General features: G+C 58.0%; 108 protein-coding genes, 1 tRNA gene and 1 riboswitch (1 of these 110 only partly in view). Of the genes, 56 read left to right on the forward strand and 53 right to left on the reverse strand.

Features of this window, described 5'->3' with window-relative positions; all coding sequences use genetic code 11:
• Positions 1–415: 415 nt before the first annotated feature.
• The 5 genes from yghX to Q5Y75_RS20760 form a co-directional block, all read right to left on the reverse strand.
• Positions 416–1,303, reverse strand: a complete 888-nt coding sequence (yghX, locus tag Q5Y75_RS20740) for a YghX family hydrolase (RefSeq protein ID WP_306201164.1) — start codon at positions 1,301–1,303, stop codon at positions 416–418.
• Between the two features lie 89 nt (positions 1,304–1,392).
• Positions 1,393–2,916 carry a malonate--CoA ligase gene (locus Q5Y75_RS20745; protein ID WP_306201165.1) on the reverse strand — a complete coding sequence of 508 codons (1,524 nt, stop codon included), beginning with the start codon at positions 2,914–2,916 and terminating at the stop codon, positions 1,393–1,395.
• Complete coding sequence (locus Q5Y75_RS20750; protein WP_306201167.1) at positions 2,913–4,211, reverse strand: malonyl-CoA decarboxylase; 1,299 nt, start codon at positions 4,209–4,211, stop codon at positions 2,913–2,915. The genes Q5Y75_RS20745 and Q5Y75_RS20750 overlap by 4 nt, the downstream gene beginning before the upstream one ends.
• Position 4,212: 1 nt before the next feature.
• A complete protein-coding gene (locus Q5Y75_RS20755) occupies positions 4,213–4,878 on the reverse strand; it encodes a GntR family transcriptional regulator (protein ID WP_306201169.1) in 666 nt (221 codons plus the stop codon).
• Between the two features lie 42 nt (positions 4,879–4,920).
• The gene (locus Q5Y75_RS20760) at positions 4,921–5,307 is read right to left on the reverse strand and encodes a YciI family protein (protein WP_306201171.1); all 387 of its coding nucleotides are present in this window, start codon (positions 5,305–5,307) and stop codon (positions 4,921–4,923) included.
• Between the two features lie 193 nt (positions 5,308–5,500).
• On the opposite strand from Q5Y75_RS20760, the gene Q5Y75_RS20765 reads away from it, so the two are divergent.
• Genes Q5Y75_RS20765 through Q5Y75_RS20810 form a run of 10 tightly spaced genes read left to right on the forward strand, consistent with a single transcriptional unit; the run spans position 5,501 to position 13,611 of the window.
• Positions 5,501–6,277 (forward strand): fumarylacetoacetate hydrolase family protein, encoded by a 777-nt coding sequence (locus tag Q5Y75_RS20765; protein WP_306201173.1) that lies wholly within the window; start codon positions 5,501–5,503, stop codon positions 6,275–6,277.
• Entirely contained in the window at positions 6,274–6,939 is a 666-nt protein-coding gene (locus Q5Y75_RS20770) for a malonic semialdehyde reductase (protein WP_306201175.1), read from the forward strand. The genes Q5Y75_RS20765 and Q5Y75_RS20770 overlap by 4 nt, the downstream gene beginning before the upstream one ends.
• Positions 6,940–6,957: 18 nt before the next feature.
• Complete coding sequence (locus Q5Y75_RS20775; RefSeq protein ID WP_306201177.1) at positions 6,958–7,410, forward strand: OsmC family protein; 453 nt, start codon at positions 6,958–6,960, stop codon at positions 7,408–7,410.
• 38 nt (positions 7,411–7,448) lie between these two features.
• Entirely contained in the window at positions 7,449–8,522 is a 1,074-nt protein-coding gene (locus Q5Y75_RS20780; RefSeq protein ID WP_306201179.1) for a C4-dicarboxylate TRAP transporter substrate-binding protein, read from the forward strand.
• Between the two features lie 30 nt (positions 8,523–8,552).
• Positions 8,553–9,104, forward strand: coding sequence for a TRAP transporter small permease subunit (locus tag Q5Y75_RS20785; protein WP_306201181.1), 552 nt, complete (start codon positions 8,553–8,555; stop codon positions 9,102–9,104).
• Positions 9,101–10,405, forward strand: a complete 1,305-nt coding sequence (locus Q5Y75_RS20790) for a TRAP transporter large permease (protein WP_306201183.1) — start codon at positions 9,101–9,103, stop codon at positions 10,403–10,405. Before Q5Y75_RS20785 ends, Q5Y75_RS20790 begins: the two co-directional genes overlap by 4 nt.
• 10 nt (positions 10,406–10,415) lie before the next feature.
• Complete coding sequence (locus Q5Y75_RS20795; protein WP_306201185.1) at positions 10,416–11,282, forward strand: dioxygenase family protein; 867 nt, start codon at positions 10,416–10,418, stop codon at positions 11,280–11,282.
• Positions 11,283–11,303: 21 nt separating this feature from the next.
• On the forward strand, positions 11,304–12,110 hold the full coding sequence (locus tag Q5Y75_RS20800; protein ID WP_306201186.1) for an amidohydrolase family protein: 807 nt from the start codon (positions 11,304–11,306) through the stop codon (positions 12,108–12,110).
• Positions 12,107–12,484, forward strand: coding sequence for a hypothetical protein (locus tag Q5Y75_RS20805; protein WP_306201189.1), 378 nt, complete (start codon positions 12,107–12,109; stop codon positions 12,482–12,484). The genes Q5Y75_RS20800 and Q5Y75_RS20805 overlap by 4 nt, the downstream gene beginning before the upstream one ends.
• Entirely contained in the window at positions 12,481–13,611 is a 1,131-nt protein-coding gene (locus Q5Y75_RS20810; protein WP_306201192.1) for a cytochrome-c peroxidase, read from the forward strand. Before Q5Y75_RS20805 ends, Q5Y75_RS20810 begins: the two co-directional genes overlap by 4 nt.
• On the opposite strand, the gene Q5Y75_RS20815 is transcribed toward Q5Y75_RS20810, so the two are convergent.
• A complete protein-coding gene (locus tag Q5Y75_RS20815; protein WP_306201193.1) occupies positions 13,598–14,761 on the reverse strand; it encodes a pyridoxal-phosphate-dependent aminotransferase family protein in 1,164 nt (387 codons plus the stop codon). The genes Q5Y75_RS20810 and Q5Y75_RS20815 overlap by 14 nt on opposite strands.
• Before the next feature lie 191 nt (positions 14,762–14,952).
• On the opposite strand from Q5Y75_RS20815, the gene Q5Y75_RS20820 reads away from it, so the two are divergent.
• Together Q5Y75_RS20820 and Q5Y75_RS20825 are read left to right on the forward strand one after the other, a co-directional pair.
• On the forward strand, positions 14,953–17,772 hold the full coding sequence (locus Q5Y75_RS20820) for an FAD-binding and (Fe-S)-binding domain-containing protein (RefSeq protein ID WP_306201195.1): 2,820 nt from the start codon (positions 14,953–14,955) through the stop codon (positions 17,770–17,772).
• Positions 17,773–17,781: 9 nt separating this feature from the next.
• Positions 17,782–18,459 carry a GntR family transcriptional regulator gene (locus tag Q5Y75_RS20825; RefSeq protein WP_306201196.1) on the forward strand — a complete coding sequence of 226 codons (678 nt, stop codon included), beginning with the start codon at positions 17,782–17,784 and terminating at the stop codon, positions 18,457–18,459.
• A gap of 41 nt (positions 18,460–18,500) precedes the next feature.
• Here Q5Y75_RS20825 and Q5Y75_RS20830 read toward each other — a convergent pair whose 3' ends face one another.
• From Q5Y75_RS20830 to Q5Y75_RS20850, 5 genes are read right to left on the reverse strand one after another with little or no spacing between them, the layout of a single operon-like run.
• The gene (locus Q5Y75_RS20830) at positions 18,501–19,577 is read right to left on the reverse strand and encodes an Ldh family oxidoreductase (protein WP_306201198.1); all 1,077 of its coding nucleotides are present in this window, start codon (positions 19,575–19,577) and stop codon (positions 18,501–18,503) included.
• On the reverse strand, positions 19,567–20,439 hold the full coding sequence (locus Q5Y75_RS20835) for an ABC transporter permease (protein ID WP_306201200.1): 873 nt from the start codon (positions 20,437–20,439) through the stop codon (positions 19,567–19,569). Before Q5Y75_RS20835 ends, Q5Y75_RS20830 begins: the two co-directional genes overlap by 11 nt.
• On the reverse strand, positions 20,436–21,245 hold the full coding sequence (locus Q5Y75_RS20840) for an ABC transporter ATP-binding protein (protein WP_306201202.1): 810 nt from the start codon (positions 21,243–21,245) through the stop codon (positions 20,436–20,438). The genes Q5Y75_RS20835 and Q5Y75_RS20840 overlap by 4 nt, the downstream gene beginning before the upstream one ends.
• Positions 21,242–22,270, reverse strand: coding sequence for an ABC transporter substrate-binding protein (locus Q5Y75_RS20845; protein WP_306201203.1), 1,029 nt, complete (start codon positions 22,268–22,270; stop codon positions 21,242–21,244). Before Q5Y75_RS20845 ends, Q5Y75_RS20840 begins: the two co-directional genes overlap by 4 nt.
• A 58-nt stretch (positions 22,271–22,328) precedes the next feature.
• Entirely contained in the window at positions 22,329–23,243 is a 915-nt protein-coding gene (locus tag Q5Y75_RS20850; RefSeq protein WP_306201205.1) for a fumarylacetoacetate hydrolase family protein, read from the reverse strand.
• 141 nt (positions 23,244–23,384) lie between these two features.
• On the opposite strand from Q5Y75_RS20850, the gene Q5Y75_RS20855 reads away from it, so the two are divergent.
• The 6 genes from Q5Y75_RS20855 (at position 23,385) to Q5Y75_RS20880 (ending at position 28,954) form a co-directional block, all read left to right on the forward strand.
• Positions 23,385–24,065, forward strand: coding sequence for a FadR/GntR family transcriptional regulator (locus Q5Y75_RS20855; protein WP_306201207.1), 681 nt, complete (start codon positions 23,385–23,387; stop codon positions 24,063–24,065).
• A gap of 194 nt (positions 24,066–24,259) precedes the next feature.
• A complete protein-coding gene (locus tag Q5Y75_RS20860; protein WP_306201209.1) occupies positions 24,260–24,943 on the forward strand; it encodes a fumarylacetoacetate hydrolase family protein in 684 nt (227 codons plus the stop codon).
• A 60-nt stretch (positions 24,944–25,003) separates the two neighbouring features.
• Positions 25,004–26,539, forward strand: a complete 1,536-nt coding sequence (locus Q5Y75_RS20865; protein WP_306201211.1) for an acyl--CoA ligase — start codon at positions 25,004–25,006, stop codon at positions 26,537–26,539.
• A gap of 4 nt (positions 26,540–26,543) precedes the next feature.
• The gene (locus tag Q5Y75_RS20870) at positions 26,544–27,521 is read left to right on the forward strand and encodes a 2-dehydropantoate 2-reductase (protein WP_306201213.1); all 978 of its coding nucleotides are present in this window, start codon (positions 26,544–26,546) and stop codon (positions 27,519–27,521) included.
• A gap of 196 nt (positions 27,522–27,717) precedes the next feature.
• A complete protein-coding gene (locus tag Q5Y75_RS20875; protein WP_306201215.1) occupies positions 27,718–28,203 on the forward strand; it encodes a hypothetical protein in 486 nt (161 codons plus the stop codon).
• 421 nt (positions 28,204–28,624) lie between these two features.
• A complete protein-coding gene (locus Q5Y75_RS20880) occupies positions 28,625–28,954 on the forward strand; it encodes an NHLP leader peptide family RiPP precursor (protein WP_306201217.1) in 330 nt (109 codons plus the stop codon).
• Between the two features lie 516 nt (positions 28,955–29,470).
• Here Q5Y75_RS20880 and Q5Y75_RS20885 read toward each other — a convergent pair.
• Positions 29,471–30,166: a competence protein CoiA gene (locus tag Q5Y75_RS20885; RefSeq protein ID WP_306201218.1), complete on the reverse strand. Its 696-nt coding sequence runs from the start codon at positions 30,164–30,166 to the stop codon at positions 29,471–29,473.
• Between the two features lie 435 nt (positions 30,167–30,601).
• Here Q5Y75_RS20885 and Q5Y75_RS20890 point away from each other — a divergent pair, with 435 nt between their 5' ends.
• Positions 30,602–31,696: a hypothetical protein gene (locus tag Q5Y75_RS20890; RefSeq protein WP_306201220.1), complete on the forward strand. Its 1,095-nt coding sequence runs from the start codon at positions 30,602–30,604 to the stop codon at positions 31,694–31,696.
• Positions 31,697–31,747: 51 nt separating this feature from the next.
• On the opposite strand, the gene Q5Y75_RS20895 is transcribed toward Q5Y75_RS20890, so the two are convergent.
• The 3 genes from Q5Y75_RS20895 to Q5Y75_RS20905 are packed head-to-tail and all read right to left on the reverse strand — an operon-like array spanning position 31,748 to position 37,622.
• Positions 31,748–32,989, reverse strand: a complete 1,242-nt coding sequence (locus Q5Y75_RS20895) for a restriction endonuclease subunit S (RefSeq protein WP_306201222.1) — start codon at positions 32,987–32,989, stop codon at positions 31,748–31,750.
• Positions 32,982–34,622 (reverse strand): HsdM family class I SAM-dependent methyltransferase, encoded by a 1,641-nt coding sequence (locus tag Q5Y75_RS20900; RefSeq protein ID WP_306201224.1) that lies wholly within the window; start codon positions 34,620–34,622, stop codon positions 32,982–32,984. The genes Q5Y75_RS20895 and Q5Y75_RS20900 overlap by 8 nt, the downstream gene beginning before the upstream one ends.
• 3 nt (positions 34,623–34,625) lie before the next feature.
• Positions 34,626–37,622 carry a type I restriction endonuclease subunit R gene (locus Q5Y75_RS20905; RefSeq protein ID WP_306201226.1) on the reverse strand — a complete coding sequence of 999 codons (2,997 nt, stop codon included), beginning with the start codon at positions 37,620–37,622 and terminating at the stop codon, positions 34,626–34,628.
• 366 nt (positions 37,623–37,988) lie between these two features.
• Between Q5Y75_RS20905 and Q5Y75_RS20910 the strand changes: the two genes are divergently transcribed.
• Positions 37,989–38,498, forward strand: coding sequence for a hypothetical protein (locus tag Q5Y75_RS20910; RefSeq protein WP_306201228.1), 510 nt, complete (start codon positions 37,989–37,991; stop codon positions 38,496–38,498).
• 108 nt (positions 38,499–38,606) lie between these two features.
• Here Q5Y75_RS20910 and Q5Y75_RS20915 read toward each other — a convergent pair.
• A tRNA-Lys gene (locus Q5Y75_RS20915) sits at positions 38,607–38,682 on the reverse strand.
• Between the two features lie 210 nt (positions 38,683–38,892).
• Between Q5Y75_RS20915 and dapF the strand changes: the two genes are divergently transcribed.
• Positions 38,893–39,735, forward strand: coding sequence for a diaminopimelate epimerase (gene dapF / locus Q5Y75_RS20920; protein ID WP_306201230.1), 843 nt, complete (start codon positions 38,893–38,895; stop codon positions 39,733–39,735).
• Positions 39,732–40,985, forward strand: a complete 1,254-nt coding sequence (mtaB, locus tag Q5Y75_RS20925) for a tRNA (N(6)-L-threonylcarbamoyladenosine(37)-C(2))-methylthiotransferase MtaB (protein ID WP_306201232.1) — start codon at positions 39,732–39,734, stop codon at positions 40,983–40,985. The genes dapF and mtaB overlap by 4 nt, the downstream gene beginning before the upstream one ends.
• A 149-nt stretch (positions 40,986–41,134) precedes the next feature.
• Here mtaB and Q5Y75_RS20930 read toward each other — a convergent pair whose 3' ends face one another.
• The 5 genes from Q5Y75_RS20930 to Q5Y75_RS20950 form a co-directional block, all read right to left on the reverse strand.
• Positions 41,135–41,950 (reverse strand): cytochrome c1, encoded by an 816-nt coding sequence (locus Q5Y75_RS20930; protein WP_306201234.1) that lies wholly within the window; start codon positions 41,948–41,950, stop codon positions 41,135–41,137.
• A gap of 18 nt (positions 41,951–41,968) precedes the next feature.
• Entirely contained in the window at positions 41,969–43,315 is a 1,347-nt protein-coding gene (petB, locus tag Q5Y75_RS20935; protein ID WP_306201235.1) for a cytochrome b, read from the reverse strand.
• Positions 43,316–43,326: 11 nt separating this feature from the next.
• Entirely contained in the window at positions 43,327–43,887 is a 561-nt protein-coding gene (gene petA / locus Q5Y75_RS20940) for a ubiquinol-cytochrome c reductase iron-sulfur subunit (protein ID WP_306201237.1), read from the reverse strand.
• Between the two features lie 202 nt (positions 43,888–44,089).
• Positions 44,090–44,698, reverse strand: a complete 609-nt coding sequence (locus Q5Y75_RS20945) for a glutathione S-transferase (RefSeq protein WP_306201238.1) — start codon at positions 44,696–44,698, stop codon at positions 44,090–44,092.
• 78 nt (positions 44,699–44,776) lie between these two features.
• Positions 44,777–45,415: an FMN-binding negative transcriptional regulator gene (locus Q5Y75_RS20950; RefSeq protein WP_306201240.1), complete on the reverse strand. Its 639-nt coding sequence runs from the start codon at positions 45,413–45,415 to the stop codon at positions 44,777–44,779.
• A 55-nt stretch (positions 45,416–45,470) separates the two neighbouring features.
• Positions 45,471–45,619: riboswitch (FMN riboswitch) on the forward strand.
• Between the two features lie 72 nt (positions 45,620–45,691).
• Here Q5Y75_RS20950 and Q5Y75_RS20955 point away from each other — a divergent pair.
• The gene (locus Q5Y75_RS20955) at positions 45,692–46,132 is read left to right on the forward strand and encodes a 6,7-dimethyl-8-ribityllumazine synthase (RefSeq protein ID WP_306201242.1); all 441 of its coding nucleotides are present in this window, start codon (positions 45,692–45,694) and stop codon (positions 46,130–46,132) included.
• Positions 46,133–46,210: 78 nt separating this feature from the next.
• A complete protein-coding gene (aroC, locus tag Q5Y75_RS20960) occupies positions 46,211–47,311 on the forward strand; it encodes a chorismate synthase (RefSeq protein ID WP_306201244.1) in 1,101 nt (366 codons plus the stop codon).
• Positions 47,312–47,516: 205 nt separating this feature from the next.
• On the opposite strand, the gene Q5Y75_RS20965 is transcribed toward aroC, so the two are convergent.
• Positions 47,517–48,266, reverse strand: coding sequence for an SDR family oxidoreductase (locus Q5Y75_RS20965; RefSeq protein ID WP_306201245.1), 750 nt, complete (start codon positions 48,264–48,266; stop codon positions 47,517–47,519).
• 118 nt (positions 48,267–48,384) lie between these two features.
• Between Q5Y75_RS20965 and Q5Y75_RS20970 the strand changes: the two genes are divergently transcribed.
• The 6 genes from Q5Y75_RS20970 to rplP all read left to right on the forward strand — a co-directional run bounded on the left by Q5Y75_RS20970 (position 48,385) and on the right by rplP (position 52,304).
• Positions 48,385–49,263, forward strand: coding sequence for a LysR substrate-binding domain-containing protein (locus Q5Y75_RS20970; RefSeq protein ID WP_306201247.1), 879 nt, complete (start codon positions 48,385–48,387; stop codon positions 49,261–49,263).
• A 396-nt stretch (positions 49,264–49,659) separates the two neighbouring features.
• Positions 49,660–50,502, forward strand: a complete 843-nt coding sequence (rplB, locus tag Q5Y75_RS20975) for a 50S ribosomal protein L2 (RefSeq protein WP_306201248.1) — start codon at positions 49,660–49,662, stop codon at positions 50,500–50,502.
• A 3-nt stretch (positions 50,503–50,505) separates the two neighbouring features.
• Entirely contained in the window at positions 50,506–50,784 is a 279-nt protein-coding gene (gene rpsS, locus Q5Y75_RS20980; protein ID WP_008207545.1) for a 30S ribosomal protein S19, read from the forward strand.
• Positions 50,785–50,787: 3 nt separating this feature from the next.
• Entirely contained in the window at positions 50,788–51,168 is a 381-nt protein-coding gene (gene rplV / locus Q5Y75_RS20985; protein ID WP_306201252.1) for a 50S ribosomal protein L22, read from the forward strand.
• Positions 51,168–51,878, forward strand: coding sequence for a 30S ribosomal protein S3 (gene rpsC / locus Q5Y75_RS20990; RefSeq protein WP_306201253.1), 711 nt, complete (start codon positions 51,168–51,170; stop codon positions 51,876–51,878). The genes rplV and rpsC overlap by 1 nt, the downstream gene beginning before the upstream one ends.
• Positions 51,879–51,890: 12 nt before the next feature.
• Complete coding sequence (gene rplP, locus Q5Y75_RS20995) at positions 51,891–52,304, forward strand: 50S ribosomal protein L16 (protein WP_249710524.1); 414 nt, start codon at positions 51,891–51,893, stop codon at positions 52,302–52,304.
• 526 nt (positions 52,305–52,830) lie between these two features.
• On the opposite strand, the gene Q5Y75_RS21000 is transcribed toward rplP, so the two are convergent.
• Positions 52,831–54,522, reverse strand: a complete 1,692-nt coding sequence (locus Q5Y75_RS21000) for an acyl-CoA dehydrogenase family protein (RefSeq protein WP_306201258.1) — start codon at positions 54,520–54,522, stop codon at positions 52,831–52,833.
• A 142-nt stretch (positions 54,523–54,664) separates the two neighbouring features.
• Between Q5Y75_RS21000 and Q5Y75_RS21005 the strand changes: the two genes are divergently transcribed.
• Positions 54,665–55,432 carry a sulfite exporter TauE/SafE family protein gene (locus Q5Y75_RS21005; RefSeq protein WP_306201260.1) on the forward strand — a complete coding sequence of 256 codons (768 nt, stop codon included), beginning with the start codon at positions 54,665–54,667 and terminating at the stop codon, positions 55,430–55,432.
• 4 nt (positions 55,433–55,436) lie between these two features.
• On the opposite strand, the gene Q5Y75_RS21010 is transcribed toward Q5Y75_RS21005, so the two are convergent.
• From Q5Y75_RS21010 to Q5Y75_RS21025, 4 genes are all read right to left on the reverse strand, one after another.
• Positions 55,437–55,991 (reverse strand): hypothetical protein, encoded by a 555-nt coding sequence (locus tag Q5Y75_RS21010; RefSeq protein ID WP_306201262.1) that lies wholly within the window; start codon positions 55,989–55,991, stop codon positions 55,437–55,439.
• Between the two features lie 23 nt (positions 55,992–56,014).
• Positions 56,015–56,395 carry a hypothetical protein gene (locus Q5Y75_RS21015; protein WP_306201264.1) on the reverse strand — a complete coding sequence of 127 codons (381 nt, stop codon included), beginning with the start codon at positions 56,393–56,395 and terminating at the stop codon, positions 56,015–56,017.
• Positions 56,396–56,645: 250 nt separating this feature from the next.
• Positions 56,646–57,044 (reverse strand): nuclear transport factor 2 family protein, encoded by a 399-nt coding sequence (locus Q5Y75_RS21020; RefSeq protein WP_306201265.1) that lies wholly within the window; start codon positions 57,042–57,044, stop codon positions 56,646–56,648.
• Positions 57,045–57,063: 19 nt separating this feature from the next.
• Positions 57,064–58,662, reverse strand: a complete 1,599-nt coding sequence (locus tag Q5Y75_RS21025) for a phosphoenolpyruvate carboxykinase (protein WP_306201267.1) — start codon at positions 58,660–58,662, stop codon at positions 57,064–57,066.
• Positions 58,663–58,999: 337 nt separating this feature from the next.
• Between Q5Y75_RS21025 and Q5Y75_RS21030 the strand changes: the two genes are divergently transcribed.
• Genes Q5Y75_RS21030 through Q5Y75_RS21060 form a run of 7 tightly spaced genes read left to right on the forward strand, consistent with a single transcriptional unit; the run spans position 59,000 to position 64,419 of the window.
• Positions 59,000–59,704: a response regulator transcription factor gene (locus tag Q5Y75_RS21030; protein ID WP_306201269.1), complete on the forward strand. Its 705-nt coding sequence runs from the start codon at positions 59,000–59,002 to the stop codon at positions 59,702–59,704.
• Complete coding sequence (locus Q5Y75_RS21035) at positions 59,701–61,443, forward strand: sensor histidine kinase (RefSeq protein WP_306201271.1); 1,743 nt, start codon at positions 59,701–59,703, stop codon at positions 61,441–61,443. The genes Q5Y75_RS21030 and Q5Y75_RS21035 overlap by 4 nt, the downstream gene beginning before the upstream one ends.
• A gap of 4 nt (positions 61,444–61,447) precedes the next feature.
• The gene (locus Q5Y75_RS21040) at positions 61,448–61,930 is read left to right on the forward strand and encodes an HPr kinase/phosphorylase (protein ID WP_306201272.1); all 483 of its coding nucleotides are present in this window, start codon (positions 61,448–61,450) and stop codon (positions 61,928–61,930) included.
• A complete protein-coding gene (gene rapZ / locus Q5Y75_RS21045; RefSeq protein ID WP_306201274.1) occupies positions 61,915–62,811 on the forward strand; it encodes an RNase adapter RapZ in 897 nt (298 codons plus the stop codon). The genes Q5Y75_RS21040 and rapZ overlap by 16 nt, the downstream gene beginning before the upstream one ends.
• Positions 62,808–63,200 (forward strand): PTS sugar transporter subunit IIA, encoded by a 393-nt coding sequence (locus tag Q5Y75_RS21050; RefSeq protein WP_306201276.1) that lies wholly within the window; start codon positions 62,808–62,810, stop codon positions 63,198–63,200. Before rapZ ends, Q5Y75_RS21050 begins: the two co-directional genes overlap by 4 nt.
• A gap of 16 nt (positions 63,201–63,216) precedes the next feature.
• Positions 63,217–63,486, forward strand: coding sequence for an HPr family phosphocarrier protein (locus Q5Y75_RS21055; protein WP_306201278.1), 270 nt, complete (start codon positions 63,217–63,219; stop codon positions 63,484–63,486).
• A gap of 39 nt (positions 63,487–63,525) precedes the next feature.
• Entirely contained in the window at positions 63,526–64,419 is an 894-nt protein-coding gene (locus Q5Y75_RS21060; protein ID WP_306201280.1) for a lysophospholipid acyltransferase family protein, read from the forward strand.
• Between the two features lie 71 nt (positions 64,420–64,490).
• On the opposite strand, the gene Q5Y75_RS21065 is transcribed toward Q5Y75_RS21060, so the two are convergent.
• Positions 64,491–65,366 carry a 3-hydroxybutyryl-CoA dehydrogenase gene (locus tag Q5Y75_RS21065; RefSeq protein ID WP_306201282.1) on the reverse strand — a complete coding sequence of 292 codons (876 nt, stop codon included), beginning with the start codon at positions 65,364–65,366 and terminating at the stop codon, positions 64,491–64,493.
• 168 nt (positions 65,367–65,534) lie between these two features.
• Here Q5Y75_RS21065 and Q5Y75_RS21070 point away from each other — a divergent pair, with 168 nt between their 5' ends.
• Positions 65,535–66,341 carry a DUF6473 family protein gene (locus Q5Y75_RS21070; RefSeq protein WP_306201284.1) on the forward strand — a complete coding sequence of 269 codons (807 nt, stop codon included), beginning with the start codon at positions 65,535–65,537 and terminating at the stop codon, positions 66,339–66,341.
• Positions 66,342–66,354: 13 nt separating this feature from the next.
• On the opposite strand, the gene Q5Y75_RS21075 is transcribed toward Q5Y75_RS21070, so the two are convergent.
• The 3 genes from Q5Y75_RS21075 to Q5Y75_RS21085 are packed head-to-tail and all read right to left on the reverse strand — an operon-like array spanning position 66,355 to position 68,988.
• Positions 66,355–66,759, reverse strand: a complete 405-nt coding sequence (locus Q5Y75_RS21075; protein ID WP_306201286.1) for a hypothetical protein — start codon at positions 66,757–66,759, stop codon at positions 66,355–66,357.
• A 10-nt stretch (positions 66,760–66,769) separates the two neighbouring features.
• Entirely contained in the window at positions 66,770–67,480 is a 711-nt protein-coding gene (locus Q5Y75_RS21080) for a hypothetical protein (RefSeq protein ID WP_306201288.1), read from the reverse strand.
• Entirely contained in the window at positions 67,450–68,988 is a 1,539-nt protein-coding gene (locus tag Q5Y75_RS21085; protein ID WP_306201290.1) for a caspase family protein, read from the reverse strand. The genes Q5Y75_RS21080 and Q5Y75_RS21085 overlap by 31 nt, the downstream gene beginning before the upstream one ends.
• Positions 68,989–69,309: 321 nt before the next feature.
• On the opposite strand from Q5Y75_RS21085, the gene rpmI reads away from it, so the two are divergent.
• Both rpmI and rplT read left to right on the forward strand, forming a co-directional pair.
• Complete coding sequence (rpmI, locus tag Q5Y75_RS21090; RefSeq protein ID WP_120634484.1) at positions 69,310–69,510, forward strand: 50S ribosomal protein L35; 201 nt, start codon at positions 69,310–69,312, stop codon at positions 69,508–69,510.
• A 14-nt stretch (positions 69,511–69,524) separates the two neighbouring features.
• Complete coding sequence (rplT, locus tag Q5Y75_RS21095) at positions 69,525–69,890, forward strand: 50S ribosomal protein L20 (RefSeq protein ID WP_306201293.1); 366 nt, start codon at positions 69,525–69,527, stop codon at positions 69,888–69,890.
• A gap of 72 nt (positions 69,891–69,962) precedes the next feature.
• Here rplT and Q5Y75_RS21100 read toward each other — a convergent pair whose 3' ends face one another.
• Positions 69,963–70,496, reverse strand: a complete 534-nt coding sequence (locus Q5Y75_RS21100; RefSeq protein WP_306201295.1) for a winged helix-turn-helix transcriptional regulator — start codon at positions 70,494–70,496, stop codon at positions 69,963–69,965.
• Positions 70,497–70,547: 51 nt separating this feature from the next.
• Between Q5Y75_RS21100 and Q5Y75_RS21105 the strand changes: the two genes are divergently transcribed.
• Positions 70,548–70,925 (forward strand): VOC family protein, encoded by a 378-nt coding sequence (locus tag Q5Y75_RS21105; RefSeq protein WP_306201296.1) that lies wholly within the window; start codon positions 70,548–70,550, stop codon positions 70,923–70,925.
• 7 nt (positions 70,926–70,932) lie between these two features.
• Here Q5Y75_RS21105 and Q5Y75_RS21110 read toward each other — a convergent pair whose 3' ends face one another.
• Complete coding sequence (locus tag Q5Y75_RS21110) at positions 70,933–72,114, reverse strand: YbfB/YjiJ family MFS transporter (protein WP_306201298.1); 1,182 nt, start codon at positions 72,112–72,114, stop codon at positions 70,933–70,935.
• A 120-nt stretch (positions 72,115–72,234) separates the two neighbouring features.
• Here Q5Y75_RS21110 and pheS point away from each other — a divergent pair, with 120 nt between their 5' ends.
• The 6 genes from pheS (at position 72,235) to Q5Y75_RS21140 (ending at position 78,518) form a co-directional block, all read left to right on the forward strand.
• Entirely contained in the window at positions 72,235–73,308 is a 1,074-nt protein-coding gene (pheS, locus tag Q5Y75_RS21115) for a phenylalanine--tRNA ligase subunit alpha (RefSeq protein ID WP_306201300.1), read from the forward strand.
• Positions 73,305–73,907: a hypothetical protein gene (locus Q5Y75_RS21120; RefSeq protein WP_306201302.1), complete on the forward strand. Its 603-nt coding sequence runs from the start codon at positions 73,305–73,307 to the stop codon at positions 73,905–73,907. Before pheS ends, Q5Y75_RS21120 begins: the two co-directional genes overlap by 4 nt.
• Positions 73,908–74,230: 323 nt before the next feature.
• On the forward strand, positions 74,231–75,022 hold the full coding sequence (locus tag Q5Y75_RS21125; protein WP_306201304.1) for a CE1 family esterase: 792 nt from the start codon (positions 74,231–74,233) through the stop codon (positions 75,020–75,022).
• A gap of 58 nt (positions 75,023–75,080) precedes the next feature.
• Entirely contained in the window at positions 75,081–75,491 is a 411-nt protein-coding gene (locus Q5Y75_RS21130) for a cupin domain-containing protein (protein WP_306201305.1), read from the forward strand.
• An 81-nt stretch (positions 75,492–75,572) separates the two neighbouring features.
• On the forward strand, positions 75,573–77,969 hold the full coding sequence (gene pheT / locus Q5Y75_RS21135; protein ID WP_306201307.1) for a phenylalanine--tRNA ligase subunit beta: 2,397 nt from the start codon (positions 75,573–75,575) through the stop codon (positions 77,967–77,969).
• Positions 77,970–78,191: 222 nt separating this feature from the next.
• Positions 78,192–78,518 (forward strand): DUF1330 domain-containing protein, encoded by a 327-nt coding sequence (locus Q5Y75_RS21140; protein ID WP_306201309.1) that lies wholly within the window; start codon positions 78,192–78,194, stop codon positions 78,516–78,518.
• 55 nt (positions 78,519–78,573) lie between these two features.
• Here Q5Y75_RS21140 and maiA read toward each other — a convergent pair whose 3' ends face one another.
• From maiA to hmgA, 6 genes are all read right to left on the reverse strand, one after another.
• Positions 78,574–79,212 (reverse strand): maleylacetoacetate isomerase, encoded by a 639-nt coding sequence (maiA, locus tag Q5Y75_RS21145; RefSeq protein WP_306201311.1) that lies wholly within the window; start codon positions 79,210–79,212, stop codon positions 78,574–78,576.
• Positions 79,209–79,406, reverse strand: coding sequence for a DUF2783 domain-containing protein (locus tag Q5Y75_RS21150; RefSeq protein WP_306201313.1), 198 nt, complete (start codon positions 79,404–79,406; stop codon positions 79,209–79,211). The genes maiA and Q5Y75_RS21150 overlap by 4 nt, the downstream gene beginning before the upstream one ends.
• Positions 79,407–79,410: 4 nt before the next feature.
• Positions 79,411–81,021 (reverse strand): FAD-dependent oxidoreductase, encoded by a 1,611-nt coding sequence (locus Q5Y75_RS21155; RefSeq protein ID WP_306201314.1) that lies wholly within the window; start codon positions 81,019–81,021, stop codon positions 79,411–79,413.
• 110 nt (positions 81,022–81,131) lie between these two features.
• Entirely contained in the window at positions 81,132–82,082 is a 951-nt protein-coding gene (locus Q5Y75_RS21160) for an MBL fold metallo-hydrolase (RefSeq protein WP_306201316.1), read from the reverse strand.
• A 4-nt stretch (positions 82,083–82,086) separates the two neighbouring features.
• Positions 82,087–83,349, reverse strand: a complete 1,263-nt coding sequence (gene fahA, locus Q5Y75_RS21165) for a fumarylacetoacetase (protein WP_306201317.1) — start codon at positions 83,347–83,349, stop codon at positions 82,087–82,089.
• A gap of 79 nt (positions 83,350–83,428) precedes the next feature.
• Entirely contained in the window at positions 83,429–84,790 is a 1,362-nt protein-coding gene (gene hmgA / locus Q5Y75_RS21170) for a homogentisate 1,2-dioxygenase (protein ID WP_306201319.1), read from the reverse strand.
• Positions 84,791–84,861: 71 nt separating this feature from the next.
• Here hmgA and Q5Y75_RS21175 point away from each other — a divergent pair, with 71 nt between their 5' ends.
• Positions 84,862–85,302: a MarR family winged helix-turn-helix transcriptional regulator gene (locus Q5Y75_RS21175; RefSeq protein WP_306201322.1), complete on the forward strand. Its 441-nt coding sequence runs from the start codon at positions 84,862–84,864 to the stop codon at positions 85,300–85,302.
• 66 nt (positions 85,303–85,368) lie between these two features.
• Positions 85,369–86,616: an adenylate/guanylate cyclase domain-containing protein gene (locus Q5Y75_RS21180; RefSeq protein ID WP_306201325.1), complete on the forward strand. Its 1,248-nt coding sequence runs from the start codon at positions 85,369–85,371 to the stop codon at positions 86,614–86,616.
• A gap of 69 nt (positions 86,617–86,685) precedes the next feature.
• Here the strand turns inward: Q5Y75_RS21180 and Q5Y75_RS21185 are convergent, their stop codons facing one another.
• The 13 genes from Q5Y75_RS21185 to Q5Y75_RS21245 form a co-directional block, all read right to left on the reverse strand.
• A complete protein-coding gene (locus tag Q5Y75_RS21185) occupies positions 86,686–89,370 on the reverse strand; it encodes a nitrate reductase (RefSeq protein WP_306201403.1) in 2,685 nt (894 codons plus the stop codon).
• Entirely contained in the window at positions 89,370–89,702 is a 333-nt protein-coding gene (gene nirD / locus Q5Y75_RS21190) for a nitrite reductase small subunit NirD (protein WP_306201327.1), read from the reverse strand. The genes Q5Y75_RS21185 and nirD overlap by 1 nt, the downstream gene beginning before the upstream one ends.
• Positions 89,699–92,134 (reverse strand): nitrite reductase large subunit NirB, encoded by a 2,436-nt coding sequence (gene nirB / locus Q5Y75_RS21195; protein ID WP_306201329.1) that lies wholly within the window; start codon positions 92,132–92,134, stop codon positions 89,699–89,701. Before nirB ends, nirD begins: the two co-directional genes overlap by 4 nt.
• Positions 92,135–92,138: 4 nt before the next feature.
• Entirely contained in the window at positions 92,139–93,818 is a 1,680-nt protein-coding gene (locus Q5Y75_RS21200) for an ABC transporter ATP-binding protein (RefSeq protein ID WP_306201330.1), read from the reverse strand.
• Between the two features lie 5 nt (positions 93,819–93,823).
• Positions 93,824–94,906 (reverse strand): ABC transporter permease, encoded by a 1,083-nt coding sequence (locus Q5Y75_RS21205; protein ID WP_306201332.1) that lies wholly within the window; start codon positions 94,904–94,906, stop codon positions 93,824–93,826.
• 73 nt (positions 94,907–94,979) lie between these two features.
• The gene (locus Q5Y75_RS21210; protein ID WP_306201334.1) at positions 94,980–96,347 is read right to left on the reverse strand and encodes a CmpA/NrtA family ABC transporter substrate-binding protein; all 1,368 of its coding nucleotides are present in this window, start codon (positions 96,345–96,347) and stop codon (positions 94,980–94,982) included.
• 272 nt (positions 96,348–96,619) lie between these two features.
• Positions 96,620–97,789 (reverse strand): ABC transporter substrate-binding protein, encoded by a 1,170-nt coding sequence (locus Q5Y75_RS21215; RefSeq protein WP_306201336.1) that lies wholly within the window; start codon positions 97,787–97,789, stop codon positions 96,620–96,622.
• Positions 97,786–98,370, reverse strand: a complete 585-nt coding sequence (locus Q5Y75_RS21220) for an ANTAR domain-containing response regulator (RefSeq protein ID WP_306201338.1) — start codon at positions 98,368–98,370, stop codon at positions 97,786–97,788. The genes Q5Y75_RS21215 and Q5Y75_RS21220 overlap by 4 nt, the downstream gene beginning before the upstream one ends.
• A 132-nt stretch (positions 98,371–98,502) precedes the next feature.
• The gene (locus Q5Y75_RS21225; RefSeq protein ID WP_306201340.1) at positions 98,503–99,576 is read right to left on the reverse strand and encodes an ABC transporter ATP-binding protein; all 1,074 of its coding nucleotides are present in this window, start codon (positions 99,574–99,576) and stop codon (positions 98,503–98,505) included.
• 12 nt (positions 99,577–99,588) lie between these two features.
• Entirely contained in the window at positions 99,589–101,802 is a 2,214-nt protein-coding gene (locus Q5Y75_RS21230) for an ABC transporter permease (protein ID WP_306201342.1), read from the reverse strand.
• Between the two features lie 2 nt (positions 101,803–101,804).
• The gene (locus Q5Y75_RS21235) at positions 101,805–102,824 is read right to left on the reverse strand and encodes an ABC transporter substrate-binding protein (protein ID WP_371933296.1); all 1,020 of its coding nucleotides are present in this window, start codon (positions 102,822–102,824) and stop codon (positions 101,805–101,807) included.
• Between the two features lie 225 nt (positions 102,825–103,049).
• Entirely contained in the window at positions 103,050–103,943 is an 894-nt protein-coding gene (locus tag Q5Y75_RS21240; protein WP_306201346.1) for a DUF5666 domain-containing protein, read from the reverse strand.
• A complete protein-coding gene (locus Q5Y75_RS21245; RefSeq protein WP_306201348.1) occupies positions 103,940–104,776 on the reverse strand; it encodes a DUF6502 family protein in 837 nt (278 codons plus the stop codon). Before Q5Y75_RS21245 ends, Q5Y75_RS21240 begins: the two co-directional genes overlap by 4 nt.
• 153 nt (positions 104,777–104,929) lie before the next feature.
• On the opposite strand from Q5Y75_RS21245, the gene Q5Y75_RS21250 reads away from it, so the two are divergent.
• The 3 genes from Q5Y75_RS21250 to Q5Y75_RS21260 are packed head-to-tail and all read left to right on the forward strand — an operon-like array spanning position 104,930 to position 108,644.
• Complete coding sequence (locus tag Q5Y75_RS21250; RefSeq protein ID WP_306201350.1) at positions 104,930–106,558, forward strand: amino acid adenylation domain-containing protein; 1,629 nt, start codon at positions 104,930–104,932, stop codon at positions 106,556–106,558.
• On the forward strand, positions 106,558–107,871 hold the full coding sequence (locus Q5Y75_RS21255) for an FNR domain-containing protein (RefSeq protein ID WP_306201352.1): 1,314 nt from the start codon (positions 106,558–106,560) through the stop codon (positions 107,869–107,871). Before Q5Y75_RS21250 ends, Q5Y75_RS21255 begins: the two co-directional genes overlap by 1 nt.
• Before the next feature lie 2 nt (positions 107,872–107,873).
• Positions 107,874–108,644: an enoyl-CoA hydratase-related protein gene (locus Q5Y75_RS21260; RefSeq protein ID WP_306201354.1), complete on the forward strand. Its 771-nt coding sequence runs from the start codon at positions 107,874–107,876 to the stop codon at positions 108,642–108,644.
• Positions 108,645–108,742: 98 nt separating this feature from the next.
• On the opposite strand, the gene Q5Y75_RS21265 is transcribed toward Q5Y75_RS21260, so the two are convergent.
• Complete coding sequence (locus Q5Y75_RS21265; RefSeq protein WP_306201356.1) at positions 108,743–109,786, reverse strand: LacI family DNA-binding transcriptional regulator; 1,044 nt, start codon at positions 109,784–109,786, stop codon at positions 108,743–108,745.
• A 113-nt stretch (positions 109,787–109,899) separates the two neighbouring features.
• On the opposite strand from Q5Y75_RS21265, the gene Q5Y75_RS21270 reads away from it, so the two are divergent.
• The 3 genes in view from Q5Y75_RS21270 to Q5Y75_RS21280 are tightly spaced (at most 43 nt apart) and all read left to right on the forward strand, a layout consistent with a single transcriptional unit that may run on beyond the window.
• Positions 109,900–111,411, forward strand: coding sequence for a tripartite tricarboxylate transporter permease (locus Q5Y75_RS21270; protein ID WP_306201358.1), 1,512 nt, complete (start codon positions 109,900–109,902; stop codon positions 111,409–111,411).
• The gene (locus tag Q5Y75_RS21275; RefSeq protein ID WP_306201360.1) at positions 111,408–111,863 is read left to right on the forward strand and encodes a tripartite tricarboxylate transporter TctB family protein; all 456 of its coding nucleotides are present in this window, start codon (positions 111,408–111,410) and stop codon (positions 111,861–111,863) included. Before Q5Y75_RS21270 ends, Q5Y75_RS21275 begins: the two co-directional genes overlap by 4 nt.
• Before the next feature lie 43 nt (positions 111,864–111,906).
• Positions 111,907–112,617: the 5' portion of a Bug family tripartite tricarboxylate transporter substrate binding protein gene (locus Q5Y75_RS21280; RefSeq protein ID WP_306201362.1), read on the forward strand. It continues 249 nt past the right edge of the window; the window shows 711 of its 960 coding nt (coding positions 1–711); its start codon is at positions 111,907–111,909; its stop codon lies beyond the right edge, outside the window.

A 112,617-nucleotide genomic window follows, 5' to 3' on the forward strand; every position in this document is an offset into this window, starting at 1 on the left:
AGCGGGAAGGAGACATCCGCTGCGTCGCAATAACTGCGGAGGTCTGGGCTCGAAACAGACGTTCTCCGCGCGCAGGATAAATGACTGCTATCCTGCGGATTGAAGTATTTGTTCGTTTGGTGCTCAGGGGTGTTGACCACTCAACCAGAGATCGCTTCACATAACACCCGTACTGCGATGTATGCGGTTTGTTATGACGCCGACAAACACTCAATGGCTTTGAACCTGCCAATGAACGCATCTATGGGTATTGGATACCTTTATTGGCGCTACGCCTTCTAAGGGCCAAGGGCTCATAGCGGTCTATCTTACTACGTAAGTTAGAATGCTTGGGCTTCCTGGGATTTATTCTCGGAGCATTGCGGGTGTCGGCAAAGCGATATCAACGCAAGAATGGCTTCGCAGCACACCTCAATTACTCCAGATGGGTTTTGAACCATTCAATTGTGCGGTCCCAGGCCAGGTTTGCCATCTCCTCGTCATAGCGTGGCGTGCTGTCATTATGAAAACCGTGGTTGGCGTTTTCGTAGATATAGGCCTCGTATACCTTGTCGTTGGCCTGCAGGGCGGCCTCAAAATCTGGCCAGCCTGCATTGATGCGTTCGTCAAGCTCGCCCATCTGGACAAGCAGCGGCGCCTGAATTTTGGCCACGTCCTCGGCCGCTGGCTGGCGCCCGTAGAACGGAACACCAGCGGCCAGTTCGGGATAGGCCACAGCAATTGCGCTGACCACACCGCCGCCGTAGCAGAAACCAACAGCGCCGACCTTTCCAGTACAATCATCTCGGTTCAATAGGTATTCAAAGCCATTGAAGAAATCGTTCATCAATTCGACCCGGTCCACTGTCTTTTGCAGATCGCGCCCATCCGCGTCGTTGCCTGGGTATCCTCCCACTGACGTCAGACCGTCGGGGGCCAGTGCCATAAATCCGGCCTTCGCCAATCGGCGCGCCACATCTTCAATGTAGGGGTTAAGGCCGCGGTTTTCGTGGATTACCAATACCGCGGGAAGGGGCTCTTCAACGCCGGCCGGTCGGACAAGGTAGCCGCGAACATTACCGGTTCCATTCGGTGAAGGGTAGGTGATGTAGTCCGCGTGGATATCGGGATCGTTGAACGACACTTGCTGAGCCATCGCGTAGTTCGGGCTGAGCATGTTCAGCAGCGCGACCGCTGTCACGCCGCCGACCGCGAACTTGCCGGCGCGATCCAGGAATTGGCGCTTGGTGATCTTGCCGTGCGCGTAAAAGTCATACAGGTCCAGAAGTTCCTGGTCGAAGTCTTTTGCCGTCATGCGAGTCATTGTGGATCTCCTGATGAGTTTGGCAGTCTGAAGGGTGGGTAGTATCCGATCTGAAGGTCTTGATTTGATTGAGCGTCTGGACGGGCTGCCTAAGATACCGCCGGTGACAGTTCTTTGTTCGCGTACCGTTCGCGCAGCACGTTCTTTTGAACTTTTCCCATAGTGTTTCGTGGCAATTCCGGGACAAGTTCGTAGCGGCGCGGATGCTTAAAGCGCGACAGCTTGTCCCTGATGGTCCCCGCAATCCGATCCGTGTCAGGTTTTTCGCCTGGCTCTGCGACCAGAGCGGCGATGATTGCTTCACCGAAGTCGTTGTCGGGGACGCCGAAAACTGCCGCTTCAAGAACACCATCTACGTCGTTCAGGATGTCTTCAATTTCTTTGGGATAGACGTTGTAACCACCGGTGATGATTAGGTCCTTCGATCGGCCGACAATCGACAGATAGCCATCCTCGCTGTATTGGCCTAAGTCGCCGGTGATGAAGAACCCGTTCTCGCGCAGTTCTTCGGCCGTTTTCTCGGGCATCTGCCAATAACCGTTGAACACATTCGGGCCGCGCACTTCGATCATTCCAACTTCGCCTTGGTCCAATAGCGCTCCGGTCTCAGGGTTAGTTACGATCACCTCGGTGCCGGGTAGAGCCATGCCAACAGTTCCCGCGCGACGCTCACCACTGTAAGGATTAGAGGTGTTCATGTTCGTTTCGGTCATGCCGTAGCGCTCAAGGATAAGGTGACCGGTCCGCGTTTCGAACGCCACGTGTGTTTCGGCCAGCAACGGGGCTGAACCGGAAATAAACAGGCGCATGTTCCCCGTGACCTTATTGGTGAAACCTTCATCCGCTAGCAATCTGGTGTAGAAAGTGGGTACACCCATCAGAAGGGTCGAGCGCGGCAATTCCTCCAAGATCAAGCCAACGTCGAATTTTTCCATCAGCCGAACTTCGGAACCGGCAAGGAGTGATGTGTTCATCGCCACGAATAGCCCGTGCGTGTGAAAGATCGGCAGCGCGTGAATCAAGCGATCGTCGTTTGTAATCCCCCACAGATCAACGAGAGCATGGGCGTTGGATAGCAGGTTTTGATGGCTCAACATTGCGCCCTTTGAGCGGCCTGTGGTGCCTGACGTATACAGCAACGCCGCAAGGTCATCGGGTGCGCGATCCACGGTTTCGAATACGCAGCGCTGCGCGTCTGCCTCAAGGCTCAGGCTCGGAGTATCGCCGCCGAGGGTCAGCAGCTTGGCGCCAGATTGGGTCGCCAGTTTTCCGATTTCAGCCTCGTCTTTGCTGTCGCAGACGATCATCGCAGGTTGGGCATCAGAGACGAAATACTCCAGCTCTGCCAATGTGTAAGCAGTGTTAAGCGGCAGGTAGACTGCACCTGCCTGAACCGAAGCGGCGTAGAGCGCAATCGTTTCGGCCAACTTGGGGGCTTGCACAAAGATGCGATCGCCGGGGGAAACTCCGTTGATATGCAAAACATGCGCGATCTGCGCCGCACGCTTCAAAAACGCGTGGTAGGACACCACTTGGCCATCATCGAGTTGCAGGAACGGAGCCTCGTTTCCCTCATGGTGAGCAAACAAACTATCGTAGAGGGTATTGGTCACTCTGTATGTTCCCTTGGCTTGGCAGCAAGTGCGGCGGTTGATGCCGCGCGAACTGAACGCGAGGCTTCGATTGTCGCGTGTGTTGCAAATTCTTCGTGATGACGCTCTGTTTTGTTCAAATCATAAAGGTAGTTGACCATTGCACCGCCGGATTGTGATCGTCCGTTTGGCGATAAATCGGCTTCGGCGTGCAACTCGTGCAACTCGGCACCATTGCCGAGGTGGAAGCGGGCCACGGGATCCAACGGCATCCCATCCTCGCGCTTTGCGAACAACAGGTATCGGGCGGCCATTGCGCGCAAATCTTGCGCCGAGGTCGTTGCCTCAAGCACGGCCTCGGCGGCGTGGCCGTGCTCAGGGTGTTCTGTCTCGCCCGCCAACCAACGGTTAAGCCCTGGTATTGGCGACAAGGTCACAAAGGTATCAATCCCCTGAAGCTCTCGCGACAGCTCGGTCACAACCTGTTTGATCAACAGGTTTCCAAAGCTGATACCCAGTAAACCCTTCTGGCAATTTGAAATGGAATAGAACGCCGCGACTTTTGCTTGTTCGGCTTGTATCGGTTCCCGACCTTCGGACAAAAGCGCATCAATTGCGTCTGGAACTTCATCCGTCAGAGCAACTTCGACAAAAATCAGCGGTTCATCCGGCATCGAAGGATGGAAGAACGCGAAGCAACGACGATCCGGCGGATAGAGCCTGCGTCGCAGATCGTCCAGATCGCTGATCTGATGGACTGCCTCATAGGCAACGATCTTGTCCAGAACGCGGGCTGGAGTATCCCAACTGATTTGTTTGAGGACAAGAAAGCCCCGATTGAACCAGCTCCGCAACAAATGGATGAAGTCAATATCTGTTCGTTTGAGCTCGGGGTTGGATTTGAGAAAGCGCAACAGGTCAACGCGCATTGCTACGAGTTCTTGTGTCGCGCCGGAGGGTTGGTTCAATCGACGCAACAACTCTTGCCGTCTGGGTTCCGCGACTTCACTAACCTTTTGATATAAATCGACACTTCTGTCGTTGGCATAGAGGCTTGCCACTTCGGCAAGCTGATCCGCGTCCAGCTCAAGTTGGTTATTCAAATAGGCAAAAAACTCCAATTTCTCGGTGTCTTCCAAGGTCTGGTAGCGATCAAGAATTGTGGAGGCGAGGGTGAAACCCGATACTTCGCCTTCGGCGGACAACAAGGCCTCACAAAGCTCCACAATGGATCGATTGTCATCGTTTCCGCGCCTTTTGCCGGGACGGTCGAACAGCTGATTCAGCAGATCGCCCAGAAACCAGTTCCGCTGCATTTCAGGACTCCATCTGACTGCTCAGGTACTCACCCGTTCGGCGGTAGTGATTGATCAAGTGCCGGGTTGCGCTGTCCGCGTCGTGGTCGAGTGCGGCATCCAGGATTTGCTGGTGTTCGGCAGCAATATCGCGTTTTTTGTAACTTGGCCCTCCCGCCGCCAGATAACGATAGCGAATGTTGAGGTCGTAAAGCTGCGAGCAATACCGTAGCAACAACGGCAGTTTTGCATTTTCCAACAAAGCCATATGAAACGCTTTGTGGGCGTCTTCGAAGTCCGGTGCACCTTTTTGACTGGCCTTTTTCATATGGTGATGACGCAAGACAAGCCTGTCCTCCCAAGCTCCTTCTGCATTGGCGATGGAAGCGCGCAGCGCTGTTTCCTCGAGGTTGCATCGCAGCAATAGTATTTCCTCGAAGTTGGATTTGCTGACTGGCGCTGCTCGAAATCCGCGCTGATCGATCCTCTCGACCAGCATATCAGAGGTCAGAAGGCTAAGCGCTTCGCGAACCGGGCTTGCGCCTGTATCCAGAAGACCACGGAGTTGTTCGATCTTGAGCTTCTGGCCGGGAGGCAACTCACCTGTGAGAATCATACCGCGCAGCCGTCGATACGCACCATGAGTGGCTGATTTCTCTTTGCCCTCAGTATCAAGCATGACGTCCATATCCGACTGTTCCTCTTTGAATGCGCAATCTTTGAAGTGCCTTTAACTGAGGGCACTTGTTCCGGTCGATAGGCCGACTGAGAGGTTCAGAGAGCCTTCGTTGATCATCCAGCGCCGAAGAACAAAACTGCGCGCCCCGCTTTTATGCATCGGATCGTCCTCGGCCAGCTTTCGAGCGGCCTCAAGGCTGTCGGCGCGATAGATGATCAGGCCCATTCCCTGCATATGCTCACCGGTTTCATCCGACATTGGCCCGGCAAAAGCCAGCTGACCCGAACGTTCAAGCTGCGCCTGATATGCCAGGTGATCGGGCAGTGAAGCCTTCACATCTTCGGGCGCTTTGGCTGGTGTGCTCAGAGCAACATAAAGCTCCAAAGCCATTGCGCCGCGGTTCTTTGCTTCTGATTTGTAGTCCGCCCAAGCAACCATTAGCGCTCTCCAAAAATATCGATATTATTTGACATATTGCAAAATAGTCGGCAAAAATCAAGCGAACTGAAATGGATGGTAAAAAATGAAATACCTGGTGGGAGAGACTTCGGAAGGCACTGCGGTTTTTGCCGTAAGTGGCGAAAATGCAGTAAATTTAACGTCTTTAGACGCTGGTGTTGGCGCAGATCTGATGGGACTGATTGCCAATCCGGGTTTGAGCGACTCACTCGCCGATAAAATCTCGGCAGCAGTGTCTGTGCCGGTCTCGACTATCACCCCGGCTTTGCCAGTGGCCGCCCCCGGCACTACTATTTGCATGGGATTGAACTATACCGACCACATCAAAGAAGGTGGATACGACATCCCCGAGTACCCCACGCTGTTCATGCGTGGAAAGAACTCAATCATGGCGGCTGGCAAACCCATGGTGCGACCGGTGGCTTCCGAGCATTTTGACTACGAAGCGGAATTGATGCTGATTGTTGGCAAGCGCGGTCGTCATATCTCGGAGGAGGACGCGCTGGACCATGTGTTTGGGTATACCGTTTTCAACGATGGATCGGTGCGAGACTATCAGCGCAAAACGGTACAATGGACACCGGGCAAGAATTTTGACGACACCGGAGCAATTGGTCCTTTCACGGTTACCCCGGATGAGTTGCCCGAGGGCGCTGCCGGTCTGAAGATCGAAAGCCGCGTTGGTGATGAGATTCTGCAAAGTTCAAACACCGCCAACATGATCTGGGGTGTTCGTCAGGTGATCGCGACAATTTCAGAATTTATGACGCTTGAGCCGGGTGATCTGATTGCATTGGGAACACCGCCAGGTGTGGGTCACGCAAAGAAACCCGACCCACGATGGCTGAAACCGGGCGAGATCGTTGAGGTCGAAATCGAAGGTATCGGCATCTGCGCCAGCCCGATCGTTGACGAAAAAGATACCAGATCGAAGGTGGCCGCAGAATGAGTGCACCAACCGGGGCAGAGCTGGAGACACTTCGCGCCAAGGCGCAGCAAGATCATCGTGATCTGCGCGAACGCATTCCCCGTCTGTCGGATGACGCGATCGCCCTAATCCTGCGCGATTCCCGGTCTCACTACACGTGGACAGAAAAACCGGTCCCCGACGAGTTGCTTGAAGAGATCTACGACATCACCATCAACGGCGCGACCAGCATGAACACGCTGCCTGCGCGGTTCATTTTTGTCAAAAGCGCCGAGGGCAAAGAGCGTCTGGCCAAGTCTTTGAAACCAAAGAACGTGCCAAAGATGATGAACGCGCCAGTCACGGCCATCATTGCCTACGACTTAGAGTTCTGGAAGGAGCTGTCCTTTCTTTTCCCGCACGAAGATCGTCGGCCATTGTTCGAAAACAATCCCGACTACGTGGCCGACACTGCGTTTCGCAACGGCACGCTTCAGGGCGCTTACTTCATGATCGCGGCCCGGGCCGTCGGGTTGGACGTTGGCGCCATGTCAGGCTTTTCGAACAAGATCGTCGACGAGGAATTCTTCGCGGGCACGACGCTCAAGTCGAACTTCCTTTGCAATCTGGGCTACGCGGACGAAACCGGATTGTTTCACAAGCTGCCGCGTTTTCCGTTTGAAAAGGTTTGCTCATATGCATGAGGAGGGGACGCAGTGGCGATGAAAGTGAAACCTGTCGTGACGTATCGCACGACGGCTCAATGCCCGACACACTCGCGCACCGAGATCCCAATTCGCGATTTGGACGTGATTATCGACGAGCCCGTCGAACGGGGCGGAACAAATCTTGGCCCGTCTCCGACTGAGACCGCAATGGCTGCTCTGATCGCCTGCACAAATGTCATCGGGCACAAGAATGCGCACCGTTTGGGAATCGATCTTGGCACCGTGACAATCGGCGCGAAATGCAGGCTGGATCGGCGTGGTGTCCTAATGGAAGAGGAGATCGAGGTCCCGTTTCCCGAAATTGAACTCACCGTGAATTGTGAAACGCCCGCCAGTCAGGAGGATTTGACACGCGTGGGCGTGGAGACAGCCAAGTATTGCGCCATCGCAAAACTGTTCGAAGCGGCAGGCACCGACCTGACCGTCAACTGGGTCAAAGCAAACTAGTGGAAATTGAATGACCCATCTTTCTGGGAGGAGAGACAATGAAAAACTGGACCAAGCGCAGTCTGTTGGGTATTGCCGTGGCAAGCACTATGGCACTGTCAGTCGAAGCAGAAGAGACCATTTCAGCTGTCGTAATTGATGGTTACCCGGACCGGGCCTTGTGGGTGAAAGAATTCACAAACTTCTTTATTCCCGAAGTGGATAAGCGGCTGGCCGAGTCCGGCAACTACAAGATGAACTGGCAGGAGAACTATGGCGGCTCAATCGTAAAACCCAAAGGTGTTCTGGAAGGCGTACAGCTGGGTTTGGGGGACGTTGGCATCGTCACAACCATCTTCCATTCATCCAAGCTGCCCAGTCAGGGGATCTCGGGCTCGACACCATTCGTCGCGTCGGATGCCCGCGCGGTGGCCAAAGCCGTGGATGAGATCGCGCGAGAATACCCGGCAATGCAGAATGAGTTCGCTGCGCAAAATCAGGTCTATCTGGCGACGGGCGTTGTGCTCGACACATATCAGATGTTCTGCTCAGAGCCAGTCGAGAAGGTTGCAGACCTTGAAGGACGCAAAATCGCGGGTGCCGGCCTGAACCTGCGCTACCTCGAGGGTATCAAGGATGCGGCGGGCGTTCGCGGTGGCCTCACTGATTTCTACAACATGGTTCAAACCGGCCTTGTCGATTGTGTGATGATTTGGCCGGAAGCTTCCAAGACGTTCAAAATCGTCGAAGTGGCCCCTTACATGTTGAAGGCGGACCTTGGCGCGGTGAATACTAAGACAGTCACCGTCAACGCCGATTACTGGGCGAATCTGCCCGATGAGGTCAAAGACGTACTACAGGCCGTGGCTATCGACTACCGTGACCACGTGGCAGGCATTGCGATGGATCGAGCCGCTGCGTCACGAGATGCCTTTGTAGAAGCTGGCGGATCGATCATTGAAATCTCGGATGAAGACCGCGCTGCTTGGGCAAATGCGATGCCCAATGTTGCGCAGGAATGGGCTGCAACGCTGAATGAGAACGGCGAGCAGGGCACGGATATGCTGGCCGCTTATCTCGGCAAGCTTCAGGATGCCGGTTTCACTGGTGTGCGCGACTGGACGGCCGAATAATCGTTCAGCGACCCGAGAAAGGGGCCATACATGCTGAAGACCGCAGTCGACGTTCTGTCGCGTGTCGCCAATTCGCTTGCAATAACTGCCAACGCTTTGGGCACGCTCGTCGTCCTTGCGTTGGTGGTCATTCTGAATTTCGACGTCGTTGCGCGCGGACTGTTTTCGGCTCCGCTTCGAGGCACTTATGAAATGGTGCAGTTTTCGGTCGTGATGATCGTTTTCCTGCAACTGGCCGACGTGGTCAGAGTGGATCGGCTGACGCGCTCGGACGGGTTTCTGAACCTGCTGCATCATCGCCGCCCTGGTCTGACGGGCAATCTGAGGCGCATCATCAATGCCATCTCGGCAATCTTCATGGGCCTAATTGCCTATGTAACCTTTCCGGAATTCCTGCACATGTGGGAGACGCAGGACTACTTCGGAGTTCCGGGTCTTTTCACACTGCCATGGTGGCCGGTCAAACTGGTCATCGCGTGCGGTACTGCGCTTGCCTGCGTGATCTTCCTGCTCAAGGTTGTCACGGCGCAGGACCGCCCGCATCTAATTCGCACCCCTGAACATGACGAGGCCGCAGAATGACGCCGATTGAGATTGGCCTTATCTCGGTCATCGCCATCGTCTTTCTGATCTACGCAGGCGTTTACATTCCGATTGCACTGGGCGTGGTATCGTTCGTGTCGATCTGGCTGATGCGGGACAATTTCACGCTGGCGCTCAACCTGCTGAAAGTGGCGGTTGGCGACAGCGCGATGGAATATAGTTTCGCGACCATCCCGTTGTTTACCTTTATGGGGCTCATCGTTTCAAAGGCGGGGTTGGGCAGGGACATCTACGAAGTCATGACCATGCGATTTCGCAAGGTTAAAGGCGGTATCGGCATGGCAACCGTCGGAGCCAACGCTGTCTTTGCTGCGGTCACAGGGTCATCTATCGCGTCCGCATCCGTGTTCACCAAAGTTTCGGTCCCGCAGATGATGGCGCAGGCTTATAACCCGCGCTTTGCTGTTGGCGTTGTGGCCGGTTCCTCGGTGCTGGGCATGATCATCCCACCGTCGGCGATGCTGATCATCTATTCCTTCGTCGCCGAACAATCCGTGGGGGACATGTTCTTGGCCGGCGTCATACCCGGTATCATGCTGGCCATCGCCTATGTCGGCGCGATTTGGGTTATGGGCCGTTTCACCCCGGCTTTTGTTGGTGGCCGCGTTGTCGAAGACACCGAATGGATGTCGGGACGTGAGATCGCATCTAAGACCCTGCCGACGCTGTTCATCATCACGGTGGTGCTTGGCGGCATTTACACAGGGTGGCTAACCGCAGTCGAGGCGGGTGCCGCCGGGGCCTTTGTTGCGCTGATCATCTCAGTATTACGCAAATCGATGTCCCCGAGGGCGTTCTGGGATGCGCTCCTGGAAACCGGCCATATCACAGCGGCGATCCTGTTTCTGATAACAGCAGCTTCGATCTACAGCCGCATGCTCGGCCTCGCCGGTCTGCCCAACCAGTTGCAGGATTTGCTTGCAGGGAACTCCGCGTCCTTTTGGTCGATCATGCTGCTCTATGTCCTGCTGATGCTGTTCTTGGGAACATTGCTCGATACGGCATCGATCATCCTGATCGTCGTCCCTTTGTTCCTGCCGATGGCCGAAGCGCTTGATATGTCGCTGATCTGGTTCGGGATCATCACCGTGGTGGGAGCTGAGATCGGGCTTTTGACCCCGCCTCTGGGCATATCGTGTTTTGTTATCAAATCCACGATCAACGACGACCGGATATCACTCAAGGACGTGTTCATGGGCGCACTTCCCTTTGCGTTCGTGATGCTGATCGTTCTGTTCATTCTGATCGAATTTCCGATCCTCAGCCTTGCCCTGATATAAGGAGGCCAAGATGCGCTCTGTCACCAAAGACAATATCACCGACGTATTCATGGGGTACTTGTCAAAGGACACGGATCCAAGGATGCGCGAAATCATGGGGTCCCTGGTCAAGCACCTTCATGACTTCGCGCGCGAAACCAACCTGACGCATGACGAATGGCGCGCTGGGATTGCGTTTCTCGAGGGTTGTGCCGCTGTGGAAACCGAGGATCGCCACGAGTTTGTGCTGGCGTCGGACGTCCTGGGCCTGTCTTCTTTGGTGGACATGCTGCATTCAAGTCCAGACGCAACAAGTTCGTCGGTGTTGGGCCCGTTTCACGTATCCGGCGCCCCCCCGCTGCCCATGGGTGGAGATATGAAACGACATTACGGCGGGCCGGTTCTGCTTACTGAAGGCGTCATTCGGGACACAGAGGGCAATCCCATTGCCGGCGCAGAACTCGACATATGGCAAACGGCCCCCAATGGCCTTTACGCCAGTCAAGATGAAGAACAGGACACCTATTCTTTCCACGGGCTGATGACAGTTGGCGACGACGGCAGATATGCGTTCACCACAGTTAAGCCTGTTGAATACACTGTGCCGTCTGATGGGCCAGTCGGCGATATTCTGCGCGCTTGCGGTCGCCATCCGTGGAGGCCCTCACACCTACACTTTATCGTCAAAGCCCCCGGCTATCGCTCACTCGTGACCGAGATTTTTCCGGACGACGATCCCTATCTGGATCAGGATACGGTCTTCGGCGTTCGGGACGATCTGGTGATGACGTATGTCGAACGATCATCTTCAGAATTTCCCAATGACATGGCTCTTTCAGGTAAGATCACTGAACCTTACCTGCACGTGAATTTCGACGTCACGCTTGCTCGGGACTGAACGCTATGGAGGATGTTTGAAATGCTAAAGTATACCTTCATTGTATGTGCAGCGCTGTTCAGTGGAGTGGCCATCGCGGAAGAGCGACCGATCTTCGATGCGCATATTCACTACAGCCATGATGCCGTCAAACTGGTTCCGCCTGAACAAGTGGCCAAAATCCTGCGGGATGCAGGCGTGCGGAAAGCCCTGGTTTCCAGCTCAGACGATAACGGAACGCAACTGCTTTTGGCTGCAGCGCCGGACATCGTTGTTCCGGCACTTCGCCCCTATCGCCGTCGCGGTGAGATCAACACCTGGATGCACGACGAAACAGTAATCGACTATCTGGAAGCAAATCTGTCGAAGAACGACTACGAAGCCATCGGCGAGTTTCACGCTTATGGGGACGATATCAAAACGCCGGTTATCCAGCGTGTGATCGCACTGGCGAAGGGGCGGAACCTAATCCTGCACCATCACGGTGATCGCGAGGCGGTTGACCTGATCTTCGAAACCTGGCCGGAGGCTCGAGTATTGTGGGCCCATTCTGGCTTTGACGATCCGGGAAAGGTGGTCGACGCCCTGGACACGTATCCCCAGCTTTGGGCCGATCTGGCGTTCCGTTCTGATATGGTCTCGCGGGGTCGTGTCGATCCGGATTGGCAAGCTGCGTTCGAAGCGCATCCTGATCGGTTTATGGTCGGTACCGATACGTTTGCACCGGAGCGCTGGTATTACGTCGGCCCGCATGCAGATTTTTCACGCGAGTGGCTGGAATTGCTTCCAGATCAGATCGCAGACAACATTGCCTATGCCAACGCAGAACGTTTGTTGGCATCAAAATGATCCGCTGGCTCGTCTGGTTTCTGGCATCTTCCGGCGCGGCCATCGCTTGTGAGGCGACGGGGCAGCGGATGAGTACAGAAACTCAGAACGCACCTGCGGTGCATGTGGCTGTCGACGAAATTCCGTTGGCCCAGCCGTTTTCGATACTCCTCACGGTGTGCGGTGAAACTGCCGTAAGTGAAATGCGTGTCGATGCAGTCATGCCCGCTCACCAACACGGGATGAACTACCTTCCAGTCGTCACTGCGATAGGCGACGACGTGTTCCGTATCGATGATATGCTGTTTCACATGCCGGGAAAGTGGGAGCTGCAAGTGGACGTAGAGTACAACGGGCAAACGGTATCCTACACTTATGACTTAGCGTTGAAATGAAGCTGTGGGTGTCAGTCGCGTTCGTGGCATTAACGAGTGTAGTGCGTGCCGAGGTCTTGCTATCAGAAGACGAGATCCAACAAACGTTGTCCTTCGGGCCGTGGCCGCCACCAATCCAGCCGGATCCAAGCAATAGGGGTTCAAACGATCCCCGAGCGATTGCTCTGGGCGCTGCACTTTTCGATGATCCGGTGTTGTCGATTGACGGTGCATTAGCCTGTGCAAGTTGTCACAACCCCGAGCAGGCATTTACCACGCTCGATCCGCGTGCGTTCGGTCGCGTGCTTTTGGATCGGAATACGCCATCATTGCGGAACCTTGCCGGGCTACGCTGGTACGGGTGGGGTGGAAAGAGTGATAATCTTTGGGCAGCCAGCTTGCATCCGATCGTCGAAGAACAAGAGATGGCGCACAGTGAGGAAAGCCTGAAGAGGGCCATTTCTGAAAGTCCTTATGTCAGTGATTTTGAGGATATTTTTGGCGATATTGAAAGCCAAAACCCCGAGCTGGTGTTGGTAAAGATTGCCAAAGCCCTATCAGCTTATCTGGAAACGCTGGTAACCGAGCGGACACAATTTGACGATTTTCGCGACGCGTTGGAGCGCAGCGATCTGGCAGAGGCTGCGAACTACCCCGAAGCTGCCCAGCGTGGTCTTCAGCTCTTCTTGGGGCGCGGGAATTGCGCGTTCTGCCATAATGGCCCGAGATTTTCCAACAACGAATTCCACGACGCTGGCGTACCGTATTTTCTGAGTGAAACCGAAGTCGACGAAGGCCGGTTCGGAGGATTGAATTTTTTACTCTCCAGCCCTTACACATTGGACGGAGACTGGAATGACGATCCGGACAAGCAAGGTGCATGGGCGGTTCGAAATGTACGCAGGAGCCATTCTGATTTTGGAAACTTTCGTACGCCCAGCCTGCGAGGCGTGGCGGAAACCGACCCCTACATGCATGACGGCAGCCTGAATGATCTGGATGCCGTGGTCCGACACTACAGCGAAATCGATACGGAAAGGCTTCACACCAATGGTGACGCGGTACTTTCTGAACTGAAATTGACAGAACAGGAGATCGCGGACCTTGTGGCGTTTTTGGAGACATTGTCCAGCGCTACGCGGCCTTGAGATACTCCAATGCAGCCTGGGTGCCGCCTGTATTGTGCGGCACGCCGCTTTTGGCGAGTCCCATTTCTACGCCTGAGAGTGTGCCCATCAACATCAGGTCGTTGAAATCCCCCAAGTGACCTATGCGGAAAACCTTGTCGGCCATTTTAGACAGGCCATTTCCAAGTGAGATGTCATAGTGTTCCAGCGCTGTCGCACGGAAGGCATCAGCAGAATGCCCTTCAGGGACTTTGACAGCGGTCAGGACGCCCGATTCCTGACCTTGGCGAGCACACAGTACCTCGAGGCCCCATGCTTGCACGGCATCTCGCGTCGCGGCTCCGTGGCGGGCATGCCGAGCGAATACGTTGTCGAGTCCTTCTTCATGCAACATATCGATGGCTTCAATTAATCCGTAAAGAAGATTGGTGCCGGGGGTATAAGGGAAAAACCCTGTCTGATTTGGCCCGACCATATCCTGCCAATCCCAATAGCTGCGTGGCGTTGTCACGGATTTTGAATGCTCCAACGCTCGATCGCTTACAGCATTGAAGCTCAGACCGGGTGGTAGCATCAGTCCCTTTTGCGAACCTGAGACGCAGACATCTACGCCCCAGTCATCAAACCTGAAATCGATCGATGCAAGGCCGGAGATTGAGTCGACCATTAGAAGTGCAGGGTGTTCCGCTGCGTCTATAGCTCTGCGAACGTCCTCGATAGGCGAGACAGATCCTGTAGAAGTTTCATTGTGGATGACGCAAACCGCCTTGATCTCATGCTGACTGTCTGCGCGCAAGCGGTCTTCGATCTGATTGGGGTCCGCACCGCCACGCCAATCCCCTTCAATCAACTCTGGCTGCAACCCAATTTTTCCAGCCAAGTTACACCACATGAACGCGAAGTGCCCCGTTTCATACATGAGAACTTTTTCGCCTGGCGAAACGGTGTTCACAAGCGCAGCTTCCCACGCGCCTGTACCGGATGAAGGGTAGATGAACACGTTTTGTTCTGTCTTGAAAATAGTTTTCATCCCAGTGAGGGCCTTGTTTCCGACTTCTGCAAAATCTGGCCCTCGGTGGTCGATGGTCTGCATGCTTATGGCCTTCAGGATGCGTTCCGGCACGGCACTTGGCCCTGGGATTTGCAAAAAATGTCTGCCCGCGTTGCGCATCTGAACTGATCCTTCCGCTGGCGCCGAATAGGTGGCGCGATTACCTATTGGCAAAAGTTAATTATGAATTCATTATTCAGTCAACGGTGAAGTGAGGCTTCCAATTGGTTGGTTGGGAAGGGAAGGCGAACCCGATGCTAGAACATGGATCGTTGCACCGCCGACTGTTGTCTGATGTCCAAGGCGAGGTGATGGCTGACCCGGCATCGCGCGCAAGGTATTCGACCGATGCTTCGATCTATCAGATGATACCGAACGCCGTGGTCATTCCCCGAAACTCAGAGGACGTGCAGGCCGTGTTGTCTGTTGCGCGTGACGAAGGATGCTCCATTCTTCCGCGCGGCGGCGGCACATCGCAATGTGGGCAAACGGTCAATCAAAGCGTTGTTCTAGACAACACCAAGCACTTGAATCGTATTCTGGACGTGGACGTTGAAAACCGTGTCGCGCGTGTTCAGCCCGGTGTTGTTCTGGATCAGTTGAACCAGTCACTAAAGCAATTTGGCTTATGGTTTCCCGTTGACCCCTCGACCGCGTCGCGCTGCACGCTTGGAGGGATGGCAGCCAACAACTCTTCAGGTGGAAAATCCCTGCGCTATGGGATCATGCGTGACAACGTCCGTGCAATAAGTGCAATCCTCAGCGATGGTATGGAAGCACGGTTCAGCGCCGATACGGCGGCACCTGGCGACTATGCCGAACTTGTTGGGGACATGCGCGCTCTGGGGCATCGCGAGGCTGCGGAAATTGATGCCCGGTTTCCCAAAGTTCAGCGTCGTGTGGGCGGGTATAATATCGATGCGCTTGTCGGCAACGACGTCAACATGTCTCATTTGCTGGTGGGGTCAGAAGGAACACTTGCCTATTTCACTGAATTGGAACTTAACCTTGCTTACTTGCCGGGCGAGAAAGTTGTCGGCGTGTGTCATTTCCCGACATTTCGTGCTGCGATGGAGGCTACACAGCACCTGGTGACGCTCAGACCGCAGGCGGTAGAGTTGATCGACGACACCATGATCGCATTGGGGCGTGAAATCCCGCTGTTCCGCAGTACGATTGAGGCGTTTGTCGAAGGCCACCCCGAAGCCCTGCTGTTGGTGGAATTCGCCGAGGGTAGCGCCGAGGCCAATGCTGCAAAACTGGTCGAGCTTTCCCAACTGATGGGAGATCTCGGGTTTGATTTCAGCGGGACTGAAAACCGTTGGGGCGGGGTTGTATCAGTTACTGATACCAAACTGCAAAAATCTATCGCGGAATACAGAAAATCTGGGTTGAACGTGATGATGTCGATGAAAGAGGTGGGTAAACCGATCTCGTTCGTTGAAGACTGCGCTGTCCCGTTGCCTGATCTCGCCGATTACACCGCTGGCCTGACTGAAATTTTCGCCCGACACGGCACAAAGGGGACATGGTACGCGCATGCTTCTGTCGGGTGTTTGCATGTTCGTCCTGTCCTGAACATGCGGCAGGATAAGGACGTCCGTAATATGAGAGCGATTGCCGAAGAGACCTTTGATCTGGTCAAGAGATACAAGGGGTCTCATTCAGGCGAACACGGTGATGGGATCGTGCGATCAGAGTTTCATGGCAAGATGTTCGGCACGCGTATCGTTTCCGCGTTTGAAGAGGTTAAAGACCGGTTCGATCCCGATGGGCTAATGAACCCCGGCAAAATCGTGCACGCGCCCGCCATGAATGATCGCCGCCTATTCCGCTACGGCCCGGATTATTCAGTTCCTGAATTCGAGACGGCGTTGGACTGGTCGGCTTGGCCGGGTGCCGGAGGGGGATTCCAGGGCGCCGTCGAGATGTGTAACAACAACGGTGCGTGTCGCAAGCTCAAGGGCGGGGTTATGTGTCCTTCTTTCCGTGCGACCCGAAACGAGCGTGATGCCACACGTGGGCGGACAAACACGTTGCGTTTTGCGATCAGCGGACAGTTGCCGGGCGGTTTAACTTCAGACGCAATGCAGGACACGATGAAATACTGCGTGTCTTGCAAGGCTTGCGCGCGTGAATGCCCGACTGGCGTCGATATAGCCCGCATGAAGATCGAAGTGCTTTCGGCGAAACGCAAAAAGGACGGGCTGACATTGGCAGATAAATTAATAGCTTATCTGCCCCGATATGCACCTAAAGCAGCGAAAGCCGCGTGGCTTTTGAATGCCCGGAACAAACTTGCTCCTTTACGCTACCTACTGGAAAAACCGACTGGAATTTCGGCGCGACGTGACCTGCCAGTGTGGTCTTCTGACCCGTTCCGGGATGCCGAGGCACAGGACGCTGATCCGCAGGTTCTTCTGTTTGTCGATGTGTTCAACCGGTATTTTGAGCCTGACAATCTACGCGCCGCGGTCCGGGTCCTGCGTGCGCTAGGACTGCGGGTCGCCATAGCACGAGATGACCATAATGGAAGGCCGCTGGATTGTGGGCGCACTCTTTTGTCTGTGGGTTGCGTGGAAGAGGCGCGTCACGAGGCACAGCGCGTGATTGACGCGACACGAAAGGCAGTCGCTCAAGGGGTTCCGGTGGTCGGGCTTGAACCGTCCTCAATCCTCACTTTTCGGGATGAATTTTTGGCTCTTTGCCCGGGACGGGAAGCAGAGCTGTTGTCGCAAGCCACGTTTACCTTCGAGGAGTTTTTGGCAGGCCAACCGAACTTGCCCCTGAAGCCCTTGAAGCACCCAATCTACGTACATGGACATTGCCACCAGAATGCGCACGATGCCGTCACACCGATGCTCAATCTTCTGAAGCGTATTCCCGAGGCGCAGGTTCACATGATTGAAAGCAGTTGTTGTGGTATGGCCGGGGCATTTGGATACGCGCCCGAAACTATCGATGTCTCGATCAAGATGGCAAAGCTCGACCTGTTTCCAGCTTTAGAAAAAGCGCCTGCGGATGCAATTGTTGTGGCGGATGGAACATCGTGCCGGCACCAAATCACTGAGGGTACCCTGCGGCAGCCCATGCATGTCGCGCGCCTGCTGGAAATGGCACTTGACGAGTAGGAAGTGGCAATGAATCTGACGGATAGCATCAAGCGCACGACGTTACATGAAGAGCTGGTCGAACGCTTGCGCAATCTTGTTGTAGAGGATGTGTTGAAGCCGGGTGAAAAAGTGCCCGAGAAACAGCTTTGTGATTCCTTGGGTGTTTCACGGACACCACTGAGAGAAGCCTTAAAGGTTCTTGCATCAGAAGGTTTCGTAGTGCTTCAGGCCAATCGTGGTGCTCGCGTTGCGAGTGTAACGAGAGCGGAATTGGAGAACACGTTTCCAGTGCTTGCATCGCTTGAGCAACTGGTGGGGGAACTGGCCTGTCAGCAGATGGACGCCGTAGAATTTCAACGGATTGAGAGCAGCCACAAGGATATGCTGAGCGCGTACGAGGCGCGTGATAGGCAGGCGTATTTCAAAGCCAATCAGGACATCCATCAGGCACTTATTCAGGGCGCGAGAAACGACATTCTGGAAAACCACCACAAGCTTTTAGCCGCGCGGGTCCGCCGTGCGCGTTTTATGGCCAACTTGTCGGACGAACGCTGGGCGCAGGCAATTGATGAACATGAAGCCATGATGGAGTTGCTTAAAGCCCGCGATGCAGATGGGCTTGGAAAAACTATGAAGCTCCACATGATGAACAAACTTTCTGCTCTTGTGAAAGCGCTGGAGGCACAGGACGAGACACCTCGCTAAACTCTCGTCAAAAGCGCCTACAGCTTCCCACGGATGCGCTGCTAGTCGGCGCTGAGACTAGGAAACAGAGGGGATAGCCCGCAGTCCTCGGCAAGTTTGTTGAGGTCTCGACAAAGAGCGGGGTTCAGCTTCAAACCGTCTTTGCGGCGGGCCTCTGCGGCAGTCGTTTTGCCGTCTCCGGGCAAGCGTACCGGCTCATGACCGGGCAGGGGGGCGGATGCGCGCATTTCAGAGAAGACGCGGGCTGCGTTAGAAGCAAAGTCATTGCCCATCCCAAAGGCTGCCGGATTGAGCGCCATAACGAACTGGCCGGTGTTTGTGGATGAAGTTGTGTCCGAGGTGAAATTGACCACGTCAGAGCCGAATGCCGCGCCATTCAGCACCCCGGCCATCAACCCGATAGCCACGGAAAGGCCGAAACCCTTCGGACCTCCGATCGGCAAAAGAAACCCTTCTGATTTGCGGGCAGGGTCCGTTAACGGATTGCCATCACGCCCAACCATCCAACCTTCGGGCATAGGTTCGCCTTGCTGCAACAGGGTTTTGATCTTACCCATCGCGGCAACGGTCGTCGCCATATCGAACACAAACGGGTCCGGGCCATCGGCAGGGGCAGAGAATGCGATGGGATTGGTGCCAAGAAGCAAGTCGCTTCCGCCATAGGGCGGTACGTGGTTTGCACTGCCCACCGCCGCGGCCATGCCAAGCAACCCAGCCTCGGCCTGCGGGCGCACATAAAGTGCCAGTGGTCCTGCATGATTGCCGCGCCGAACACCAACCCATCCGATGCCGACCTCTTTTGCCTTTTCTATCGCAAGATCTCGCGCAGTCGACATAGCCAAATGGCCAAGGCCGTCATCGCCGTCAATCAACGCGGTCGAGACGGTCTGATGAAGGACGGTGACGTTTGGCTTGGCGTTGCTTCCACCCCCCGCCAGCCGGGCAAGATACTGACGCAGGCGAAAGACGCCGTGCGTGCCATAGCCATATATGTCGGCCTCGACCATCGTTGAGGCCACCTTACTTGCATCCGCTTTTGGCACACCTCGTGTTTCGAGCGCGCTCGCCACGAAATCACGCAAATCTTGGCAGTCTATTTTCACAGGCTCAGAAGTCATCTCTGCCAACCTGCTCTTTGTGCCAGAACACTAGCTTACGCTGTGTCCAAACCACTGACGCAAACACAGCGAGACCAACGAGGCTTAGATACAGGATCAACGAGAACACGCGCGGAGTGTTGAGCTGCGAGGCTGCAACGCGGATCAGCTCACCAAATCCCTTTCCGCCACCCAGGAATTCTCCTGTGATCGCGCCTGCCATAACACCGACTGCTCCGATTTTGAGGCCGGTGAAAATCTGCGGCAAACCGGTCGGCAGCTTCATTTTGATCAATGTCTGCATCCGGCTCGCACCCATTGTCTTGAACAACATGCGCGCATTTTCGTCGGCGGCGTGAAGCCCAGCGGCTGTTCCAACTACAATTGGGAATGTCGCAATAAAGGCGGCAAGTGCCACCTTGGATTCAATACCGAACCCCAACCACGCCACAAACAGCGGGGCGAACGCTACTTTTGGCATGGTGTCGATGGCCACGAGGTAAGGCATCACCGCCTTTTCGCCAAATGCGGTTTCCCCGACCAGCACGCCAAGCGAAAAACCGATCGCGATTGCCAAGGCAAAGCCATAGACGACCTCTTTGAAAGTGATCCACAGCGCACCCAGCATGTAGCCTCCGGTCAAAAGGTTTTGTCCGACGAAAATCATGTCCCTAAGGGTCTCCATCGGGGTGGGCAGGATGATCGGCGATACAAGCCCCAGGCTCGTCACAATCTGCCAGGTGCCCACGAAAACGACGAAAACAAACGTCATCGCGATCCAACGGGGAACCGAGTCGATAAAGTGAACTTTCTGCTCCCAAACAGTGTCTTCTGCAGTGCCAGCGTCCTTTGCGGAAGGCGAGTAATCCTGAACTTGGCTCACATTTCTTCTCCCTTATCCAGGAGGCTGCGAATGTAGTCTACAATAGCGCCGAACTTAGGAGTCGTCATCATATCGAGCGTGCGCGGGCGAGGCAGGTCGACTTCAACAATTTCAGCAATCCTGCCTGGACGTGGCTTCAACACGACGATTTCATTGGACAAAATCACCGCCTCTTGAATGGAGTGTGTCACAAGAAACGCGGTCGCTTCCTGTTCCCGGCAAATCCGCTGCAATTCCATGTTCATCATGTCGCGCGACAATTCATCGAGCGCGCTAAACGGTTCGTCCAACAAAAGCACGGCTGGTTCCGTGATCAGCATACGGCAGATTGAGGCGCGCTGTGCCATTCCGCCCGACAATTCGTTCGGATATACGTTTTCGAACCCATTCAAGCCCACGATATCCAAAAGTTGATGCGCCTTGGCCATAGCTTGCTTGGCCGCCGCCTTTCCATCGCGGATCTCAATCGGCAAGACGATGTTTTCTACGGCCGTTTTCCAGGGGAAAAGCGTCGCTTGCTGAAACATCATACCGATGTCCCGGCGGGTCCCAGTGACTGGTTTCCCCTGCAGAATCACACGCCCCTTTGTGGGCGGGATCAAACCCGCCATTATCTTGAGCAGAGTTGACTTGCCGCACCCGCTGGACCCGATGACAGATGTGAAGCTTCCTTTCCGAAGCGTCAGATTTATATCCTCGAGCGCGACAACCAGATTGCGCGCATAGGTCTTGCTTACGTGGGTCAACTCGTAGACCGGCGTGCCCAAGGGCGCGCCGGAAAACTCATGAGTGACTTCAGCGTTCATTTGCTGACGGCCTCGTTGCCAATGGCAGCAAACTCATTGGTCCACGCAGCGCTCAGGTCATCAAGTGGCCCTGGGATTTCGCCCCCTGCGACCAGCGCATCTTGCCATTCTTGCCAAACCTCGGCGGGATACCATCCCAGGCCATTGCTTGGATCTGCTGCTATGGTTTTTGAACGCACGGCATCGAATAGCGCTGACTGGAACTCTTTGTCTTCGCCTTCCTGCGGATTTCCGTCCGCTAGGTGCTTCAACACGGCTTCGCGGTTGGCATCATCGAGCGCAAAAGCGTGTCCACGTGCGAACGCGCGGCTCCAAGCCTCAACCAATTCGCGGTCATTGGCGATTGTGTCAGCCATAGTTGCAATACCGTTTCCGAAGAAGCGCCCGAATTCCGCAGGGGTGATGTCACGCACCTTCATTCCGCGTTGGTTCAGGATTGCCGTGTCAGCCGTCGAAGCAGAATAAGCGTCGATTTCGCCGTTCAGGAAAGCCGCAGTCGCTGGGCCGCCATCGCCGACGGTCAGGAAGGTAAAGTCTTCACCCTCTTTCATGCCAGCCCCGGTCATTACGTTTCGTGCAAAGCCCACTTCAGCGCCATCCGCGGTACCTGTTCCGATGACTTTGCCCCGCAGTTCTTCGACGTTTTGAATGTCAGAGTCTTCCGGCACGGCGATGCCAAAGTTGCTGCGGGCGGCAACGTTGTAGATGTGTACGGCATCCACGTCGCGCGACCGTGCGGCAATCAAGGGGCCAGGTCCTGGGCGACCGAAATGCGCTTGCCCGGCGGATAACGCCTGAAGCACGGCGCCCGAGCCGTTGATGGCCTCGACGGTCACGTCCAAACCTTCATCCGCGAAGTATCCTTCTCCAATGGCAACAAACACCGGAAATGAATTGATTGCCGAAGGGCTTGGCTGCACGAAAGTTATTTTACGCAAATCCTGCGCAAAACCTTTCGTTCCCAATGCTCCCGCTACCGGAACCGCCGAAAGCAAAGACGCTGTGAAAGTCCTTCTGTTCATCATTATAGTCTTCCTCCCTTGCATGGTTGGCATCCCGCATATTCAGCAATGCAGGAGCCACTTACACGGCGCGCACGGTATTCCTGAGCGTGCCGATTTCTGAAATTTCACAAACCACGATGTCCCCGTCTTTCAGGAACTGTGGAGGGTCCATCGCGTACCCGACACCCGACGGCGTGCCAGTCGCGATAACGTCGCCAGGTTCCAGGGTCATGCCCTCCGACAGGGAAGCGATCAGCGTTGGAATGTCGAAAATCATGTCCGCCGTCGTTCCGTTTTGGCGCTGTTCACCGTTGATCGTTATTCCAATTGATAATGCGTGTGGATCGCTTACTGCGTCGGCGGTCACTATTAAGGGACCCAATGGGCAAGACCCATCCAAACCCTTGCCTTTAAAGTACTGCCCACCATGTCGGCGTTGGATGTCACGAGCGGTAATGTCATTGAGGATCGTGTAGCCGTATACATGGTCGTATGCGTCAGCCTTGGCTATGTTTCGCCCCGGTTTCCCAATCACAACTGCCAGTTCAACTTCATAGTCAATGGCTTGTGAGACCGAGGGGAATATCAGAATGTCCGCCTCTGGTGCCACAATAGAGGTCGGCGGTTTTGTGAAGAAAACCGGATGCTCTGTTACACCAATTTTTTGGTTTTGTGCCCGTTCGCCCTCGGCGATGTGTTCAGCGTAGTTGCGCCCGACACAGAACAGGTTTTTGCGTGGATCAGGAATGGGAGCCAACAACGGCGCATCAGCGGGAACCAACGCGCCCTTGAGTTCGCCTTCTTCGGCCGACGAAACGAGGGTTTTCAACGCTCCAAGCGCAGCTTCGCCGCCCGCGATCAACTGCTGCATTGAACTGGCGTCCAACGCCTTGCCATGCATTTGTGCAGCGCGCAAAACGTCCAATCTACTGCCATCGGCAAGTATTGCCACGCAAACGGCGCGGCCCTTTACGGAAACATTTGCTAACCGCACTCGGCACTCCTCCCTCGTGCTGATGTCAAGCTCTGGACGCGGATCCCGTCCGGCGACTCGTTTTTAGCTTTCCTCTTACCCTTGAGTTTTTTCCGACTTGGCGCTTCAATCAATCAACCAATCACCAAATTGGGTGGGGATATGAGCGCACCAACCGAACTCGCGCAACGCGTACGAGACCTGATCAACAATGCTGGATACCGGCACAACGACAGGCTCCCGCCTGAGCGCGATCTCTGTTCAACGCTTGGGACAACCCGCAATCAGTTGCGAAGAGCGTTGGCAGAGCTTGAGGCGCAAGGGCTTATCTGGCGCCATGTGGGGCGGGGAACTTTCGTCGGTTCCAGGCCGGTTCTTAATCTTACCGACGTAACTTATTTGGGTAACCAAATAAAACCTGAACAAGTTGTATCCGTGCGATTTACGATCGAGCCACAGCTTAGCCGCCTGGCAGCGCTCCATTCCACACGTTCGGATCGTGAGCAAATGAGGCTTTGCGCGGACAAATGTCGCACGGCAGAGGATTGGCGCACTTATGAAGCGTGGGACAACAATTTGCACTACGCCATAGCCCGCTCTACTCGAAACCAGCTCTTTCTTTACTTCTTCGAGACTTTAAATTCGGTTCGAAGATCAATCGTTTGGGGGCAGCCACGGGAGACTTTGAAGCCCGTAGAAGACTATTCGAGTTTTAGTGAACATGATGTGATCGTGTCAGCCATAGCGAAGGGTGATGGCGAGCTTGCGGCCAGTGCCATGGTCGATCACTTGAAATCGGTTTATTCACGTGTGCTGCCAAAGAGCATCCAGTCCGACGACTGAGGCAGCGCCAAGGCCCAACCAATTTGGGAAATGGTCGGGCCGGATTAAAGCCGTGGCTCTTGCAAAATAGCGTAGATTTTGGCGATGACTTGGTAAGCGGCCACGTCCATTTGAATATGACGTGGCATTGATCGGAAGGTGTCTGTCCGTTTGAAAATCCGATCGTTGGCTGTCAAACGCTCAGGAGGAAAGCGATGTCCGACCATGTCATTCCCGCGCCGGAGGTGCATGTAATACCCGTAGCGGGGGGCGGCACGTTCCCGGTTCGTCGTGTTTATTGCATAGGGCGAAACTACGCGGCACATGCGATTGAAATGGGTCACGACCCAAACCGGGAACCCCCGTTTTTCTTTCAAAAGAACCCAAACAACTTAGACCCTTCTGGCGAGTTTCCTTACCCCCCGCACAGTTCTGATGTGCATCACGAAGCCGAAATGTATGTCGCGCTCAAGTCCGGCGGTACAAATATCTCGGTGGATGATGCATTGGATCGTGTCTTTGGGTACGGGCTTTCGCTTGATATGACCCGCCGCGACCTGCAAGGACAGATGAAAAAAATGGGCCGCCCTTGGGAAATTGGTAAGGCGTTCGAGTGCTCAGCGCCGTGCGGACCAATTCACCAAGTGTCAGAAGTCGGACATCTTGATAAAGGTCCAATTACGTTGACGGTGAATGGAGAAATTCGTCAGGAAGGAGACTTGAACCAGATGATCTGGAAAGTCCCCGAGATGATCTCCTACCTGAGTGACCACTTCGAGCTTGCAGCGGGTGACGTCATCCTTTCAGGAACGCCTTCTGGTGTTGGTCCCGTCAACCGAGGGGATGTTATGGTCTTGGCCCTCGACAAGTTGGGCAGCCTGAATGTACGCGTAACTTAGGACCTGCTGCGACAACCTTACTTTGCGAAAGAAACCGACGCTTTTGTAAACGGATAACAGATGCCCCATTTAGTCGCTGAATTGATCGCACGCCACGCAGACACTGAAAATGCCATTGGTGCCCCTGGCCGGTCTTGGTTGAGCTATCTTGGTTTGCGCCAGCATTGCGCGAAGGTCAAAGAGGATCTGAATCAGATCGGAGTAGGGCGCGGCGACAGGGTGGCAATTGTGTTGCCCAACGGACCAGAGATGGCGACGGCATTCATATCCGTCGCCCAAGTGGCGACGACGGCGCCCTTAAACCCTGCATACACTTTCGAAGAATACATCTTCTATCTCAAAGACCTGAAAGCAAAGGCCCTTCTTGTAAGCGAAAACGAAAATGGCCCAGCCGTGCAAGCGGCGACGGAGCTGGGTGTGGTCGTCTTGCGGATTTCTAGCGATAGTTCTCGTCCAGCTGGGCAGTTTTCCGTTTTGGCCTGTGACCCAATTGGAGTGGCTGATACATCAGAGCCGGGCGAAGATGACGTCGCCCTGATACTCCACACATCAGGAACAACGTCGCGCCCCAAGATCGTTCCTTTGACGCAGGCCAACATTTATTCGTCGGCGCGGAACGTTGCTTCGTCTTTGATGCTAACGACAGACGATCGTTGTCTGAGCATTATGCCTCTGTTTCATATCCATGGGTTGATCGCGGCCGTCGCCGCTTCATTATGCGCTGGATCGCAAATTAGCTGCACCCCTGGGTTCAACGCTCTCAGCTTTTTTACGCAGGTCGCTGAGGTTGATCCGACATGGTACACAGCAGTTCCGACAATGCACCAAGCTATTCTCGCCCGAGCCGCCCGAAACCAATCGACTATTGAGGAATCTCGATTGCGTTTCTTGCGGTCTTCTTCCGCGTCGTTGCCCGCGCCGGTAATGGAAGAGTTGATTGCGACTTTTAATGCGCCTGTGATCGAAGCCTATGGTATGACTGAGGCTACGCATCAAATGTGTTGCAACCCGCTTCCTCCACAAAAGCAAAAGCCGGGATACGTCGGACTAGCAGCGGGCCCCGAAGTCAGAATTGCAGACGAAACGGAAAATGTATTGATCGCTTCGCGTGACGTCGGAGAAATCGTTATCAGCGGACCGAACGTGACCCCCGGGTATGAGAGCAACCCCCAGGCAAATGCAGACAATTTCTTTGAAGCGGATGGAAAACTCTGGTTTCGCACCGGTGATCAAGGGTCGTTCAACAAAGAGAATTATCTGCGACTGACCGGACGCCTAAAGGAGCTTATTAATCGCGGCGGAGAAAAAATCAGCCCGCTTGAAGTTGACGCCGTGCTTCTGAGCCATCCGGACGTTGCTCAGGCAGTTTGTTTTGCCGTTCCCCACGAAAAACTTGGCGAAGACATAGCGGCGGCGGTGGTGCTCTCAGAAGGAGCGGCGATTGCAGGTCAGGAAGTCCGGGATTTTGTTGGCGCGCGGCTCGCAAAGTTCAAGGTGCCGACTTCAGTGGTTATTCTCGAAGAGATACCAAAAGGCGCGACTGGTAAGATACAAAGGATCGGGCTGGCCGCTAAATTGGGACTAGCAAAGGCTTAGACACATGAAAGTTTGTATCTTTGGTGCCGGAGCTATCGGAGGTTACGTTGCCGCGAAGCTCGCGCAGACTGACGTCGACGTTAGTGTCATTGCGCGAGGCCCACATCTGGCTGCAATGCAAGAAAAAGGGCTGACTCTCCATGAGGATGGGCGGGACCCGATCAACGTGCCAATATGCGCCTCGGACAATGCCGCCGATCTCGGCCCACAAGACTATGTCTTTATCACACTGAAAGCGCATTCCGTTCCAGCAGTTGTGGGCTCGATGCAGCCGCTGATTGGGGCAGAAACAACAATAGTGAGCGGAGTGAACGGGGTACCCTGGTGGTATTTCCACAAGCTGGGCGGCACCTTCGAGGGGACTAGATTGTCATCTGTAGACCCGGGAGACGCGCAATGGAACGGTTTCGGGCCGGACCGGGTGCTTGGATGTGTTGTTTATCCAGCCGCAGAAGTCATTGCTCCGGGATCGATCAAGCATGTCGAAGGCAATCGGTTTTCGTTAGGCGAACCCGATGGCTCTAAATCAGACCGTGCCGCCAACCTTTCGGCTGCACTGTCCACCGCCGGTCTGCGTGCGCCTGTAAGACCAAGAATTCGGGACGAGATTTGGCTGAAACTATGGGGCAACTTGTCGTTCAATCCTATTTCCGCTCTAACCCACTCAACACTTGATGTCTTGTGTACCGACCAAGGCTCACGCTCCGTGGCTCGCGGGATGATGCTTGAGGCTCAGGAAATCGGTGAGAAACTTGGTGTAAAATTCCCGATAGACGTTGAAAAACGGATCGACGGTGGAGCGGCCGTCGGTGGGCACAAGACCTCCATGTGGCAGGATTTGGAGTTGTGCCGACCGATGGAAATTGATGCCTTAGTAACTTCAGTGCAAGAACTGGGACAACTTACAGGGGTCTCAACGCCCACCATCGACATCGTTGCGTCACTGGTCAAACTCCGGGCAAAGGTCGCCGGTCTCTATTAAAGTTTCTTTGGGCCTTGCAACAAAAGCGTGGCTTGAGGCGGATAACTGAGACTGGTTCGAAAGTGCTATCACGCAACTTTGAGAGTTTATCCGCGGATTCGTTGGCTGAAAATGGGGAGAACGTCCAAGCGGCTTAGTGAACTTCAACCAGGGCGTGGTAGTCACTGCGCCCCTTTTGTTTGTAACGAGTGTTTCCATGACCTTTTACCAAGTGAACCGGAGCTGGTCGGATCAGTTCCTGCCGAAGATTAGGCGCATTGTCGGGGGCCACTTGCTCAAGGCCGCGCCTGATCCTCTGGATCACTTTCAAGCCACGGACTTGGTTACACTGGATGCCAGAGACATGCGCATCGCAGCCCGTGTTCGCCGTCCCGGCTACTCGATGCTCTATCCCAACCAGTTCACCATCCGCGCACAGGTGCCGTCAGGCGCAGAAACCGAGCTATCCAAGATAGTGAACGGCTACGGCGACTGGATGTTCTACGGTCACGCAGGAGTTGACGGGCTGTCGCTACCAAACTGGTGGCTCATCGACCTGCGGGCGTTCAGGGCCGCTCTGATCCGTCATGGAGCCAATGGCAGCTTCGTTCGCATGGGCGACAAGCGGAACCCAGACGGGACGTGCTTCAAGTGGTTCGACATCCGGTCTTTCCCGGGTGATCCGCCACTGGGAGTGGTGTAGGGTGAGAACGGCACACTTTTTTATTCAAACGTGACTCACTTCACAGAAGGTCAGCGGCGATTGGTTCATGCTGGACTTGTTAAGTGGTTACGTCAGTAAGGCGTTGGTTCAGTGAACTCCCCAAAAAGGTACGGGCACGCAACAGGTCGTGCCCGTTCTTTGTTTTGAAGGGCGCGTACTAGGCAAACAGTCACTCGCACTGGCGGCATGATTGCATTGCCGATACCGGCTGTTCGCCTCTGGTGCTATGGCGGCGCAAGTATACGAATGACCGCTCATTGCACCATTCCATCTGAAAGACTCTATTGTATCGATGCCACGAACCGAGCGCTAAGCAGATTGGTAAAGTCGAATTAACGCGACTTAAAGCTCAACGTTAGACCGCTTACCCATCTCCCTTATATGGATGAAGGAGGCTAAAATGATGATGCAGAAATCGGAAGTGAACCCCACTCAGGCAGCAAAGTTAGAATTTCTGAATAAGGCTTGGACCGACAAAGATTTCGCGCTGCAACTGGAAGAAGACCCCAAAGCCGCCCTCGCAGAGTTTGGAATCAACTTTCCCAATGGTGTTGATGTCCGTATTGTGCGCGACACGGCGACAGAAAAGTACTTTCACATCCCGGTGGCTCCGGGAGAGAGCGAAATCTCTGACGCCGATTTGTTGGACGCGCAGGGTGGAACAACAATAATATGCCTGAGCGGCACGGTTTCCATCATCGTAGGGACGTCGGCCACTGTTACACTGTAGCTTCTGGTCTTCTGTCTTGGCGCTGCTGAGAACTCCGTAACCATCTCCGGGTTCTCTCCCGGGATGGCGCGCTTGATCTCTGCTGGAAACCATCTCAAATGCTACGACCACAGGCAATTAAAGCGGCCACTTGTGCGAACGCGGCGAATGCCTGCAAAAGCTCGATCAACCGAACTTGGCGCAATATCACCGGCTCCTCACAAGTGGTAGCCGGTGTCTTTTTTTGGTCCTGGGGCCAGTGAGCAGATTTACTCTTGGCCGATTCAGCGGGCTATTCGGTGGGCTTTGTCCCCCATATATGGCCCTTCTCAGTCACTATGAGGTAAAAAGCATGTTGGGTAACGCAACCTGCCGGACGCAGGCGAGACGTGCGTTGGAAGCGGTGAAGCCAAACGTCATCAATCAGAGGCTCAATGAGTGCTTGGATTATCTAATCGCAAACATCGAAGGAAATTCGAGTTGTATAGCGGACGTCACATTTAAACAATTGTCCGCAGGTCACATCAACTGGCAAGGCTAGAACCGACGCAATCCTCTATGACGTCGCCTTTGTGGGGTCCGCTGAATTTGGACAGGTGGCGGGCGATTACCCTGTTTGAACTGCTCCACCAATGCAGTTTTTTTGAGGGTGTACATTAAAGCCGAGTTCTCAAGGCTTCGACCAATCACCCAGACGTCATCCATACCAAAATCAATCACGACTGGCGCATTTAGGCCGCTCCATTTCTTAAGAAAGCGTGAGTCATAGTAATACACTTCGTAGACATGAGCGCCGCTTGAATTGAGCGGGCGCGCATGTTTCAGAGCATCCATGAACTGATTGATGGTGCTTTCCAAACGCATACCATCGACGATCCAACAAATATCTTTGTGGAAAGCCGTCCGCTTGTCGACCTCTTCGCGAGCAATTGCGGAATGCTGGAACTCGAGCGCCAATCCCTGAGGGGTGAGAACGTCCGCAATGTGCAACTCGCCGTCCTGGTCTCGCCGCCCCTGTTCCTGCCACTCGTTTGGAAACAGGTTCTTCCATGTTCGATGCCATTCCTTTTCGGGCTCCCACCAGTGATCGCAATGCTTGGTCGACTTATGAGCCCAATGCCACACGCGGATCTTGCCGCACCGCGCGATTACCTCGCTTTCGCAAAATGGGCATTTAGCTTTCAGTCTAGGGGCCGGTTCGATCCGTTCACCATTAAGGGCTGCAAATTTCATTCTCGAAGATTTCACCTTCACTATGTTGATCGAATACCTAGTTACTTGTGCACGACTACTAGGCGATCCAAGGTCGTCGCGCGCCAACACTGGCCCAAAGTGTTTTTGCTGGGCACAAATTTTACTTGAGGGGCGCTCTCGAGGTTTCTGGACGATACCTCGCAATGCATCCGCTTTGGCAGTTCAGAGACAGGGCAAATGATCAAAAATCAGTTTGATCCAACAAACAACTATCTGGAAACCCAAAAGAAAATTAGCCACCCCGTCGCAGAGACACTAGAATTCTGCAACGTCTGGGACGGAAAAGACCGAAACCACATGGCGAGACAGAAAATCCAACGCCGCCATTAGAGCTGTTGTACAAGCCGCCCGCCCAAGCTTGGGCGTCATCACCCCAAATGCTATCATCCAAGAAAACAGAAACTGATAGGCTTCATGCTTCGAACCAAAGCTCTGCGCTCCATTATTGAAACCGCACCCATCTACAAAATGTCTCTTGGCAAGTCGGCCGCGTATGAAGAAGAGGCGCTTGAACGAGGTGCCCTTCTGTTTCAGACGGAAGCCCGCCTCTACGATGCAGTTGTAGCTGGCGACCAATCCCAAATCGCTGCTGCTGGTGCGCTCGTTAAGTCTGAGAACTACCCAGATGGAGGAGCCCCATCGAGTGCATGGGGAATATGGGCAGCCAACATCCGTACTTTTTTGGACCTAGAACCAGACTCATTGGTCCTACATTGGGAAGCCAAACGAGATCAGCTATACTGGGGCGTGATCGATCAACATCCGATCGAATACTTGCGCGACGAAGAATCGATTCAAGGCCAGGCCGGCTACTTCTTTGAGCGCAAGCTGAGGGACGGGTGGCAGTCGACATCGATCCATGACGTCCCGTTGAGCAACATCCATCCTAAGGCGAGAAACCTAGCCATCAACATGGCAACGATAAATCTGGTTCAGACCGATGCAGATTTCTTCCGAGCACTTCTTGCGGATGAGCCGATAGACGAGTGGACAGAACGTCAGGATTGGAAGGAGGCAGCCCGGAAGTCCGGGTGGCACCCGAAACCAATTGCCCAACTTAAAAGGCTCTACAGAGAGAAAATTGTTACCCCTACTGTTCGCGAGGTGGCCGATGACTTCGAAGAAGAGGTCAAACGTATGGCAGGCACCGCGATGAAAACGGTCCAGTATGCCAACGGCCAAACAGTACTGACCACCGTAAAGGAGAAGAACACAGATTTAACTCGGGATGAACTTGAAGAAGAAATCGGACGGCTGTTCGTCAGCCAAGAATATCAATGTGCATTGACACGATACGACTTCCGCAGAAAGTCCAAAAACAAGCATCTCTTTCCTAGCCTAGATCGGATCGACTCATCGCTTGGGTACATCAGCGGGAACCTTCAGATCGTGACCCGCGCTGCGAATTTCTACAAGTCGGCCAGCGACGCTGAAGATTGGGAGCAAAAGGCATTGGCATTGGAAAAGATGGCCATCGCCATACAGAAACATCGCAGAACGATGAAATGACCAGATACCCTAATCTCGAACTTATGTGTAAAGGCAACTAAATCTCTCTATTTAGTCGCGTACACTGATCTGACCATTCATCAGCATGGGTAGGAGCCAGTCACGTAGCCTTATTAGTTCTTGGTTTTCTGTCCTTAGCTGAACTTGTTGACTCAGCATTGGAGCGACCAATTTTTCGAAGTCTTTGACTAGCTTCGAAGGCGGATCGATTACTCGGCTCTGCTTTAGGTGGTCTTGAGTGATATGCCCCATAGTGGTTTTGCGCCGCTCGGCCATCATTTTGAAGTGGCTTAAGTAGTTTCTTAACTGGAAATAGACCCAAGGCTTAGAGTGCTCCAGTGGAGTGACTTTGAAAATATGCTGGTTAAGGGCACCGCGACCTCCCGACCAAATCATGACTTCAAGGGTCGCAGACCAAGAGAAGAGAATATCGCCGTTCTCGACAATGGCATCTGACGGCAAATCTGGCTTCGCTCTTTCCGTGCCCTTGTTAAACCCTTCACCCATTTCTCGGATTTTTATCACGGGAAGAAACTCCTCTCCCAAGGGGCGATGCTTCTGCATTGCCAAGCCGTTGAAATATCTTGCAATATTCCAGAGGGACGTAGGTTGCCACCCAAGAGGAACTAGACGCTTAAGTTGTTCGCACCAGACCATTTTGCCGCCTGACGACTTGTATGGTTTACCGTTTCCATCGGGGAAGTCGAACTGAATGAACCAGTAGTCATAAATCAGCTTCGCCATCGCATCGAGCTCAGCATTGATTTCGTTATTAAGGGTAATCTTGGCATCCAAGTTCTTCAGAATCATGGATAGCTTGCGTTGGTCCTGAACATCAAGCAACGGAGCCAAAACGTCGTAGATGCGATCCGGTGACGTGTGTTTTACCTTTGAGCCAGTGGACGAAAGCCGAATTTGTTTGCGTACAGAACTGGTTTGGAAAAGGTAGTATAGGAATTCCGGATCGACCTCTTCAGGGTCACAGGATATCAAACCCAATCTCTGGTTGTGTAGGTATAAATCACTTTCAGGAACGAAGGCACAGCTTCCCAGCAGTCCGTCTGTTTGTTCGGTCATGGCCACGATAAGGTCGCCAGTATCTAGTATATATTCCTCGGGGAAAGCGCTCGTGTAGAACTTGTCTTTGGCTTCGTCGCGCTTGAAGCCTCCACCTTCATGAAAGTTGCCCGGAGTGAGCACAACATACGTACCATGGCTGGCAAAATGCTCACCCTTGAATGCAAAGCCGTGCTTGATCTTGATCTTGCCGCGTAGCGGCTTCAATTCACGCATCTTCAAAATTCAAGCCGTTAAGAGATTTTCGCACCAGCTCTGACTGTGCTTCCGACTTCTCGAACAGGTCAGCCAATTTTTTTTTGCTCTCGTCTATTCGACTTGAAAATTCGCCTGCAGAGATATCGACGTATTCAATCTTCACATCGAAATATTGGCCCGCGCTGAAAGAATAGCTTTTTTGTCTAAGTTCGTCATCGGTCACCATAACCGATAGATCTTCAACAGCTTCTCTCTCATTGAATGTCTCAATGATCAGGAGTTCCTCTTTGGCGCTAAGCAGTGTCTTTTGGTTCTTACCTTCCTTGACGGTTGTCCCGAGCTTTGATGCATCGATCAAGATCGACTTTTCACCTGCATTCTTGTCAATGAAGATGATCGATACATTTGTGCCGGTGGTCGCGAAGATATTGCTTGGCATCGAAACCACGCCTGCCAGCATATGCTTATCAACGAGCTTCTGGCGGATTTTTTTGTCGATCCCTGTCTGCGCGGTCAGGAAACCGGTTGGAACGACCATTGCCGCTTTGCCGTTTTCATCGAGCGAGTGAATAATGTGCTGCAGGAAGAGCTGGTAGATTGCCATGCTTTCCTTCTTCTTGGCAGGAATTTTGGGAATGCCTGCGAAGAAGCGTTCATTGTTTGCCTTTGACTCCAGATCATCGCGAAAATCGCTGAAGTCCATTTTGAAGGGCGGGTTTGACACGATGTAGTCGAATGACTTCAGTTCTGTCTCGTCCTTATGCGACGGATGCAAGATCGTATTGCCTTGGACGACGTTTTGAATGGAGTGAACGAGATTGTTCAAGATCAGGTTGAGCCGCAACAGGCTTGAGGACTTTTGCGATATATCCTGCGAGAAGATGCTGCATCGACTTTCGCCGATGGCATGTGCGAGGTTCATCAACAATGTGCCTGACCCTGCCGAAGGATCGTAGCAGGTCACATCGCGCACTTGGCCCTGTTGGTCCTTCGGAACGAGGATTTCGGCCATAATTTTTGCGACAGCGTGTGGAGTGTAGTACTCGGCATATTTACCGCCGCTGTCTTTGTTGTAGTCAGAAATCAGGTACTCAAAGATCGTCGCATAGAAGTCGAACTTCTGAGTGAATATATGCTCAAAGCTGAACTCCACGACCTTGTTGATAAGAGCGCGGCAGAAGTCGTCACGTTTTGATGTATCTGAGATGTACTCGCTGACGCGGTCGAACATTGGGGCCTTTGAGCCGGTGTCAGACTTCACCGCGAAGATATCATTGTTTTGTATAGCAATGTCCCGCAACGTGTCGTCGAACAACTTGGCAAAGTCGGCTTGGTTTTGGTTCTCGAACAAATGCGCAATGAAGTGATCGGTTTGCAGCCGAGCCGTTCCCGCAGGTAGCTGTAGCTGCAACATCTCGAAGTCGTCAGCGTCCATCGCGCCGATAGCTGCCTCCCAGTTCTCCGCCGCGGCGACCTTCTCGTCGAGCTTCTTGATCTCATAGGCGAACTTGTCGTTCAGAAATTTGTATAGAAAAACTTGGGTGATGATCTTGAACTCGTTGCCGTCATTGCCCAGGCCATATGATGCACATACGGCCTTAAGCCCGTCGATCATCTCTTTTGTTTTTCGTTCGAAGTCTTGGGTGACCATCGGTTAGGCGCCTGTCTTGTATTCTTCCAGATACTCTCGTGTCACCAAGCTGTTGATGAATCGAGATACCTCTGGGTTGAGCTTGATTTTCTGCTTGTTTTTAAACTCTTCGATGACTGGGCGCATCATCGTTTGTTCAAAATAATTTTCATTTCGGACGACTTGCGAGTTCTCAAGCACGACAAGGTCCGCTGCTGCCTTCACACCCGTCAAAGCCTCGTAGATGCGCCTTTCTGACTCGGTCAAACTGCCTTGCTCGACCAAGCGCTTGTGAACGCGAACAAACTTTCGGTCGTTCCCATACTTGGCCCGCAACTGATCGTTCTGTCGGTTCAGTTCTTTTATCCGATCATGGATTTTGTTCAGGCTTCCAATGTTTGCGATCATGGTTTCCTGATCGACTTCGCTAAGTTTCTTCTTTTTGAACAGACGTTCGAGCTCTTCGCGAAGCGACACAAACTCTGGGTCTTTCTGGTCGTAGTTGTTGGCCAACGCCTCACGAGTTTGCCTAAGGGTGTTCTTTAGCTCGTCCGCCAAGACAAGCTCTTCTTCGCCGATTTTCGAGAACATGAAGACCACGTCTTCCAAGGCAGAGTTTAGGAGATTCGACGCTGCATCGCTGTTCTCAAGGTTTTCCTTCAAGTTCAGACGGTCAAGATGGTTCGACACTTCACGATAGAGCCAAGTGATTTTCTTGAAGTCCAATTGCTCCAAGACATCAAAATGCCCCATCAGGCGGATCAAATTGTAGAGGCTCTTTGCGTTGTCCAGCGTCTGCTTAATCTGCTGGACTTGTTTACGATCTTGTATCTGACTGATTTGTTGGGAGAATACCTCCGCGTTTATGAGGTCAAAGCGGAAAAGTTGATCCTTGATATCTTCAATTTCCTGCTCAATCTCTTCACGAGATTTAAAGAGATTTGAATACCTCTCCATTTCATCGCCGAGTTCGGCCTGCAGCTCGTCGAAATACGCTTTGTTGGTTGCGTCAAACTCTTTTCTGATGTCGGCAAAATCGACCACGAAACCGTAGCGCATGTCTTTATAGGTACGGTTCACGCGTGTAAGGGCCTGCAAAAGATTGTGCCGCTTGATCACTCGTCCCAGATACAGCTTCTTCAGGCGCTTGGCATCGAAGCCCGTCAAAAGCATATTGTAAACAAACAGGATATCAATTTTCCCTGCTTTGAAGTCTTCAACTAGGTCTTTTCGGGTCTCCTTGTCTCCAACATCGTGTAGAATGAGCGCCGAAGTCAGTCCAGACGGCGCAAATGTCTTCTGGAACTGCTCCTCCATCTGTTTCGCCTGCTCTGAACTATCGCAGATAACCATCGCGCCGATGGTCGGCTCGCCTAGTGCGATACGGCTGTCTCGGAGGTCATTAATTATATAGTCAAGCATCGGCTCAACAAATCGAGTGTCAGCGAAGATGGCTTTTTTATCTAAGGCACCGACAGCTACTTCAACCTCATCCAGGGCTTGCTGCAGCACAAGTTTGTAATTCGACGCAATCTCCTCGCGGATTAGCCGAAGCGTGTAACCGTCGGCGATGGAGGCGTTGTAGTAGTACTTGTGAATGTAATCCCCAAAAATCGACTTTGAATCATACTCATTGCCGAGCAAAGGCGTTCCAGTCAGACCCAGTTTGATTGCGTTTGGGTCGGCAGTGGTCAGGTTCGCAAGAAAGCTTCCTTTTGGGTTGTAGCTACGGTGTACCTCGTCGAGGAAGAACACTCGCTGCACGCTGAGATCGTAATCTGAAGCCTTCCCAATTTCCGGATCGTCCTGAAATTTTTGAATGTTCACCACTGTGATCTCAGGTAGGCCCTGATCGTTGTGGATCGCTTTGTTTGATTTGATGTCCTTTGCAAAATCGGTACGAGAATTGATCGTCCTTACACTTAGGCCACGTGCTTGAAACTCGCGCTGCGCCTGGATGAGCAGATCAAGGCGATCCACTATGAAATAGAATTTTGGGACTATCGAATTCTTTGCAAAGTAGTCTGTCAGGTGTCCGACGTTGAAGTAAGCAAGCGCAGTCTTGCCACTACCCTGAGTGTGCCAGATTATCCCCTTTTTCGTGCCCGCCCGCAGCGCCCTCTCGATTGCTTTCGTGGCGAAGACCTGAGGGTAGCGCATTACATGCTTCTGCAATCCATCGTCTTCGGCGACATACGCAAGCGCATAACGGAGGAAAAAGCTGAAGCGATCATGTTCCAATATCGAAGTGCAAATTCGGTTTGTCGGAGACGTTGGCTCCTTGTTCGTTAGAAATTCAGGATTGTGTTTTATGACAGCTAGATTGTTGTCTTTGAGCACTTCGTCCTCGGCACCGCTGCTGACGGGCAGCAGCTTGACTGTACGGCTCAAGTCTTCTTCATCTCGGAAGTAGTTGAATACAGGGTCGCTATATGAAGTCGTTGCGTAGAACGCCCCTTCGATTGGATCAGGCGACCCATCATCGTATTCCATATTGTTTGAGAATATCATCAACTGCGTGATGTTCACAAACTTCCGGAACTTAGAGTTCTGGAAACGCGTTTTCATACGCTTGCGCTCAGCCAGAACGCCTTCCTTATTGTTAGGCTTTTTGACTTCAATGAACGCCAAAGGCATCCCATTTACCAAAATCGTGATGTCCGGACGAAACTCCTCATCTTTGTTTTTGCAAGGTAGCTCAGTAACAACATTGAACGTGTTACGAGAGAAGTCCTCAAAATCAATGATCTTTGTTCCGGATTTCTCGGTAAGCCGTTCATAGAATGCTTTCCCGAGATCCTCATTCTCCAGCATCAGAGACAATTCATCCTTGAGCCTCAGAAGTTCCTCTTCGTCCGCCGTTGGGTTGATCAATTGAAGCGCGGAAACGAACACATCGGGAAAGATATTCGTGTCGGGGTCCCATCTAGCCTCCTTCAATGACAGGTATTTGTAGCCAAGCCGCACCAAGTGCAGAATAGCGGGGATCTTTACACGGGAATCTTCGTTGAACTTGCTCAAAATTCACCTTTCTTCGACCGCACATTCCTTGGGCCAAAATTCTATTGTGGGGCGGCTTCTTGAACTTGCTCGTAGGCTGGCATCCACCGGATTAAACTCCAGTTGATTCCGAGTGCCCGCCCCATGGCCATGAGCTTACTATGCTCCGACAAATAAGCACACCCGCTCAGCGGCTTAGAGCGTTATTTGCCTCACAAAAATTGACTTCAAGAACGTCGTTCGGTATTCAGAGTGAGCTGCACGGTACCTTTTCCGAGATCGCGCCCCAATCCGCACATTGCTGATTGCCTACAGGAAGCAACACTAACGTGGTGTCGGTTTCCTATCGTCTCCGATGCCCACAACTCGGAGAGGACAGAGATGTGTTTGACTAAACTGTGGCCGGTAGACCCGGCCGAAACCACGGAGCTGCTTCAGCTTGAGCAAGAGGTTGAAATCGCTCAGCGCGATAGAATGCAGCGTTGGCACGCAGAACTTGCGGCGATGGGTCGTCATGCAAGATACAGAGCTAGACATCAAGCAAAGCGTCGCCACGACCAAGCGCTACGACGAGCGATTGCGCACAACGCTTTGCCGAAGTGGATAACCGAAGATCAGTTGACCTCCATTTGCAAAAGGTATGTGAAAGCTGTCCAGCGCGAGTTCTGGACAGGCGAGCTTTATGAAGTTCACCACGAAATTGCACTGCACGGTTTGTGCGAGCAATCAGGCGAACACATTGTCTGCGGGCTACATGTTCCTGAGAATTTAGTCGTCATAACGCGCGACGAAAATCGCAGGCTTGGCGCTACAGTAACTGAGGACTGCATTTCTAGTTTCGACTATGACCCCTTCGCTCCGTCGGAAGGTGATGGCGACGCAAAATGCCCATTTTGATCGTCTTGAGCAATGTAATGTCGCAGAAACGTTGCAGAACCCTGCACCAGAACAAAAAGGCCGTCCCGTCGGGCGGCCTTCATCATCTTGATCTCTATTGAGAAACAGTGGTGAGCCGTGCAGGATTCGAACCTGCGACCCACTGATTAAAAGTCAGTTGCTCTACCAACTGAGCTAACGGCCCACTCTCTGTTTTCGAGGCCCTTGAACCCCGCGCGATGTCTAGTCATTTCACCGTCGAGGTGCAAGACCAGTTTCGCCCTTCGTGCGGCCAGCGTCCCGGAAGAACTGCCGACCCGATAGGCGGCCTAATTATGAGCAGCACCCGGGGTGGTCAAGCCCTTTTTTGGGGAATCTTCGTCGAAGGCTGGATTCACGCAGATACCGGCGTTATATGCCCGCCATGGCAGACAAATATGACACCGGATTGCCGTTCATGAAGATGCACGGGCTGGGCAACGACTTTGTTGTTGTCGATGCGCGCGCGCAGGCGGTGCCGGTCTCGGCGCGGCTCGCACAAGCCGTGGCGCACCGCCATTTTGGTGTGGGATTTGACCAGCTTGCGGTCATCGAAAACGGTGCAGAGGATGCGCATCTGGTGTTCTACAACGCCGATGGGTCAACCTCGGCTGCCTGCGGCAATGCCACGCGCTGCATTGCGCGGCATTTGATGAGCGAGAGTGGCAAGACCGAGCTGCACCTGACCACTGATCGTGGCGCATTGGTGGCTCGTGACGCGGGCGGCGGCATGACGTCTGTGAATATGGGCCAGCCACAATTGCGCTGGGACGAGGTCCCCCTGGCCGAAGAGGTGGATACGCTGGATCTGCCGATCGAGGGGGCTCCGGTCGCTACCGGCATGGGCAACCCACATTGCACGTTTTTTGTCGAAGATGCCGAGGCGGTGCCGCTTGAGATATTTGGCGCACGGTACGAGCATCATCCGCTCTACCCGCAGCGCACCAATGTGCAGGTGGCGCAGATCGTCGGTACCGATCATATTCGAATGCGCGTGTGGGAGCGTGGCGTGGGCGTGACTCTGGCATCCGGCTCCTCCTCTTGCGCCACAGCCGTGGCAGCGGCGCGGCGCGGGCTGACGGGGCGCGAAGTTCGTATCGACCTGGATGGGGGCACTCTGGACGTTGCATGGCGCGACGACGGTGTCTGGATGACGGGCCCAAGCATGCATGTCTTCTCGGGCGTTCTGACGCCGGGATTCCTGGAAACACTGACATGAGCGCCCCCCAATTCACCACTTTGGGCTGCCGTCTGAACGCCTATGAAACCGAGGCGATGAGGGAGCTGTCGGCGCAGGCCGGAATGCGGGATGCGGTGATCGTGAACACCTGCGCCGTGACCTCCGAGGCGGTGCGCAAGGCCCGGCAGGAGATCCGCCGACTGCGGCGCGAAAACCCCGATGCCCGCGTCATCGTCACCGGCTGCGCGGCCCAGACCGAGCCCGAGACCTTTGCCCGGATGGACGAGGTTGACGCCGTGATCGGGAATACCGAGAAGATGCAGCCAGAGACCTGGATGGGGCTGGCGGCCGACTTTATTGGCGAGACCGAAGCAGTTCAGGTCGATGACATCATGTCGGTCACCGAAACCGCAGGCCACCTGATTGATGGGTTCGGAACCCGCTCGCGCGCCTATGTGCAGGTTCAGAATGGCTGCGATCACCGCTGCACCTTCTGCATTATCCCCTATGGCCGCGGCAACTCTCGCAGCGTTCCTGCGGGCGTGGTGGTGGATCAGATCAAGCGGCTGGTCGACAGGGACTATAACGAGGTTGTGTTGACCGGGGTCGACCTGACCTCCTGGGGGGCTGATCTGCCGGCAGAGCCGAAACTGGGCGACCTGGTGATGCGGATTCTGAAACTGGTGCCCGATCTGCCGCGCCTGCGGATCAGTTCGATCGATTCCATCGAGGTGGACGAGAACCTGATGCAGGCGATCGCAACCGAGCCGCGCCTGATGCCGCATCTGCACCTGTCGCTGCAACATGGTGACGATCTGATCCTGAAACGGATGAAGCGCCGCCATCTGCGCGATGACGCGATCCGTTTCGCCGAAGAGGCCCGCCGCCTGCGCCCTGAAATGACCTTTGGCGCGGACATCATCGCAGGCTTTCCGACCGAGACCGATGCGCATTTCGAAAACTCTCTGAAGCTGGTCGAAGACTGCGGCCTGACTTGGCTGCACGTCTTTCCCTATTCGCCTCGCCCCGGCACCCCTGCCGCACGGATGCCGCAGGTGGATGGCAAGGTGATCAAACACCGCGCCGCCCGCCTGCGTGCCAGCGGCGCGTCACAGGTCGGCAGGCATCTTCAAGCGCAGCTGGGCAAGACCCATCAGATCCTGATGGAAAACCCGCATATGGGCCGCACGGAGCAGTTCACAGAGGTCGATTTCTCGACCCCCCAACGCGAGGGTGCAATCGTCACCGCCGCGATCCTTGGCCAGAACGGCACCCGTCTGACCGCCTGAAGCGAACAGGCCTGCGATCCTGCGCCGTCATCAGGCAAAAGATATCTCGGGGAAGGCGCGTTTAGCGCGGCGGGGCAGGGGTCCCAAAAAGAAAACCCCCCGCAGTCAAAGACGCGAGGGGTTTGGTCGATCTCTTGCAAAGAAAGCGCTTAGTGCTTCTTGCCCTTGTGTGGTGCCCAGAGGCGCTTGTTGGTGAGGTAAAGCAGCGAGGCCAGGATCGTCAGGAACAGAACGCCGACAAAACCTGCCTGCTTGCGGGCCATCATCTTGGGCTCTGCCGCCCACATCAGGAATGCCGCAATGTCTTCGGCCTCGTGATGCAGATCGTTGGAGTGCCCGTCGGCATATTCAACATCCTCGCCGTAAAGCGGGGGCGCCATGGAAATCCAGCCACCTGGAAACGCGGTGTTCTCATAGAGAATAGTACCCGCCTCTTCTTTTTCTTCACCTGTATATCCAATCATCAGGGACGCGATGTATTCAGCGCCCCCGATGCCTTTGAACAACTGGTTGATCCCCAGACCGTAAGGCCCGTGGAAGCCGGCGCGGGATTTGGCTATCAGGCTCAGATCCGGTGCGCCAGCAGCGTGGTTTGCCGGAAAATGGTCGCTGTCGATCAAGGGACGAAACTCGTCCTTTTCCGCATCGTAAAGGTATCTGTTGGCCTCTTCATCGAGCACGGCAAAACCGGCCGCATAGGCGCGGACCTGATCTTCGGGCAGGCCAGGTCCACCCTCGTCTGCCAAGGTGCGCAGGGGCACGTATTGCAGCCCGTGGCAGGCTGCACAGACCTCGGTATAGACCTGAAGGCCGCGCTGCAGCTGGTTCTGGTCGTATGTGCCGAACGGTCCCTCGAACGAGAATGCGAAATCCTCGATATGCTGGTCTCCGCCGCCTGCCGCGAAGGACGCGGCAGGAGCCAGTGCGAGGGCAAAAGCAGCACCGATTGCTAGGTTCTTGAACATCTCAGTCGGTCCCTCTTCTTACTCGGCGGGCGTGGTTTCGGGGGCACCGGAACCATCAGCTTGCTTGCCGTAATGGGCGTTGAAGTCTTCTTCGATTGTTTCAGGCTGCGGCAGCGGCTTCTCGATCACGCCCAGAATGGGCAGGATCACGAAGAAATATGCGAACCAGTAGGCCGAAGCGATCAGCGAGAAGGTTGCATAGGGTTCTTCCGCAGGCATGGCGCCCAGCCACATCAAAACCATGAAATCGACGATCAGCAGATAGAACCACCATTTGAACATCGGGCGGTAGCGGCCCGAGCGCACGGTCGAGGTGTCCAGCCAGGGCGCCAGCGCCATGGCCAGGATCGCACCGAACATCGCCACAACACCGAAGAATTTCGCATCGATGATGCCGCCGGTGATGAAGCTGGCAAACTGCACCACCCAGACCTCGCCGGTGAAGGCACGCAGGATGGCGTAGAAGGGCAGGAAGTACCATTCGGGCACGATATGGGCGGGCGTCACCAGCGGGTTCGCCTCGATATAGTTATCGGGGTGGCCCAGATAGTTCGGCATGAAGCCCACGATGGCCCAGAAAATCACCAGCACGATCGCCAGGCCCACGAAATCCTTGATCACGAAATAGGGCCAGAAGGGCAGCGTGTCTTTCTTCACGTCCTCTTTCGAGGTACGCCGCACCTCGACACCGGTGGGGTTGTTGTTGCCCGTGGTGTGGAAGGCCCAGATGTGTACCACGACCAGCGCGGCGATCACGAAAGGCAGCAGATAGTGCAGCGAGAAGAAGCGGTTCAGCGTGGCATTGTCCACCGCCGGTCCGCCCAGCAGCCAGGTCTGGATCGCTTCTCCCACAAACGGGATGGCGCCAAACAGGCCGGTGATCACGGTTGCACCCCAGAACGACATCTGACCCCAGGGCAGAACATAGCCCATGAATGCTGTGCCCATCATGCAGAGATAGATGAGCATGCCGATGATCCAGGTGATCTCGCGCGGGGATTTATAAGAGCCGTAAAAGAGACCCCGGAAGATATGAATATAGACAGCAACAAAGAACAGAGAGGCCCCATTCTGGTGCAGATAGCGCAGCATATAGCCGCCATTCACGTTGCGCATGATGTGTTCGACACTGGCAAAGGCCAGATCGACATTAGGGGTATAATGCATCACCAGAACGATGCCGGTGACGATCTGCAGCACCAGGCAGAAGGCCAGGACGATCCCCCAGATCCACCACCAGTTCAGGTTCTTTGGGGTGGGGATCATGATCGTGTTGTAGATCAGACCGACAATCGGCAGGCGGCTATCCAGCCACTTTTCGCCGTTTGACTTCGGTTCGTAATGATCGTGCGGAATTCCGGACATGTCGCGCCTCCTTATCCCAGCTTGATGGTGGTTGGGTCGACGAATTCCGCAGTCGGAATCCAGAGATTTTCAGGCGCAGGGCCTTTGCGGATGCGGCCCGACGTGTCGTAATGCGACCCGTGGCAGGGGCAGAACCAACCATGGAAATCGCCCGCACCGTCACCCAGAGGCACACAGCCCAGATGCGTGCACACGCCCATCATCACCAGCCATTCGCCCGCTTCGTCCATTGAGCGGTTCTCGTCGGCGGCGTCCAGACCGGGCTTGTTGGCGTTGCGGTCATTGTTGTCCGGCAGGTCGGCCAGATCGACCGCGCGCGCCTCGTCAATCTCTTCGGGTGTGCGGCGACGGATGAAAACCGGCTTGCCCAACCACTTGACCGTGATCTGCGTCCCTTCGGCGACGCCCGACACGTCCACGCGAATCGAGGACAGCGCCTGAACATCTGCGGACGGGTTCATCTGGTTCACCAGAGGCCAGACAGCGGCCCCCGTAACTACGACACCTGCGCCACCCGTGACGTAGTAGAGGAAATCTCTGCGGGTGCCTTCGTGGTCTTCTGCGTGGGACACGAGCCTTCTCCGATCTCAGCGCCCGCGAACGGGCAAACGTGCATATCCACCGCACGGGGATGCGGTGACTTAACGCGGGTATCTATCGGGGAGAATTCGGTTCGTCCAGCGGTCATAGGCGCGCAGGCCATTTCTTAGGTCGACATTTAGGAACAAAATTTCAAGTGTGGACAGAAAAACACGCGCATGCCTGCCGATAAGGTCAAGCGTCGGGCCGTGTGGCAATCATGCTCGGGCGCGATTCGAAACCGGAATACCACGCGGCAAGAGCCTCGTTCCCGGTACGCCAGCTGCGCGCATCATGGCGCAGATCAAGATAACCCAGCGCGCAGGCCACCGCTATCTGTCCCATATCCAGCGCTCCTGACAAATGCGCCATCCAGCGCTGGTTGAGCGCAGCGCACGCCCGTTCGATCTTGATCCATTGCGCGTCGGTCCAACTATCCCACTGCATGCCCTCGGGACGCAGTCGCCCCTCATATGTCATCAGCAGCGCAGCGTCGAGGATGCCATCGGCCAGCGCCTCAAGTGTCATAACCTCCCAGCGCCGCGCGCCTTCCGGATAGAGCCCTGCCTGCACCCGCGCATCAAGAAACGCGCAGATCACCCGGCTGTCGAACAGCGTCGGACCATCTGCACGCTCCAGAGCTGGGACCTTGGTCAACGGGTTTTTGCCCAACAGGGACTCGGCGGGGGATATGGGCGTGCTGTGGGTGGGTACGATCTCGACATCAGCCAGTTGGCCGGTTTCATGCAACAAAACCATAACCTTGCGCACATAGGGTGATGTCGGGCTGTGAAAGAGTTTCATTTGGGACCTCCTGCGTTGCGGCGAGCTTACAGGACCAGCAAGGAAACAAAAGCAGTCAGATCGCGGGGGCGGCTTAGATCACTCCAACGCATCGCGCATCAGCGCCGACAGAGCCTGCGTGTCGACCCCGAACCCGTCCGATCCGATGCGGTCGGACGCGCGCAGCCGCACCTCATCGGGTTTGTTCTGCTTCAGCTTCCATGTCCTGTCAATCGCCTGTACCCGCATTCGGCAAGGCACGATCATCCGCATCATCCGCATCATCCGCATCATCCGCGCCAGCGCATCATCGCTCATCTTTTCCGCCGTCCAGGGCGGTTTTGGCAGCAGGCGGGCCTCGTAGAAAGTCGATTGCCGGTCCAGCAACGCGCGCAGTTCGGATTGCGGGCGGGTCTCCAACGTACCGTTCAGATGCACGGCAACATAATTCCACGTTGGCACCCGATCGGGGATTTCATACCAGTCGGGCGAGACATACCCATCCGGGCCGGACACAGCGATCCGCACCGCGATCGGGTCTTTCAACAGACGCAGGATCGGATTCGACCGTACGAGATGCAGATCTGCAGTGCTGCCATCCTCGGACAACAGAAACGGCACGTGGCTCATCGGGGGCGGCCCGTCTCTCGCGGCAGCAAGAATGCCGAAACCCCGCTCGCGCGCGAAGCGGATGTTGTGGGCGGTCTCGGTGTCGCGAAAGGCAGGGTTTGGGTGCATGGGCGCTCTCCTCAAACTGGGTCTTGCAGTGTGGGCCGCATCTTGGCAAGTTCCCTGTCGTTCTCAGGGCGGGGCGAAATTCCCCACCGGCGGTATGCGGGCATCGACCCGCGAGCCCGCGAGCGGCCCCGTTTTCAGGGGTGACAAGCAGATCTGGTGAGAGGCCAGAGCCGACGGTTACAGTCCGGATGAAAGAGAACGTGCAGCGCGTCTGTGATACGGCGCGCCTGCCCGTGATCGCCTTGGGTGACGTGTCTGTTACGAAAGGAGTTCACGATGACACACACCCGATATGCTTTTGTCAAAGCCAACTGGCATTCCGATATCGTCGACCGCGCGCTTGACGGGTTTCAGGAACTGATCCCTGCTGCGCAAATCGATGTCTATGATGTGCCCGGCGCGTTCGAGATGCCGCTGCTGGCCCGTGACTTGGCCCAGACTGGCCAATATGCCGCCATCGCCTGCGCCGCCTTTGTGGTGGATGGCGGGATTTATCGCCATGATTTCGTGGCCCAGGCGGTGGTCGACGGGTTGATGCGGGCCGGGATGGATAGCGGCGTGCCGGTGCTCTCGGTCTCTCTGACACCGCATCACTATCAGGAAACCGATCACCACAACGCCATCTATCGCGCCCATTTCGTGGAAAAGGGCCGCGAAGCGGCGCAAGCCGCGCTGGGCATCATCCGCACCCGTGCGGCGCTGTCGCAGGCGGCCTGATACCGTAGCGCCTCAGGGGGAATCCCTCTTGAGGCGCACAGCACAGGTCGCTAAGCACGTCGCGCAAAGGAGCAGCTTATGTCGATGAACAGTTTTGGCCATCTTTTCCGCGTCTCGACCTGGGGCGAAAGCCACGGCCCGGCGCTCGGCGCCACCGTCGATGGCTGCCCACCGGGTGTGTCCATCGACGAGGCGATGATCCAGCACTGGCTGGACAAGCGCAAACCGGGCCAGAACAAGTTCACCACCCAGCGGCGTGAAGCGGATGAGGTGAAGATTTTGTCCGGCGTGTTCGAGGGCCAGACCACCGGCACACCGGTGCAGCTGATGATCGAAAACACCGATCAGCGCTCGAAAGACTATGGCGACATCATGGACAAGTTCCGCCCGGGTCATGCCGATATCACCTATTGGCAGAAGTACGGGATCCGCGACTATCGCGGTGGCGGGCGCAGCTCGGCCCGCGAAACAGCGGCACGTGTGGCTGCGGGCGGGTTGGCGCGCGAGGCGATCAATCAGCTTGCCCCGCATGTGCAGATCACCGGCTACATGGTTCAGATGGGACCACGCAAGATCAACCGGGACCGGTTTGACTGGGACCAGATCGAACAGAACCCGTTCTGGACGCCGGATGCTACGGCGGCCGAGGACTGGGCCGGCTATCTGGACGAGTTGCGCAAAGACGGAAACTCGGTTGGCGCGGTGATCGAAGTGGTTGCGCGTGGGGTTCCGCGTGGGTTGGGCGCACCGATTTACGCCAAGTTAGACACTGATCTGGCCGCCGCGATGATGTCGATCAACGCCGTCAAAGGCGTCGAAATCGGTGAGGGCATGGCCGCCGCCGAGCTGACCGGTGAAGCCAATGCCGACGAGATATTCATGGGTCCCAATGGCCCGGAATACAGCTCCAACCACGCGGGCGGCGTGTTGGGCGGTATTGCGACCGGGCAGGATGTTGTGGTGCGCTTTGCGGTCAAGCCGACCTCGTCGATCCTGACCACACGCCGAACCATCACAGTCTCGGGCGAAGAAACCCAAATCATCACCAAAGGCCGCCACGACCCCTGCGTCGGTATCCGTGCGGTGCCCGTGGGTGAGGCGATGATGGCCTGCGTGATCCTCGACCATCTGCTGCTGCATCGCGGCCAGATCGGCGAAAGTCGTGGCCATATCGGCTGACCTGCGCACATCTCTGCGCGCGGAAGCAGTGAACGTAGCGTTGACCAGCGGCTTGGCATGACAAAGCCGATTAGCCTTCGAAAAAAGGCCGCTTAAGTGAGAAATATGAGCAGAATCAAACGGCGACAGGTCCGACCGGAAACGTCCTGATTTGTGCCAAGGATATCTTTGAGCCCCGTAACACACATACTTCACCGCTTCTTTGCTATCGTAACGCGCGGTTCATCCCGCCGTCTGACAGTATACTCTGACCGTTGATGTAGCGAGCTCCGTCGCTGGCGAGAAACACGCAGGCCTGTCCAATTTCCTCAAAAGTTGCGGGCCGCTGTGCGGGGATTTCCCGACGGGCCTGTTCGGACAGGTTCACGTTCTCGCAGAACCCGGGCAGCAGGTTGTTCATGCGAATGTTGTGCCGTGCATAACGATCCCCATAAAGCTTTGAGAAACTGTGCAGAGCGCCGCGCAGCATGCTCATGGGATAGGGTGCACGTGGCTCGACTGCGTTCATGGACGAGATATTTACGAAAGCACCTCCGCCTTGTTCGATCAGTATGGGCGTGACGATACGGGCAATCTTGACGATGTTCAGCACATACATGTCCAGACTTTCGTGCCATAACGCGTCGCTGAGTTCCAAAAGCGGCCCGTCAAAGTCAGGGTCGAAACCAACCGTCTTGATGGCTTCCGGCACCGTCCCACCGTGCCCCATATTGCTGACGATCGCGTCAATCCGGCCATACTTGCTCATGGTGTCGTCGACCATTGCTTGCAGATCATCCACATCCAGCACAGAGCCCCTGCGGCCAATTCCCCCAAGCTCCTCCGCCAGTTCAACTGAGCGATTGGACGGAGACATCAGCGAGACCTTGTAGCCTGCCTTCGCCATCTCAATGGCACAGCCCCGGCCAATGCCTTGTCCGGTCCCTGTCATCAGTGCGACTTTGCCATCAGGCATGGTATCCACTTTCTTTAGATGCATAGTGTGTGACAATTATTCAGTTGAATTCAGTTTGCCTCCTTAAAATCAGATCGGCCTATCGAGTTTTTGGCGCATTGCTGTTAGATTTTCTCACATGGCGGAGAACCTCAGACACCTTCGTGCCCTTCAAGCCTTTGACGAAACCGCAACCCACTCCAGCCTGACCAAGGCAGCGGATGTTCTGAACGTTACCCACGGGGCGATCAGTCGGCAGATCAAGTTGCTGGAACTGCATCTTGGCGTGACGCTCTTTCATCGTCGTCCGAATGGCGTTGAACTGACAAAAGCCGGGGAACGCCTGTATCAATCTACGCGCGGCGCATTTTCTGCATTGCAACTGGGCGTAACGGAGGTGAAGCGGCTGCATCACCGCCAGTCGCTTACAGTGTCTTTGTCGACATCCCTGGCGCTCAAATGGCTTGTTCCGTTACTCAGTTCGTTTCAGCAGGAACATCCGGGTATCGCATTATTGCTGGACACAAACGACGCCTTTGCGGATTTCGATACGTCTGAGGTCGATGTAGCGCTGCGATTTGGTGAGCCTAGTTGGGACGGGCTGTATCATGAGCGCGTGAGGCAAGAGGAATTGATTGTTGTGGCCGGGCCGTCCCTTGTAGAGGACACACACGTGCCAATGAGTGCAGAGGACGTCGCCGATCTCCCCCTTTTGCGCGACGCATTCAACGTCGGATGGGAAAGCTGGGCCGAACAAGTTGGATTGAACGCCGATCGGATCAACTCCCAGAGCATCAAATACGTGGATAGTGCTGTTCTCTTGGAGGCGGCGATTGATGGACAAGGCGTGGCATTGGCCAGACATCTCTTGGCGGAGAGGGACCTGGAGCTTGGCCGACTGGTCCGTCTTGATGAAAGCCATGTTCCGCTGGACCGTGGGCTCTACTTCGTTTGCCGCCCCGGTGATCAGGAACGGGTCACGGTGAGAATTTTCAAGAAATGGCTCATGTCGATTTGACTATCAGATTCAAAGAAAAGCGCGAGTATATCAATCTTCGCCGTCTTTTCCCGACCGTGGGTAACCAAATTGTTTAAACAGGGCTCCGACGTGCTGGCTATGGTCGGGGTGGGTGCAACAAAACACTGGTTCTGCTTCGGGGTGAGTGTTAGTCAGGCGCGCCGTATCGGGCGTTGCTGACCCGCAATAAGAATGTTCACCGGCCCTATAGACACCCACCCCCAACCCTGCTACATCCGCGCAATCTTGTGGCCTCGGATTCGTTCCGGGGCCTCTGATGTTTGTAAATCGGGGACCTTCGGGGCCCTATATCTCAGGCACCTACGGGGGCCTTCAACATAGCGGGTCCAAAGACAAGAACCTAAGGGTCCGCACGCTAAACGGAAGACAGAAAGCATGGCACTCAAGTCGTATAAGCCGACGACGCCGGGCCAGCGCGGGCTGGTGCTGATCGACCGTTCGGAGCTCTGGAAAGGACGCCCCGTCAAATCCCTCACCGAGGGTCTGACGAAATCGGGCGGCCGGAACAACACCGGACGGATTACCTCGCGTCGTCGCGGGGGTGGCGCCAAACGCCTCTACCGGATCGTTGACTTCAAACGCAACAAATTTGATGTGGCGGCAACCGTCGAACGGATCGAATACGACCCGAACCGGACCGCCTTCATCGCATTGGTCAAATATGACGATGGCGAGCAGGCCTATATCCTCGCGCCCCAGCGTCTGGCTGTTGGTGACAAGGTTGTCGCCTCCGCCAAGGCCGACATCAAGCCGGGCAACGCGATGCCGTTCTCGGGCATGCCGATCGGTACCATTGTCCACAACATCGAGATGAAGCCCGGTAAGGGTGGTCAGATCGCGCGTGCCGCAGGCACCTATGCCCAGTTCGTGGGCCGCGACGGTGGCTACGCTCAGATCCGCCTCAGCTCGGGTGAACTGCGCATGGTGCGTCAGGAATGCATGGCCACCGTTGGTGCCGTGTCCAACCCCGACAACTCCAACCAGAACTACGGTAAAGCCGGTCGTATGCGCCACAAGGGCGTGCGCCCGTCGGTCCGTGGTGTTGTCATGAACCCGATCGACCACCCGCACGGTGGTGGTGAAGGCCGGACCTCGGGTGGTCGTCACCCGGTGACCCCATGGGGTAAGCCGACCAAGGGCAAGCGCACTCGCAACAAGAACAAAGCGTCGCAGAAGCTGATCATCCGCTCGCGCCACGCCAAGAAGAAAGGGCGTTAATAGATGTCTCGCTCTGTATGGAAAGGTCCTTTCGTCGACAGCTATGTGCTTAAGAAAGCCGAAGCTGCGCGCGAGTCGGGCCGCAATGAAGTGATCAAGATCTGGTCGCGCCGTTCCACCATCCTGCCCCAGTTCGTGGGTCTGACCTTTGGTGTTTATAACGGTCACAAGCACATCCCGGTAAACGTCTCGGAAGACATGATCGGTCAGAAGTTCGGTGAATACTCGCCGACCCGGACCTATTACGGTCACGCCGCGGACAAAAAAGCGAAGCGGAAGTAAGTCATGGGCAAGGAAAAGAACCCCCGCCGCGTGGCAGACAACGAAGCAATGGCAAAAACTCGCATGCTTCGCACCAGCCCGCAGAAACTGAACCTGGTGGCACAGATGATCCGTGGCAAGAAGGTGGAAAAGGCCCTGACGGACCTGACCTTCTCGAACAAGCGGGTCGCGCAGGACGTGAAGAAATGCCTTCAGTCCGCCATCGCCAATGCTGAAAACAACCACAACCTTGACGTGGATGAACTGATCGTCGCCGAAGCCTGGGTTGGCAAGAACCTGGTCATGAAACGCGGTCGCCCGCGTGCCCGTGGCCGGTTCGGCAAGATCATGAAGCCGTTCTCGGAGATCACCATCAAGGTGCGTCAGGTAGAGGAGCAAGCCTAATGGGTCATAAAGTAAATCCGGTCGGCATGCGCCTCCAGGTCAACCGCACCTGGGACAGCCGTTGGTACGCCGACACCAAGGATTACGGTGATCTTCTGCTGGAAGATCTGAAAATCCGCGAGTTCATCAAAGAAGAGTGCAAGCAGGCCGGCATCGCCCGCGTGATCATTGAACGCCCGCACAAGAAGTGCCGCGTCACGATCCACACCGCGCGTCCGGGCGTCATCATCGGCAAGAAAGGCGCCGATATCGAGGTTCTCCGCAAGAAGATCTCGGCGATGACTGACAGCGAACTGCACCTGAACATCGTCGAAGTGCGCAAGCCCGAGCTTGACGCGCAGCTGGTTGCCGAGTCCATCGCTCAGCAGCTGGAGCGCCGCGTCTCGTTCCGCCGCGCGATGAAGCGATCGGTTCAGAACGCCATGCGTATGGGCGCCCTGGGTATCCGGGTGAACGTCGCTGGCCGTCTGGGCGGTGCCGAAATCGCACGGACCGAATGGTACCGCGAAGGCCGCGTGCCTCTGCACACTCTGCGTGCCGACATCGATTACGCACATGCCGAAGCGATGACTCCTTACGGGATCATCGGGATCAAGGTCTGGATCTTCAAAGGTGAGATCATGGAGCACGATCCGCAGGCACGTGACCGTAAAGCACAGGAACTCCAGGACGGCCCTGCACCTCGTGGTGCTGGTGGCGGTCGTCGCTAAGGAGAGAATGAGATGCTTCAACCAAAGCGTACTAAATTCCGCAAGATGCACAAAGGCCGGATCAAGGGCGAAGCCAAGGGCGGCTCTGATCTGAACTTTGGCGCCTACGGTCTGAAAGCGCTGCAGCCCGAGCGTGTGACTGCACGCCAGATCGAAGCTGCACGTCGTGCCATGACCCGTCACATGAAACGCCAGGGCCGCGTCTGGATCCGGATCTTCCCGGATACCCCCGTGACCTCGAAACCGACCGAAGTCCGGATGGGTAAAGGTAAAGGTTCCGTGGATTTCTGGGCCGCCAAGGTCAAGCCCGGCCGCGTGATGTTTGAGATCGACGGCGTCGATGACGACATCGCCCGCGAGGCCCTGCGCCTTGCCGCGATGAAGCTGCCGATCAAGACCCGCGTCGTGGTTCGCGAAGACTGGTAAGCGCCAGGGGCGAAGCCCCGCTTAGCTGAACCGACCCCTGCCGGGAAACCGGTGGGGGTTTTCGTTTTTTTGGGCTTCCCAACGACCATTCGTAATTAAGTAACTGGGTAGTTCTTTTAAGGTCGGTCAAGACAAGCGCTATGAATGATGTTCCAATTCTTCCCATCGTCGAAAATGTGCTGCTGCATTCGACATTGCCTGTAGTTCTGACACTTTTCTTTCTAGGTGGAAGATGGCTATTTAGGGCCTTTGTGCTTCTAAGCGCCGCGTGCCTATTTGGTTTGATATGGTTCTTTGTCTTGAACTCAGAATTTTGCCCGACTGGGATGGAGGGTTTGGCGCTGGTAATATGGCCTCTGGCGCTGTTTGTGGCTGGGTTGTGGGGTTGGATTTGTTATGCGGTTCTTTTTAGCTTGGGGTTTTTGCCGCATTAGAGAAGCTGAGGTTGCGCTGGTGCCTACACATGCGCAGCAAAAAGGGCCACATCCAATAGTTGCGGCCCTCTGCATTTTCTCAAAGTGGTAAATCAGCCCAGCAATCGCCGCGCAATCACCTGCGCCTGAATCTCGGCAGCGCCTTCAAAGATGTTCAGGATGCGGGCATCACACAGCACGCGGGAAATCTTGTATTCCAACGCAAAACCGTTGCCGCCATGGATCTGCAACCCGTTGTCGGCCGCCGCCCAGGCCACACGGGCGCCCAGCAGCTTGGCCATGCCGGCCTCAAGGTCGCAGCGGTGGCCATGGTCCTTTTCCCAAGCCGAGAAATAGGTCAACTGCCGCGCGATCATGATCTCGACCGCCATCATCGCCAGCTTGGCCGAGACGCGGGGAAACTCGATCAGCGATTTGCCGAACTGTTTGCGGTCCTGGGCGTATTGCATGGCAATGTCCAAAGCGCATTGCGCCACGCCAATGGCGCGGGCGGCGGTCTGGATGCGGGCGCTCTCGAAGGTCTCCATGAGTTGTTTGAAGCCCTTACCTTCTTCGCCGCCCAGAAGGTTCTCGCCCTTGACCTCGAATCCGTCAAAACCCAGTTCGTATTCCTTCATGCCGCGATAGCCCAACACCTCGATCTCGCCGCCGGTCATGCCTGGGGTGGGGAAGGGGTTGTCGTCTGTGCCGGGGGTCTTTTCGGCCAGGAACATGCTGAGCCCACGATGATCCTTGGTGGCAGGGTCGGTCCGTGCCAGCAGGGTCATCACATGGGTGCGCGCGGCATGGGTGATCCAGGTCTTGTTGCCGGTGATCTGGTAATTACCATTCTCGTCCTTGACCGCGCGGGTGCGTAGGCTGCCCAGGTCAGAACCGGTGTTGGGTTCGGTAAAGACAGCGGTCGGCAGGATTTCGGCGCTGGCGATCTTGGGCAGCCAGTTGGCCTTCTGTTCGTCAGTGCCGCCTGCGATGATCAACTCGGCCGCAATCTCCGAGCGGGTGCCCAGCGAGCCGACGCCGATATAGCCGCGCGACAGCTCTTCCGAGACCACGCACATGGAGGCCTTCGACAGGCCAAAGCCGCCGAATTCCTCGGGGATGGTCAGACCGAAAACACCCATTTCAGCCAATTCCTCGATCACCTCGATCGGGATCAACTCGTCGTTCAGATGCCACTCATGGGCAAAGGGTTCGACCTTTTCAGCGGCGTAGCGGCGGAACTGGTCGCGGATCATTTCCAGCTCTTCATCCAACCCGGAGGTGCCGAACATGGCAGAGGCGGTCTGATCCTGCATCAACTCCACCAGACGCGTGCGCGCGGCCTGCGTGTTGCCACTCTGGGTCAGCGTCATGACCTCGGGCGCCATCATGGCGCGCATATCATCCTGGCTCAGGCCCAGATCCTGCAGGCGCACAACCTCGCCCTGATTCATCTGGATGCCGCCATAGATCTGCCAGAGATATTCTCCGAATGCGATCTGGTGGAGTAGCTGCTCCAACTCACCGAACTTGCCCTCGCCATCCAGCTTCTCGGCCCAGCGCTGCATCTGGGTCAAAGACTGGTGGTAGGTCGCCAGCCAGGCCAGCCCGTGGGCGGCGGTCTGGTTGGCCTCTATCAGGCCGGACGAGACACGGCCATCGGCGCTGACGGTGGCGCGCACCCGGTCGCGGGCCAGTTCAAATACGGTGTCCACTGGGGCGAGCGCGGCGCGCGTGACCGAAAGGAGGTCGGGGATCACCACGGTGTTTTGCATCGCTGAAACATCCTGTCCATCATGGGGCATATGTGATTCCTCCTTGCTTCGCACGGTGATATCATTTTGCACGTGCAGCGCAATAAAAATACGCAGAAACCTCAGAGATTGTGCGATAGTTGCGTGGCATTATTTGCAGTGCAGCGATTGACGGACGTGATATGAGGGCGGCATGGAGCCGCTTTTTTCGATCTTGTCCGGGTATGAATTTGTGCTTGTTCTCGCGATCGCCATGCTCGCCGGAATGGTCAAGGGCTTGGTGGGTTTTGCCATGCCGATGATCTTTGTCTCGGGGCTGAGCACGGTCCTGCCACCCGATTGGGCGCTGGCCGGGTTGATCTTGCCGACATTGGTAACAAACGGGTTACAGGCGCTGCGGCAGGGCGCCCAGGCTGCGGTTGGATCGATCCGGCAGTTCCGGGTGTTCCTGCTGGTTGGACTGGCCTGTTTGCTTGCGACCTCGCAACTGGTGACACGGATACCGGCCTCGGTTTTTCTGCTGCTGATCGCGGTTCCGGTGGTTGTATTTGCCACGATCCAGTTACTGGGAATTCGGTTCAGACTGAACCAAGCTTCACCGCGCAGCGAAGCCCTGGTCGGCGCATTCGCGGGCAGTGTTGGCGGGATGTCGGGCGTCTGGGGTCCGCCGACCGTGGCGTATCTGACGGCGCTGAACACACCCAAGCACGACCAGATGCGGATTCAGGGTGTGATCTATGGGCTGGGCGCATTGGCACTGACGTTGGCGCATCTGGGCTCAGGGGTGCTGCGGGGCGAGACCCTGCCTCTCTCGCTGCTGCTGATAGCGCCCTCTGTGATCGGAATGTGGCTGGGCGGGCAGTGGCAGGACCGGATCGATCAGAACATGTTCCGTAAGCTCACATTGATCGTGTTGCTGGTGGCAGGACTGAACCTGCTGCGGCGCGCGCTCATGGGATAGGGCCTCAAGCGTTCGGACTGCGATTGCCGAAGAAACGGAAGAAATAGAGTAGGCCCAGCATTAGGAAAAACAGCCCGGCCATATCGCCGATCAGAAACGCGATGTATTCAGACAGGGTGCTGCCAAATACAAAATTGGTCGCCCCTGAGATCAGCAGCGATGTTATGGCACCGACGCTCATGATGCAGATCCAGCAGGGTTGCCTATCTGTGCGGGGAAACAGATCCCAGCCCAGCGCCTTTAGCGCGTAAAAAACCGCGGGGGCGGCACAGACGGATACGGTGATGACTGCCAGCCGACTCGGAAGGAAAACGTTCATACCGCCGATATCGGCAAAAGTCAGAAAAACACCCGGAAGAAGGGCGGGTATGGCACGCCATCCCAGTAACCAGGCCGAGAGAACACGCACACCATGCGGTAGGAAGAGGAGGCTCGCGCGACTACCATATTCCGGAAAAAAACTGTCTTGTAGCGGCATCAGCAATCTGAAGGTCAACAGATAAGCCACAAAATAAGCCGTTGAAGCCACCAGGGCTTCGTTAAATCTGGCACGCAGCATGAAATGTCCGAGTTTTCCGGTGCTCAGCTCCGGGGTTGGTGGACCAAATAACGGCCCCGGTTCGAGGCGCGTCCCTGCGAAAGGTAGCCCTTGTTAACAAGCGATTTGAGCGCCCTGAAAAAGGTCGGGCGCGACACCGTCTGCAGCAGGCTGTGTTCGATCAGAAGGACCGTGCGCACCTCTTCATCCGATTTCGAGATCTCGCTTGCCGCGTAATAGACATCGCGCTCGACCGGTGAGAGGTCCTGCAAGCCCAGGGACCGTTCCATGCTCTGCAGCAGTTTTCTCAGTTCAGCTAGTTTCGAAATTTCCATCATTGCCTGCGTCGTTACCTGTTTCGTTCCAATGTTGCGCCGGACCTGTCCGTCTTCCAGCCCGGCGGTCTGAAAATCCTCAAGTGTCATGTTGACACCAGGTGATATTTTCTTAGAGTTTTCATTCTATAGGCTGCTTTGTGAGTGAGTGGTGGCAGCCAGAATCCCTTTTTATTGTGTTGCCCGGTGCATTCATGCGCCGGGCTTTTCCCATACTTGCGACAATATGCCCAAAAAGCACATTTTCAGCAATTAAATTGTTACATAACACGCCCGGATTTCAGGTCTGGTAACGCTTGCCGTTGCGTCAACTTTGGCCAAAATCGCAAAATGTCGCGTGTTATTCGTTTTCCTCCAGCACGGCGTTGACGAGCGCCGAATCTAGGTACGCCGTCAATTTGCAGATGCGCCCTTCGGTGTCGAACCGCATGATCCAGCAATATTGATTGTTGTACCTGCGCCCGTTCAGGGCGGTGCCGGTGGAGCGAAGCTCGGCGATGGCCACCGGACCATCGACGAATACGTCGTGGACCGACATGGCCACACCATTGCGCAGAACGTTGAGCAGGCGACCGAAGGCCCGCTCGAACAGGTCGGCCTTGCCGATATAATGCCCGGCCAGCGGATGGGTTCCCATCACCGTCCAGGAGACATCCTCGTGCACGGCCGCAAAAAAGGCGTCCGGATTACCGGACGCCCATTCCTGAAACAAATCGCGCACATAGGCGTGATCTATCATCGCAGTCTCTCCAGACGGGTCAGCTAATCGAGACAGCTTTGACGTCATCGTCGATGAAGGGCAGATACTGCTCGAAATTGTCGGCGAACATCTGCACCAGTTTGGCCGCCTGCTTGTCGAACGCGGCCTGATCGTCCCAGGTGCGGCGCGGGTCCAGCAGGACCTCGGCCACGCCCGGCGCTGTCACCGGCACATCAAAGCCGAAATTCGCGTCCTTGCGGAATTCTACCTCGGTCAGCGAGCCGTCAAGCGCTGCAGTCAGCAGGGTGCGGGTGGCCCGGATTGGCATCCGGCTGCCCACACCATAGGCGCCGCCGGTCCAGCCGGTATTGACCAGCCAGCAGGTGGCGCCGTGCTGGGCGATCTTTTCGCGCAGCAGGTTGCCATAGACCTCGGGACGGCGCGGCATGAAGGGCGCTCCGAAACAGGTTGAGAAAGTCGGCTGCGGCTCTGTTACGCCGCGCTCAGTGCCCGCCACTTTCGAGGTAAAGCCAGACAGGAAATGATACATCGCCTGCGCAGGTGTCAGCCGCGCGATCGGCGGCAGAACGCCAAAGGCATCACAGGTCAGCATGATGATATTCTTGGGATGCCCGCCCAAAGCGCTGCTGGACGCGTTAGAGATGTACTCCAGCGGATAGGCGCAGCGCATATTCGCGGTCAGCGAGTCGTCGTCGAAATCCAGCTCCTTGGTTTCGGGGTCGTAGACCATGTTCTCGATCACGGTGCCGAATTTCGAGGTGGTCGCGTAGATCTCAGGCTCGGCCTCGGGGCTCAGATTGATGGTTTTGGCGTAACAGCCGCCTTCGAAGTTGAAGGTGCCGCGATCGGACCAGCCATGTTCGTCATCCCCGATCAGCGTACGCGCCGGATCGGCGGACAGGGTGGTCTTGCCGGTACCGCTGAGGCCGAAGAACACGGCGGTGTCGACCGGGTTGCCATTGGCGTGGTTGGCCGAGCAGTGCATCGGCATGATGCCTTTTTCGGGCAGCATGTAGTTCAGCAGGGTAAAGACGGACTTCTTGTTTTCACCGGCATATTCGGTACCGCCGATCAAAATCAGCTTACGATCGAAATTCATCGCGATTACGGTCTCCGAGCGGCAGTTGTGGCGCTCGGGCGTGGCCTGGAAGCTGGGGCAGTTGATGACCGTGAAATCGGCCACGAATTCGTTCAGGTCCTCACGGTCGGGACGACGCAGCAGATGGCGGATGAAGAGGTTGTGCCAGGCCAGTTCGGTGACCATGCGCACATTGATCGAATGTGTGGGATCGGCGCCGCCAATCAGGTCCTGAACGAAATAGTCGCGGCCCTTCATGTGCTCGAGCATATCGGCGTGCAGCGCGTCGAACCCTTCGGGACTCATCGCGGCGTTGTTCTCCCACCAGATGCCCTCGGCGACGCTGTCGGTCTTGACCACATGCTTGTCCTTGGGCGAGCGACCGGTGAACTTGCCAGTGGTGACCAGAAAGGCACCGCCTTTGCCCAGCGTGCCTTCGCCCCGCTTGAGCGCTTCTTCGATGAGCGCGGGCTCCATGAAGTTGTAATAGACATTGCCCAGACCCTCGATGCCCTGATCTTCGAGGCGGAATTGCGGGTTAACCCGTCCAGATGTCATTCGTTCAGTCTCCTGTGGTGGCCCGTGGGCCCTGCGAGCGCCTGCGCTCTAAGTAGGCGAATTCACCGGAAGTTAGCCCGGCATGGGCGGTCTTAGCATGGGGCTTTGGGGCATGAACAGGTGGTGAACCTGTAGTTAGCGCAACCAAGTTTGAGTTTAGCGCAACCATCTTCGACGTGGCCTAATCGCCTTGCCTCTGACCACCCCTGAGACCGCTTTTTTGCAACCCCGGAAGCGAAACGCCCGGGTGATTCGCACTTATTGATTGATTCGAACCCCTAAAACGGCCATGAAGGTAAGAAAATAAGGCAATGCAGAGCAGAGTAGGGACAAAACCATGTCGAAAATTGCGCTCGTAGATGATGATCGGAACATCCTGACTTCGGTGTCCATGACGCTTGAGGCGGAAGGGTTCGAGGTCGAGACCTATAATGACGGTCAGGCCGCTTTGGACGCATTCAACAAGAAGCTGCCCGATATGGCCGTGCTGGACATCAAGATGCCGCGGATGGACGGCATGGATCTGTTGCAGCGCCTGCGTCAGAAAACGCAGATGCCGGTGATCTTCCTGACCTCGAAAGATGACGAGATCGACGAGGTTCTGGGTTTACGCATGGGCGCGGATGACTATGTAAAGAAACCGTTTTCGCAGCGTCTTCTGGTCGAACGCATCCGCGCACTGCTGCGCCGCCAAGAGGCGATCGCAGGTGACGAGGCGGGCGATGCACCGGTCGAGGCGAAGGTGATGGAGCGCGGCCAGTTGCGGATGGACCCGCTGCGCCATGCGGTCACCTGGAAGGGTAAGGATGTGTCGCTGACAGTGACCGAGTTCCTGCTGCTTCAGGCGCTGGCGCAACGGCCCGGCTTCGTGAAAAGCCGCGATCAGCTGATGGACGTGGCCTATGACGATCAGGTCTATGTGGATGACCGCACCATCGACAGTCACATCAAGCGGCTGCGCAAGAAGATGCGGACTGCGGATAGTGATTTCACGGCGATCGAAACGCTCTACGGTATCGGGTACAGATATAACGAAGAATGACCGTCTTGACGGTCCGGATACCAGGACTGGGGGGTATCGTGGGCGATTCAGGTGCGCCTGAGCCGAAACTGCGTGGCGACGTCGTGCTTGGGGATGACTGGGTCACCCCTAACGATGACCTGTCGCAGGAACTGCGCGTCAAACGCTCGCGCCGCAGTCTGTTTGCCCTGCGCAGCTCGCCTCTGACGCGCAAGATCATTACCTTCAACCTGCTCGCGCTGATCATTCTCGTCGCGGGTATTCTGTACCTCAACGACTCGCGCAACGGGTTGGTTCTGCAACGTGCCAACGCGCTTGTTGGCGAGGCGCAGCTGGTTGCCGACGTTTTTGAGGTTCAGCTGCCCGAAGGGTCTGCGGTCAATCTTGCCAGTCGCGGCGGGGTCGATGTCGATGATACTCTGGCGGGGCTCAGCCTGCGGCCAGGGGTCGAGGTGTTGGTCTATGACGGCACCGAACGACTTATGGGCCGAGCCAAGGCGGTAGAGCTGTCCGCCGAGGCACAGGCGAAACAACAGGGCAAGACCGTGATCAGCGATACGCTGGCAGCGGTCTGGGATATGGTCTCGTCGGTCTTTGCTCAGGCGCCCAAGACCACCGCCCCCGATGTCGAGCGGCAGCTACGCACGCTGTTGCCTGCGGCGCTGGCGCAGGGGACCCGCGTGGATACGCTGATCGACGCGCAGGGCGGGACGCTGGTTGCGGCGGCCACGCCGGTACTGCAGGGCACGACGCCGGTTGGGGTCGTGGTCATGCTCAGCCCTGCGGGAGAGATCGACGCGCTGGCGCGGCAGGAACGCGAGCGGGTGCTGCAGATGTTCCTGGTCGCCTTACTGGTCTCGGTCGGTCTCAGCCTCGTGCTGGCCTCGACCATCGCAAACCCGCTGGCTGATCTGGCGGCGGCGGCAGAGTTGGGCCGCGACCGGGACAGCCGCAAGATCAATCCCGGTCGTATCCGGATTCCCGATCTGACCGCACGACCCGACGAGATCGGGCGGCTCAGTGGTGCCCTGCGTGGTATGGTGGGCGCGCTTTACAGCCGGATCGATAGCAACGAGCAGTTTGCGGCCGATGTGGCGCATGAGATCAAGAACCCGCTGGCCAGCCTGCAATCGGCGGTGGGCACGATGCGCATGGTCAAGCGTGATGACCAGCGCGCCAAGCTGCTGGACGTGATCGAACATGACGTCCGCCGTCTGGACCGTCTTGTCAGCGATATTTCAAACGCCTCGCGCCTGGATGCCGAACTGGTCAAGGAAGAGGAGCAGCCCTTCGACCTGATGGCCATGCTGAGCAATCTGAACCAGTATTTGGGCGAAGAGGCGCGCGCCAAGAATGTCGATTTTATCGTCGATATGCCGTCAGACCCGATCATTGTTATGGGGCTTGAGGCGCGCCTGGCGCAGGTCTTTGTGAACCTGATCACCAACGCGATTTCCTTCTGTGATGAGGGCGATGCAATCCGCGTCTGGGCAAGGCATCGCTCGAACCGCGTGTTGATCGTGGTCGAGGATACCGGGCCCGGAATCCCGGATGAGGCGTTAAGCAAGATCTTCAAACGGTTCTACTCGCAGCGCCCCGAAGAGCATTTCGGCAACAATTCCGGCCTGGGGCTGGCGATCTCGAAACAGATCGTCGAGGCGCATGGCGGCGTGATCTGGGCCGAAAACATCCGCCCGACCGAGGCCGACATCACCTCCGAGCCTCTGGGTGCGCGGTTCGTCGTGGGCCTCCCGGTCTGATCCCGTGTCTGAACCAACCGGCCCGGACGCGATTGCCCAATTTGCGGATGCGACCCACGCAAATATCCATGCAAGCTGCGTCGCCTTGGACGGCAACGCGCTGCTGATCGTCGGGCGATCGGGCAGCGGCAAATCGGCGCTGGCGCTTGAAATGATGGCGTTTGGCGCCGTCCTCGTGGCCGATGACCGGGTCGACCTGATCCAAGAGCAGGCACTTGTGCTGGCCTCGGCCCCCAAACAGACCGCAGACCTTATCGAGGCGCGCGGGATCGGGCTGCTGCGTGCCGTGTCCTCGGAACCCCTGCCGGTGCGTTATATCCTTGATCTCGACCAACCAGAGACGGCCCGGATGCCAGCGCTGGTCGAAACCATGCTACTGCGACGCCGATTGCCCTTGCTTGGCACGCCAAATACCCCACATCTTGCCGCAGCGCTAGTGCAACTTCTCAGAGCGGGGCGGGTGCCGCCGGAATGGCCGAACAGATGAATGGAAAGCAACGGATCGTGCTGGTCACCGGCCCGTCGGGTGCCGGACGCAGCAGCGCCATCAAAGTGCTTGAGGATCTGGGTTACGAGGCAATCGACAACCTGCCGATGCGGTTTTTAAATCGCTTGCTCGACGGCCCTGCAAGCGACCGTCCAATGGCCTTGGGGCTTGATCCGCGCAATCGAGATTTTTCGACCCATGGATTTCTGGACATGGTAGCCAAACTCTCCCGTTCCGAAGGTTTGGACCTGACCACGCTGTATCTCGATTGCAGCGAAGAGGTGCTGCTGCGCCGCTTCTCGGAAACCCGGCGACGGCATCCGATGTCTGGCGGGGCCAGCCCGTTGGCCGGGGTGCGCCGCGAAACAGAGTTGCTGCGCCCGATCCGCGACATCGCCGATACATTGATCGACACAACCGCGCTTAACGTCCATCAGATGCGTGATGAGGTCGAAAGGTGGTTTGCCAAGGGCGAGGGGCGGGAACTGGCGGTTTCGATCGAATCGTTTTCCTACAAGCGTGGGCTGCCGCGCGGGGTCGACACGGTGTTTGATTGCCGATTTCTGGCCAATCCGCATTGGAATCCGGACCTGCGCAGTCAGGACGGGCGCGATCAGCCGGTGGCCGACTATGTGGCGCAGGACTCGCGCTTTGATCCGTTCTTTAATCAGGTGCGCGATTTGTTGCTGTTTCTGCTGCCCGCTTATCGCGATGAGGGCAAGACGCATCTCTCGGTTGCGTTCGGATGTACGGGGGGGCAACACCGTTCGGTTACCTTGGCGGAAGCGATGGCAAAGGTCCTTGCAGAGCAAGGCCAGCAGGTGTCAATAAGGCATCGCGAATTGGAACGCCGCAACGCGGGTGAGAGGCAGCAGGATTGATCGGAATCGTGATCGTGGCGCATGGTGGGCTGGCCAGGGAATACCTGGCCGCGACTCAGCACGTGGTCGGCACCCAGCCGGGGCTGGCCGCCGTCGCAATCGAGGCCGATCATGACCGCGAGGCGAAGCAGGCCGAAATTTGCGCCGCTGCCGATTCCGTCGATACTGGCGATGGCGTTGTTGTGGTGACCGACCTTTTTGGCGGATCGCCCTCCAACCTGAGCCTGCGCGCCTGCGTGCCGGCGAACCGGCGCATTCTATATGGCGCGAATCTCCCCCTGCTGATCAAACTGGCAAAGAGCCGCCATTTACCGATCACCGAAGCGGTCCGCAGCGCAATTGAGGCTGGGCGAAAGTACATAAACGTGCAAAACGTGACCAAAGATTGAAGACAAATGTGACTGAATGACTCAACGCAGCCTTAAAATCGTGAATGAAAAAGGCCTTCATGCGCGGGCTTCGGCCAAGCTTGTGGAGGTCGTGGAAGGCTTTGACGCCAGCGCAGAGGTCTCGCGCGACGGGCTATCGGCCGCCGGTGACAGCATTATGGGCCTTTTAATGTTGGCAGCGTCGCGCGGAACCACTATTGACGTTGAAACGTCCGGCCCCGATGCTGAGGCGTTGGCAGATGCGCTCGAGGCCCTTGTGGCCGACAAGTTCGGAGAAGGGTTCTGAGCGCCGCCGCGAAGGCGCAAGGAACAGGAAGACCAGAACGTGGCCGACACCGCGCATAACGACAAGACGGCAGTTCTGCCAGAGGCCGAACCCTCCGAAGGCGAGATTTACGATCGCCGCACGCTGACCTACGCAAACTCCTTTGATGATCGCTGGACGGCCACCGCGATCCGGGCGATCGAATGGGTGACCGGCAAGATTACGATCCTGCGCATGGTCAACAAGTTTGAAAAGCAGAACGAGTATTACCGGGGCCAGAAATTCTGGCGCGGTGCGCTGAATATCATGGGGATCGAATTGCAGACCCCGCCCGAACAGATCGCCCGCATTCCCACCGAAGGCCCGGTCGTGGTGGTGGCCAACCACCCGCATGGCATGGTTGACGGCATGATCTTTGCCGACCTGATCGGGCGCGTGCGGCTGGACTACCGCATTCTGACCCGTTCGGTTTTGACCGGACTGGACGAAGCGGCGACCTCCTTCATGATCCCCGTGCCCTTCCCGCATGACCCCGAAGCGCAAACCAAGATGCTGGAAATGCGCGGCAAGGCGATGGCGCATCTGAAAGAGGGCGGCGCGGTTGCGCTGTTCCCGTCGGGCGTTGTCATGTCCTCAGACACATGGTTCGGCCCGGCAATCGAACGGGAATGGAGCGTCTTCACAGCCAAGATGATCCGCCGCTCCGGTGCGCGCGTTGTGCCGATCTACTTCCCCGGCGCAAATTCGCGCTGGTATCAGATCGCCAACCGCATCTCACCGATCCTGCGGCAGGGACTGCTCTTGAGCGAGATCGTGCGCTCCTGCAATAAACCACAGGCACCGGTGATCGGCGAACCGCTGAGCGATGAACAGATGCAGCTGCTGGAAGAAAATCCGCGTCAGTTCATGTCCTGGCTGCGCGATCATACTCTGGCCCTGGGCAAGCAGGGCTGATCCGCCTTTCATCCGGCTGCAAGTCCCCGGAGATGAATTGGCCATAGGCGAAGAACGGGCTGGCGCTTTCCTTATCGCGTTGGCACCGGGGTTTCGCCGCGATAATCGTAGAATCCGCGCTGCGTCTTGCGACCCAACCAGCCAGCCTCGACATATTTCGTTAGCAGCGGGCAAGGGCGGTACTTGGTGTCCGCCAGCCCGTCATGCAGCACGTTCATGATCGCCAGACAGGTGTCGAGCCCGATGAAATCCGCCAGTTCCAGAGGCCCCATCGGGTGGTTGGCGCCCAGCTTCATCGACTGGTCGATCGACTGCACTGATCCCACACCTTCATAGAGCGTATAGACCGCCTCGTTGATCATCGGCATCAGGATGCGGTTCACGATGAAGGCGGGGAAATCCTCGGCGCTTGCAGCCGTTTTGCCCAGCCGATCGACCACCTCCTTGCAGGCCTTGAAGGTTTCCTCATCGGTAGCGATACCTCGGATCAACTCGACCAGTTGCATGATCGGGACCGGGTTCATGAAGTGGAAGCCCATGAACCGCTCGGGCCGGTCGGTGCCGCTAGCCAGCCGGGTGATCGAGATGGACGAGGTGTTGGAGGTCAGGATCGTGTGCGGCAAAAGGTGCGGCTGCAGGTCCTCGAAAATCGCCTGCTTGATTGTCTCACGTTCGGTCGCGGCCTCAATCACCAGATCTGTCGCGCCGATCTCTGGCAGGTTCAGCGTTGTCTGGATACGCCCCAGCGCCGCTTTCATCTCTGCCTCGGCGATTTTCCCGCGCGAGACTTGCCGCGCCATGTTCGCCTCGATCAACGTGCGCGCGTCGTCCAGCGCTTGCTGGTTCACATCGGACAGGATCACCTCATACTCCGCCAGAGCCATCACATGGGCGATCCCGTTGCCCATCTGCCCCGCGCCGATCACCCCAACCTTGCTGATGCTCATGTCGCCTGCCCTTTGCCCGACTCTCGCCCGGACCATATCGGCATTGCCAGCCGGGCGGAAGAGGGTGGGACCATGAGGATTTGCCGCAAATTGGCGCATTAGGCGAATCGCAACCTATTGGCCTGCACAGTGGTTGCCGGGTGAAGACGATACATTTTGGTGGGTGATATGAGCTATCAGATTCCGGGCGCGGCGTCGCTCGATGAAATGACATGTTTCTATGGCAACTCTCGGTTGCCCGTGCGTGGGCCACGACGCGATCTGGACACGCGCTATCTGGCCTGTCTTGGCGGGGCCGAAACCTTTGGCCGGTTTGTCCCGGCCCCTTTTGTCGAACTGCTTGAGCGGCGGCTCAGGCGCAAGGCGGTCAATCTGGGCAGCTTGAATTGCGGGCTGGACGCCTGGCTTGGCGATCCCGATCTGGTCAGCATCGCCAAGGGGGCAGATCTATGCGTGCTGCAATTGCCCTGCCTGCATCAGCTCTCGAACCGGTTTTATCGGGTGCATCCGCGTCGCAATGACCGATTCCTGAAGGCGTCCGAGGGGTTGAGCGCGCTCTATCCCGAAGTGGATTTTACCGAATTCCACTTTACCGGCCATCTGATCATGCATCTTAAAGCCTCGGATATGGAGCGATTTGCAGCCGTGCAAGCCGAGCTTCAGCGCGCCTGGCTTAGCCGTATGCAGGGGTTGATTTCCTGCCTCGATACACAGGTGCTGTTGCTGCGGTTGCAGAAGATCGACGAAGAGACCGGCGGCGATCCGGCCCCGATCAGCGTCGAGATGCTGGAGCAGATTGCGCCACACGCGCAGGCGGCGCTTGATATTACAGTGCGTCCCGCCGGGCAGTCCATGGAGTTGGGCGACATGATCTTTGGCACCATGCAGCAACCGTCAGCCGAACACATGCTGGGCGCCGTCACGCATCAACTTATCGCCGACAAGCTGGCCCGCGCGATACGCGATCTGGACTGAACAAGGCCGCCGCCTATCCCGAAAGCCGCGCCAAATCGGCACTCAGCGCTTTAGCATCCGCGATGCTGCGCTGCAGGGCGGCCAGTTTCGCGGCATCTGTGGACCCGGTGGGGGTGGAGTTCAGCACCCTGTCGATACGTTGCGCCGTGGCCGGGTCCGTCCCGCCAAGCGCATCGCGTTGTTGCAGGATCTGCAGCTTGAGCTGCGCCAGTTCCGATTCCGAGCCTCGGATTTGCGCGGCAAGCGCATCATTGCGCACCTGTGCACTGGCCACATCCGCCTCGGCGGCATCGATCCGGTCGTCATAGGCTCCGGTGGCAATGCCGGAGACGCCGCTGAAAAAACCGCCCTCAGCCGGGTCGGTAGTGGTTTGGCATCCAGCCAAAGCAAGCAGAGGTAGGGCAAGCAGGGCTTTCATCGCGTCCTCCTCAGATCGCCGTGGCGAGGTCGTTCGCAATCGCACGCATCTGCCCGATCTGGTTCTGCAGCGCCGCCAGATCGCCATCAATGGGCGAGGCGCTTTCACCGCGCTTGACGGTCAGACCGCGCGCCTCGGCAAACTCGCCCTGCCGTTTTGTTGCGCCGTCAATGGCGATCTGCATCTGCGCCAGATTGCCATTGGCCTCGGTGACTTCCTGCTGCATCTGCGTGGCCGAGATCTGCCCGGTAGCCGATTGCGCCTTGAGCGCGTCCAACTCGGCCTTTTGCGCGGCAAGCACTTGGTTCATCACGTTGATCGTGGTCTGCATTTCGACGGCATTGGCATCCAGATCCTTCTTGATCTGGCGCAGGCGGGATTCGCGGCCGATATATTTGCGCTGCACGAAGGCCACATAAGACCCGGCAGCCGCGCCCGCGCCCAACCCGATCGAAATCCCGGACCCGACATCATCACTGCCACCCAATCCGAAGCCGATCGCGCCGCCGGTCGCCCCACCGGCCAGGGCACCTTGCAGCACCGTTTTCTGCAATGCTGCGGCCTGCTTGGCCAGTTGCTCTTCGGCCTGGCTGTCACCGGTCTGGCCCGCAGCGGGTGCGGCGGATTGCGTGTTGGTCGACCCATCGCCGCAGGCCGACAGGGCCAGCGCCGATGCCAGCAGTGCTGCGATCACTCTTGGGGTAACAGGTCTGCCAGCCATTGGTAGCTTCCTTTCTTGCTGTCATCTGCCTGAGCGACATGGGCCAGAAACAGCGCCGCGTCCTCGGTCATGTGGTGCCCGGATTGCTGCAGGTCGCGAAACCGGTCGTCGCCGCCAACCCAGGCGGTGGTGACATCGGGCGGGAAGAACAGGACCGCGCGGTTCAGGACCTCGTCATAATAGCTGCGGCTTTCGTCCAGCCGCCGCAGGATGGTGCCGCGCGAGCGGTGAATGTCATAGATATCGTTATGGGCTTGCCGCAGCACCGGCAAGGCGTCGGCATTGGTTTCGGCGATCTCGGCGATTTGCGCCAGCGCATCCTCGGCGATGGCGAGTGTGCGCTCGACGCTGCGCAGCGCCACCAGATCGGTGCGCAACCGCTGCAGGGTCGTGGCGGCCAGAAACATCGACACTTGTGCGGCATCGCGATAAAGCGCCTCAGCGCTCACGTCACCGCCGTCAGCGAGGTGCCTGCGATATCCGGCCAGCGCCGGGGCCAGATCGGGCTGCACCGTGCGGGCGCGCCCGGCCTCGATCAGCCCAAGCGCTGTTAGGGCCGCCGTCATGCGCTGCGGATCTGCCGAGGCGAGAAGTGTCTCTGCCGGGGCGGCGTTCATGGCAGGCGTATCACCCGACAGTCTGTCCAGCCGGTCTTGGGCGATGCTGACAAACAACCCGTTGGGATAGTCGCGCAGATAGGCGTCGAAATCGTTCGGGTCCACGGATGAAGCGATGGTGCGCCAATGTGCCAGCTCGCTGGCAGTGGCGTCATCGGGAGTGTCCTCGTCCAGCGCAGGGGCAAAGGCATGTTCGCTCAACACCGCCTCTTCGACCCAGGGCACCTGACGCCCACCAGTCTGCATCACCACCTGCTGGCGCACCCGCCCCAGCATCAGCCGGGTGTCCAGGCCGGGGGTTGCAAGATGATCAAGCAGGCTACTGGTAAAGACACTGTTCTCACCGGTGCCATCATAGGCCACATTGCCGGGATCAGTGGCATAGGCGATCAGCAGACCCGCGCCGCCCTTGGCCCGAACCAGCCCCTGTTCGACCAGCCCCTGATCTGAAAACGGATTGTTGCGGCAGGCATCCAGCAGCAGGATGCCAATCTCGGGTCCCGCGCGCGAGATCGTGTCGCGCACCTGCGCCATGGTGATCGAGCTCCGCCGGAGGGCGGCAATATTATTGCCCGAAAACTCGGTGCCGATCAGATGGTTCTCGCCACCGATCTGCACCCCGTGCCCGGCATAAAAAAACACCGCCATCTCGGCGCCCTGTGCGGCCGCACCAAAGGCTTTCAGGGCAGTTTCCATGCCCGCAGCATCCAGATCGGTGGTTTTTGCGACGACGAATCCCAGATCGCGCAGCGCGCGCGCCAGCGCCTCGACATCGTTCAACGGGTTGCGCAGGCTCATCTCGGGCGTGGCATAGGCCGAGTTGCCAATCAGCAGCGCCACCCGCTCACCGGCCTGCGCGGCAGAGGCGACCGCCAGCAAAACAAGGCTCATGCAGAGCTGAAGAGTGACAATAAGAGGGGATTTTGACCTCATGCGGTGACGTTACCGCACTGGTGGGCGAAGTACAGATGAATTGAGCCCGCCCGGAACATCCAGCGCGGCAGCGATTGCCATCACCAGCTGCATTGAAATACGGAATCGACCCGCGCTGCCTCGCCGGGTAGATCTGGGCAGGGGATTTTCACAATGAATCCCCGAAAACCCCCTTGCCACTTGGTCCCGAGTTGCGTACATGGCGGCTCTTATCGCGTGGCCGGCCGGAAGTGGCATGCCGAGTCGCGTGCGAACCGACCCGAAGAACAGGAGACGGAAATGCCCAAGATGAAGACAAAATCGAGCGCCAAGAAGCGCTTCAAGGTAACCGCGACCGGCAAGGTCCTCGCGGGTCAGGCCGGCAAACGCCATGGCATGATCAAGCGGACCAAGAAATTCATCCGTGATGCCCGCGGCAACACCACCCTTTCTGCCCCCGACGCCAAGATCGTCAAGGGCTTCATGCCCTACGACCGTTAAGAGGAGATACCAGTATGTCCCGCGTTAAAGGTGGAACCACAACCCACGCCCGCCACAAGAAGATCATCAAGGCCGCCAAAGGCTATTATGGTCGCCGCAAGAGCTCCTTCAAGGTGGCAACCCAGGCCGTTGACAAGGCCAACCAGTATGCGACCCGTGACCGCAAGCAGCGCAAGCGGAACTTCCGCGCGCTGTGGATCCAGCGCATCAACGCCGCTGTCCGCAGCCATGACGAGGCGCTGACCTACTCGCGCTTCATCAACGGTCTGAACCTGGCCGGCATCGAAGTGGACCGCAAAGTTCTGGCCGATCTGGCCGTGCACGAGCCCGACGCGTTCGGCGCGATCGTTGCCAAAGCGCAGGCCGCACTGGCCGCCTGATCCGGCAACACTCCACACAGATTGCAAGGGCCGCTCCGATCGGGGCGGCCTTTTATTGTGCATCCGGGACGGCTAGGGCGCGGCCGGTGCGAGGGCGATGGCGTGGCTGATCGCGGCCCCGGTATTCACCGTTTGATAGAGCGGGCGCGGGGGATGTTGGCTGGTGTCGATATCTCGTTCTATCCATTGATGCGCGCGCAGCTGTTGCAGCGACTGGGATAGGGCGCGATCCGTGATCGGCATCAGCGCGCCTTTCATTTCGCTGAAATACCGGGGCCGGTGGCCCACCGCCAGGACCGGAACCGACCAGGCGCGCCGTAACAACGCGCTTTCTTGTTGACCGGGAACAATCGCCCTGATCCGCGCAGCAACCGTGGCGATTGCAACGCCTTTGGGTGTTAACCGAAACTCTGGTCTCAGCGGATGCCCGTGACCCGGATTGCGCTCAAGCAGGCCCAGCGCCTTCAGATGTGCAAGGCTCAGGGCAAAGGCGGTACGCCCTGCGCCGGTCTCTGCCAGCAATGGGGCTTGCCGCCCCGGCGCACCTTCGTGCAAGAGCGCAAGTATGCTCAGCGACCAGGCGCGGGAGGTTATCTTGACAAGCATCTCGATGTCCATAAAGTATAGCTACTATATTTTGTGGACATAGGAAAGCTCATGGCCGTTGCATCGCTCGAAAACACGATAACCCTCGCCATGTCCGTCCGGGACCGTCATGCTAGCGCCGAATGGTATGGCAAGATGCTTGGATTTGACCTCTTGTATCATGCTGACGATGCGGGCTGGAGCGAACTTGCCACCAAGACGCCGGGCGTGACGCTGGGGCTGGGTGAACAGGCGGAACCCGCTCCCGGCAACTCGGTTCCGGTTTTCGGCATCGCTGATATCGACGCGGCGCGCCGGGATCTGGAGGCGGCGGGTGTCCGGTTCGACGGTGACACCGAGGTTATCGAGGGCATGGTCAGCACCGCGACATTCTACGACCCGGACGGCAACGCGTTGATGCTGGCCCAGGATCTGACGGGCGGCAGTTGAAGCCTTGTTAGCCTGCCCTCAGCGGGCGTTGCACCACAGCACAGGCCGCCCCCGCCAGGAGCATGGCCGAGGCCACTAGCAACCCATCCCCGATCTGCCCGGTATGATCTCCGATCCAGCCAGCGCCGATTGGTCCCAGAATCTGCGATACCGCAAAGACCACGGTGCAAACGCTGATCGCTGCACCCCAATCCGGTTGCGGCAGATTCTGCCGCACAAAGCTGGTGATCGCGCTGGGCGGCATGAAGAAGGACAATCCGAAGACCAGCGCGGATAACAGCAGGCCCACCGTGTTGGGCAGCAACACCGGCAGGGCCGATCCCGCCGCCACCGCCACAAGGATCACCGCCATCGGCAGGCCCGAGGAGAAACGCGCCAACAACCCACGCCACAGGAAGGGTGAGGCCATCACGCTTACCCCCAACGCCACCCAGGTTGCCGCGATCAGAATGGTGCTGATCTGATGCGATACCATCCAGGCCGACAGAAAGGTCGGGTAGACGATATAGCCCAGTCCGAAGAAGCCATAGCTGATCATCTGCCGCAGCATTCGGCGCAAGGGGGGCTTGCTGCGTGGCGCATCTTTGGTCGCAGGTGGTGTGACATTTCCTGCGGCCCAGATCGTGACCGGCACGAAGGCCAGCGCCGCAAACCCCACCAAAAACCATGCCGTATCCCAGGATTGCGGCCCCATGATATCCAGCATCGGTGGCAGGACGGCCCCACACAGCGCCAGCCCCAGCCCGCCACCACCGCCAAAATAAAGCGCGATCGCCAGCGCGTTGTGGCGCGGGCTGTCGGTGAACATCGACGCCGCCAGAGTGCCTCCGCAGATAAAGGACAGCGCACCGAACACCCCCGCCCCCATGCGGCAGAGCGATTGCGCCGCCAGGCTCTCGTCCACCCCGGTCAGGGCAAGGCTGACCGCTGTGCCCAGCGTCCCGACAACAAAAAGCCGCCCCGGCGTGACCCGCCGGATCATCGCCATGGTGGCCACCGCGCCCGCCAGATACCCGATCGCATTGGCCGTGTTCAGCCACCCGGCCTGCGTATAGCTCCAATGCAGGCTTTCGCGCATCGCGGGCAGGATCAGCCCGTAAGAAAACCGCCCGAACCCGTTTGAGATGGCAACACTCAGCGCAAGGCCCAGCAGCACAAGCCACGGTCTGCTTAGGTGAAAGGCGCGCATATCGGGGTCCCCGGTTTGGTCGGTTCACCCTGCAACGCAGGACGATGCAGCGCAATCCCGCCCTCTTGCTTTCGCGGACCCGTGTGGTAGCAGGGCGCAAGCAGAATTCAGGGGACCGTCATGGACGATCTTAAGGCAAAATATCTGGGTCAGATCGCGGATGCGGGCGACGAAGACGCGCTGGAGGCGATCCGGCTCGCCGCTGTGGGCAAGAAAGGCGAGGTTGCGCTGAAAATGCGCGAGCTTGGCAAGATGACCCCCGAAGAGCGTCAGGTGGCAGGCCCCGCCCTGAACGCGCTGAAAGATGAGATCAACTCGGCGCTTTCCGCCAAGAAATCCGCGCTGGCCGATGCCGCGCTGGATGAGCGTCTGCGCACCGAATGGCTGGACGTGACGCTGCCTGCGCGCGACCGCCGTCAGGGTTCGATCCACCCGGTCAGCCAGGCCAGCGAGGAGCTGACCGCGATTTTTGCCGAGCTTGGCTTCTCTGTCGCCGAAGGTCCGCGGATCGAGACCGACTGGCACAATTTCGACGCGCTCAACATCCCCAGCCACCACCCCGCGCGGGCCGAGATGGATACGTTTTATATGCACCGCACCGAGGGCGACAACCGCCCGCCGCATGTGCTGCGCACCCATACCTCGCCGGTGCAGATCCGCTCGATGGAACTGCAGGGCGCGCCGATCCGGGTGATCTGCCCCGGAGGTGTCTACCGCGCCGATTATGACCAGACCCATACGCCGATGTTCCATCAGGTCGAGGGGCTGGCCATCGATAAAGACATCTCCATGGCCAACCTGAAATGGGTGCTAGAGGAGTTCGTGAAGGCCTTCTTCGAGGTGGACGGGGTCGAACTGCGCTTTCGCGCCTCGCATTTCCCCTTCACCGAACCGTCGGCTGAGGTCGATATCCGCTGCTCCTGGGAAGGCGGTCAGCTGAAGATCGGAGAAGGCGACGACTGGCTGGAGATTCTGGGCTCCGGCATGGTCCACCCCAAGGTGATCGCCGCTGGCGGGATCGACCCGGAGGTCTATCAGGGCTTTGCCTTCGGCATCGGCATCGACCGACTGGCGATGCTGAAATACGGCATACCCGACCTGCGGGCGTTCTTTGATTCCGACCTGCGCTGGCTGCGCCATTACGGGTTCGCGGCGCTGGATATGCCGAACCTGCATGGTGGTTTGAGTAGGTGACTATAACCACCAGCGGTATTTTCGAAGGTATTGCAGCACTTAGCCAAGTTGTCATCGCTGGTTCCGTTTCTGCCGGTGTTTGGGTGGCATACAGGCAACTTGGTTCGTGGCGAACTGAAAGTCAGTTGACAAAAAGAGCCGTTGTTGCCGAAGAACTGATATCGGCAGTGCATGAAGCAGATGAGGCATTGCGCTTTGTTCGGAGTCCTTGGAGCAGCGTTCCAGCCGACAATTTGTCCAACAAGATGCCCTCGCAATGGCGAGAACGCCTTGTGAGATTGGACAAGCGTCGCGATGATTTTCTTAGATTGCGTCGCGCTCAAACTCGTTGCCGGGCCTTCATCGGAGATTCCGATGTAGACGCTTCCGTCGAGGAACTATTCAAAATCAGGCAATCCGTTTGGGCCGCTCTTGAGACTTTGGACTCAGGAACAGAAGATGGTGGCGACGAAGAGCTAAGAGAATTTTATTTGGGTCTAAGTTGGAAGGTCTGGGGCGGCTATAACGAGCGAGATAAACTTGGGCTGTGCCAAGAGGCAGCTTTGTCGACTATAGAAGACCGACTTTATCCGATCCTCCGGTTGCAAAGCTCGAACTAATGCTGGACGGCACGCTGATGGGAACGTTTTTCTTCTGCTAAACATGAGCCTAGATCGCAGTAGCGACATTTTCTTAGTTATCGCGTTCTAACTGGAGCGAGGAATCAAATCCGAAGGCCGCCGCGCCATCGCCAGACCGCCCGGACGGGTTGGCGATTTTGCTGCCTCTAGCGCTTCATTCGCATGTCATAGGGTTTGGCTGGGACAAAGTGACCGGCTTAGATGTTGGATCGCCATCCCGCGGTCTGGCGATGGCGCGGCTCAGCGCTTTTCCCACGGGGTTGTGACGTGACATTGAGCGCGGGGCGGATAGGCTCCGCCTCATGATCCGGTTTTTTCTCTGTCTGCTGCTGTTCACCGCTACCCACGCCGCCGCCAATGGCTGTCAGGGCGATACCGCCTGCCCGCTGGGCGACCGTTCCTACCATGTGCTGGCGCCGGAGGATTGGGATGGCCAAACGCCTCTGCCGGTTCTGCTGCATTTCCATGGCTGGGCGCGGCAGGGGGATGTGGTGGTCAATCACGAGCGCATCGCAGGCGCGACCAAAACGCGGGGCGTGCTGCTGGTTGCCCCCAATGGCCGCCGCAAGAGCTGGGATTTCTGGACCTCGGACACGGACGACGTGGGCTTTGCCAATGACGTACTGGCCGATGTGGCAAAACACTATCCCATCGACCCCGACCGTATCTATGTCTCGGGCTATTCCTACGGTTCGGCCATGGCCTGGCGCTATGCTTGCGAGAGCGGTAATGGCGTGGCCGCCTTGCTGGCAGTCGCGGGCTCGATCAGCCAGCGGGAAGAGTGTGCTGAAGCCCCGCGCGAGGTGCGCCATGTGCATGGGCTGAAGGATCGGGTGATGGATTTCCCCATGGGACCAGGCGGGGATACGAGTTATCCGGTGGCGCTCTGGCGGGCGAAGCTGGGCTGTCATGACGCCACCCCGCAAGGCGATTGGAGCGTTGTGCCCTTCCTGACCCATTCCCGCATTGTCTGGAATGACTGCGATGCGGGGCAGGTCACGCTGGACCTGCATCCGGGTGGGCATTTCATCCCGCATGGCTGGATCGGCTGGCAGTTGGACGAGTTGGCCGGGCGCGAACCGACCTATCCCTGAATTTGACATTCCTCCCAAGCGCGGGCCAACTGGCACCAGCGCAACAGGGCAGGGTCAGATGAAACATATCCTTATTGCGAGCGCATTGGCGCTTGTTGCCACGCAGGTCTTCGCCAAGGACACCTATCCGCCGCTTGATGTGCTGCTGAAGACCGACAAGACAGTGACCGGCCAGCCGATCCGCTACCCAGAGGGGCAGGCGGAAATCACCATGGCGATCGTCGCTTTGCAACCGGGGCAGAGTACCCCGTTGCACCATCATGAAGCGCCTCTTGCGGGCTATATCCTGCAAGGGGAACTGACAGCGGACTATGGCTCCGAGGGTATTCATGTCTATCGCACCGGCGATGCTATCGTCGAGGCGCTGGGCACCGAGCATGTCGGCACCAATTCCGGGGATGATATCCTGCGCATTCTGGTGGTTTTTGCGGGCGCTCAAGGGACACCCAACACCGTCATTGACGACTAGCCTCGCGCGCCCCTTCCACCTGCGAGAAATATCCGTTACACGGCGCTGCGACACGACCAAGCAACCGGCGGATCACGACCAATGAAATTCACGCTTTCCTGGCTCAAGGACCATCTGGAGACCGACGCCTCGGTCGATGAGATCACCGAGGCTCTGACCGATCTCGGGCTGGAGGTTGAGGACGTGTTCAACCCCGCCGACCGGCTGAAGGATTTTAAGCTTGGCTACGTGACACATGCCGAGAAGCACCCGGATGCCGACAAACTGCGGGTCTGCAAGGTCGACACGGACGAGGGCGAGTTGCAGATCATTTGCGGCGCGCCCAACGCCCGCGAAGGCATCACCGTCGTGGTCTGCAAGCCGGGCATGTATATTCCCGGTCTTGATCTGACCATCAACGTTGGCAAGATCCGTGGCATCGAAAGCTATGGCATGATGGCCTCGGAACGCGAGCTGGAGCTGAGCGACGAGCATGACGGTATCATTGAGTTGCCCTCGGGCGCGGTGGGTGACAGTTTCGTGGACTGGCTGGCCGAGAATGACCCCTCCAAGGTCGATCCGGTGATCGAGATCGCCATCACCCCCAACCGTCAGGATGCGCTGGGCGTTGTCGGCATCGCCCGCGATCTGGCCGCGCGCGGCCTTGGCACACTCAAGCTGCGCGAGGATGTGGCGGTGCCGGGCGATTTCGACTGCCCGATCAATGTCAGCATCGACGAGGACACGCTGGATGGTTGTCCGCTTTTTACCGGACGTCTGATCCGGGGCGTGAAAAACGGCCCCAGCCCGCAATGGCTGCAGGATCAGCTGAAGGCGATCGGTCTGCGCCCGATCTCGGCTTTGGTGGACATCACCAACTACATGACGTTCGACCATAACCGCCCCTTGCACGTCTTTGACGCCGACAAGGTCTCGGGCAATCTGCGCATTCACCGCGCCAAAGGGGGTGAGACACTCCGGGCACTGGATGAGAAGGACTATGCGTTCGAGCCTGGCATGATGGTGATCTCGGACGATAATGGCCCCGAAAGCATCGCAGGCATCATGGGCGGCGAGGGAACCGGCTGCACTGAGGATACCGTCAACGTCTTCCTCGAAAGCGCCTATTGGAACCATGTGCAGATCGCGCTGACGGGGCGCAAGCTGCGGATCAACTCCGATGCGCGCTATCGTTTCGAACGCGGCGTCGATCCGGAATACACGCTGCCCGGGCTGGAGCATGCCACGCAGATGATCCTTGATATCTGCGGCGGGGAGGCCTCGGACGTGGTGATCGCGGGCGAGGTGCCTGACCACTCGCGCGCCTACAGGCTGGATAGCGACCGGGTGCAGTCGCTGGTCGGTATGGAAATCCCCGAGGCCGAGCAGCGTCAGACCCTCACCGCGCTGGGGTTCCGGCTGGAAGGCGACATGGCCCATGTGCCCAGTTGGCGGCCCGACGTCATGGGTGAGGCCGATCTGGTCGAGGAAGTGGCCCGCATTGCCTCGCTCACCAAGCTGCAGGGCAAGCCGCTGCCGCGCGTGACCGAAGGGCTGCCGAAACCGGTCATGACCCCGAAACAGCGCCGCGAGGCGATGGCGCGGCGCACCTGCGCGGCGCTGGGCTACAATGAATGCGTAACCTATACCTTCATCGATCAGGCTTCGGCTGCGTTGTTCGGCGGTGGTGACGAAAAGACCATGCTGGAAAACCCGATCTCGTCCGAGATGAGCCACATGCGCCCGGCGCTGCTGCCCGGCCTGCTGCAAGCTGCCGCCCGCAATCAGGCGCGAGGGTTCAGCGATCTGGCGCTCTTCGAGGTTGGCCCGACCTTCCACGATGGCGAGCCGGGCGAGCAACAGACGCTGATCTCTGGCCTGCTGGTGGGGCGCAACGGTCCAAAGGATGTGCAGGGCGCTTCTCGGGGTGTGGATGTATTTGACATCAAGGCTGATACCGAGGCAGTTCTGGCCGCCATTGGTGCACCCGCCAAGGTGCAGATTCTGCGCGGCGCGGATACCTGGTGGCATCCCGGTCGCCACGGCAAGATCTGTTTGGGTCCCAAGAAGGTGCTGGGCGTCTTTGGCGAGCTGCACCCACGCGTATTGCAGGCGATGGATGTCAAAGGCCCGGCGATGGCCTTCACCATCTGGCCTGATGAGGTGCCGATGCCCCGGAAATCGGGCGCAACCCGCTCGGCGCTGGAACTGCGCGATCTGCAGGCGGTCGAACGCGACTTTGCCTTTGTGGTCGATGCCGATGTCGAGGCTTTGACACTGGTCAACGCCGCCGCAGGGGCCGACAAGACACTGATCGATGGTGTGCGGGTGTTCGACGAATTCATCGATGGCAGCCTGGGAGATGGCAAGAAATCCCTCGCCATCACCGTGCGCCTGCAACCGAGCGAAAAGACGTTGAAGGAAGCCGACATCGAAGCCGTCAGCGCCAAGATCGTCGAGAAGGTGGCCAAGGCAACGGGCGGCGTGCTGCGCGGTTGACCTCGCCCGCCGTGCCGACTGAGGATACGTCCTGCTGATTGTCTCAGATCAGCGGGACATCATGTACCGGAGCCCGATATGCCGTCAGCTTCGTTGTCCTGATCCGGTCTAATACCTTAGTATATTTCCGGTTTCGTGACTGGAAGGCTTTCCGGTTTCCGTGGCAGGCTGCCTCCACCGTGTGGCGCAAGTTCTGCGGCACCAAGGAACAGGAGAATAGCAATGAGCGTTTATCTGATTGCAGAGATCAAGATAACCGACGATAGCTGGGTCCCGGACTATGCCGCCAATGTCCACAAGCTGGTTGAAAAACACGGCGGGAAGTATCTGGCGCGCAGCGGCAATATCGACACGCTGGAAGGCGAAGAGCGCGACAGTACACTGATTGCCCTGCTGGAATTTCCCACACGTGCCGCTCTGGACGCGTTCGCCACGGGTCCCGAATACGCCCCTTACGGGCAGGCGCGCCAGGCCGGGAGCATCTCAAGCTTCCGTGTCATTGACGACACCGACATTGCAGGCGCCATCCCTTATCTGAAGAAAGGCTGATCCCTTCGCGAGCCCAGCCGAACCTGATGAAGGTGTGGCGCAATAACGACCACGGTTACGCGGTGCGCACCGCTTCGGGATGCGCCGCCGCAAATGCCGGGTGCGATTTGCAGGCCGCCTCGACGCCCAGCAGGCGTGGCATGTCCGAGATGTCGACCTCCCAACGGCGCGCATTGTAGAGCTGCGGCATCAGGCAGATATCGGCCAGGCCGGGGGTGGCGCCGCAGCAATAGGGGGATTGCTCAAACCCGCCCAGCAGCGCCTCGAAGGCCAGCAGACCGGGGCGGATGAAATCGCGCATCCAGATGCCGGGCATCCCATCGGCCCCGCCGGAAAGCGCCGTGGCCCTTTTGGCCACCGACAGGTTGCAGACCGGGTGGAGGTCAACCGCGATGGCGTGGGCCAGTGCCTGCACCTTGGCCCGCTCGGCGGGGCCTTCGGGCAGCAGGCGCAAATTCCGGGTCGAGTCCAGATAGTCGAGAATGGCCAGAGATTGCGTCAAGTGCAGATCGTCGATCTTAAGCACCGGCACGAAACCTTGCGGATTGCGGGCCAGATGCACGGCACTGCGCTGCTCGCCCTGAACCAGATCGACAGGGACCGCACGATAGGCGATCTCGGCCACGTTCAGAGCGATGCGCACCCGGTAGCTGGCCGAGGAGCGCCAGTAGTCGTAGAGAACCGTCTCGCTCATGTGCCTTTGAGTGCTGCGGCCTGTAATGCCTGCCGCAACACTTGCTGATCGCCGATGTGATTGGCCAGAACCAGCACCAGGCGGGCATTCAGGGCATCGCTTGCGGGTTTGTCCAGACCTTCATGAGTCTCCAGCAAATCGGCATAGAAATCATCTGCTGCGTCGAAATTCGGTGTCAAGATCAGATCGGACATCAGCTTACTCCTTGCCTACGGCGCGACGGATCGCGCTGCGGATCAGATTGTCGTCATAGCTGGGGCGCCGCGCCGCAACATATTGATCCGGCCGGATCAGATAGACCGCGCTGTCATTGCCGCCCAGATACCGCGCTTTTAGCTGCATGCTGGGATCATCCTTGAAGGACAGCGCCAGCCGGTTCACCGTGATCCCGTCTTCCTCGATCACATCCGGCGCATCCGCGTCGATGGTCAGCAGGGTGAACCCGTCGCCAAGTTTCGAAAGCAAAAACGCATCACCCAGCGGTGCATCGGGGCAGGGGGCACCGGGACGAGACCGCGCCGGGCCATCCAGCGCATCTGCCGAATTCAGCGGCGAGCCCTCATAGACCGTGGGCGTCGATAGGCGGCCCGAATTCACCAGCGGTCGCGCGAAATCGTAATGCTCGCTCAAATCCAGAACCGCGTCGCGGAACAGTCGCGAAGTCTCGGATTTCGGGGTGATGAAATCGGTCGACCGGGTAGAGTTCACGATGTTCTCATCCGCGCCCTGCATCCTCTCGCTGTTATAGCTGTCCAGCAGGCTCTCGGGCGCTGAGCCATCGATCACCAGCTTCAGCTTCCAGCCCAGGTTGTCGGTGTCCTGAATGCCTGAATTCGCCCCGCGCGCGCCAAAGGGCGATACCTGATGCGCGCTGTCCCCGGCAAAGATCACCCGGCGGTGGCGGAACTGCTCCATCCGGCGGCACTGGAACGTATAGATGCTGACCCATTCCAGCTCGAATTTCACATCCTCGCCCAGCATTGCCTTGAGCCGGGGGATGACATTCTCGGGCCGCTTCTCGCGTTCCTTGTCGATGTCCCAGCCCAGTTGCAGATCAATACGCCAGACATTGTCGGGCTGCTGGTGCAGCAACGCCGATTGACCCTTGTTGAAGGGGGGATCGAACCAGAACCAGCGCTCGGTCGGGAAATCCGCATCCATCACCACATCGGCGATCAGGAAGTTGTCCTCGAACACACGGCCCACGAAATCAATGCCCAGCATGGCACGGGTTGAGGAGGCCGCCCCGTCGCAGGCGATCAGCCAATCGGCCTCGATATTGTAGGAGCCTTCGGGCGTGTCGACCTCAAGCGTCACATGTTCGGGATGGGTGCCGATGGCCGAGACCTTGTTGCGGCCCCGGATCTCGATCTTGGCGCCTTCACCCTGCAGCGCGCGAATGCGTTCGACCAGATATTCCTCGACATAATATTGCTGCAGGTTGATGAACGCGGGGTATTCATGGCCCTCTTCGGGCTGCAAGTTGAATTCATAGACCTTTCGATCATCGAAAAAGACTTTGCCCCGGTTCCACAGCACACCCTTGTCGACCATGGGCCTGCCGCAGCCGAGCCTATCGGCAATCTCAAGCGTGCGTTTGGAAAAACAGATGGCGCGCGAGCCAAAGCTGACCTTGTCATTGTCGTCCAGCACAACAACCTCAACCCCCTGCTGCGCCAGGTCAATCGCGGCGGCAAGGCCAACAGGACCCGCGCCGATCACCACCACCTGATGCCGGACCGGAGCAGGTGTTCCCTGATCGGGGCTGTGCTCATAGGCATAAAGCGGCGTTTCAAAGATCTTGTTCATGGGTCTCCTCCCCATTGAAGCGGTTTCTCAGAAGCTTGGCACCGATTCCCGTTTGCCAAAACGATCTGGATCAAGGTCTTTTGCGATTTTGTCCGTGATGCTGAGCAGTCTCAGCCCTGTAGCGCCTCCCACATGTCCAGATCGCGCTGGGCGGTCCAGATGCGCGGCGTGTCGACGCCGCGCGCCTCGTCATAGGCGCGCGCGACATTGAAGGGCAGGCAATGCTCGTAGATCGCATAGTCTTTGAACTTCGGGTCGCACTCGGCGCGCACGGCGTCCCAAGCCTCTTTCAGCGTGCCGTTTCGCGCCGCAACCCTTGCGGCGGGGCGATAGGTGCTTGCGACGAAATCGCGGGTGTTCTCGATGGCGGCATTCACCATGTCTTTACCAACAAGCGCGTCCCCGCGCCCGGGTGCGATGGCGTCCACATCAAACCATTTGATCGCATCCAGCGTGTCGCCCCAATCGCCGAAATGCCCATCGCCGCAATAGCAAGCCGAGTGATATTCGACGATATCGCCGGTGAACATCACGTTCTGATCCGGCACGTGGATAACGATATCGCCCGCCGTATGGGCACGCCCCAGATGCATCAGATCGATCCGGCGATTGCCTAGATAGACGGTCATTGTGTCACTGAAGGTTGTGGTCGGCCAAGTCAGGCCCTGAATGCTCTCATGCCCCTCGAACAGACGTGGGAAGCGTTGAAACTCGCTGTCCCAATCCTCCTGCCCGCGTTCCACGACCATGGCACGGGCCATATCCGACATCAGGATCTGTTGTGCCCCGAAGGCACTGGCTCCCAGCACACGCACGGCGTGGTAATGGGTCAGCGCAACATGGGTGATGGGTTTGTCGGTTACGCCGCGCACGCAGTCGATCACCTTCTGCGCCAGACGCGGGGTGGCCTGCGCCTCGACGATCATCACGCTGTCATCCCCGATGATGACACCCGAGTTCGGATCACCCTCGGCGGTGAAGGCATAGAGGCCCTCGCCCACCTCGGTGAAGGAAATCTCTTTCTCGGTCATGTCCCCCTGGGACGCAAATGCCTTGGCCATGGTGTTATCCTTCCCTTTGGTAGGGGTTTTCGAGTGCTGGCAGGACCGTCCCGACGCAGTCTCCGAACCCGATCACATACCCGTCACCCTGTGCCGCGCCTTTCAATGTCAGCGTGTCGCCATCTTCGATAAAGCTGCGGGTCTCGCCACTCTCCAGCGTCAACGGCTCCTTGCCGCCCCAGCTCAGTTCCAGCAGCGAGCCGCGCTCGGGCTTGGTCGGGCCGGAGATCGTGCCAGAGCCGAGCAGGTCACCGGCATGCATCGGGCAGCCCGAAGTGGTGTGATGGGCCAGTTGCTGAGCGGCGGAATAGTACATCTCGGAATAGTTGGTGCGCGCGATGGTGCTGGCGGGTTGGCCTTCCGGGGCCATCGTCACCTCAAGCTCAATATCATAGAGCATGGGACCGCAATCTTTCAGGTGATCTAGCAATTCGACCTCACGCGCAGGCGTGTTGCAGCGGAACGGCTCCAACGCCGCTTTGGTCACGATCCAAGGCGAGATCGAGGTGGCGGTTGCCTTGGCCTGGAACGGCCCCAGTGGCTGGTATTCCCACGCCTGAATGTCGCGCGCCGACCAGTCGTTCAGCAGCACATAGCCAAAGATGTTATCATCGGCCTCCTGCACCGAGATCGGCCCGTCCGAGGGCGTGCCGACAATCGCGCCCATCTCAAGCTCGATGTCAAATCGCGCGCAGGGCGCGAACCGGGGCTGGCTGTCATTCGGTCCCTTGAGCTGACCCCAGGGGCGGCGGATATCCGTTCCCGAGACGACGACCGAGGAGGCGCGGCCATTATAGCCGATGGGGATATGCAACCAGTTTGGCGGCAAGGCGTTTTCCGCGCCGCGAAACATAGTACCCACATTGGTCGCATGATGGCGACCGGCGTAGAAATCGGTGTATTCGCTGACGGCGAAGGGCATGTGCAGTTGCGCCGCCGCCATTGGGGCCAGAAAGGGCTCAACCGAGTCGCGCTCTGCCGCGCCCTCAGCCAGCAGGGCGATCAGACGTTCGCGCAGTGCGGCCCAGACGGCGGGGCCTTCTTCCATCAGCGGGTTCCAGAATGGCATATCGAAGAGCGCATAATCGGCCAGCGTGATCAGGCCGCTTTCCTCGGCTGCCGTCACATCAAGGATCATGTCGCCGATGGCAACGCCACAGCGGGGCGTCTCAACCCCGATGGAAAACACCCCATAGGGCAGGTTGTTCAGGGGAAAAGGGTTGCCAGCGGTGTTGGCCGAAGCGACCCAGGATGTCATCAGGGGCATTCTGTCTCCAAGCGTTTCAGTTGCGCCACCCAAGATTTTTCCAAAAAATCTTGGCAAGAAAATTTGAATTTTCTTGCGCCTATTTCTTGCCGGGTGTTCCGTCGAATTTCTTTTCGATATCGGCCCAGCAGTCAATGTAGTCATCCTGCAACGGTGCCTCATTGGCCGCAAATGCTGTCAGGTGCTGCGGGAAGCGGGTTTCGAACATGAAGGACATCGTGTTGTCGAGCTTGTCGGGTCCCAGATTGGCATTGGAGGCCTTGTCAAAGGCCTCGCGGTCCGGGCCATGGGGCAGCATCATGTTGTGCAGGCTGGTGCCGCCGGGAACGAAGCCCTGCGGTTTGGCGTCATACTGGCCATAGATATTGCCCATCAGCTCGGACATGATGTTCTTGTGATACCAGGGCGGGCGGAACGTATCCTCCATCACCATCCAGCGCTCGCGGAACAGCACGAAATCAATATTGGCCGTGCCCGGCACGCCCGACGGCGCGGTCAGCACGGTGAAGATCGACGGGTCGGGATGGTCGAACAGGATTGCTCCGATCGGGCAATAGTTGCGCAGGTCGTATTTCACCGGCGCGTAATTGCCATGCCAGGCGACCACATCCAGCGGACTGTGTCCGATCCTGGTCTCGTGGAACTGGCCGCACCATTTGATCGTGACCGTTGAGGGCACCTCGCGATCTTCAAAAGCAGCAATCGGGGTCTTGAAGTCGCGCCGGTTGGCCATGCAATTGGCCCCGATCGGGCCACGACCCGGCAGTTCGAATTTCTGACCGTAATTCTCGCAGACAAAGCCGCGTGCCGGACCTTCCAGCACTTCGACTCGGTAAAGCAATCCGCGCGGGATGATAGCGATTTCCTTGGGCTCCAGATCGATGATCCCAAGCTCGGTGCAAAAGCGCAGGCGGCCTTCCTGCGGGACGATCAGCAGCTCGCTGTCGGCGGAAAAGAAATAGCTGTCCACCATCGACTCGGTAACCAGATAGATGTGGCAAGCCATGCCGACTTGTGTGTTGACGTCGCCAGCCGTGGTCATGGTGCGCATCCCGGTCAGCCAGGTCAGGCCCTCATCGGTATGGGGCACCGGGTCCCAGCGGTACTGGCCCAGCGAGATCACGTCATCCAGAACATGTGGCGCGGATTTCCAATAGGGCAGGTCGATCTTTTCGTAACGGTGCGAATGTTTCACCGACGGGCGGATGCGATAGCACCATGTTCGCTCGTTCTGATGGCTGGGCGCGGTGAAGGCGGTGCCGCTGAGCTGTTCGCCATAAAGACCATAGTTACATTTTTGCGGGCTGTTCATGCCCTGCGGCAGCGCGCCGGGCAGCGCTTCGGTCTCAAAGTCGTTGCCGAAGCCGGGCATATACCCCTCGGTTGTGCCTGTCGGGCTGTCAGCCTGGGTGAATTGGTGCGGCGCGCTTGGACGATTCATGACCTCTCCTCCGGTTGCTGCTTGTGGAATATTAGTTGTTTTTGTAACTAACAAGGCAAGGAGGCGCGAAAATGACAAAAAATGATGCGTTCGATCTGCAGAATTTCCTGCCCTATCTGCTCAATCAGGCGGCCGAGCAGAGCTCTTTGGAGTTTCAGCGCATCTATAAGGACCGCTACGGGTTGCTGCGTACGGAATGGCGGGTGCTGTTTCATCTGGGCATGTATGGCGACATGACCGCCAAGGAGATCGGCGCGCGCGCCCTGACGCATAAGACCAAGATCAGCCGCGCGGTTTCGCGGCTAGCGCAGCGACGCTATATCACCCGAACCCGCAGCGAAAACGACCGCCGTGCCGAGCTTTTGGCACTGACGCCAGCCGGGCAGGGGGTCTATCAGGAATTGCGCGGAATCGCCGAGGATTATGATGCCCGGCTCGAGCGCCGGTTTTCGCGCGGCGAGGGCGCGTTGCTGCGAATGATGTTGCGGCGTCTCGCCGGGCTCGATGATTGATCTGGCAATATGCGTCCTGCGTGCTCATGTAGCATGCTGCATGCGCCGCCGTACCGGAGACCTCCTTTGCCCCTGACATCCCCCACTGAACAAAGCGCGGATCATCGCCAGGCCACCTTGAGCTCGTGGTTGTTGCAGAGGGGCCAGGTCGGAGAAGAGCAGCAGCAACTGCTGGAAGGGTATTGCCGCCTGCTGCTCGAATTGGGTGTCCCGTTTTTGCGGCTGCACGTGGCGCAAAGTGCGTTTCACCCAAAATATGGCGGCATCGGCTTTGATTGGCTGCGCGACGAAGGAATGTCGCGCGAGACCTACGAGCACGATCCATCACCGGGCGACGACTGGTTGAACAGTCCGCTCTACTACCTTTTATCTTCGGGCGAAGGTGAGATACGCGAACGGATACCGCGAGGTGATACTCCGGCGCGTTTCCCGATATTGGAGGAGTTGAGGGCGCTGGGTGCGACCGACTACTTCGCCGTGGCCGTGCATCTGGAGGAACATATTCCGGGTCAGCCTGTCGATCCGGAAAACGTGCCCGAAGGTCTGTTGATCTCTTGGGCGAGCGACGCAACCGACGGGTTTTCGGATATCGATATCGACCTGATCCGCTCGGGACTCCCCGCATTGGCGCTGGCGTTGAAATCCGCCGCGAACCGACGGATCGCCGAGAACCTGATGCAAGTCTATCTGGGGCGGGACGCAGGCCAACGCGTGCTGTCGGGCGAGATTCAGCGCGGCTCACTGCAGAAGATCGACGCGGTTCTGCTCTATTTCGACCTGCAGGGGTTCACCAAACTGTCCGAACAGGTGCCGGGCGGTGATCTGATTGCGTTGCTAAACGCCTATTTCGGCGTGGCTGTGCGTTGCGTTCACGACGCGGAAGGCTCGATCCTGAAATTCATGGGCGATGGCATGATGGCAATGTTCAACCTGGACACGGCGGCGGCATCGGCAAGCGCCGGTCTTGACGCGGTGGCCGCGCTGCGCCGGGAACTCGCCCTGTTAGACGCGCGCCGCACCGCGCAGGGTCTGACCACAACCGGAACCACCTGCGCGCTGCATTCGGGAGAAATCCTCTATGGCAATATCGGGGCCGAGAACCGTCTGGATTTCACCGTGATCGGACCGGCCGTCAACCTCACCGCGCGGCTGTCCGGCATGCATCGTGCTGTGGGGCAGGACGTGATCGTGTCCGATGTGGTCCGGCGCGCTGCAGGGCAGACCGAGCATGATTTGATCAGCCTGGGCCGCTATATGCTGCGCGGGGTCTCCGAGCCGCAGGAACTGTTCACCATCTACGACCGGGACGGCTGAACGGGCCAATCTTCTTTAGGGCCGAGACTTCGGTAAAGCTGTCGTTTCGATCAAGTTGGTTGTTCAGACTCACTGATCGGCCGAAGCGTTGCGATAGGGCGCAACTACGCGTCGAAAATCTGCACGTCGTTTTTTTGCTTTTACGGCATGTTTCTTGACTAATTCGGCGAGTTCGGGGCGACAGGACCCACAGTTTGTTCCGGCTTGCAGCAGTTTCCCAAGCTCGTCGATGTTAGCCGGCTGTTCCGATTGTATTGTGCGAATGATCGTTTTGATCCCGACTCCGAAACAGGAGCAGATTACCGGACCGGCATCTTCTGTCAGCGCAGGGGCGCGTCCCGACAGTATCTGGTCCGGCGCAATGTCCGGCAACGTCGAAAGATAGTCTCGCATCAAGGCCATGGGCTTCGGGAAGATGAACAATGCCGCCGCGAGGCGATCCCCTTCGGACAAGGCGATGCGAAACGAACCGCGCGCCGGATCGGCGGTCGATATGGCTGTCGCATGGGGCAACCCGAACCAATCGCGGGCCGTACTCTCCCAATCCTCGATGCTCTCATATCCAGCAATCTCTGTCCGGTAGCCTTTTTCCGTTCTGGCGGTCGCCCAATAGGCCACCGGGGGCGCAATCGGTGTCGTGGAGACGGCAAAGCCGTACCATGTAGCGTTCATGCGCTGCACGGAGACCACAGATGCCTTGCTTTCGGGTTGACCGGAGACCGGGTCAGTCACACTCGGAACCAGCGCATCAACCCGTGCGGAGGGCGCGGTTTCTCCTGTCCAGTGGATCGGAGCAAACACCTGGCCCGGGGCGACGGCATCCGTGAGGCGCAGCCGGAATATGCCACGGCCCACGGGGCTTTCCAGCTTGATAAGATCGGCGGGGGACAAGCCCAAACGCCGGGCATCTTCGGGGTGTATCTCTGCAAACGGTTCGGCAAGATGCGCTGACAAGCGGGGCGACAAACCGGTGCGGGTCATGCTGTGCCATTGATCGCGAATGCGACCGGTATTCAGGATAAAAGGATATCGGTCATCGGTCCTTGCCACAGGTGGCCGGTGGTTGACCTGCACGAACCGAGCCTTGCCATCGGGATGGTAGAACCGTCCATCATGAAAGAACCGCCCACCGGACTGCCGCGCCGTTACCGGCCACTGCGTGGGCTTAAGCTCGGCATATTCAACGTCATCGAGATCGGCAAAGCCTGAGATGTCAAAGTCTTTCCCGAGGCTGTGGGCGACCGAGGACAGCGCGGCATATTCCCGAAAGATCGCTGCGGGTGAGGGGTAGCTGAATGCCGCTTCCCACCCCATGCGGCGCCCGACCTCGGCCAGGATATCCCAGTCGGCGCGTGCTTGTCCGGGCGTGGGCAAAACTGCGCGCTGGCGGCTGATTGTGCGGTCGGAATTGGTCACGGTCCCGCTCTTTTCGGCCCAGCCCGCCGCAGGCAGCAGCACGTCTGCCACGCGTGCCGTGTCCGTCCGGTCGGTCAGGTCACTGACCACGGTGAAGGGGCAGGAGGCAATGGCGCTGCGCACTTTGTCGGCATCAGGCATCGTGACGGCGGGATTGGTGTGAATGACCCACAGCGCCTTGATCTGCCCCTCATCTACCGCGCGGAACAGGTCGACCGCCTTCAGCCCCTGCTGCTCAGGAATCGCCGGAGCCTTCCAGAACTGTTGTACAGCGCTGCGGTGATCGGGATTCTCAATATCCAGATGGCAGGCCAGCGTATTGGCCAGCCCGCCGACCTCGCGCCCGCCCATCGCGTTGGGTTGTCCGGTCACGGAAAACGGCCCCATCCCGGCGCGACCGATCCGACCGGTCGCCAGATGGCAATTGAGGATCGCATTGACCTTGTCGGTCCCGCTGGAGGATTGGTTCACGCCCTGGCTAAAGATCGTGACCACGCGGTCCGTCCTGATCCAAAGATCGCAGAACTCATCAAGGGCGTCGCGGCTCAGGCCGGTCACGGCCGGGTCGTCCTGGATTGCGGCCTGCAGCGCCTCCTCGAAGCCCGTTGTGTGGGTCAGAAAGTCAGGATCGACATGGCCGCCTTCGTGAACCCGCGCCAGCAGCCTGTTGAACAGCGCCACATCGCTGCCTGGCGCAAGGGCCAGATGCAGGTCGGCCTGATCACAGCTTGCCGTGCGTCGCGGGTCGATCACTACGATCTTGGTGCCGCGTGCCTGCCGCGCCGCCAGAACACGTTGGTAGAGAACCGGATGGCACCAGGCAAGGTTTGATCCGACGAGGACAACGAGATCGGCCTGATCCAGATCCTCGTAGCTGCCGGGGACGGTATCCGTACCAAAGGCGCGTTTGTGTCCGGCCACGGTCGATGCCATGCAGAGGCGCGAATTGGTATCGATATTGGCCGAGCCGATGAACCCTTTCATCAGCTTGTTGGCCATATAATAATCTTCGGTCAGCAACTGGCCCGAGACATAAAAGGCGACGCTGTCGGGGCCATGCTCGGCGATGGCCGAAGAAAATCGGTCTGCAACCAGTTGCAGGGCCTCGTCCCAGCTGGTGTCCTGCCCAAATGCGCGCGGGGTGAGCAAGCGTTGCTCCAGGCTCACGGTTTCCGCCAGCGCTGAGCCTTTCGAGCAGAGCCGGCCCCGGTTTGCCGGGTGGTCCGGGTCGCCGCGTACCGCCAGCCCGCCAGCGCCATCCGGGCGCAGCAGCACACCGCAACCGACCCCGCAATAAGCGCAGGTCGAGCGGATTTCGGGCAGACCTGTTCCATCCATCACGCGGCGCTCCGCCGGGTGACCGCATCTGCGTCCAGCAGGATGCGGCCCTCTTCCACGCGAACCGGATAAGTCGTGATCCGGCCCTCATCCGCGCCTTGGGCCTGACCCGTATTCAGGTCGAACACCCAATTGTGCAGGGGACAGGTCACCGACTGCCCGTGCACGATACCTTCCGACAGGGGCCCGCCTTTGTGCGGGCAACTGTTGGAGGCGACAAAAATCTCGGCCTCTGCCGTGCGGAAGACAGCCAGACAGCCCACATGGGTTTTCACCAACCGCGCACCGCGCAGGGGAACCTCGTCAACTGATCCGATGTCGATCCAGCTCATTCTGCGGCCTCCAATGTGAAATCTGCAATCGGCGCATAGGTCTGCGCCTTGTCCCGCACATGCTCGGCCCAGGGGTCTTTGCGGTAGATGCTCTGAGACAGCTCAAATCGCGCGACCAGTGCGGCGCGGTTGTCGAGATCATCAACGACATGGGCCTTGACCCAGTCCATACCGACCTTGCCCAGCCATTTGTACAAACGATCCAGATACTTGCCGCCTTCGCGGTAGGCCTGCGTCACCGCCATGACCACCTCGATCGCCTCGTTCTCGGTGGGCACCTGACACAGCAGCTCGGTCTCTTTCACATCCATACCCGCCGCGCCACCGATGCTGATCTGGTAACCTGAGTCCACACAGACCACGCCAATATCCTTGCAAGTCGCCTCGGCACAATTTCGGGGGCAACCCGAGACCGCGAGCTTCAGCTTGTGCGGCGTCCATGACCCCCAGAGGATTTTCTCAAGCTTGACCCCCAGCCCGGTGCTGTCCTGCGTTCCAAACCGGCAATGATCGGTGCCCACGCAGGTTTTGACCGTGCGCAGCCCCTTGGAATAAGCATGACCCGAGACCAGCCCCGCCTTGTTCAGATCCGACCAGATTGCGGGCAGGTCCTCTCCCTTGACGCCCAGAAGGTCGATGCGCTGACCGCCGGTGACCTTGACGGTGGGAACGTCATACTTGTCAGCGGCATCGGCGATGGCGCGCAGCTCGGCGGGGTTGGTGATCCCGCCCCACATGCGCGGCACAACGCTGAACGTGCCGTCCTTCTGGATGTTGGCGTGCTTGCGTTCGTTTACGAAGCGGCTTTGCGGGTCGTCCTGATATTCCAGCGGCCAATCGGCCAGCAAGTAGTAATTGATCGCCGGGCGACAGACATGACAGCCATTGGGCGTTTTCCAGCCCAGCTCCTGCCAAACAGCGGCCTGGCTTTTCAGCTCCTGCCCCTTGATCAGGCGGCGCACATCCTCATGCGTCAGATCGCTGCAACCGCAGATCGGCTGAGCTGCAGGCATCTCAAACTCATCACCCAGCGTGACTTGCAGCAGCTGTTCGACCAGCCCGGTGCAGGTCCCGCAAGATGCGCTGGCTTTGGTTGATGTCCGAACTGCACCCAGATCATTGGCACCGGCGTTGATCGCCTCGACAATGTCGCCTTTGCATACGCCGTTGCAACCGCAAATTTCCGCCTCAGGCGGCAATGCTGCAACGGCTGAGAGAGGGTCCGCAGTGTCGCCCCCCTGGTAAGCCGGGCCGAAGATCAGCGTCTCGCGCATCTCGTCGATATTGGTGCCGTCCTTGATCAGACCGAAGAACCAGCTGCCATCGGCCGTATCGCCATACATCACGGCACCGATCAGGCGGTCCTCTTCGATCACGAGGCGCTTGTAGACCCCACGTGCGGGGTCGCGGAACACGATATCCTCGCGCCCCGGCCCGTCGGCAAAATCACCTGCGCTGAACAGATCGCATCCGGTGACCTTCAGCTTGGTCGATAGGGTTTTCTGAACAAAGGCCGCCTCGCCACCCAGCATGGCCTGTGCCGCCACCTTCGCCTGATCATAAAGCGGTGCGACCAGGCCAAAAACGGCCCCGTCATGTTCAACGCACTCGCCGACGGCGTAGACGTCCGGGTCGGATGTCAGCATCTGGTCATCCACGTGGATGCCGCGTCCGGTGGCCAGGCCAGCCTCTTGCGCCAACGCCGTGCTTGGCCGGATACCGACCGCCATGACCAGCAGATCGCAGGGCAGCTCGGTGCCATCGTCCAGCAGCAGCGCGCGCACCTTTCCGTCCTGACCGAGGATCTCTTTCGAATTCGCCTGAAGCTGGATCTTGATGCCCTTGTCTTCCAGCGACTTCTTCAGCAGATATCCAGCCGCCTCGTCCAGCTGGCGCTCCATCAGGTGACCCATGATATGGACCACGGTGACATCAACGCCATGCGCGGCCATGCCTGCGGCGGCTTCGAGCCCAAGCAAGCCACCGCCGATGACGACGACCTTGTTGTCAGGTCCCATGCCCATCATCTGTTGCGTGTCTTCGAGATCGCGATAGGCGATCACGCCGTCCAGATCATGTCCGGGCAGAGGGATGATGAACGGCTCTGACCCGGTTGCAATCAGCAGCTTGTCATAGGGCACGTGGCTGTTTTCGCCCTCGACGACCTTCATTTCGCGGTCGATCCGCGCGACCCTCTCACCAAAGCGGCAGGTGATGCCGCGCGTGGCGTACCAGTCATCGTCATGGGTGACGATCTCTTCATATGTTTTCTCGCCGGACAAAACCGGGCTGAGCATGATGCGATTATAGTTTCCGCGCGGCTCGGCATTGAGCAGCGTGATGTCGAAGCTTTCGGGCGCAGTCTCGGTCAGGTGTTCCAACACCCGGCCCGAGGCCATGCCTGCGCCTATTACCACCAATCTCTTTTTCATTGAGTCACTCCGCTGCAATCGCCTTGGGGGCGGACGATTTCGGTTTGGCGCCGTGTTCGTATTCTTCGAGGAAGTCGAGGACTTCCTGCCGGTAGGCGTAGTAATCGGGATGCTCCAGCAGTGCCTTGCGGGTGCGCGGGCGTGGCAGGTCAACATTTGTGATCTTGCCGATGGTGGCCTGCGGGCCGTTCGTCATCATCACCACCCGGTCGGCCAGCAGGATCGCCTCATCCACATCATGAGTGACGCAGATCGCCGTCACCTTGGTGCGGGACCAGACCTCCATCAGGACTTCCTGCAATTCCCAGCGTGTCAGGCTGTCGAGCATCCCGAAGGGCTCGTCCAGCAGCAGCAGCTTGGGCGACAGGGCAAAGGCGCGGGCGATGCCGACGCGCTGCTTCATGCCGTTCGACAGATCGCTCGCCTGCTTGTCCATCGCATCGGCCAATCCGACGCGTTCCAGATAATACTCGACGACATCCTGCCGCTCGGCCTGGCTGGCCCTTGGATAGACCTTGTCGACACCGATCGCGACATTCTCCTTGGCGCTCAGCCAGGGAAACAGGTTGGGTGACTGGAACACCACGGCGCGTTCGGGGTCGGCGCCTTCGACATGGCGGCCATCCAGCTTGATCGCGCCCTGAGAGATGTCGTTCAGCCCGGCAGCCATGGTCAGAACCGTGGACTTGCCGCAGCCGGAATGGCCGATCAGAGAGATGAACTCGCCCTTGTCGATCTTGAGATCGAAGTCTTCGACCACGGTCAGCGGGCCCTTGGGGGTCGGATAAACCTTGTGCAGTTGCGAGAAATCCAGGAAGCGTTTTTCGATCAGACCTTTCTGGGCCTTGGCCATCACTGCCGGAACACCGTGGATCGGGGTAACGTCGGGCAGGATACGCGATCCTTCGACCTTGGCCTCGATTCCGACCTCCATGAGATATTTTGTGACATCTGCCCGTAGGCGCTTGAAACCCTCGTCATTGTTCATCGCGGTGCGGTCGCGCGGGCGCGGGATGGACACCGGGAATTCCTGACCCAGCGTGCCATCAGGGTTCAAGGCGATGATCCGGTCAGCCAGAATGATCGCCTCGTCCACATCATTGGTGATCAGCACGCAGGTCTTTTTGTCTGCTTCCCAGATATGTTCGATCTCATCTGCCAGATTGGCGCGGGTCAGCGCATCCAGCGCGGAAAGAGGTTCGTCCAGCAGCAGCACTTCGGGGTTAATCGACAGCGCGCGCGCCACGTTGACCCGTTGCCGCATCCCGCCCGACAGTTCGGCAGGGCGTCGCGTCGCGGCATGGCTGAGGCCGACCATCTTGACATAGTGGGCGATCTTGTCCGCTTTTTCGGCCTTGTTGAGGCCTGGAAAGACTGTATCGACTGCCAGCCCGACATTGCCGTTGACCGTCAGCCACGGCATCAGCGAGTAGTTCTGAAAGATCACCCCGCGTTCCGGGCCCGGCCCCCTGATCGGCGCGCCTTTGAAGGTGACCTCGCCTTTGCTGGGCGTATCCAGCCCGGCCATCAGATTGATCAGTGTGGTTTTTCCGGTGCCCGAGAACCCGAGGATCACCAGAAACTCCCCCTCTGTTACCTCCAGGTCGATGTCCTTGAGCACATCGGTCCGGGCAGTACCTTCGCCGAAGGATTTCGAGGCGTTTTTGAAGCTCAGAATGCTCATCGCGCTCACCGGCTATTGGTAAAGGTAAAGAGGGATTGCAGCGCGTACATCACCCGGTCCAGCAGGAAGCCGATGATACCGATGGTTAAGACCGCGACCATGATCTTGGCCAGCGAACTGGACGAGCCGTTCTGGAATTCATCCCAGACGAACTTGCCCAGACCTGGGTTCTGCGCCAGCATCTCGGCGGCGATCAGGACCATCCAGCCAACACCCAAGCTGAGGCGCAGACCTGTGAAGATCAGGGGCAGGGCCGAGGGCAGCACCAGCTTGGTGATCTTGGTATAGGTGTTCATTTTCAGAACCTTGGAGACATTCACCAGATCCTTGTCGATCGATGCGACACCCAGAGCTGTGTTGATCAGCGTCGGCCACAGCGAACACAGCGTCACGGTGATGGCCGAGATCAGGAAGGATTTCGCGAACCAGCCGTCATTGGTGACGTAAACGGCCGAGACGATCATGGTCACAATTGGCAGCCAGGCCAGCGGCGAGACGGGTTTGAAGATCTGGATCAACGGGTTCAGCGCGGCATTTGCGGTCGGAGACAGACCAGCGGCGATCCCAAGCGGGACGGCCACGACCGTGGCGATCACAAAGCCGAAGAAAACGGTTTTGATCGAGGTCCAGATCTGCTGGTAGTAAGATGGCGCGCCGGTATAGGCGACCTGTTTCACCTCATCCGCGCGGCCCGCGTCGATCAGCTTCTGGTTACGCTTTTCAACCATCGCCTCGAATTTTGCGCGTTTTGCGGCCTTGGCCTGCGCGTCGGCGTTCAGATTCACCATCTCTTCCCAGACCTGAGCCGGTCCGGGCACGGCGCCCAGCGACGTCTGCACCTTGGGCGCCAGCGTCGACCAGAGCAGCAGGAAGGCGCAGATCGACAGCAGCGGAACAATCAGCAACCGCCAGATCTCGGTCATCTGGGCGCGCGGGTTATCTCCGGCGGCGGCCTTCAGCACCGGAGTGGCCCAGCTGAGACCCAGAACCTGGAACCATTTGTCGGCGGCGTTGATGCGGGTGAAAAGGCGGGCGCGACGCTCTTCGCGATTGGCGCCTGCGTTGAATTCTGGATCGACCGTTGTCATCTGATGTGTCCTTGCGTTGGCGGGGCACTTGTGAAGGCCACGCCCGACCAAGGCCGGGCGCGACGTTTCTGGATTAGCCTTGCACGTCCGTGCCGACGATCTTCTGATCGCCCTTCAGACCGATGGACAGGCTTTCGAGATAGGCGTTGGGTGTGCGGCCGTCATAGGCGATACCGTCGATGATATCCTCGGCTGGGGTCGGGGCCTTGTAGCCGTCGCTGTCCCAGGGGAAGTCGGCTTCGTTCGCCAGGCCCTCGTCGACCAGAAGGCGTGCAGCCTCAAGGTAGATTTCGGGCTTGTAGACCGACTTGGCCACCTCGTCATACCAGCTGTCGGGCTGAGATTCGGCGATCTGGCCCCAGCGGCGCATCTGGGTCAGGTACCAGATGGCGTCGGAATAGAACGGGTAGGTGGCGTTGTAGCGGAAGAACACGTTGAAATCGGGCACCTCACGCTTGTCGCCCTTTTCATATTCAAACGTGCCGGTCATCGAGTTGGCGATGACATCATAATCCGCGCCCACATATTCCGGACGGCTGAGGATTTCGACCGCTTCCGGGCGGTTGGCGTTGTCATTTTCATCGAGCCACATCGCAGCGCGGATCAAAGCTTTGGTCACGGCGAGCGTGGTGTTGGGGTATTCCTCGGCAAACTCGGCGGTGATGCCGAAGACTTTCTCGGGGTTGTTCTTCCACAGCTCGTAATCGGTGATGACAGGCACGCCGATGCCTTTGAACACGGCCTGCTGGTTCCACGGCTCGCCCACGCAGTAGCCATAGATCGTGCCCGCCTCCAGTGTCGCGGGCATCTGCGGCGGAGGGGTCACCGACAGGAACACATCTGCGCCGATCTGACCCGTGACGTTGTCAGGGCTGTAGTACCCCGGATGCAGACCGCCAGCCGCCAGCCAGTAGCGCAGCTCGTAATTGTGGGTCGAGACCGGGAAAACCATGCCCATGTTAAACGGCTTGCCCTCGGATTTGTATTTCTCAACCACCGGTGCCAGCGCTTCGGCGCTGATAGGGTGCTGCGGGCGACCATCATCCATTACGGGGATGTTTGGCTTCATTTCTTCCCAGATCTCATTGGAAACCGTGATGCCGTTGCCGTTCAGGTCCATTGAAAAAGGCGTGACGATATGGGCCTCGGTGCCATATCCGATCGTTGCCGCCAGCGGTTGCCCCGCCAACATATGCGCACCGTCCAACTGCCCGTCGATCACGCCGTCCAAAAGGACTTTCCAGTTGGCCTGCGCCTCAAGCGTCACAAACAGACCTTCGTCCAGAAAATATCCCTGCTCATAGGCCACGGCCAGCGGCGCCATATCCGTCAGTTTGATAAAGCCAAAGGTCAGTTCGTCTTTCTCCAGCTCCAGCAATTCGGCAAGTGCTGGACTGGCTAGCGCTGTTGTCACAGCGAGGCTTAGAAAAAGCTTCTTCATCTCGATCCCTTTCGGTCCTGCCCATTTCCTTTGGGCAAACAAAAAAAGCCGCCGACACAGACCGCCGGGAGGAGTGGCGGTTGGTCGAGCGGCTTTGCTCTTGTCAGATGCCCTATGCTTTGGGCGAATTCTTGCGACAGGCTCCATTGCATGTCGATGGTCCGATCTTAGACATCACCCGTTTTGCGGGTCATCCTATTTCGGCGTTTTGGGGCCTCTTTTTCTGCATCGCGGCATGTTTTGATGCTGCAGTGCAAAAAAATTGTGCGCCCTCATTCTGACGGCTCAAAAATGCGTCGGTCAAAGAACACGTTCGGTGGCAGGATCAGGCTGCCGCTGGCCGATGCAACGGCCGTTGCATCGGGAATCGCCCCTTCTAGTTTTTCCGAAGCACCGGGCAGTTCGACGCCGGAAGACTGCAACTCTCGCCGATAGAGATCGCTGCGAAACACCTTGGCTGCCTGATATTCTGCCTGGGTTGGGTCAAGGCCGTTTCGTCTGGCGAGCTGGTGGGCGATCCATTTCGCCTGACTGCGCCAAGGGAACGAGGCCGCCCCATCGAAAAACTCGACAAACCCGTCCACATGGCGCTGTTCGCCCCGCGAGGATATCGTGAACTCTCCCGAGAGTGCACGGTCAATCAGCTCCGAAGAGACGTTCAGGTAAGATGCACGTGACAACATTTCCGAGGCGGTTGTCCGACTCTCTGGCCGAGACAGCCAGCGCGCCGCGCGCCAGATCGCGCGCATCAATCCGCCAAGCAGATGGGGTTCGGTTTCGGCCCATTCGGTGCGCACTGCGAGGACTTTCTCCGGCGCACAGGTCCAGATCGCACGCCCGGGCAACAAAAGCGCGCCCACCTGATCATCGACCGAGACGGAGCCCCAGGGTTCACCGACGCAAAACGCGTCAATCTCACCGGCGGCCAGCGCCTGCGCCATGAGAGGTGGCGGAACCGTTCGGATCTCGACCTGAGTGGAGGCCAGCTCGGTGCCCGCCACCCAATAGCGCAGCAGCTCGACATGCATTGAAAACGGGAAAGGCACACCAAAAACCAGTGGCCCGTTCGCAACCCGCGCAAGCGCTGCGCCAGCGGCGTTTGCATCCTGGAAATCGAACGCATACCCGCTGGCGCGCAACCGTTTTTCAAGGTCCTGACCAACGCCGATGACATTGCCATTGAGCGACAGTACCGACACCGCCGAAAACGGCGTCGCGATACCGCCCAACCCCAATGCCATGGCGATCGGGACCGGAGAGAGAAGATGTGCCGCATCCACATGTCCAAAGGCCAGCATATCCCGCAGGGACGACCAAGAGGGCGCGGGTCTAAGATCCAGCGAGACGCCCTCGGCATGGTCAAAGCCCATCTCGCGCGCCGCGATCAATGGCGCCGCATCAACCAGAGGCATATAGGCAACGGGCAGCGAAACGGTCCTCATGACAGCAACCCCGATGCCGTGACCAGAGCCTCGGCCACGTCAGCAACCCGGCGGTTCTGGTTCATCGCGGTCTTGCGCAACATGGCATAGGCTTCGTCCTCCTGAATGCCCTTGGCCTTCATCAGCAGTCCTTTGGCCCGGTCGATCACTTTGCGCTCTTCCAGAGCGCGCCGCGTTTCGGCCAATTCGGTCCGCACCTGGCGCAGAACATGAAACCGGGCAATCGCGATGTCGATAACGGGTTTGATCCGTTCGGCCTGCAGCCCATCGACGACGTAAGCCGACACACCTGCTTCGACCGCAGCTTTGGCAAGACCCCCGGCGGCACCGGACACGAACATCGCTACAGGCCGTTCCATCGGGCCCGATGCGATTGTTAGCTCCTCAAGCATGTCGCGGGACGGATTGTCGATATCGATCAGCACGATATCGGGGCTATGCGTGGCGATCTTGCGCGCAAGCCCCGAGACAGCGCCGATCACAAAAACATCGACTTCCCCGGAATCTTTCAGGGCGTCGACAATCGCGATGGCGCGGTCGCGGTTCTGCTCAACAACAACAACGGTCAATTTGCGGCTCATGCCCATCGAACTGGACAAAGTTGCCCAAGGTCACAATGCTAACGCCCTCGACATTCAATCAGCGGCGCGCGTTCTGCCTGAATATTCATCAATGTGAGAAATCTGCACAAACTTCAGGCAACCCTGAAGATCCTATCCCGTCACATCCACAGGCAGCAGAACCGGGCCGATTTCGTCCAGTCCGACGGTGATCTCTGATCCGACCTCAAGCGGGGCATCGACGTTTTCGCTGATTGCAAAAATCTGCCCAAACGCCGCCTCCAGAGTATATTCCATGCGGCTTCCCACATAGGTCGCCTTGGCAATTGTCATATCCATCCCGTCGGATGCTCCGATCTTCAGACGTGTCGGGCGCACTGCCAGCAGCGCCGGGCCAGCCTGCAACCCGCGCGCGGGCAGGGCATGTTCGAAGGCGCCGACGCGGATGGATGCCATATCGTCGCGAATTGCGATGATCTCGCAGGGGATGATGTTGGCCTCTCCGATAAAGTCGGCTACGAAACGGTCGGCAGGCGCGTCATAAAGCTCGCGCGGCGTGCCAATCTGGGCGATGCCCGCATTCCGCATGACGACGATATCGTCGGAAACCGCCAGCGCCTCTTCCTGATCATGGGTGACATAGACGACGGTCAGACCCAGATTTTGCTGGATTTCGCGGATTTCCTCGCGCACTTGCCGACGCAGCTTGGCATCTAGATTTGACAGCGGCTCGTCAAACAACAGCACCTGCGGCTCAAGCACAAGCGCGCGGGCGACGGCGACCCGTTGCTGCTGGCCACCCGACAATTCCGATGGCAGCCGGTCGCCGAAGCCGCGTAGGCCCACAAGGTCCAGCCCCTGTGCGGCGCGATCCTTCGTTTCTGCCTTGTCGAAACCCGAGAACCCAAGCCCATAGGAGACATTCTCCATCACCGTCATATGCGGAAATAGGGCATAAGACTGGAACACCATCGACACATCACGATCCGTCGCCGGCAGCAATGTGACATCACGATCACCGATATGGATCGAGCCCCTGCTGGCCATTTCCAGCCCCGCGATCATGCGCAGCGTCGTGGTCTTGCCGCATCCTGACGGACCCAGCAAAGTCACCAGTTTCCCGGCCTCGATCTCAAGATTGATGTCGTCGACCGCCACCACATCCTTGCCATAGATCTTGGTGACATTGCGAAAACTGACCGGCGCGGCTTTGGAGTTGAGGCTCATATCCTTGCGTCCTTATACGTTGCTGCGCGACTGGGTCATGCGACGGCCGATCTCGGTCCGTCCCACAATGACCTGCATCAGCGCCACAACGCTGAGCATCACGAAAATCAGGGTAGTGGAATAGGCGATGGCGAGGCCGTAATCGTTATTCTCTACCCGCCCGATGATATAGCTGGTGGCCATGTCATATTCCGCCGAGACCAGAAAGATCACCGCCGAGATCGCCGTCATCGCCCGCACGAAGCTATAGACCAGCGCCGCCAGAATCGCGGGCCTGAGCAAGGGCAGGATGATGCGGCGGAAGGTCTGCCACGAGTTTGCGCCCAAAGTCAGCGAAGACTCGTCCAGCGATTTGTCCAACTGCGACATGGAGGCGATGCCCGCCCGCACCCCCACCGGCATGTTGCGGAAGATGAAGCTGACCACGAGGATGATACCAGTGCCGGTGATCTCGATGGGCGGGACGTTGAAGGCCAGGATATAGCTGACGCCGATCACGGTGCCCGGGATGGCAAAGCTGAGCATGGTGCCGAACTCGAACGCGTTCTTGCCCGCAAAGGATTGCCGGGTCAGCAGATAGGCGGTGATCAACCCGACGATTGCTGTCAGAGGTGCCGCGATCCCGGCGATCTTGAGCGTGGTCCAGAAACTGTCCCATGCCGCGCCGGACCAGCGGATGCCGCCGTCCTCGAAGCGGAAAGAAAAGGCGGTGACATAATGTTTGAAGGTCAGCGTGTTGTTCACCCCCCACAATTCAACCACCGAACCGTAGAAGATCATGACATAAACAACGGCGGTAAACCCGGCCCAGATCATCGCGATGACCAGCACCGGCACCGACAGCGCGCGCGGCATATGCGGGTGCACGCCGCTGTCACCTTTGCCGGACACGGTGGTATAGCTTTTCTTGCCCAGCCAGAACCGCTGCGCATAAAACGCACCGAGCGTGAAACACAGCAGCACCATTGCCAGAACCGCCGCCTTGCCCTGATCATATTGCGCGCCCACGATGGCAAAGAAGATCTCGGTCGAGAGCACGTCGAAATTGCCGCCCAGAACCAGTGGGTTGCCGAAATCGGCCATGCTTTCGATGAACCCCAGCAGGAACGCGTTGGCCAGACCGGGCCGCATCAGCGGCAGCGAGACGGTCTTGAACACCTGCCACTTGCTGGCCCGCAGGGTCTGCGCCGCTTCCTCCATCGAGGGCGAGACCCCTTCGACCACACCGATCAGCACCAGAAAGGCAATCGGCGTAAAGGCCAGCGTCTGCGCGATGAGGACACCGGGCAAGCCATACAGCCATCGGGTCGGCTGAACGCCAAAGACATCCGCAAAGAACACGGTGACCGAGCCCGAAAGCCCGAAGAGCAGGATCAGCGCGAGGCCGATCACAAAAGGCGGCGTGATGATGGGCAGTACCGTCAAGGCACGCAAGGCGCGTTTGTAACGAAAGCCCGAGCGCGTGACGACCAGCGCGAAAATAAGCCCGAGAACAGTGGTGATGAAGCCAACAAGAACCGCAAGAAACAGCGAATTCCAGGCCGCCCCGCAGCGCCCGCCCGACAGGCATCCCAGTCCCCAGAGCCGGTCGTCGAAGAATTTCGACAAGAACACACCCACCGAATAGCCGCCCTCATCCGTGATGAAGGCGGCGGTGAGCATCTTGGCGATCGGGAAGAACACGAAGGCGGTGACGATGACGATCACGCCGCCGATCGCGCTCACGACAAAGACGTCTCCGTTGATGGCCCCGCGCGCCGCGATGCCTTGGGTGAGCAGGAACAGGAAGGCAGAGGCACAGATCAGCGCGCCATAGCCCATTCCGTACTGACGATCCCCCAGATCCCCGAACAGTGCTGTCGCCCACTCGAAATTCCAGCCACGGATGCCAATGGCAAAGCCCTGCAGGATCATCCACCCAAAGCCAAACGCGCCCGCCAGGATCAGCATTTTGGCATAGATCGGATCTATCTTGCGTTTCCGGAGCACCGCCAGCGGCGCAATCAGCGCCAGCACCATGGGCGCGAGCCAGAGCTTTTCGCCCTGCGCGACCAGAAACCCGGCCGGAGCGTAGTCTGGGTCGAATGGATAACCGTCAACCATCCATTCGAAAGAAAAAAACGCCTCCACCCCGTACCAGGGGAGGAGGAAAAAACCGACCCATCCGGCAATGATCCAGAAGAGCAGAACCGGATGGGTCGTTTTCTCGGATGTCAGTTCGCGCATCTTTATTGCGGCAGGGTCGACACCTCATCATCCCATTTCTTCAACAGGCGCTTGCGCTCGTCGGAGGAGCCATATTTCTTGAAGTCGTAGTCAATCAGCTTGATCTGCGACATGTCCGGGGCCGAAGGCGAGGTTTCCGCGCTCATATTCGATGGCACCTGAAACGCGCTCACCTGCAAGGCGAGGTTCTGTGCCTCGGGGCTCAGCGCCCAGTCATAGAACTTCTTGGCCTCCTCCATGTTTCGCGCACCGTCGATGATCGACATCGAGCCAATCTCGTATCCGGTGCCCTCACACGGGGCGACAACCTTGACCGGGAAGCCCGAGGTGGCCTGTTTTACCGCATCATGCATAAAAACAATACCAACGGTGTTTTCACCACGTCCCGCCGCCTTGATCGGGGCCGAACCGGATTTGGTATACTGGTTGATGTTCTTGTGCAGACCCTTCATGAAGTCGAAGCCTTCCTCTTCACCAAAGAGCTGCATCATCGTGGCCAGCGTCGTATAGGCGGTGCCCGACGAGTTCGGGTTCGCCATCTGCACATGGCCCTTGTATTCGGGCTTTAGCAGGTCTTTCCAGCAGGCCGGTTCGGGCAGGTTGTTGGCGGCTAGCAGGTCGGAATTATACCCATAACCCAGCGCACCGGAATAAATCCCGATTGTCTTGTTGCCCGCACTTTCCGCCTGCGCGATGGCCCAGGGGTGCAGCTGGTCGCGCATCGGCGACAGGTACTCGGCGGTCAGCCCTTCCTCTGCCGCCTGCAAATGCGGGTCACCGGTGCCACCCCACCAGACATCTCCCTTGGGGTTCGAACTTTCGGCCTTGATCTGCGCGAATGTTTCCCCCGAGGATTTCCGCGTCATCGCAACGTCGATCCCGGTGGCATCCTGAAAGCTGTTGGCCATCAATTGGCACCAGTCTTCCTGCGCCGAGCAATAAAAGGTCAGCTTGTCGGCCTGTGCCGCGCCCGCCGCCACGAAGGCAAGCGCAGACGCGCCCGCCAGTTTCTTCAACGACATCATGTGAACCCTCCCAAGGATCGTCTGCTTTGTAACAGTTTTGTGACAAGAGCCTATGAGGGGATGCCAGTTCTGGCAAACAAATTCGGATCAGTTGATGTTTTACCTTTGAAATCATACAATTGCGGAACACTGACGACCCCGCGTTGTGTTTAAGAATTTCGGCCTATGCAGCGCGGGTCAATTGCGATACCTCTGCGACACCCTCCGTGCGCCGCGCCCGGTTCAGCAGCTCAGTTCGGACAGAAAGCGGGTCTCCTGACCGGGTTCGGCAAGGTCGCTGGGTTCAATTTTCCCCAAACGTCCCATCTGACCGCATTGAATGACAGTGATGCGCGTATTGATCATCTCGGGCTGATCCGTATAGGCGACAAGTCCGCTGCCCAGCACGGTATAGAGACCGGTAGCTTGCGGGCGCGAGAAATAGCCCTGGACCTGGATCAGGCCCACAGCCTCGTCGAACAGCCCGGTTGTCAGCGCGTCCGCACGTATCCCGTCGGGCGTCGGCTGGCCGGTCACCCGCACCAGATCGCCGGGCCGCAGATGCGACGGCTCGATCCCCGACAGAACGCTGCCGCCGATCAACGTGTCGCCATCCGGGTTTGGACCCAGATACGACCCGCTAAGCCGCGCCGGATGATCCGCGCCCTCCAGCGCTTCGATCCGCGAGGCGAGCAGCCTCGGCCCCTGCCACAATCCACTGACCGCCACCCAGTCGCCGATCTGCAGATCGCCAGACAGGTCGCCAGCGTCGACCTGAGTGCCCAGAATGGTCAGGCCCTGCGCGCCCATCCCTGTCACCTGCCCGACCAGCGGCAGGACCTGGCGAACCTGTCTTGCATGCCAGCCATCTTCCCTGCGCTCGGCAACTATTGCCACCGTATGTCCGGGCCGCAGATCGGCCACCGTCATCGTGGGGACGGACCCGGCCACGGGCATTCCGCCTGCGACCTGAACCCGAAGATTGTTCACGAATATGCTGCCGAGATGGGTGATGGTGCCGACAATGCCGGTGCCGATGATGCCGCCTTCGCGTTCTTCTTTGTCCTCTGCGACTGCGGATGTGGACAGCCAGGCCGAGGCCAGTATCGCCGCGAGTGTGCGGGCACGGATGCTCATGTTTCGTCGCCCTCTTCCGGGTCTTTTTCCGCAGTCTTCGCTGGTGAGGGCAGTATATAGGCGCCCATCACAAACCGGCCCCGATGGCCGCCACTTTCGTCACGGTCCTGCAAGGTCCGGGCCAGTGCATTTATGTCCTGCAACAGCGTCTGCGCCTGTTCCTCCGATAGCTGCCGCAACTGCTCAATCGATTCAAGCGACAGGTGGGAATAGCGCACGGCGCGGTCGAAATTCCGCGCATCGCCGGGCGCCGCAAGCAGGTTTTGGGTCGCCGCTCGCAAGTGCGCCGACAGCGTCGCCTGATAGGCCGCCACCTGTTCGGCGCCACCGCCCGACGCCAGGAAGGCGTGGGTCAAAAGGCGCAAATTCCCCGTTTCATCGGTCTCTACGATTTCATGATCGAGAAGTGTATTCAGCACTGTTCCCGGCGCCATGTCGATCCGGGCCAGGCGCACCAGATCGTCAAATCCCGGTCCGTCCTCACCACCCTTGCGGGACAGATCGCGCGGCGCGCCAGAGGCATCTTGATATTCCGGCGAGGTGGCCCAATGGCTGATGACCAGCGCCGCCGCGTTGCTGCTGCGCTTCTCGGGCGCATCATCCGTCAGGCCGCGCAACCGTTTGACATCCTTGCGGTGAAGCCCGGTCAGCAGGCTGGCCCGGCTGTCGCTGAGCGGGCTGGCGGAGGTGCTTTCGGCAGCCGCGAGCAGAGCCTTTTTCAACGCCTCCGTCGCCGTGCCAAGCGTCACCCCATGCGCAACCATTGCCTGCGCCAAGGGCTCAAGCAGAGCGGCCAGGGCGGTTTCAAGAGGAGGCTTGGGTTGCGACGACATTCGGTTAACTCTTAAACGCTTTCTACGCATATAGTTTTCCGGTTGTTTAGGATTTCAACGGTTTCGTGACCAAAAAGTGACCGATTGTGAGGGTTAATGGGAATTTTTCCCATTAAACCTGAGGCGTGACCCTCACACTGGAAGGAAAACGCCATGCAAAACTCTGCTGTCACTCCTTTGAAAGGCTTTCATCCCCCGACTCCGGCCGACGCCACAAGAGACGGTCAGACCCACGCGCTTGCTTGCCTCACCGTTCCGGATCAGAAGCGGTTTCGTGCCTTTGGCTGGGGTCCCAGGCAAGCGCCGCGCCATCCGACCATCGCGGCGGCGATCCGGCATCAGATGCGCCGCAACCCCGCCGAGATTGCGGTTGAATGCGCGGGCCACAGGCTCAGCTATGCGGCTCTGGACGCGGCGTCGAACCGGCTGGCGGGGGTTCTGCGTGCGCATGGTGTTCGACGCGGCGATGCGGTGTGCCTGTTCTTGCACCGCTCGATCGACATGGTGGTCGCCATCGTCGCAGCATTGAAACTCGGGGCTGCCTATGTGCCGCAGCATGTGGGCGTGGCGCCGACCGAAACCTTGCGCCACGTGGCCGATGTGACCGGCGCCAAGGTCGTGCTGAGCCTCAGCGAACTGGCCGATCAGGTGCCGGTTGCGCCGCATCAGACCCTGATCGCGATCGACACCGTGATCTACGACCCGATGCTCGATGCCCCCGGCCCCGACGGCGCGGACTATGAGGCCCGGCCCGACGATCTGGCGATGATCCTGTTCACCTCGGGCACCACCGGCGTGCCGAACGGTGTGCAGGTCACCCATGCCAACCTGGCCAATATCCTGCTGACAGCCCCCGGCGATCTGGGCATGCGGCCCGGGCTGCGGGTCGGGCAGATCTTGTCCATCGCCTTTGACATGGCCGCGTGGGAGACACTGGGCGCGCTGTCCAACGGGGCAACGCTGGTCATTCGCGGCAAGTCCATTCAGGAAACGGCGGAACAGGTCGATGTGCTGATCGCCACCCCTTCGATCCTGACCGCGCTTGATCAAAGGCGCTGTCAGCAGGTCAAGGTCGCTGCCGTTGCCGGAGAACCCTGCCCGCGCCCGCTGGCCGACAGCTGGGCAAGTTTCTGCACCTTCTACAATTCCTGCGGCCCGACCGAGACCACGATCATCAACACGGCCGAACCGCATCATCCCGACAAGCCGGTCCTGTCGATCGGCCGCCCGACCCCCAACAACACGGTCTATATCCTCGACGAGAACCTGCACCCGCTGCCAATCGGCCATAAGGGCGAGATGTGGGCAGGCGGTGATTGCGTGACCGCAGGTTATCTGGCCAATCCAGGGTTGACCGCCGAGCGGTATCGCCCCGACCCGTTCCGCCCTGGCCACATGATGTTCCGCACCCGCGATCTGGGTCGCTGGACCACCACGGGAGAGCTTGAGCATTTCGGGCGTGTCGACGATCTGGTCAAGGTGCGCGGTTTCCGCGTGGAACTCGACAGCGTATCAGGCGCGCTTGAGGCATCGCCCTGCTGCCAGCAGGCGGTGACCTTGCAATATGACCTTCGCAATCTGGTCAGCTTTATCTCGCCCGCTTCGGCCTGCCCGAAACGGGCGGCGCAATCGGTGGCCGACCGGCTGCCCTATTACTGCAGCCCAAGCATGGTGATGCCGATGGACACCCTGCCGCGCACCCCGCGCGGCAAGCTGGACAAGCGGCTTCTGCTCACCCTCGCGCAAACCCATATCGCCGAAACCGGTGTGGAGCTGAACTGATGACGACGGAAACGACAAATCTGCAATCCCGCACGCTGAACTGGCGGCGGGTCACCCGGCACCCCGCATTGATGGAGTATCGCCGTCTGGCGATGCTGGTCGCGGTGGTGAATCTGGGCGTGTTCGTGATGGGGCTGCGCGATGGAGTCTGGTTCACCGGGGACGAGTACGCGCTGAGCCCCATTGCGGACATGGCATTGATCAACCTGAGCCTCGGCATCCTGATCCGCCAGCAACGGGTGGTCAACGCGCTGTTCTGGCTGGCCACACGGGTGCCCGTGTCCTGGCCGCTCTGGATTCGCTGGGGGGCTGGGAAAGTGTTCCATTTCGGCGGGCTGCATTCCGGCGGTGCGGTCGCCGGTACGATCTGGTTTGGCTTCCTGCTTTTTGCCATGGTCGCTAACCGTCTGAGCGGCGCGGCACTGCCCTCGGACCTAACGCTGGGGCTGAGCGGGGCGATGGTGGTCCTGATGACGCTGATGGTGATCTCGGCCCTCGGCCCGATCCGGGCGCGGTTTCACAACATGTTCGAAAAGATCCACCGCTTCGTCGGCTGGACTGTGCTGGGCCTGTTCTGGGCCCAGACGGTGTCGATCACGCAGGACATGGGCGGTGCATTGCTGCACAGCCCGGCTTTCTGGATGTTGTGCCTGATCACCCTGTCGATCCTGTCGCCCTGGCTGACGCTGAAACGGGTGAAGGTCGAGATCGTCAAACCCTCTGACCACGCAGTGATCGCGAAGTTCGATTATGGCGATACGCCGTTCCCCGGCAGTTCCAACGCGATCAGCCACACGCCGTTTGGCGAATATCACTCCTTCGCCAATATCCCCGCGCCGGATGAGCCGGGCTATCGGCTGGCCATCAGTCGTGCCGGGGATTGGACCGGACGTTTCATTGATACGCCGCCCGACAAAGTCTGGGTCAAGGGCATTACCACCTCGGGTGTCGCGCGGATCGAGGTGCTGTTCAGCAAGGTTGTCTATGTCGGAACCGGGTCCGGTATCGGGCCGATCCTGCCGCATCTGCTGGCGGGAGATGTGCCGAACCGGCTGATCTGGTCGACCCGCAGCCCGCGCAAGACCTATGGCGACGCGCTGGTGGATGAGATCGAGGCCCATACCGAGGCCCCCCTGATCTGGGACACCGATACCCATGGCAAGCCCAACCTGTCTGCGCTGGCCCTGCAGGCGATGCGCGACAGCGGGGCCGAGGCGGTCATCGTGATCTCGAACCAGAAATTGACGCGCAAGGTGGTTCACGACATGGAAAGCCTGGGCATTCCCGCCTATGGCGCGATCTGGGACAGTTGAGCATGTATGACACCATCCTGACCGAAACCGAGGGCCGGATCGCCACGATCCGCTTCAACCGGCCCGACCAGCTCAACGCGCTCAACACACAGGTGATGGAGGAGGTGCTGGCCGCCGCAACCGCTTTTGATGCCGATCCCGATATCGGTTGCCTGATCCTGACCGGCAATGTTCGCGCCTTCGCGGCCGGGGCCGATATCGGTGAGTTGGCGGTGCAGACCTATGCCAGCATGCAGGCCAGCGACATTTTTGCCGGCTGGGACAGGTTCGCCGCGCTCCGCCTGCCCAAGCTGGCCGCTGTCAGCGGTTATGCGCTGGGCGGTGGCTGCGAGGTGGCCTTGATGTGTGACATCATCCTGGCGTCAGAGACCGCCAGGTTTGGCCAGCCCGAAATCAAGATCGGCTGCATTCCCGGTATCGGAGGCACCCAGCGTCTCACCCGTCTGATCGGACGCGCCCGCGCGATGGACCTGATCCTGACCGGGCGCATGATCGATGCACAGGAGGCGCTGCAAATGGGTCTGGTCAGCCGGGTTGTTGCGCCCGAAGCATTGCCCGAGGTCGTGATGGACACCGCTCAGCTGATCGCGGGCTACGCTCCGGACATCACCCAAATGGCCCGCGCCTGTGTGAACATGGCCGAGCAAAGCACGCTGGAGACCGGGCTGCGCTATGAACGGCAAATGTATCACGCGCTTTATGGCCTGCCCGCGCAGAAGGAGGGTATGGCGGCCTTTCTTGAAAAACGACCACCTCGATTTCGTCATAACTGATCGTGAGGTGGCCCCGGCCAGTTTAGGTCTGATTGCTGTCGTGGGGATTACGCGACACCGTCTGCCTCAACGACCAATCTTGCCTGAAGCCGTTTTGTTCACGGCGCATCGGGGGGCGTCGAAATGTTCCCGGTTGTGCCTCGAACGATGCATTTCAGCTCGCAACAGACCCTGAAATTCGTCGGATCGTCCGACGTTATGTAGTCTGTGAACCTTTCGCCAGCGAGTGTTCCGATTGTTTCCGCAGGAATTCGGATCGTGGTCAATCCGGGTTCGACATCGGCGGACCCTTTGAAATCCCCAATGCCGATTATTGAAAGATCATCGGGAACACTCAGGCCGAGTTTCTGGGCTGCAAAAAGCGCACCTTGGGCAATGACGTCATTGCCACAAAGCAGTGCGGTTGGGCGTTTGTGCCGGGCCAGCAGGTCCGATGTCGCTTGTTTTGCCTGCGAAACGCTGTAGGGCGCCTCGGTTTTGCGGTGACCGGGCACCGTGATGTTGCGGCTGGCAAGCGCTTCGAGAACGGCGGATAGCCGATGGCTGGCGCGATCATTCCCCGTCGTGTCGGGAAAGATCAGGCCGATGTCGCGATGACCCAGCGCCAGCAGATGCTCTGCGGCCATGTATCCGGCCTGACGGTTATCCGCACCAACGCAGGGAAGAACCGACGTTTCGGCATAGTTCCAGATTTCCAGGGCGGGAATGTCTTGCTGTTCGATCAATCGGATCGTGGCCTCGGAATGTTGCAGCCCGACCAGGGCCACCCCGTCGACGCGATGTTCCAGCAGCTTTCGGACCATGGCGTATTCGCGGTCGAGATCATAGCCGTGAGAGGCCAGCAGCAGGCTGAACCCGGCCTTGTCGATGGAATCCGAAAACGCCTGTATGACTTCGGCAAAGATGGCGTGGTTGATGGTGGGGACAATCAGCCCGATCGTGCCTGACCGTCTGCCATGGATGGTCTGGGCCGCACGGTTGCGGATATAGCCGAGTTTCTGCACCGCGCGATTGATCTTTTTGCGAGTCGCGGGGTTCACCAGATCGGGGTGATTGAAGGTGCGCGACACCGTGGACGCGGACACTTTCGCGGCCTTTGCAACTGCGACAATATCCACCTTACCTTTCTGAAAGTTAACCATAATACCTTCGCCTGCGGCTGAATTTATGAAAACATTTGCAATACTATTTTCATCGCCTAACCTAGTTTGTCAACAAAAGGCAAAGCCGGACTTGGCGGGTTGGGAGGCCCCGGATGGAATTTATTTATTATTTCGGAGATGTGTTCTCGCCGCTGTCGTTTCTGCTGCTGCTTGGAGGCACAATTGGCGGGCTGATTCTGGGTGCGACACCGGGCCTGTCGCCCACGATGGCCGTGGCTTTGCTGATCCCGTTCACATTCCAGCTTGAGGCGGTTCAGGGGCTGATCCTGTTGGGGGCGGCTTATACCTCAACCGTTGCAGGGGGCGCGGTCAGTGCCATTCTGCTCAAGATCCCCGGCGCGCCGGCCAATATCGCCACCACGCTGGATGGGCACACAATGGCCAAGCAGGGGCAGGGCGCGCGGGCGTTGCAATTGTCGTTTCTGGCCTCTGCTGTTGGTGGCATCTTTGGGGTGCTGCTGCTGATCTTTCTGACCCCGGTTCTGGCAAAATGGGCGCTGGCCTTTGGCCCATCTCACCTGTTCTGGCTGGCGATACTTGGGGTCACCGTGATCGGGACGCTGGATTCGTCCTCGGTGGTCAAGGGGCTTTTGTCCGGCTGTATCGGGCTTTGGCTGGCCACGATCGGATTTGACGACATCATGGGCGCGCAGCGGTTCATCTTTCACCCCGCACTCGGGGGCGGGATCAACATCATCGCCGCGCTGATCGGCCTGTTCGCCATTCCGCAGGTGTTGACCATGTTTGCCAAGGGCCGCCGCAATGTTGGGGCCGAGGTGATCGAGGTGCAGCGCCATTCGATCCTGGCTGCTATTCGCGAGCTGCTCAGTCGCACGCGGGCATTGAGCATCGGCACCCTGATCGGCTCGGTCATTGGCCTGATCCCCGGTGTCGGAGGCCAGATTGCCGGTCTGGTCGCTTATGATCAGACCAAGAAATTCTCGTCTGAAAAAGACAAGTTCGGTACCGGCCATTCCGAGGGTGTGATCGCGGCGGAATCCGCCAACAACGCCATGGTCGGTCCCTCGCTTGTGCCACTGCTGACCCTGTCGATTCCGGGCAGCCCCACCGCAGCGGTGCTGTTGGGCGGGTTGCTGATCCACGGGATCTTTCCCGGCTCGGATCTGTTCGACAATCACCCTGATGTCGCCTGGACCTTCATCAACTCAATGCTGATCGGGCAGGTGCTGATGTGCATCTTTGGCCTCTATGTCGCGGGTCTTGCGGCGCGCGTCGCACAGGTGCCGCAATCGGTGATGGCCGCCATCGTTCTGTCGCTGTCGGTGTTTGGCGCCTATTCGGTGCAAAGCTCGATGGGGGATGTCTATGTCATGGCCTGTCTCGGCATCGGCATGTTCTTTCTTGAGCGCTTCGGCTTCTCTGCCGCGCCGCTGGTGCTGGGTCTGATCCTGGGGCCGATCGCCGAGGCGAACTTCATCCAGGGGTCGATGATCGCCGACGCCACCAATGGTCGAAGCGACTATTTCCTGACCGGTGGCCTGAACCTTTTCCTGATCGCCGTGGTGCTGGCTTCGATCGCTTACTCGGTCTGGATGGAGCTTCGCCACCGCCGCTACACCACCAAAGAGGAGGCGCAGGCATGAACCGCTCGCAGCATGTAATCGGATCGGGGATCGTTTTTGCCGTCGGGCTCTGGGTGACCTGGGTCAGCTATACCCAGCAACCCGCCGAGGCCTTTCTGTTCCCGCGTCTTATCGCGTCGGTCTTTGTGGTGCTGGCGGGGTGGACCTTCGGCAAGGCGGTGCTGGGCCTGTCTAAGGTGGGCACCGGCGTGTCGCGGACCATGTTCGTGAACCTGCTGCCGGGGCTGATCATCATGCTGGTCTATGTCTTTTGGGCGGCCAAGACGCTGGGGTTCTACACCGCCACAGCCATCGCCTTTTTCATGCTGCTGTCGCTCTATGACCCGGCCCCGCATGCCGAGGCCAAAAGCTGGGTCAAACGCGCGCTCATCACGGGCGTCTTCGTGGCGGTGATGTATGGGCTCTTTGCCATGCTGCTGAACGTCTACACGCCAAAGGAAATTCTGTTCTAACCGCGCGAGGCGCGGGTGAACTCAATCAGGGAGGAAATAAGACATGAAACGATTGATTGCAGGGGTGGCACTGGCGCTCTTGGGCTTGACTGGCGCAGCAGTGGCCGAGGATTACCCCGAACGGCCGATCATGATGATGGTGAGCTACGGCGCAGGTGGTGCCACGGATTTTCAGGCGCGGATCGTGACCATGACCGCCGGCAACGAGGATGCGCTTGGCATGCCCATCGCCATCATCAACAAACCCGGCGCTGGCGGGCGCGTGGGCTGGAACTGGTTCGCCACGCAGGCCGATCCCGATGGCTATACGCTGGCCGCTTATAACGTGCCGCATTTCATCGCCCAGTCGATCAAGGGCGGGGTCCAGTATTCGGCCGACAGCTTTGAACCCATCGCCAATTGGGGGGCCGATCCGGCCGTCTTTGTGGTGGGGGCCGATAGCCCGTTCAACTCGATGGAAGATGTCGTTGCCTTTGCCAAGGAAAACCCCGGCAAACTGACCGTTTCCGGTGCGGGTCTGTTTGTCGGCCACCACATTGCCGCCTTGCAGATTGACAAGGCTGCGGGGATTAAGATGGCCTATATTCCCACCAAGGGTGGTGGTGCTGCGGCCATGAAGGCGGTGATTGCAGGCGAGGTGATGGGTGGCATCAACAACCTGTCCGATGCTTTCCGCGCGCAAGAGGCGGGCAATGTCAAAATCCTTGGGGTTGCTGATCTGGAGCGTAATGCGTTTCTGCCGGATGTGCCCACG

Origin of the sequence: Ruegeria discodermiae (assembly GCF_030758345.1) — a bacterium.
Classification (GTDB): Bacteria; Pseudomonadota; Alphaproteobacteria; order Rhodobacterales; family Rhodobacteraceae; genus Ruegeria_C.

What these genes read in the sequence shown, in the direction of transcription:
- yghX (WP_306201164.1), bottom strand. Translation starts at nt 1,303, where the DNA reads ATGACTCGCATGACGGCAAAAGACTTCGACCAGGAACTTCTGGACCTG.
- Q5Y75_RS20750 (WP_306201167.1), bottom strand. Translation starts at nt 4,211, where the DNA reads ATGCAGCGGAACTGGTTTCTGGGCGATCTGCTGAATCAGCTGTTCGAC.
- Q5Y75_RS20755 (WP_306201169.1), bottom strand. Translation starts at nt 4,878, where the DNA reads ATGGACGTCATGCTTGATACTGAGGGCAAAGAGAAATCAGCCACTCAT.
- Q5Y75_RS20760 (WP_306201171.1), bottom strand. Translation starts at nt 5,307, where the DNA reads ATGGTTGCTTGGGCGGACTACAAATCAGAAGCAAAGAACCGCGGCGCA.
- Q5Y75_RS20765 (WP_306201173.1), top strand. Translation starts at nt 5,501, where the DNA reads ATGGGACTGATTGCCAATCCGGGTTTGAGCGACTCACTCGCCGATAAA.
- Q5Y75_RS20770 (WP_306201175.1), top strand. Translation starts at nt 6,274, where the DNA reads ATGAGTGCACCAACCGGGGCAGAGCTGGAGACACTTCGCGCCAAGGCG.
- Q5Y75_RS20775 (WP_306201177.1), top strand. Translation starts at nt 6,958, where the DNA reads ATGAAAGTGAAACCTGTCGTGACGTATCGCACGACGGCTCAATGCCCG.
- Q5Y75_RS20780 (WP_306201179.1), top strand. Translation starts at nt 7,449, where the DNA reads ATGAAAAACTGGACCAAGCGCAGTCTGTTGGGTATTGCCGTGGCAAGC.
- Q5Y75_RS20785 (WP_306201181.1), top strand. Translation starts at nt 8,553, where the DNA reads ATGCTGAAGACCGCAGTCGACGTTCTGTCGCGTGTCGCCAATTCGCTT.
- Q5Y75_RS20790 (WP_306201183.1), top strand. Translation starts at nt 9,101, where the DNA reads ATGACGCCGATTGAGATTGGCCTTATCTCGGTCATCGCCATCGTCTTT.
- Q5Y75_RS20795 (WP_306201185.1), top strand. Translation starts at nt 10,416, where the DNA reads ATGCGCTCTGTCACCAAAGACAATATCACCGACGTATTCATGGGGTAC.
- Q5Y75_RS20800 (WP_306201186.1), top strand. Translation starts at nt 11,304, where the DNA reads ATGCTAAAGTATACCTTCATTGTATGTGCAGCGCTGTTCAGTGGAGTG.
- Q5Y75_RS20805 (WP_306201189.1), top strand. Translation starts at nt 12,107, where the DNA reads ATGATCCGCTGGCTCGTCTGGTTTCTGGCATCTTCCGGCGCGGCCATC.
- Q5Y75_RS20810 (WP_306201192.1), top strand. Translation starts at nt 12,481, where the DNA reads ATGAAGCTGTGGGTGTCAGTCGCGTTCGTGGCATTAACGAGTGTAGTG.
- Q5Y75_RS20815 (WP_306201193.1), bottom strand. Translation starts at nt 14,761, where the DNA reads ATGCGCAACGCGGGCAGACATTTTTTGCAAATCCCAGGGCCAAGTGCC.
- Q5Y75_RS20820 (WP_306201195.1), top strand. Translation starts at nt 14,953, where the DNA reads ATGGCTGACCCGGCATCGCGCGCAAGGTATTCGACCGATGCTTCGATC.
- Q5Y75_RS20825 (WP_306201196.1), top strand. Translation starts at nt 17,782, where the DNA reads ATGAATCTGACGGATAGCATCAAGCGCACGACGTTACATGAAGAGCTG.
- Q5Y75_RS20830 (WP_306201198.1), bottom strand. Translation starts at nt 19,577, where the DNA reads ATGACTTCTGAGCCTGTGAAAATAGACTGCCAAGATTTGCGTGATTTC.
- Q5Y75_RS20840 (WP_306201202.1), bottom strand. Translation starts at nt 21,245, where the DNA reads ATGAACGCTGAAGTCACTCATGAGTTTTCCGGCGCGCCCTTGGGCACG.
- Q5Y75_RS20845 (WP_306201203.1), bottom strand. Translation starts at nt 22,270, where the DNA reads ATGATGAACAGAAGGACTTTCACAGCGTCTTTGCTTTCGGCGGTTCCG.
- Q5Y75_RS20855 (WP_306201207.1), top strand. Translation starts at nt 23,385, where the DNA reads ATGAGCGCACCAACCGAACTCGCGCAACGCGTACGAGACCTGATCAAC.
- Q5Y75_RS20860 (WP_306201209.1), top strand. Translation starts at nt 24,260, where the DNA reads ATGTCCGACCATGTCATTCCCGCGCCGGAGGTGCATGTAATACCCGTA.
- Q5Y75_RS20865 (WP_306201211.1), top strand. Translation starts at nt 25,004, where the DNA reads ATGCCCCATTTAGTCGCTGAATTGATCGCACGCCACGCAGACACTGAA.
- Q5Y75_RS20870 (WP_306201213.1), top strand. Translation starts at nt 26,544, where the DNA reads ATGAAAGTTTGTATCTTTGGTGCCGGAGCTATCGGAGGTTACGTTGCC.
- Q5Y75_RS20875 (WP_306201215.1), top strand. Translation starts at nt 27,718, where the DNA reads ATGACCTTTTACCAAGTGAACCGGAGCTGGTCGGATCAGTTCCTGCCG.
- Q5Y75_RS20880 (WP_306201217.1), top strand. Translation starts at nt 28,625, where the DNA reads ATGATGATGCAGAAATCGGAAGTGAACCCCACTCAGGCAGCAAAGTTA.
- Q5Y75_RS20885 (WP_306201218.1), bottom strand. Translation starts at nt 30,166, where the DNA reads ATGAAATTTGCAGCCCTTAATGGTGAACGGATCGAACCGGCCCCTAGA.
- Q5Y75_RS20890 (WP_306201220.1), top strand. Translation starts at nt 30,602, where the DNA reads ATGCTTCGAACCAAAGCTCTGCGCTCCATTATTGAAACCGCACCCATC.
- Q5Y75_RS20895 (WP_306201222.1), bottom strand. Translation starts at nt 32,989, where the DNA reads ATGCGTGAATTGAAGCCGCTACGCGGCAAGATCAAGATCAAGCACGGC.
- Q5Y75_RS20900 (WP_306201224.1), bottom strand. Translation starts at nt 34,622, where the DNA reads ATGGTCACCCAAGACTTCGAACGAAAAACAAAAGAGATGATCGACGGG.
- dapF (WP_306201230.1), top strand. Translation starts at nt 38,893, where the DNA reads ATGCCCGCCATGGCAGACAAATATGACACCGGATTGCCGTTCATGAAG.
- mtaB (WP_306201232.1), top strand. Translation starts at nt 39,732, where the DNA reads ATGAGCGCCCCCCAATTCACCACTTTGGGCTGCCGTCTGAACGCCTAT.
- Q5Y75_RS20930 (WP_306201234.1), bottom strand. Translation starts at nt 41,950, where the DNA reads ATGTTCAAGAACCTAGCAATCGGTGCTGCTTTTGCCCTCGCACTGGCT.
- petB (WP_306201235.1), bottom strand. Translation starts at nt 43,315, where the DNA reads ATGTCCGGAATTCCGCACGATCATTACGAACCGAAGTCAAACGGCGAA.
- Q5Y75_RS20945 (WP_306201238.1), bottom strand. Translation starts at nt 44,698, where the DNA reads ATGAAACTCTTTCACAGCCCGACATCACCCTATGTGCGCAAGGTTATG.
- Q5Y75_RS20950 (WP_306201240.1), bottom strand. Translation starts at nt 45,415, where the DNA reads ATGCACCCAAACCCTGCCTTTCGCGACACCGAGACCGCCCACAACATC.
- Q5Y75_RS20955 (WP_306201242.1), top strand. Translation starts at nt 45,692, where the DNA reads ATGACACACACCCGATATGCTTTTGTCAAAGCCAACTGGCATTCCGAT.
- aroC (WP_306201244.1), top strand. Translation starts at nt 46,211, where the DNA reads ATGTCGATGAACAGTTTTGGCCATCTTTTCCGCGTCTCGACCTGGGGC.
- Q5Y75_RS20965 (WP_306201245.1), bottom strand. Translation starts at nt 48,266, where the DNA reads ATGCCTGATGGCAAAGTCGCACTGATGACAGGGACCGGACAAGGCATT.
- Q5Y75_RS20970 (WP_306201247.1), top strand. Translation starts at nt 48,385, where the DNA reads ATGGCGGAGAACCTCAGACACCTTCGTGCCCTTCAAGCCTTTGACGAA.
- rplB (WP_306201248.1), top strand. Translation starts at nt 49,660, where the DNA reads ATGGCACTCAAGTCGTATAAGCCGACGACGCCGGGCCAGCGCGGGCTG.
- rpsS (WP_008207545.1), top strand. Translation starts at nt 50,506, where the DNA reads ATGTCTCGCTCTGTATGGAAAGGTCCTTTCGTCGACAGCTATGTGCTT.
- rplV (WP_306201252.1), top strand. Translation starts at nt 50,788, where the DNA reads ATGGGCAAGGAAAAGAACCCCCGCCGCGTGGCAGACAACGAAGCAATG.
- rpsC (WP_306201253.1), top strand. Translation starts at nt 51,168, where the DNA reads ATGGGTCATAAAGTAAATCCGGTCGGCATGCGCCTCCAGGTCAACCGC.
- rplP (WP_249710524.1), top strand. Translation starts at nt 51,891, where the DNA reads ATGCTTCAACCAAAGCGTACTAAATTCCGCAAGATGCACAAAGGCCGG.
- Q5Y75_RS21000 (WP_306201258.1), bottom strand. Translation starts at nt 54,522, where the DNA reads ATGCCCCATGATGGACAGGATGTTTCAGCGATGCAAAACACCGTGGTG.
- Q5Y75_RS21005 (WP_306201260.1), top strand. Translation starts at nt 54,665, where the DNA reads ATGGAGCCGCTTTTTTCGATCTTGTCCGGGTATGAATTTGTGCTTGTT.
- Q5Y75_RS21010 (WP_306201262.1), bottom strand. Translation starts at nt 55,991, where the DNA reads ATGCTGCGTGCCAGATTTAACGAAGCCCTGGTGGCTTCAACGGCTTAT.
- Q5Y75_RS21015 (WP_306201264.1), bottom strand. Translation starts at nt 56,395, where the DNA reads ATGACACTTGAGGATTTTCAGACCGCCGGGCTGGAAGACGGACAGGTC.
- Q5Y75_RS21020 (WP_306201265.1), bottom strand. Translation starts at nt 57,044, where the DNA reads ATGATAGATCACGCCTATGTGCGCGATTTGTTTCAGGAATGGGCGTCC.
- Q5Y75_RS21025 (WP_306201267.1), bottom strand. Translation starts at nt 58,662, where the DNA reads ATGACATCTGGACGGGTTAACCCGCAATTCCGCCTCGAAGATCAGGGC.
- Q5Y75_RS21030 (WP_306201269.1), top strand. Translation starts at nt 59,000, where the DNA reads ATGTCGAAAATTGCGCTCGTAGATGATGATCGGAACATCCTGACTTCG.
- Q5Y75_RS21035 (WP_306201271.1), top strand. Translation starts at nt 59,701, where the DNA reads ATGACCGTCTTGACGGTCCGGATACCAGGACTGGGGGGTATCGTGGGC.
- rapZ (WP_306201274.1), top strand. Translation starts at nt 61,915, where the DNA reads ATGGCCGAACAGATGAATGGAAAGCAACGGATCGTGCTGGTCACCGGC.
- Q5Y75_RS21055 (WP_306201278.1), top strand. Translation starts at nt 63,217, where the DNA reads ATGACTCAACGCAGCCTTAAAATCGTGAATGAAAAAGGCCTTCATGCG.
- Q5Y75_RS21065 (WP_306201282.1), bottom strand. Translation starts at nt 65,366, where the DNA reads ATGAGCATCAGCAAGGTTGGGGTGATCGGCGCGGGGCAGATGGGCAAC.
- Q5Y75_RS21070 (WP_306201284.1), top strand. Translation starts at nt 65,535, where the DNA reads ATGAGCTATCAGATTCCGGGCGCGGCGTCGCTCGATGAAATGACATGT.
- Q5Y75_RS21075 (WP_306201286.1), bottom strand. Translation starts at nt 66,759, where the DNA reads ATGAAAGCCCTGCTTGCCCTACCTCTGCTTGCTTTGGCTGGATGCCAA.
- Q5Y75_RS21080 (WP_306201288.1), bottom strand. Translation starts at nt 67,480, where the DNA reads ATGGCTGGCAGACCTGTTACCCCAAGAGTGATCGCAGCACTGCTGGCA.
- Q5Y75_RS21085 (WP_306201290.1), bottom strand. Translation starts at nt 68,988, where the DNA reads ATGAGCCTTGTTTTGCTGGCGGTCGCCTCTGCCGCGCAGGCCGGTGAG.
- rpmI (WP_120634484.1), top strand. Translation starts at nt 69,310, where the DNA reads ATGCCCAAGATGAAGACAAAATCGAGCGCCAAGAAGCGCTTCAAGGTA.
- rplT (WP_306201293.1), top strand. Translation starts at nt 69,525, where the DNA reads ATGTCCCGCGTTAAAGGTGGAACCACAACCCACGCCCGCCACAAGAAG.
- Q5Y75_RS21100 (WP_306201295.1), bottom strand. Translation starts at nt 70,496, where the DNA reads ATGCTTGTCAAGATAACCTCCCGCGCCTGGTCGCTGAGCATACTTGCG.
- Q5Y75_RS21105 (WP_306201296.1), top strand. Translation starts at nt 70,548, where the DNA reads ATGGCCGTTGCATCGCTCGAAAACACGATAACCCTCGCCATGTCCGTC.
- Q5Y75_RS21110 (WP_306201298.1), bottom strand. Translation starts at nt 72,114, where the DNA reads ATGCGCGCCTTTCACCTAAGCAGACCGTGGCTTGTGCTGCTGGGCCTT.
- pheS (WP_306201300.1), top strand. Translation starts at nt 72,235, where the DNA reads ATGGACGATCTTAAGGCAAAATATCTGGGTCAGATCGCGGATGCGGGC.
- Q5Y75_RS21125 (WP_306201304.1), top strand. Translation starts at nt 74,231, where the DNA reads ATGATCCGGTTTTTTCTCTGTCTGCTGCTGTTCACCGCTACCCACGCC.
- Q5Y75_RS21130 (WP_306201305.1), top strand. Translation starts at nt 75,081, where the DNA reads ATGAAACATATCCTTATTGCGAGCGCATTGGCGCTTGTTGCCACGCAG.
- pheT (WP_306201307.1), top strand. Translation starts at nt 75,573, where the DNA reads ATGAAATTCACGCTTTCCTGGCTCAAGGACCATCTGGAGACCGACGCC.
- Q5Y75_RS21140 (WP_306201309.1), top strand. Translation starts at nt 78,192, where the DNA reads ATGAGCGTTTATCTGATTGCAGAGATCAAGATAACCGACGATAGCTGG.
- maiA (WP_306201311.1), bottom strand. Translation starts at nt 79,212, where the DNA reads ATGAGCGAGACGGTTCTCTACGACTACTGGCGCTCCTCGGCCAGCTAC.
- Q5Y75_RS21150 (WP_306201313.1), bottom strand. Translation starts at nt 79,406, where the DNA reads ATGTCCGATCTGATCTTGACACCGAATTTCGACGCAGCAGATGATTTC.
- Q5Y75_RS21155 (WP_306201314.1), bottom strand. Translation starts at nt 81,021, where the DNA reads ATGAACAAGATCTTTGAAACGCCGCTTTATGCCTATGAGCACAGCCCC.
- Q5Y75_RS21160 (WP_306201316.1), bottom strand. Translation starts at nt 82,082, where the DNA reads ATGGCCAAGGCATTTGCGTCCCAGGGGGACATGACCGAGAAAGAGATT.
- fahA (WP_306201317.1), bottom strand. Translation starts at nt 83,349, where the DNA reads ATGCCCCTGATGACATCCTGGGTCGCTTCGGCCAACACCGCTGGCAAC.
- hmgA (WP_306201319.1), bottom strand. Translation starts at nt 84,790, where the DNA reads ATGAATCGTCCAAGCGCGCCGCACCAATTCACCCAGGCTGACAGCCCG.
- Q5Y75_RS21175 (WP_306201322.1), top strand. Translation starts at nt 84,862, where the DNA reads ATGACAAAAAATGATGCGTTCGATCTGCAGAATTTCCTGCCCTATCTG.
- Q5Y75_RS21185 (WP_306201403.1), bottom strand. Translation starts at nt 89,370, where the DNA reads ATGGATGGAACAGGTCTGCCCGAAATCCGCTCGACCTGCGCTTATTGC.
- nirD (WP_306201327.1), bottom strand. Translation starts at nt 89,702, where the DNA reads ATGAGCTGGATCGACATCGGATCAGTTGACGAGGTTCCCCTGCGCGGT.
- nirB (WP_306201329.1), bottom strand. Translation starts at nt 92,134, where the DNA reads ATGAAAAAGAGATTGGTGGTAATAGGCGCAGGCATGGCCTCGGGCCGG.
- Q5Y75_RS21200 (WP_306201330.1), bottom strand. Translation starts at nt 93,818, where the DNA reads ATGAGCATTCTGAGCTTCAAAAACGCCTCGAAATCCTTCGGCGAAGGT.
- Q5Y75_RS21205 (WP_306201332.1), bottom strand. Translation starts at nt 94,906, where the DNA reads ATGACAACGGTCGATCCAGAATTCAACGCAGGCGCCAATCGCGAAGAG.
- Q5Y75_RS21210 (WP_306201334.1), bottom strand. Translation starts at nt 96,347, where the DNA reads ATGAAGAAGCTTTTTCTAAGCCTCGCTGTGACAACAGCGCTAGCCAGT.
- Q5Y75_RS21215 (WP_306201336.1), bottom strand. Translation starts at nt 97,789, where the DNA reads ATGAGGACCGTTTCGCTGCCCGTTGCCTATATGCCTCTGGTTGATGCG.
- Q5Y75_RS21220 (WP_306201338.1), bottom strand. Translation starts at nt 98,370, where the DNA reads ATGAGCCGCAAATTGACCGTTGTTGTTGTTGAGCAGAACCGCGACCGC.
- Q5Y75_RS21225 (WP_306201340.1), bottom strand. Translation starts at nt 99,576, where the DNA reads ATGAGCCTCAACTCCAAAGCCGCGCCGGTCAGTTTTCGCAATGTCACC.
- Q5Y75_RS21230 (WP_306201342.1), bottom strand. Translation starts at nt 101,802, where the DNA reads ATGCGCGAACTGACATCCGAGAAAACGACCCATCCGGTTCTGCTCTTC.
- Q5Y75_RS21235 (WP_371933296.1), bottom strand. Translation starts at nt 102,824, where the DNA reads ATGTCGTTGAAGAAACTGGCGGGCGCGTCTGCGCTTGCCTTCGTGGCG.
- Q5Y75_RS21240 (WP_306201346.1), bottom strand. Translation starts at nt 103,943, where the DNA reads ATGAGCATCCGTGCCCGCACACTCGCGGCGATACTGGCCTCGGCCTGG.
- Q5Y75_RS21245 (WP_306201348.1), bottom strand. Translation starts at nt 104,776, where the DNA reads ATGTCGTCGCAACCCAAGCCTCCTCTTGAAACCGCCCTGGCCGCTCTG.
- Q5Y75_RS21250 (WP_306201350.1), top strand. Translation starts at nt 104,930, where the DNA reads ATGCAAAACTCTGCTGTCACTCCTTTGAAAGGCTTTCATCCCCCGACT.
- Q5Y75_RS21255 (WP_306201352.1), top strand. Translation starts at nt 106,558, where the DNA reads ATGACGACGGAAACGACAAATCTGCAATCCCGCACGCTGAACTGGCGG.
- Q5Y75_RS21260 (WP_306201354.1), top strand. Translation starts at nt 107,874, where the DNA reads ATGTATGACACCATCCTGACCGAAACCGAGGGCCGGATCGCCACGATC.
- Q5Y75_RS21265 (WP_306201356.1), bottom strand. Translation starts at nt 109,786, where the DNA reads ATGGTTAACTTTCAGAAAGGTAAGGTGGATATTGTCGCAGTTGCAAAG.
- Q5Y75_RS21270 (WP_306201358.1), top strand. Translation starts at nt 109,900, where the DNA reads ATGGAATTTATTTATTATTTCGGAGATGTGTTCTCGCCGCTGTCGTTT.
- Q5Y75_RS21275 (WP_306201360.1), top strand. Translation starts at nt 111,408, where the DNA reads ATGAACCGCTCGCAGCATGTAATCGGATCGGGGATCGTTTTTGCCGTC.